At 32.3% G+C, this 115,343-nt stretch carries 113 protein-coding genes, 1 tRNA gene and 3 pseudogenes (1 of these 117 running past the window's edge); 90 read left to right on the forward strand and 27 right to left on the reverse strand.

The features are described 5' to 3' along the window. Nucleotides 1-118: 118 nt before the first annotated feature. The 4 genes from rnjA to def form a co-directional block, all read right to left on the reverse strand. Complete coding sequence (gene rnjA, locus HMPREF2658_RS02640) at nucleotides 119-1,816, reverse strand: ribonuclease J1 (RefSeq protein WP_000811375.1); 1,698 nt, start codon at nucleotides 1,814-1,816, stop codon at nucleotides 119-121. Beyond that, nucleotides 1,816-2,034, reverse strand: coding sequence for a DNA-dependent RNA polymerase subunit epsilon (locus HMPREF2658_RS02645; protein WP_000257888.1), 219 nt, complete (start codon nucleotides 2,032-2,034; stop codon nucleotides 1,816-1,818). Before HMPREF2658_RS02645 ends, rnjA begins: the two co-directional genes overlap by 1 nt. A gap of 28 nt (nucleotides 2,035-2,062) precedes the next feature. Further along, nucleotides 2,063-2,185, reverse strand: a complete 123-nt coding sequence (locus HMPREF2658_RS02650; protein WP_031785455.1) for a hypothetical protein — start codon at nucleotides 2,183-2,185, stop codon at nucleotides 2,063-2,065. A gap of 330 nt (nucleotides 2,186-2,515) precedes the next feature. Further along, nucleotides 2,516-3,067: a peptide deformylase gene (gene def, locus HMPREF2658_RS02655; RefSeq protein ID WP_000957036.1), complete on the reverse strand. Its 552-nt coding sequence runs from the start codon at nucleotides 3,065-3,067 to the stop codon at nucleotides 2,516-2,518. 365 nt (nucleotides 3,068-3,432) lie between these two features. Between def and HMPREF2658_RS02660 the strand changes: the two genes are divergently transcribed. From HMPREF2658_RS02660 to HMPREF2658_RS02720, 13 genes are all read left to right on the forward strand, one after another. Then, nucleotides 3,433-4,059: a YkyA family protein gene (locus HMPREF2658_RS02660; RefSeq protein ID WP_000668339.1), complete on the forward strand. Its 627-nt coding sequence runs from the start codon at nucleotides 3,433-3,435 to the stop codon at nucleotides 4,057-4,059. Nucleotides 4,060-4,229: 170 nt separating this feature from the next. Further along, entirely contained in the window at nucleotides 4,230-5,342 is a 1,113-nt protein-coding gene (gene pdhA, locus HMPREF2658_RS02665; RefSeq protein ID WP_000035326.1) for a pyruvate dehydrogenase (acetyl-transferring) E1 component subunit alpha, read from the forward strand. A gap of 3 nt (nucleotides 5,343-5,345) precedes the next feature. After that, complete coding sequence (locus HMPREF2658_RS02670; protein WP_000068176.1) at nucleotides 5,346-6,323, forward strand: alpha-ketoacid dehydrogenase subunit beta; 978 nt, start codon at nucleotides 5,346-5,348, stop codon at nucleotides 6,321-6,323. 90 nt (nucleotides 6,324-6,413) lie between these two features. After that, the gene (locus tag HMPREF2658_RS02675; protein ID WP_000863447.1) at nucleotides 6,414-7,706 is read left to right on the forward strand and encodes a dihydrolipoamide acetyltransferase family protein; all 1,293 of its coding nucleotides are present in this window, start codon (nucleotides 6,414-6,416) and stop codon (nucleotides 7,704-7,706) included. 3 nt (nucleotides 7,707-7,709) lie between these two features. After that, the gene (gene lpdA, locus HMPREF2658_RS02680) at nucleotides 7,710-9,116 is read left to right on the forward strand and encodes a dihydrolipoyl dehydrogenase (protein WP_000260117.1); all 1,407 of its coding nucleotides are present in this window, start codon (nucleotides 7,710-7,712) and stop codon (nucleotides 9,114-9,116) included. 168 nt (nucleotides 9,117-9,284) lie between these two features. Beyond that, nucleotides 9,285-9,560 carry a UPF0223 family protein gene (locus tag HMPREF2658_RS02685; protein ID WP_000455589.1) on the forward strand — a complete coding sequence of 92 codons (276 nt, stop codon included), beginning with the start codon at nucleotides 9,285-9,287 and terminating at the stop codon, nucleotides 9,558-9,560. Nucleotides 9,561-9,703: 143 nt separating this feature from the next. Then, nucleotides 9,704-10,243, forward strand: coding sequence for a helix-turn-helix domain-containing protein (locus HMPREF2658_RS02690; protein WP_001020625.1), 540 nt, complete (start codon nucleotides 9,704-9,706; stop codon nucleotides 10,241-10,243). A gap of 12 nt (nucleotides 10,244-10,255) precedes the next feature. Further along, nucleotides 10,256-11,350, forward strand: a complete 1,095-nt coding sequence (locus HMPREF2658_RS02695; RefSeq protein ID WP_000433547.1) for an ABC transporter ATP-binding protein — start codon at nucleotides 10,256-10,258, stop codon at nucleotides 11,348-11,350. After that, nucleotides 11,343-12,140 carry an ABC transporter permease gene (locus HMPREF2658_RS02700; RefSeq protein WP_001246557.1) on the forward strand — a complete coding sequence of 266 codons (798 nt, stop codon included), beginning with the start codon at nucleotides 11,343-11,345 and terminating at the stop codon, nucleotides 12,138-12,140. The genes HMPREF2658_RS02695 and HMPREF2658_RS02700 overlap by 8 nt, the downstream gene beginning before the upstream one ends. A 5-nt stretch (nucleotides 12,141-12,145) precedes the next feature. Further along, entirely contained in the window at nucleotides 12,146-12,955 is an 810-nt protein-coding gene (locus tag HMPREF2658_RS02705) for an ABC transporter permease (protein ID WP_000872390.1), read from the forward strand. Then, a complete protein-coding gene (locus HMPREF2658_RS02710) occupies nucleotides 12,955-14,028 on the forward strand; it encodes an ABC transporter substrate-binding protein (RefSeq protein WP_000819678.1) in 1,074 nt (357 codons plus the stop codon). Before HMPREF2658_RS02705 ends, HMPREF2658_RS02710 begins: the two co-directional genes overlap by 1 nt. 73 nt (nucleotides 14,029-14,101) lie before the next feature. Further along, nucleotides 14,102-15,121: a lipoteichoic acid stability factor AuxB gene (gene auxB / locus HMPREF2658_RS02715; RefSeq protein ID WP_000145492.1), complete on the forward strand. Its 1,020-nt coding sequence runs from the start codon at nucleotides 14,102-14,104 to the stop codon at nucleotides 15,119-15,121. 282 nt (nucleotides 15,122-15,403) lie between these two features. After that, on the forward strand, nucleotides 15,404-15,823 hold the full coding sequence (locus tag HMPREF2658_RS02720) for a DUF4064 domain-containing protein (protein WP_001080470.1): 420 nt from the start codon (nucleotides 15,404-15,406) through the stop codon (nucleotides 15,821-15,823). A gap of 81 nt (nucleotides 15,824-15,904) precedes the next feature. On the opposite strand, the gene HMPREF2658_RS02725 is transcribed toward HMPREF2658_RS02720, so the two are convergent. Beyond that, nucleotides 15,905-17,257, reverse strand: coding sequence for an Nramp family divalent metal transporter (locus tag HMPREF2658_RS02725; protein ID WP_001060850.1), 1,353 nt, complete (start codon nucleotides 17,255-17,257; stop codon nucleotides 15,905-15,907). 182 nt (nucleotides 17,258-17,439) lie between these two features. After that, complete coding sequence (locus HMPREF2658_RS02730) at nucleotides 17,440-18,054, reverse strand: YktB family protein (protein WP_000170607.1); 615 nt, start codon at nucleotides 18,052-18,054, stop codon at nucleotides 17,440-17,442. 156 nt (nucleotides 18,055-18,210) lie between these two features. Between HMPREF2658_RS02730 and HMPREF2658_RS02735 the strand changes: the two genes are divergently transcribed. Beyond that, a complete protein-coding gene (locus tag HMPREF2658_RS02735) occupies nucleotides 18,211-19,038 on the forward strand; it encodes an inositol monophosphatase family protein (protein ID WP_001240314.1) in 828 nt (275 codons plus the stop codon). 153 nt (nucleotides 19,039-19,191) lie between these two features. Here HMPREF2658_RS02735 and HMPREF2658_RS02740 read toward each other — a convergent pair whose 3' ends face one another. Further along, nucleotides 19,192-19,383 (reverse strand): DUF5325 family protein, encoded by a 192-nt coding sequence (locus HMPREF2658_RS02740; protein ID WP_000810619.1) that lies wholly within the window; start codon nucleotides 19,381-19,383, stop codon nucleotides 19,192-19,194. Between the two features lie 101 nt (nucleotides 19,384-19,484). Between HMPREF2658_RS02740 and typA the strand changes: the two genes are divergently transcribed. Then, nucleotides 19,485-21,332, forward strand: a complete 1,848-nt coding sequence (gene typA, locus HMPREF2658_RS02745; RefSeq protein ID WP_000182654.1) for a translational GTPase TypA — start codon at nucleotides 19,485-19,487, stop codon at nucleotides 21,330-21,332. Between the two features lie 139 nt (nucleotides 21,333-21,471). Here typA and HMPREF2658_RS02750 read toward each other — a convergent pair whose 3' ends face one another. Together HMPREF2658_RS02750 and HMPREF2658_RS02755 are read right to left on the reverse strand one after the other, a co-directional pair. Beyond that, a complete protein-coding gene (locus tag HMPREF2658_RS02750) occupies nucleotides 21,472-21,639 on the reverse strand; it encodes a YlaI family protein (protein WP_001250275.1) in 168 nt (55 codons plus the stop codon). A 1-nt stretch (nucleotide 21,640) separates the two neighbouring features. Then, nucleotides 21,641-22,123 carry a hypothetical protein gene (locus HMPREF2658_RS02755; protein ID WP_000614712.1) on the reverse strand — a complete coding sequence of 161 codons (483 nt, stop codon included), beginning with the start codon at nucleotides 22,121-22,123 and terminating at the stop codon, nucleotides 21,641-21,643. Between the two features lie 140 nt (nucleotides 22,124-22,263). On the opposite strand from HMPREF2658_RS02755, the gene HMPREF2658_RS02760 reads away from it, so the two are divergent. The 3 genes from HMPREF2658_RS02760 to HMPREF2658_RS02770 all read left to right on the forward strand — a co-directional run bounded on the left by HMPREF2658_RS02760 (nucleotide 22,264) and on the right by HMPREF2658_RS02770 (nucleotide 28,084). Continuing rightward, a complete protein-coding gene (locus tag HMPREF2658_RS02760; RefSeq protein ID WP_001118970.1) occupies nucleotides 22,264-22,539 on the forward strand; it encodes an Fpa/YlaN family protein in 276 nt (91 codons plus the stop codon). A gap of 313 nt (nucleotides 22,540-22,852) precedes the next feature. Next, nucleotides 22,853-24,079 (forward strand): cell division peptidoglycan polymerase FtsW, encoded by a 1,227-nt coding sequence (gene ftsW, locus HMPREF2658_RS02765; RefSeq protein WP_000787938.1) that lies wholly within the window; start codon nucleotides 22,853-22,855, stop codon nucleotides 24,077-24,079. 552 nt (nucleotides 24,080-24,631) lie between these two features. Further along, the gene (locus HMPREF2658_RS02770; protein WP_000809511.1) at nucleotides 24,632-28,084 is read left to right on the forward strand and encodes a pyruvate carboxylase; all 3,453 of its coding nucleotides are present in this window, start codon (nucleotides 24,632-24,634) and stop codon (nucleotides 28,082-28,084) included. A 140-nt stretch (nucleotides 28,085-28,224) separates the two neighbouring features. On the opposite strand, the gene HMPREF2658_RS02775 is transcribed toward HMPREF2658_RS02770, so the two are convergent. Next, nucleotides 28,225-29,136: a COX15/CtaA family protein gene (locus tag HMPREF2658_RS02775; protein WP_000467123.1), complete on the reverse strand. Its 912-nt coding sequence runs from the start codon at nucleotides 29,134-29,136 to the stop codon at nucleotides 28,225-28,227. Nucleotides 29,137-29,575: 439 nt separating this feature from the next. Between HMPREF2658_RS02775 and cyoE the strand changes: the two genes are divergently transcribed. The 4 genes from cyoE to HMPREF2658_RS02800 all read left to right on the forward strand — a co-directional run bounded on the left by cyoE (nucleotide 29,576) and on the right by HMPREF2658_RS02800 (nucleotide 32,784). After that, a complete protein-coding gene (gene cyoE, locus HMPREF2658_RS02780) occupies nucleotides 29,576-30,487 on the forward strand; it encodes a heme o synthase (protein WP_000031403.1) in 912 nt (303 codons plus the stop codon). A gap of 24 nt (nucleotides 30,488-30,511) precedes the next feature. Continuing rightward, nucleotides 30,512-30,973, forward strand: coding sequence for a DUF420 domain-containing protein (locus HMPREF2658_RS02785; RefSeq protein ID WP_000538766.1), 462 nt, complete (start codon nucleotides 30,512-30,514; stop codon nucleotides 30,971-30,973). Nucleotides 30,974-31,296: 323 nt separating this feature from the next. Beyond that, entirely contained in the window at nucleotides 31,297-32,334 is a 1,038-nt protein-coding gene (locus HMPREF2658_RS02795; RefSeq protein WP_000733420.1) for a CAP-associated domain-containing protein, read from the forward strand. A 15-nt stretch (nucleotides 32,335-32,349) separates the two neighbouring features. Then, nucleotides 32,350-32,784 (forward strand): YlbF/YmcA family competence regulator, encoded by a 435-nt coding sequence (locus HMPREF2658_RS02800; RefSeq protein WP_000606480.1) that lies wholly within the window; start codon nucleotides 32,350-32,352, stop codon nucleotides 32,782-32,784. Between the two features lie 66 nt (nucleotides 32,785-32,850). Here the strand turns inward: HMPREF2658_RS02800 and HMPREF2658_RS02805 are convergent, their stop codons facing one another. After that, nucleotides 32,851-33,780, reverse strand: a complete 930-nt coding sequence (locus tag HMPREF2658_RS02805) for a glycerophosphodiester phosphodiesterase family protein (RefSeq protein WP_000757595.1) — start codon at nucleotides 33,778-33,780, stop codon at nucleotides 32,851-32,853. 224 nt (nucleotides 33,781-34,004) lie between these two features. Between HMPREF2658_RS02805 and HMPREF2658_RS02810 the strand changes: the two genes are divergently transcribed. After that, nucleotides 34,005-34,259 carry a YlbG family protein gene (locus HMPREF2658_RS02810; RefSeq protein ID WP_001049150.1) on the forward strand — a complete coding sequence of 85 codons (255 nt, stop codon included), beginning with the start codon at nucleotides 34,005-34,007 and terminating at the stop codon, nucleotides 34,257-34,259. Nucleotides 34,260-34,261: 2 nt separating this feature from the next. On the opposite strand, the gene HMPREF2658_RS02815 is transcribed toward HMPREF2658_RS02810, so the two are convergent. Then, on the reverse strand, nucleotides 34,262-34,651 hold the full coding sequence (locus tag HMPREF2658_RS02815; RefSeq protein ID WP_000814568.1) for a DUF7147 family protein: 390 nt from the start codon (nucleotides 34,649-34,651) through the stop codon (nucleotides 34,262-34,264). A gap of 69 nt (nucleotides 34,652-34,720) precedes the next feature. Between HMPREF2658_RS02815 and rsmD the strand changes: the two genes are divergently transcribed. Both rsmD and coaD read left to right on the forward strand, forming a co-directional pair. Continuing rightward, complete coding sequence (gene rsmD / locus HMPREF2658_RS02820; RefSeq protein ID WP_001263798.1) at nucleotides 34,721-35,263, forward strand: 16S rRNA (guanine(966)-N(2))-methyltransferase RsmD; 543 nt, start codon at nucleotides 34,721-34,723, stop codon at nucleotides 35,261-35,263. A 1-nt stretch (nucleotide 35,264) separates the two neighbouring features. Further along, nucleotides 35,265-35,747, forward strand: a complete 483-nt coding sequence (gene coaD / locus HMPREF2658_RS02825) for a pantetheine-phosphate adenylyltransferase (RefSeq protein WP_000401377.1) — start codon at nucleotides 35,265-35,267, stop codon at nucleotides 35,745-35,747. Between the two features lie 61 nt (nucleotides 35,748-35,808). Here coaD and HMPREF2658_RS02830 read toward each other — a convergent pair whose 3' ends face one another. Further along, the gene (locus HMPREF2658_RS02830) at nucleotides 35,809-36,948 is read right to left on the reverse strand and encodes a nucleotidyltransferase (RefSeq protein ID WP_000843619.1); all 1,140 of its coding nucleotides are present in this window, start codon (nucleotides 36,946-36,948) and stop codon (nucleotides 35,809-35,811) included. A gap of 126 nt (nucleotides 36,949-37,074) precedes the next feature. Here HMPREF2658_RS02830 and HMPREF2658_RS02835 point away from each other — a divergent pair, with 126 nt between their 5' ends. Together HMPREF2658_RS02835 and rpmF are read left to right on the forward strand one after the other, a co-directional pair. Further along, nucleotides 37,075-37,632 (forward strand): YceD family protein, encoded by a 558-nt coding sequence (locus HMPREF2658_RS02835; protein WP_000872158.1) that lies wholly within the window; start codon nucleotides 37,075-37,077, stop codon nucleotides 37,630-37,632. Nucleotides 37,633-37,711: 79 nt separating this feature from the next. Then, on the forward strand, nucleotides 37,712-37,885 hold the full coding sequence (gene rpmF, locus HMPREF2658_RS02845; protein WP_000290472.1) for a 50S ribosomal protein L32: 174 nt from the start codon (nucleotides 37,712-37,714) through the stop codon (nucleotides 37,883-37,885). Nucleotides 37,886-38,038: 153 nt separating this feature from the next. On the opposite strand, the gene isdB is transcribed toward rpmF, so the two are convergent. Continuing rightward, nucleotides 38,039-39,928: a heme uptake protein IsdB gene (isdB, locus tag HMPREF2658_RS02850; RefSeq protein WP_070854192.1), complete on the reverse strand. Its 1,890-nt coding sequence runs from the start codon at nucleotides 39,926-39,928 to the stop codon at nucleotides 38,039-38,041. A gap of 202 nt (nucleotides 39,929-40,130) precedes the next feature. After that, complete coding sequence (gene isdA, locus HMPREF2658_RS02855) at nucleotides 40,131-41,183, reverse strand: LPXTG-anchored heme-scavenging protein IsdA (protein ID WP_070854193.1); 1,053 nt, start codon at nucleotides 41,181-41,183, stop codon at nucleotides 40,131-40,133. Between the two features lie 208 nt (nucleotides 41,184-41,391). Between isdA and isdC the strand changes: the two genes are divergently transcribed. The 10 genes and pseudogenes from isdC to pheT all read left to right on the forward strand — a co-directional run bounded on the left by isdC (nucleotide 41,392) and on the right by pheT (nucleotide 51,107). Further along, nucleotides 41,392-42,075 (forward strand): heme uptake protein IsdC, encoded by a 684-nt coding sequence (gene isdC / locus HMPREF2658_RS02860; protein ID WP_000789809.1) that lies wholly within the window; start codon nucleotides 41,392-41,394, stop codon nucleotides 42,073-42,075. Then, a complete protein-coding gene (gene isdD, locus HMPREF2658_RS02865; RefSeq protein ID WP_001246691.1) occupies nucleotides 42,075-43,151 on the forward strand; it encodes an iron-regulated surface determinant protein IsdD in 1,077 nt (358 codons plus the stop codon). Before isdC ends, isdD begins: the two co-directional genes overlap by 1 nt. Next, nucleotides 43,148-44,026 (forward strand): heme ABC transporter substrate-binding protein IsdE, encoded by an 879-nt coding sequence (isdE, locus tag HMPREF2658_RS02870; protein WP_001220199.1) that lies wholly within the window; start codon nucleotides 43,148-43,150, stop codon nucleotides 44,024-44,026. Before isdD ends, isdE begins: the two co-directional genes overlap by 4 nt. 12 nt (nucleotides 44,027-44,038) lie before the next feature. Beyond that, on the forward strand, nucleotides 44,039-45,004 hold the full coding sequence (isdF, locus tag HMPREF2658_RS02875) for a hemin ABC transporter permease protein IsdF (protein WP_000594626.1): 966 nt from the start codon (nucleotides 44,039-44,041) through the stop codon (nucleotides 45,002-45,004). Between the two features lie 61 nt (nucleotides 45,005-45,065). Then, entirely contained in the window at nucleotides 45,066-45,800 is a 735-nt protein-coding gene (gene srtB, locus HMPREF2658_RS02880; RefSeq protein WP_001220701.1) for a class B sortase, read from the forward strand. 18 nt (nucleotides 45,801-45,818) lie between these two features. Beyond that, the gene (gene isdG / locus HMPREF2658_RS02885) at nucleotides 45,819-46,142 is read left to right on the forward strand and encodes a staphylobilin-forming heme oxygenase IsdG (RefSeq protein WP_000670950.1); all 324 of its coding nucleotides are present in this window, start codon (nucleotides 45,819-45,821) and stop codon (nucleotides 46,140-46,142) included. Nucleotides 46,143-46,178: 36 nt separating this feature from the next. Further along, nucleotides 46,179-46,287 (forward strand): annotated as a pseudogene (locus HMPREF2658_RS02890) (hypothetical protein). A 239-nt stretch (nucleotides 46,288-46,526) separates the two neighbouring features. Next, the gene (locus HMPREF2658_RS02895) at nucleotides 46,527-47,267 is read left to right on the forward strand and encodes a TrmH family RNA methyltransferase (protein ID WP_000435367.1); all 741 of its coding nucleotides are present in this window, start codon (nucleotides 46,527-46,529) and stop codon (nucleotides 47,265-47,267) included. 379 nt (nucleotides 47,268-47,646) lie between these two features. After that, nucleotides 47,647-48,705, forward strand: coding sequence for a phenylalanine--tRNA ligase subunit alpha (pheS, locus tag HMPREF2658_RS02900; protein WP_000003566.1), 1,059 nt, complete (start codon nucleotides 47,647-47,649; stop codon nucleotides 48,703-48,705). After that, nucleotides 48,705-51,107: a phenylalanine--tRNA ligase subunit beta gene (pheT, locus tag HMPREF2658_RS02905; RefSeq protein WP_000908991.1), complete on the forward strand. Its 2,403-nt coding sequence runs from the start codon at nucleotides 48,705-48,707 to the stop codon at nucleotides 51,105-51,107. The genes pheS and pheT overlap by 1 nt, the downstream gene beginning before the upstream one ends. A gap of 437 nt (nucleotides 51,108-51,544) precedes the next feature. Here the strand turns inward: pheT and rnhC are convergent, their stop codons facing one another. After that, on the reverse strand, nucleotides 51,545-52,483 hold the full coding sequence (gene rnhC / locus HMPREF2658_RS02910) for a ribonuclease HIII (protein WP_001284272.1): 939 nt from the start codon (nucleotides 52,481-52,483) through the stop codon (nucleotides 51,545-51,547). 374 nt (nucleotides 52,484-52,857) lie between these two features. On the opposite strand from rnhC, the pseudogene zapA reads away from it, so the two are divergent. The 5 genes and pseudogenes from zapA (at nucleotide 52,858) to trxA (ending at nucleotide 58,276) form a co-directional block, all read left to right on the forward strand. Continuing rightward, nucleotides 52,858-53,117: pseudogene (gene zapA, locus HMPREF2658_RS02915) on the forward strand (cell division protein ZapA). A gap of 7 nt (nucleotides 53,118-53,124) precedes the next feature. Continuing rightward, complete coding sequence (locus tag HMPREF2658_RS02920; protein WP_000582580.1) at nucleotides 53,125-53,646, forward strand: CvpA family protein; 522 nt, start codon at nucleotides 53,125-53,127, stop codon at nucleotides 53,644-53,646. A gap of 72 nt (nucleotides 53,647-53,718) precedes the next feature. Then, nucleotides 53,719-55,431 carry a DNA polymerase/3'-5' exonuclease PolX gene (gene polX / locus HMPREF2658_RS02925; RefSeq protein WP_000161953.1) on the forward strand — a complete coding sequence of 571 codons (1,713 nt, stop codon included), beginning with the start codon at nucleotides 53,719-53,721 and terminating at the stop codon, nucleotides 55,429-55,431. 9 nt (nucleotides 55,432-55,440) lie between these two features. Next, the gene (locus HMPREF2658_RS02930; RefSeq protein ID WP_070854194.1) at nucleotides 55,441-57,789 is read left to right on the forward strand and encodes an endonuclease MutS2; all 2,349 of its coding nucleotides are present in this window, start codon (nucleotides 55,441-55,443) and stop codon (nucleotides 57,787-57,789) included. 172 nt (nucleotides 57,790-57,961) lie between these two features. Continuing rightward, complete coding sequence (trxA, locus tag HMPREF2658_RS02935; RefSeq protein WP_001018928.1) at nucleotides 57,962-58,276, forward strand: thioredoxin; 315 nt, start codon at nucleotides 57,962-57,964, stop codon at nucleotides 58,274-58,276. Nucleotides 58,277-58,338: 62 nt separating this feature from the next. Here the strand turns inward: trxA and HMPREF2658_RS02940 are convergent, their stop codons facing one another. Continuing rightward, on the reverse strand, nucleotides 58,339-58,410 hold the full coding sequence (locus HMPREF2658_RS02940; protein ID WP_223200532.1) for a hypothetical protein: 72 nt from the start codon (nucleotides 58,408-58,410) through the stop codon (nucleotides 58,339-58,341). Nucleotides 58,411-58,600: 190 nt separating this feature from the next. Here HMPREF2658_RS02940 and uvrC point away from each other — a divergent pair, with 190 nt between their 5' ends. The 9 genes from uvrC (at nucleotide 58,601) to ecb (ending at nucleotide 66,908) form a co-directional block, all read left to right on the forward strand. Further along, complete coding sequence (uvrC, locus tag HMPREF2658_RS02945) at nucleotides 58,601-60,382, forward strand: excinuclease ABC subunit UvrC (protein WP_070854195.1); 1,782 nt, start codon at nucleotides 58,601-58,603, stop codon at nucleotides 60,380-60,382. Nucleotides 60,383-60,705: 323 nt separating this feature from the next. Continuing rightward, nucleotides 60,706-61,320 carry a succinate dehydrogenase cytochrome b558 subunit gene (locus HMPREF2658_RS02950; RefSeq protein ID WP_000079317.1) on the forward strand — a complete coding sequence of 205 codons (615 nt, stop codon included), beginning with the start codon at nucleotides 60,706-60,708 and terminating at the stop codon, nucleotides 61,318-61,320. Nucleotides 61,321-61,371: 51 nt separating this feature from the next. Beyond that, nucleotides 61,372-63,138, forward strand: coding sequence for a succinate dehydrogenase flavoprotein subunit (gene sdhA, locus HMPREF2658_RS02955; RefSeq protein WP_000818278.1), 1,767 nt, complete (start codon nucleotides 61,372-61,374; stop codon nucleotides 63,136-63,138). Continuing rightward, nucleotides 63,138-63,953 carry a succinate dehydrogenase iron-sulfur subunit gene (gene sdhB, locus HMPREF2658_RS02960; protein WP_000132057.1) on the forward strand — a complete coding sequence of 272 codons (816 nt, stop codon included), beginning with the start codon at nucleotides 63,138-63,140 and terminating at the stop codon, nucleotides 63,951-63,953. Before sdhA ends, sdhB begins: the two co-directional genes overlap by 1 nt. Before the next feature lie 239 nt (nucleotides 63,954-64,192). Then, on the forward strand, nucleotides 64,193-64,993 hold the full coding sequence (gene racE, locus HMPREF2658_RS02965) for a glutamate racemase (protein WP_001039660.1): 801 nt from the start codon (nucleotides 64,193-64,195) through the stop codon (nucleotides 64,991-64,993). An 11-nt stretch (nucleotides 64,994-65,004) separates the two neighbouring features. Further along, nucleotides 65,005-65,592, forward strand: a complete 588-nt coding sequence (locus tag HMPREF2658_RS02970) for an XTP/dITP diphosphatase (protein WP_000659323.1) — start codon at nucleotides 65,005-65,007, stop codon at nucleotides 65,590-65,592. Beyond that, nucleotides 65,585-66,088, forward strand: a complete 504-nt coding sequence (locus HMPREF2658_RS02975) for a YfcE family phosphodiesterase (protein WP_000049493.1) — start codon at nucleotides 65,585-65,587, stop codon at nucleotides 66,086-66,088. The genes HMPREF2658_RS02970 and HMPREF2658_RS02975 overlap by 8 nt, the downstream gene beginning before the upstream one ends. A gap of 129 nt (nucleotides 66,089-66,217) precedes the next feature. Then, complete coding sequence (locus HMPREF2658_RS02980) at nucleotides 66,218-66,385, forward strand: hypothetical protein (RefSeq protein ID WP_000822904.1); 168 nt, start codon at nucleotides 66,218-66,220, stop codon at nucleotides 66,383-66,385. Between the two features lie 193 nt (nucleotides 66,386-66,578). Further along, on the forward strand, nucleotides 66,579-66,908 hold the full coding sequence (gene ecb, locus HMPREF2658_RS02985) for a complement convertase inhibitor Ecb (RefSeq protein WP_000739210.1): 330 nt from the start codon (nucleotides 66,579-66,581) through the stop codon (nucleotides 66,906-66,908). Nucleotides 66,909-67,255: 347 nt separating this feature from the next. Here ecb and HMPREF2658_RS02990 read toward each other — a convergent pair whose 3' ends face one another. Then, complete coding sequence (locus HMPREF2658_RS02990) at nucleotides 67,256-67,660, reverse strand: FPRL1 inhibitory protein FLIPr (protein ID WP_070854196.1); 405 nt, start codon at nucleotides 67,658-67,660, stop codon at nucleotides 67,256-67,258. Nucleotides 67,661-68,333: 673 nt separating this feature from the next. Between HMPREF2658_RS02990 and HMPREF2658_RS02995 the strand changes: the two genes are divergently transcribed. From HMPREF2658_RS02995 to HMPREF2658_RS03005, 3 genes are all read left to right on the forward strand, one after another. Next, nucleotides 68,334-68,840 (forward strand): SA1002 family membrane protein, encoded by a 507-nt coding sequence (locus HMPREF2658_RS02995; protein ID WP_000584394.1) that lies wholly within the window; start codon nucleotides 68,334-68,336, stop codon nucleotides 68,838-68,840. Nucleotides 68,841-69,099: 259 nt separating this feature from the next. Then, nucleotides 69,100-69,597, forward strand: coding sequence for a fibrinogen-binding protein (locus HMPREF2658_RS03000; protein WP_000791578.1), 498 nt, complete (start codon nucleotides 69,100-69,102; stop codon nucleotides 69,595-69,597). 151 nt (nucleotides 69,598-69,748) lie between these two features. Further along, a complete protein-coding gene (locus HMPREF2658_RS03005) occupies nucleotides 69,749-70,099 on the forward strand; it encodes a complement inhibitor SCIN family protein (RefSeq protein WP_000669539.1) in 351 nt (116 codons plus the stop codon). A 243-nt stretch (nucleotides 70,100-70,342) separates the two neighbouring features. Here the strand turns inward: HMPREF2658_RS03005 and HMPREF2658_RS03010 are convergent, their stop codons facing one another. The 3 genes from HMPREF2658_RS03010 to hyl all read right to left on the reverse strand — a co-directional run bounded on the left by HMPREF2658_RS03010 (nucleotide 70,343) and on the right by hyl (nucleotide 72,783). Further along, nucleotides 70,343-70,528, reverse strand: coding sequence for a hypothetical protein (locus tag HMPREF2658_RS03010; protein WP_001032820.1), 186 nt, complete (start codon nucleotides 70,526-70,528; stop codon nucleotides 70,343-70,345). Between the two features lie 608 nt (nucleotides 70,529-71,136). After that, nucleotides 71,137-71,370, reverse strand: a complete 234-nt coding sequence (locus HMPREF2658_RS03020) for a hypothetical protein (RefSeq protein WP_000231332.1) — start codon at nucleotides 71,368-71,370, stop codon at nucleotides 71,137-71,139. A 453-nt stretch (nucleotides 71,371-71,823) separates the two neighbouring features. Next, nucleotides 71,824-72,783 carry an alpha-hemolysin gene (gene hyl / locus HMPREF2658_RS03025; RefSeq protein WP_000857477.1) on the reverse strand — a complete coding sequence of 320 codons (960 nt, stop codon included), beginning with the start codon at nucleotides 72,781-72,783 and terminating at the stop codon, nucleotides 71,824-71,826. 667 nt (nucleotides 72,784-73,450) lie between these two features. Between hyl and HMPREF2658_RS03030 the strand changes: the two genes are divergently transcribed. After that, nucleotides 73,451-73,597, forward strand: a complete 147-nt coding sequence (locus tag HMPREF2658_RS03030) for a hypothetical protein (RefSeq protein ID WP_000765705.1) — start codon at nucleotides 73,451-73,453, stop codon at nucleotides 73,595-73,597. Then, entirely contained in the window at nucleotides 73,581-73,793 is a 213-nt protein-coding gene (locus tag HMPREF2658_RS03035) for a hypothetical protein (RefSeq protein ID WP_000192697.1), read from the forward strand. Before HMPREF2658_RS03030 ends, HMPREF2658_RS03035 begins: the two co-directional genes overlap by 17 nt. A 333-nt stretch (nucleotides 73,794-74,126) precedes the next feature. Here the strand turns inward: HMPREF2658_RS03035 and HMPREF2658_RS03040 are convergent, their stop codons facing one another. The 3 genes from HMPREF2658_RS03040 to HMPREF2658_RS03050 all read right to left on the reverse strand — a co-directional run bounded on the left by HMPREF2658_RS03040 (nucleotide 74,127) and on the right by HMPREF2658_RS03050 (nucleotide 76,511). Continuing rightward, entirely contained in the window at nucleotides 74,127-74,843 is a 717-nt protein-coding gene (locus tag HMPREF2658_RS03040; protein WP_001232320.1) for a superantigen-like protein SSL12, read from the reverse strand. 108 nt (nucleotides 74,844-74,951) lie between these two features. Continuing rightward, nucleotides 74,952-75,629, reverse strand: a complete 678-nt coding sequence (locus HMPREF2658_RS03045) for a superantigen-like protein SSL13 (RefSeq protein WP_064133983.1) — start codon at nucleotides 75,627-75,629, stop codon at nucleotides 74,952-74,954. Between the two features lie 156 nt (nucleotides 75,630-75,785). Continuing rightward, on the reverse strand, nucleotides 75,786-76,511 hold the full coding sequence (locus HMPREF2658_RS03050; protein WP_000739537.1) for a superantigen-like protein SSL14: 726 nt from the start codon (nucleotides 76,509-76,511) through the stop codon (nucleotides 75,786-75,788). A 437-nt stretch (nucleotides 76,512-76,948) separates the two neighbouring features. Here HMPREF2658_RS03050 and argF point away from each other — a divergent pair, with 437 nt between their 5' ends. From argF to HMPREF2658_RS03070, 4 genes are all read left to right on the forward strand, one after another. Next, nucleotides 76,949-77,950, forward strand: a complete 1,002-nt coding sequence (gene argF / locus HMPREF2658_RS03055; protein ID WP_070854197.1) for an ornithine carbamoyltransferase — start codon at nucleotides 76,949-76,951, stop codon at nucleotides 77,948-77,950. A gap of 22 nt (nucleotides 77,951-77,972) precedes the next feature. After that, the gene (gene arcC, locus HMPREF2658_RS03060) at nucleotides 77,973-78,905 is read left to right on the forward strand and encodes a carbamate kinase (RefSeq protein WP_001074347.1); all 933 of its coding nucleotides are present in this window, start codon (nucleotides 77,973-77,975) and stop codon (nucleotides 78,903-78,905) included. 170 nt (nucleotides 78,906-79,075) lie between these two features. After that, on the forward strand, nucleotides 79,076-80,632 hold the full coding sequence (locus HMPREF2658_RS03065; protein ID WP_000432063.1) for a YfcC family protein: 1,557 nt from the start codon (nucleotides 79,076-79,078) through the stop codon (nucleotides 80,630-80,632). 308 nt (nucleotides 80,633-80,940) lie between these two features. Continuing rightward, nucleotides 80,941-81,168 (forward strand): epilancin biosynthesis-related protein ElxI1, encoded by a 228-nt coding sequence (locus HMPREF2658_RS03070; protein ID WP_000149423.1) that lies wholly within the window; start codon nucleotides 80,941-80,943, stop codon nucleotides 81,166-81,168. A gap of 315 nt (nucleotides 81,169-81,483) precedes the next feature. On the opposite strand, the gene HMPREF2658_RS03075 is transcribed toward HMPREF2658_RS03070, so the two are convergent. Continuing rightward, nucleotides 81,484-82,431 carry a TDT family transporter gene (locus HMPREF2658_RS03075; RefSeq protein ID WP_001239274.1) on the reverse strand — a complete coding sequence of 316 codons (948 nt, stop codon included), beginning with the start codon at nucleotides 82,429-82,431 and terminating at the stop codon, nucleotides 81,484-81,486. A gap of 245 nt (nucleotides 82,432-82,676) precedes the next feature. Here HMPREF2658_RS03075 and HMPREF2658_RS03080 point away from each other — a divergent pair, with 245 nt between their 5' ends. Next, nucleotides 82,677-82,865: a hypothetical protein gene (locus tag HMPREF2658_RS03080; RefSeq protein ID WP_001245799.1), complete on the forward strand. Its 189-nt coding sequence runs from the start codon at nucleotides 82,677-82,679 to the stop codon at nucleotides 82,863-82,865. Nucleotides 82,866-83,328: 463 nt separating this feature from the next. Here HMPREF2658_RS03080 and HMPREF2658_RS03085 read toward each other — a convergent pair. After that, nucleotides 83,329-83,402, reverse strand: a tRNA-Arg gene (locus HMPREF2658_RS03085). Between the two features lie 363 nt (nucleotides 83,403-83,765). On the opposite strand from HMPREF2658_RS03085, the gene HMPREF2658_RS03090 reads away from it, so the two are divergent. The 3 genes from HMPREF2658_RS03090 to HMPREF2658_RS03100 all read left to right on the forward strand — a co-directional run bounded on the left by HMPREF2658_RS03090 (nucleotide 83,766) and on the right by HMPREF2658_RS03100 (nucleotide 84,910). After that, nucleotides 83,766-83,900 (forward strand): beta-class phenol-soluble modulin, encoded by a 135-nt coding sequence (locus tag HMPREF2658_RS03090; protein ID WP_000398672.1) that lies wholly within the window; start codon nucleotides 83,766-83,768, stop codon nucleotides 83,898-83,900. Between the two features lie 56 nt (nucleotides 83,901-83,956). Further along, nucleotides 83,957-84,091: a beta-class phenol-soluble modulin gene (locus HMPREF2658_RS03095; protein WP_000147103.1), complete on the forward strand. Its 135-nt coding sequence runs from the start codon at nucleotides 83,957-83,959 to the stop codon at nucleotides 84,089-84,091. A 123-nt stretch (nucleotides 84,092-84,214) separates the two neighbouring features. Further along, the gene (locus tag HMPREF2658_RS03100) at nucleotides 84,215-84,910 is read left to right on the forward strand and encodes a YjjG family noncanonical pyrimidine nucleotidase (RefSeq protein ID WP_001796560.1); all 696 of its coding nucleotides are present in this window, start codon (nucleotides 84,215-84,217) and stop codon (nucleotides 84,908-84,910) included. Between the two features lie 107 nt (nucleotides 84,911-85,017). Here the strand turns inward: HMPREF2658_RS03100 and HMPREF2658_RS03105 are convergent, their stop codons facing one another. Next, nucleotides 85,018-85,458: an N-acetyltransferase gene (locus tag HMPREF2658_RS03105; RefSeq protein WP_070854198.1), complete on the reverse strand. Its 441-nt coding sequence runs from the start codon at nucleotides 85,456-85,458 to the stop codon at nucleotides 85,018-85,020. A gap of 194 nt (nucleotides 85,459-85,652) precedes the next feature. Between HMPREF2658_RS03105 and bshC the strand changes: the two genes are divergently transcribed. From bshC to carB, 26 genes and pseudogenes are all read left to right on the forward strand, one after another. After that, complete coding sequence (gene bshC, locus HMPREF2658_RS03110) at nucleotides 85,653-87,266, forward strand: bacillithiol biosynthesis cysteine-adding enzyme BshC (protein WP_000340462.1); 1,614 nt, start codon at nucleotides 85,653-85,655, stop codon at nucleotides 87,264-87,266. A gap of 143 nt (nucleotides 87,267-87,409) precedes the next feature. After that, nucleotides 87,410-87,841 (forward strand): division/cell wall cluster transcriptional repressor MraZ, encoded by a 432-nt coding sequence (mraZ, locus tag HMPREF2658_RS03115; protein WP_000480800.1) that lies wholly within the window; start codon nucleotides 87,410-87,412, stop codon nucleotides 87,839-87,841. A 15-nt stretch (nucleotides 87,842-87,856) separates the two neighbouring features. Beyond that, nucleotides 87,857-88,792, forward strand: a complete 936-nt coding sequence (gene rsmH / locus HMPREF2658_RS03120; RefSeq protein ID WP_000468386.1) for a 16S rRNA (cytosine(1402)-N(4))-methyltransferase RsmH — start codon at nucleotides 87,857-87,859, stop codon at nucleotides 88,790-88,792. Between the two features lie 13 nt (nucleotides 88,793-88,805). Beyond that, nucleotides 88,806-89,207, forward strand: coding sequence for a cell division protein FtsL (gene ftsL / locus HMPREF2658_RS03125; protein WP_000257598.1), 402 nt, complete (start codon nucleotides 88,806-88,808; stop codon nucleotides 89,205-89,207). Next, complete coding sequence (locus tag HMPREF2658_RS03130) at nucleotides 89,188-91,422, forward strand: penicillin-binding protein (protein ID WP_001118655.1); 2,235 nt, start codon at nucleotides 89,188-89,190, stop codon at nucleotides 91,420-91,422. Before ftsL ends, HMPREF2658_RS03130 begins: the two co-directional genes overlap by 20 nt. 291 nt (nucleotides 91,423-91,713) lie before the next feature. Next, nucleotides 91,714-92,679 (forward strand): phospho-N-acetylmuramoyl-pentapeptide-transferase, encoded by a 966-nt coding sequence (gene mraY, locus HMPREF2658_RS03135; protein WP_000578463.1) that lies wholly within the window; start codon nucleotides 91,714-91,716, stop codon nucleotides 92,677-92,679. Between the two features lies 1 nt (nucleotide 92,680). Beyond that, complete coding sequence (gene murD / locus HMPREF2658_RS03140) at nucleotides 92,681-94,030, forward strand: UDP-N-acetylmuramoyl-L-alanine--D-glutamate ligase (RefSeq protein ID WP_000936000.1); 1,350 nt, start codon at nucleotides 92,681-92,683, stop codon at nucleotides 94,028-94,030. A 15-nt stretch (nucleotides 94,031-94,045) separates the two neighbouring features. Further along, nucleotides 94,046-95,365, forward strand: a complete 1,320-nt coding sequence (locus tag HMPREF2658_RS03145; protein ID WP_000342176.1) for a cell division protein FtsQ/DivIB — start codon at nucleotides 94,046-94,048, stop codon at nucleotides 95,363-95,365. Between the two features lie 104 nt (nucleotides 95,366-95,469). After that, the gene (gene ftsA / locus HMPREF2658_RS03150) at nucleotides 95,470-96,876 is read left to right on the forward strand and encodes a cell division protein FtsA (protein ID WP_000391032.1); all 1,407 of its coding nucleotides are present in this window, start codon (nucleotides 95,470-95,472) and stop codon (nucleotides 96,874-96,876) included. 32 nt (nucleotides 96,877-96,908) lie between these two features. Then, complete coding sequence (gene ftsZ / locus HMPREF2658_RS03155; protein WP_000888997.1) at nucleotides 96,909-98,081, forward strand: cell division protein FtsZ; 1,173 nt, start codon at nucleotides 96,909-96,911, stop codon at nucleotides 98,079-98,081. A 259-nt stretch (nucleotides 98,082-98,340) separates the two neighbouring features. Further along, nucleotides 98,341-99,132: a peptidoglycan editing factor PgeF gene (gene pgeF, locus HMPREF2658_RS03160; protein ID WP_000999349.1), complete on the forward strand. Its 792-nt coding sequence runs from the start codon at nucleotides 98,341-98,343 to the stop codon at nucleotides 99,130-99,132. 23 nt (nucleotides 99,133-99,155) lie between these two features. Next, nucleotides 99,156-99,824 carry a YggS family pyridoxal phosphate-dependent enzyme gene (locus HMPREF2658_RS03165; protein WP_014937021.1) on the forward strand — a complete coding sequence of 223 codons (669 nt, stop codon included), beginning with the start codon at nucleotides 99,156-99,158 and terminating at the stop codon, nucleotides 99,822-99,824. Beyond that, nucleotides 99,821-100,384 (forward strand): cell division protein SepF, encoded by a 564-nt coding sequence (locus HMPREF2658_RS03170; RefSeq protein WP_000018608.1) that lies wholly within the window; start codon nucleotides 99,821-99,823, stop codon nucleotides 100,382-100,384. Before HMPREF2658_RS03165 ends, HMPREF2658_RS03170 begins: the two co-directional genes overlap by 4 nt. Nucleotides 100,385-100,395: 11 nt before the next feature. Further along, entirely contained in the window at nucleotides 100,396-100,686 is a 291-nt protein-coding gene (locus HMPREF2658_RS03175; protein WP_000354113.1) for a YggT family protein, read from the forward strand. Nucleotides 100,687-100,795: 109 nt separating this feature from the next. Beyond that, a pseudogene (locus HMPREF2658_RS03180) lies at nucleotides 100,796-101,576 on the forward strand (RNA-binding protein). 23 nt (nucleotides 101,577-101,599) lie between these two features. Continuing rightward, nucleotides 101,600-102,217 carry a DivIVA domain-containing protein gene (locus HMPREF2658_RS03185; RefSeq protein WP_001117066.1) on the forward strand — a complete coding sequence of 206 codons (618 nt, stop codon included), beginning with the start codon at nucleotides 101,600-101,602 and terminating at the stop codon, nucleotides 102,215-102,217. 220 nt (nucleotides 102,218-102,437) lie between these two features. Then, nucleotides 102,438-105,191 carry an isoleucine--tRNA ligase gene (ileS, locus tag HMPREF2658_RS03190; protein ID WP_000384702.1) on the forward strand — a complete coding sequence of 918 codons (2,754 nt, stop codon included), beginning with the start codon at nucleotides 102,438-102,440 and terminating at the stop codon, nucleotides 105,189-105,191. A gap of 289 nt (nucleotides 105,192-105,480) precedes the next feature. After that, complete coding sequence (locus HMPREF2658_RS03195; RefSeq protein WP_000274850.1) at nucleotides 105,481-106,278, forward strand: VOC family protein; 798 nt, start codon at nucleotides 105,481-105,483, stop codon at nucleotides 106,276-106,278. 292 nt (nucleotides 106,279-106,570) lie between these two features. Further along, nucleotides 106,571-107,062, forward strand: a complete 492-nt coding sequence (gene lspA, locus HMPREF2658_RS03200) for a signal peptidase II (RefSeq protein WP_000549208.1) — start codon at nucleotides 106,571-106,573, stop codon at nucleotides 107,060-107,062. Next, entirely contained in the window at nucleotides 107,062-107,979 is a 918-nt protein-coding gene (locus HMPREF2658_RS03205; RefSeq protein ID WP_000451300.1) for an RluA family pseudouridine synthase, read from the forward strand. Before lspA ends, HMPREF2658_RS03205 begins: the two co-directional genes overlap by 1 nt. Nucleotides 107,980-108,379: 400 nt before the next feature. Next, nucleotides 108,380-108,907, forward strand: a complete 528-nt coding sequence (gene pyrR / locus HMPREF2658_RS03210; RefSeq protein ID WP_000003870.1) for a bifunctional pyr operon transcriptional regulator/uracil phosphoribosyltransferase PyrR — start codon at nucleotides 108,380-108,382, stop codon at nucleotides 108,905-108,907. Nucleotides 108,908-109,124: 217 nt separating this feature from the next. Next, entirely contained in the window at nucleotides 109,125-110,432 is a 1,308-nt protein-coding gene (locus tag HMPREF2658_RS03215; protein WP_001178613.1) for a uracil-xanthine permease family protein, read from the forward strand. A gap of 27 nt (nucleotides 110,433-110,459) precedes the next feature. Beyond that, nucleotides 110,460-111,341, forward strand: a complete 882-nt coding sequence (locus tag HMPREF2658_RS03220; RefSeq protein WP_001016170.1) for an aspartate carbamoyltransferase catalytic subunit — start codon at nucleotides 110,460-110,462, stop codon at nucleotides 111,339-111,341. Between the two features lie 17 nt (nucleotides 111,342-111,358). After that, a complete protein-coding gene (locus tag HMPREF2658_RS03225; RefSeq protein ID WP_000767035.1) occupies nucleotides 111,359-112,633 on the forward strand; it encodes a dihydroorotase in 1,275 nt (424 codons plus the stop codon). Between the two features lies 1 nt (nucleotide 112,634). After that, nucleotides 112,635-113,735, forward strand: a complete 1,101-nt coding sequence (locus tag HMPREF2658_RS03230) for a carbamoyl phosphate synthase small subunit (RefSeq protein ID WP_001190913.1) — start codon at nucleotides 112,635-112,637, stop codon at nucleotides 113,733-113,735. Then, on the forward strand, nucleotides 113,728-115,343 hold the 5' portion of the coding sequence (gene carB / locus HMPREF2658_RS03235; protein ID WP_001126255.1) for a carbamoyl-phosphate synthase large subunit. 1,558 nt of this gene lie beyond the right edge of the window; 1,616 of the gene's 3,174 nt are visible here — the first part of the coding sequence; the start codon lies at nucleotides 113,728-113,730; its stop codon lies off the right edge, out of view. Before HMPREF2658_RS03230 ends, carB begins: the two co-directional genes overlap by 8 nt.

Below are 115,343 nucleotides of genomic sequence, written 5' to 3' on the forward strand. Positions count from 1 at the left end.
CTTTGTAGAGCATTGAACATTGATTTATGTCTCAAGCTCATCATATATAAAGAAAAAGCTACTAACAATGTGTGGTGAGTTTAATTAAAACTTCACTTCAAAGTTAGTAGCTTTTTGATTATTTATTGTTTGATTCTTTTTGTTCATTTACCTTCATAATGACTGGTAAAATCATTGGTTTTCTAGCTGTTTTTTCAAATAAATAAGGTTGTAATGTTTCAATGATAGAAGATTTAATCTGATGCCATTGAATATCTTTATTTTGATTTAACTTACTAATAACATCAGTTTTGATTTTGCGTTGTGCATCATAAATTAATTGTCCTGATTCTCTCATATATACAAATCCTCGAGAAATAATGTCTGGACCAGAAAGTAATTTATTTGTATTAAAATCAATACTAACAACAACGATAACTAAACCTTCTTCAGATAATAGCTTACGGTCTCTTATTACAACATTACCAATATCACCGATACCACTACCATCAACAAGTACATTACCAGATGGAATGCGACCAGCTTTACGTGCTGAATCGTGTGTTAAAGCTAAGACATCTCCGATATCAAAGATGAAGACATTATCTTCTTCAACGCCGCATTCAACACCAGTCTCACCATGTGCTTTTAACATACGGTATTCACCATGAATTGGTAAGAAATATTTCGGCTTGATTAATCGAAGCATTAATTGTTGATCACCTTGAGAACCATGCCCTGAAGTATGGATGTTAGAAATCTTGCTGTGGATAACATCTGCACCAGCTTTATACAAGGAATTAATCGTTCTGTTAATACTTTTTGTATTACCTGGGATAGGTGATGAACTAAATACAACGGTATCTTCAGGTATAATTTTAATTTGCTTATGCGTACCATTAGCAATTCTAGATAATGCTGCCATTGGTTCACCTTGAGAACCAGTACATAGTATCAATAACTCATGCTTCGGTACGGTATTAATTTTATTAGGTTCAATAAATGTTTCAGGTGGTGCTTTAATATAACCAAGTTCCATACCGATTTTAATATTGTTTTCCATCGAACGACCGAACGTAACAATTTTACGGTTATTTTTGATAGCAGCTTCAACTGCTTGTTGAACTCGGTAAATATTAGAAGCGAAGGTAGCGAATATAATACGACCTTTACAATTACGGAAGATCTTATCTACGTTTTGACCAACTTCACGTTCGCTTAAAGTAAAATCAGGCACAAGTGAATTTGTTGAGTCTGAAAGTAAACATAGAACGCCTTCTTCGCCTAATTGAGCCATTTTAGCAATGTTTGCTGGTTTGCCTACAGGTGTAAAATCAAATTTAAAGTCACCGGTATGAACTACTTTTCCTTCAGGTGTATCTACGATGACGCCATAAGTTTCAGGAATACTATGCGTAGTTAAGTAGAAAGAAATCGTAAAGTGCTTAGATTTAATCACACTGTCCTCATTGATTTCATTTAGTTTAGCAGTACGTAATAAATGATGTTCTTCAAGTTTATTACGGATTAAACCTAATGCTAAAGGACCACCATAAATAGGTATATTAAGTTGTTTTAATAGGAAGGGCACACCGCCTATATGGTCTTCGTGACCATGTGTTATAAATAGGCCAACAATTTTATCTTGGTTTTGAACTAGATATGTGTAGTCAGGTATAACATAATCAATCCCTAATAAGTTATCATCAGGGAATTTGATACCTGCATCGATAATGACAATTTCGTCTTTATACTCAACTGCATAAGTATTTTTACCGATTTCACCTAGACCTCCAAGTGCATATACACCTACTTCATTTGGATGTAATTGTTTCATTATTTAGCAATCTCCACATTAAAGTGTTCTGAGTTTTCTTTTTCGTAATCTAAATGTGCGCCCTCTAATTTAGTGATAAATTCAATATTAAAATTACGATCTTTCAAGTAACGACGTACTTGTTCTTCTGTTTGAGCTTCAACATAAAGTGATTGTGTATTTTCACGCACAATTACCTCGTCTCTGTTATGTTGATAAAAAACTTTAAATACTGCCATGTTAAAAATTCCTCCTAAGAATGTTTGTTTAATTTATTGTTAACCCTAGTAAAATCGTATTGGAGTATATATCGATAAATTCATTCCAATCATCTCTATAATGTAACTTAATAACGATTCGGTTAATAACTAGGTTCATCATGTCGTTCATTTTAAAAAATTAGTGAAATAACACTAAAATTTCAGTTAAATCTTATTTTACATGATGAATGATAATAAATAAAGCAGTTTATCTCACTAGAAATCTAAGTATTTCGAATAAATGTGTAGTTCTGTTTATTAAAATAAATGTAGAGATTATAAATTAATGTTAAGAAAGAATTAAAGGATTTTATATGAAACGATAAAGTTTAAATGAGGGGATAAAAAGTTTGGTAGAAAGGTGAATATATTTAACTGTTGTCTATTTGAAAAAGTTGTACAAGAAAAAGCTTAGGACATCATATTTATCCTAAGCTTTGATAGTTAGTAAAAATGTGTTTTAAACTTCTACAGCATCTGTATGTGGTTGTAATGGGTGATCTTTGTCAATGTGATCATAGAACATTACACCATTTAAATGGTCAATTTCATGTTGGAAAACAATTGCTGGATATCCTTTTAGACGTAATTGTATATCATTACCTTCGATGTCTTTGGCTTTAATTGTAATTCTATTATGGCGATGAACTAGACCAGCAACATTATCATCGACACTAAGGCAACCTTCACCAGTTGGTAAATAGGCTTCTTGAACGCTATGACTTACAATTTTGGGGTTCACAAGCATATAGTCATAAGATTTGCCACTGCCATCATCTGGTATTAAAACAGCAATCATACGTTTAGAAATATTGATTTGAGGAGCAGCCAAACCAACACCTGAACGTAAACCGTATCGTTTCGCGATTTCCTCATCTTGACTATTTACTAAAAACTCTCTCATGGCGATTAATGTTTCTTTTTCTTCTTTAGTTAATGGTAATTCTAGCTCAGCTGCTTTTTGACGCAAAGTTGGATGACCATCTCTAATGATGTCTTTCATTGTTAACATATATTGCACCTTCCTTATTTTAATTTGTTTTAGTTGAATGACAGTAAAAAGGTTGTTAAGATACTCATACATTTTTATGTGTAAATATGTACAAAGTTAACCAACTACTGCCAATGTTTATTTTAGATAGTATATGTAAATTTTCAGATATGCTAATTGCTTAAAAAAATGATTAAAGTGTTGATTTCAAGCAATGATACTTTAGAAATTTATTTATCATCTTGACTTTAAAAATTATATTATAAATGACGTAACTGTCAACAGATATACTTAGTAATGAAGATGTATAAAGTAATTGTTTAAAATTGATTTCCAAGCAGATTTTATTTATCATTTAATTTAAATAGCAAGTGGAGGTACAAGTAATGAAATTTGGAAAAACAATCGCAGTAGTATTAGCATCTAGTGTCTTGCTTGCAGGATGTACTACGGATAAAAAAGAAATTAAGGCATATTTAAAGCAAGTGGATAAAATTAAAGACGATGAAGAACCAATTAAAACTGTTGGTAAGAAAATTGCTGAATTAGATGAGAAAAAGAAAAAATTAACTGAAGATGTCAATAGTAAAGATACAGCAGTTCGCGGTAAAGCAGTAAAAGACTTAATTAAAAATGCCGATGATCGTCTAAAGGAATTTGAAAAAGAAGAAGACGCAATTAAGAAGTCTGAACAAGACTTTAAGAAAGCAAAAAGTCACGTTGATAATATTGATAATGATGTTAAACGTAAAGAAGTAAAACAATTAGATGATGTATTAAAAGAAAAATATAAGTTGCACAGTGATTACGCGAAAGCATATAAAAAGGCTGTAAACTCAGAAAAAACATTATTTAAATATTTAAATCAAAATGATGCGACACAACAAGGTGTTAATGAAAAATCAAAAGCAATAGAACAGAACTATAAAAAGTTAAAAGAAGTATCAGATAAGTATACGAAAGTACTAAATAAGGTTGGTAAAGAAAAGCAAGACGTTGATCAATTTAAATAATTAATATGATACAGATGGTAGGAAACAACTAATACAGTTCCTGTTATCTGTATCTTTTTTTATTAAAACAGAACTTTTTCAAATGGTTTAACAGTCCCATTTATTTGTGGTACAATTAGTAAGGATAAAATGAATTTCTATACAATTATGGGAAAGGTATGGTGAATTGAATGGCTCCTAAGTTACAAGCCCAATTCGATGCAGTAAAAGTTTTAAATGATACTCAATCGAAATTTGAAATGGTTCAAATTTTGGATGAGAATGGTAACGTCGTAAATGAAGACTTAGTACCTGATCTTACGGATGAACAATTAGTAGAATTAATGGAAAGAATGGTATGGACTCGTATCCTTGATCAACGTTCTATCTCATTAAACAGACAAGGACGTTTAGGTTTCTATGCACCAACTGCTGGTCAAGAAGCATCACAATTAGCGTCACAATACGCTTTAGAAAAAGAAGATTACATTTTACCAGGATACAGAGATGTTCCTCAAATTATTTGGCATGGTTTACCATTAACTGAAGCTTTCTTATTCTCAAGAGGTCACTTCAAAGGGAATCAATTCCCTGAAGGTGTTAATGCATTAAGCCCACAAATTATTATCGGTGCACAATACATTCAAACTGCTGGCGTTGCATTTGCACTTAAAAAACGTGGTAAAAATGCAGTTGCAATCACTTACACTGGTGACGGTGGTTCTTCACAAGGTGATTTCTACGAAGGTATTAACTTTGCAGCAGCTTATAAAGCACCTGCAATTTTCGTTATTCAAAACAATAACTATGCAATTTCAACACCAAGAAGCAAGCAAACTGCTGCTGAAACATTAGCTCAAAAAGCAATTGCTGTAGGTATTCCTGGTATCCAAGTTGATGGTATGGATGCGTTAGCTGTATATCAAGCAACTAAAGAAGCACGTGACCGCGCTGTTGCAGGTGAAGGTCCAACATTAATTGAAACTATGACATATCGTTACGGTCCTCATACAATGGCTGGTGACGATCCAACTCGTTACAGAACTTCAGACGAAGATGCTGAATGGGAGAAAAAAGACCCATTAGTGCGTTTCCGTAAATTCCTTGAAAACAAAGGTTTATGGAATGAAAACAAAGAAAATGAAGTTATTGAACGTGCAAAAGCTGATATTAAAGCAGCAATTAAAGAGGCTGATAACACTGAAAAACAAACTGTTACTTCTCTAATGGAAATTATGTATGAAGATATGCCTCAAAACTTAGCAGAACAATATGAAATTTACAAAGAGAAGGAGTCGAAGTAAGCCATGGCACAAATGACAATGGTTCAAGCGATTAATGATGCGCTTAAAACTGAACTTAAAAATGACCAAGATGTTTTAATTTTTGGTGAAGACGTTGGTGTTAACGGCGGTGTTTTCCGTGTTACTGAAGGACTACAAAAAGAATTTGGTGAAGATAGAGTATTCGATACACCTTTAGCTGAATCAGGTATTGGTGGTTTAGCAATGGGTCTTGCAGTTGAAGGATTCCGTCCGGTTATGGAAGTACAATTCTTAGGTTTCGTATTTGAAGTATTTGATGCGATTGCTGGACAAATTGCACGTACTCGTTTCCGTTCAGGCGGTACTAAAACTGCACCTGTAACAATTCGTAGCCCATTTGGTGGTGGCGTACACACACCTGAATTGCACGCAGACAACTTAGAAGGTATTTTAGCTCAATCTCCAGGTCTAAAGGTTGTTATTCCTTCAGGCCCATACGATGCGAAAGGTTTATTAATTTCTTCTATTAGAAGTAATGACCCAGTCGTATACTTAGAGCATATGAAATTGTATCGTTCATTCCGTGAAGAAGTACCTGAAGAAGAATATACAATTGACATTGGTAAGGCTAATGTGAAAAAAGAAGGTAATGACATTTCAATCATCACATACGGTGCAATGGTTCAAGAATCAATGAAAGCTGCAGAAGAACTTGAAAAAGATGGTTATTCTGTTGAAGTAATTGACTTACGTACTGTTCAACCAATCGATGTTGACACAATTGTAGCTTCAGTTGAAAAAACTGGTCGTGCAGTTGTAGTTCAAGAAGCTCAACGTCAAGCTGGTGTTGGTGCAGCAGTTGTAGCTGAATTAAGTGAACGTGCAATCCTTTCATTAGAAGCACCTATTGGAAGAGTTGCAGCAGCAGATACAATTTATCCATTCACTCAAGCTGAAAATGTTTGGTTACCAAACAAAAATGACATCATCGAAAAAGCAAAAGAAACTTTAGAATTTTAATACATTTTAAAAGTTAACGAAGTTAGCGTATTTTAGTCTCATTGATTAAAATGAAATGTTTAATTTACGAAATCTTAGGAGGGCAAAAACGTGGCATTTGAATTTAGATTACCCGATATCGGGGAAGGTATCCACGAAGGTGAAATTGTAAAATGGTTTGTTAAAGCTGGAGATACTATTGAAGAAGACGATGTTTTAGCTGAGGTACAAAACGATAAATCAGTAGTAGAAATCCCATCACCAGTATCTGGTACTGTTGAAGAAGTTATGGTAGAAGAAGGTACAGTAGCTGTAGTTGGTGACGTTATTGTTAAAATCGATGCACCTGATGCAGAAGATATGCAATTTAAAGGTCATGATGATGATTCATCATCTAAAGAAGAACCTGCGAAAGAGGAAGCGCCAGCAGAGCAAACACCTGTAGCTACTCAAACTGAAGAAGTAGATGAAAACAGAACTGTTAAAGCAATGCCTTCAGTACGTAAATACGCACGTGAAAAAGGTGTTAACATTAAAGCAGTTTCAGGATCTGGTAAAAATGGTCGTATTACAAAAGAAGATGTAGATGCATACTTAAATGGTGGTGCACCAACAGCTTCAAATGAATCAGCTGCTTCAGCTTCAAATGAAGAAGTTGCTGAAACTCCTGCAGCACCTGCAGCAGTATCATTAGAAGGCGACTTCCCAGAAACAACTGAAAAAATCCCTGCTATGCGTAGAGCAATTGCGAAAGCAATGGTTAACTCTAAGCATACTGCACCTCATGTAACATTAATGGATGAAATTGATGTTCAAGCATTATGGGATCACCGTAAGAAATTTAAAGAAATCGCAGCTGAACAAGGTACTAAGTTAACGTTCTTACCATATGTTGTTAAAGCACTTGTTTCTGCATTGAAAAAATACCCAGCACTTAATACTTCATTCAATGAAGAAGCTGGTGAAATTGTGCATAAACATTACTGGAATATCGGTATTGCGGCGGACACTGATAGAGGTTTATTAGTACCTGTAGTGAAACATGCTGACCGTAAATCTATTTTCCAAATTTCTGATGAAATTAACGAATTAGCTGTTAAAGCACGTGATGGTAAATTAACAGCCGATGAAATGAAAGGTGCAACATGCACAATCAGTAATATCGGTTCAGCTGGTGGACAATGGTTCACTCCAGTTATCAATCACCCAGAAGTAGCAATCTTAGGAATTGGCCGTATTGCTCAAAAACCTATCGTTAAAGATGGAGAAATTGTTGCAGCACCAGTATTAGCATTATCATTAAGCTTTGACCACAGACAAATTGATGGTGCAACTGGCCAAAATGCAATGAATCACATTAAACGTTTATTAAATAATCCAGAATTATTATTAATGGAGGGGTAAAACATGGTAGTTGGAGATTTTCCAATTGAAACAGATACTATAGTAATCGGAGCAGGTCCTGGTGGATACGTTGCTGCAATCCGTGCAGCTCAATTAGGACAAAAAGTAACAATCGTTGAGAAAGGTAATCTTGGTGGTGTTTGCTTAAACGTAGGATGTATTCCTTCAAAAGCATTACTACATGCTTCTCACCGTTTTGTTGAAGCACAACATTCTGAAAACTTAGGTGTTATTGCTGAAAGTGTTTCTTTAAACTTCCAAAAAGTTCAAGAATTCAAATCATCAGTTGTTAATAAATTAACTGGTGGTGTTGAAGGCTTACTTAAAGGTAACAAAGTAAACATCGTTAAAGGTGAAGCATATTTCGTAGATAACAATAGCTTACGTGTTATGGACGAAAAGAGCGCACAAACATACAACTTTAAAAATGCAATCATTGCAACAGGTTCAAGACCAATTGAAATTCCTAATTTCAAATTCGGTAAACGTGTTATCGACTCAACAGGTGCTTTAAACTTACAAGAAGTACCAGGTAAATTAGTTGTAGTTGGTGGAGGATATATTGGATCAGAATTAGGTACAGCATTTGCTAACTTTGGTTCAGAAGTAACAATCCTTGAAGGTGCTAAAGATATCTTAGGTGGCTTCGAAAAACAAATGACACAACCTGTTAAAAAAGGTATGAAAGAAAAAGGTGTTGAAATCGTTACTGAAGCTATGGCTAAATCAGCTGAAGAAACAGATAACGGAGTTAAAGTCACTTATGAAGCTAAAGGCGAAGAGAAAACAATCGAAGCTGATTATGTATTAGTAACTGTAGGTCGTCGTCCAAACACAGACGAATTAGGCCTAGAAGAATTAGGTGTTAAATTCGCTGACCGTGGATTATTAGAAGTTGATAAACAAAGCCGTACGTCTATCAGCAATATCTATGCAATTGGTGATATCGTTCCAGGTTTACCACTTGCTCACAAAGCTAGCTATGAAGCTAAAGTTGCTGCTGAAGCAATTGATGGTCAAGCTGCTGAAGTTGATTACATTGGTATGCCAGCAGTATGCTTTACTGAACCTGAATTAGCTACAGTTGGTTATTCAGAAGCGCAAGCTAAAGAAGAAGGTTTAGCAATTAAAGCTTCTAAATTCCCATATGCAGCAAATGGTCGTGCATTATCATTAGACGATACTAACGGATTTGTTAAACTTATTACACTTAAAGAAGATGATACTTTAATCGGTGCTCAAGTAGTTGGTACTGGTGCATCAGATATTATCTCTGAATTAGGTTTAGCAATTGAAGCTGGTATGAATGCTGAAGATATCGCATTAACAATCCATGCACATCCAACATTAGGTGAGATGACTATGGAAGCAGCTGAAAAAGCTATCGGATACCCAATCCATACAATGTAATAACTGATTATCTATAAAGATTCAGTCATTAAAAAGCTGTAGCATATGCTACGGCTTTTTTGTTTTAGGTAAAGTAGTGTAAGGAAATTGATTTGAGATATCGTTAACATGTGACATGCATGTTATACTAGCGATGCTAACAAAAGAATTGAAATGGAGGGTTCAACAATGGAATATGAGTATCCAATTGATTTAGACTGGAGTAATGAAGAGATGATTTCAGTGATAAATTTCTTTAATCATGTAGAGAAGTATTATGAATCCGGCGTGACGGCAGGAGACTTTATGGATGCATATAAAAGATTTAAAGAAATTGTGCCTGCTAAAGCAGAGGAAAAACAAATTTTTAATACTTTCGAAAAAAGTAGTGGCTATAATAGTTACAAAGCAGTTCAAGATGTAAAAACTCACTCTGAAGAACAAAGAGTAACAGCTAAAAAATAATTCGTTCGAAATTAACACAATTTAATAGGATTTTTTCTTTAAAAATATTGCTAATAAAGCTATATTTTGATACCTTTATCAAGTGTTAAACAAAATGTTTGATAAAAGTAAACTTAATATAGCTTTTTTAGGTGGAAAAATAAATGAACATAGGTAATAAAATTAAAAATCTTAGAAGAATTAAAAATTTAACGCAAGAAGAACTTGCTGAACGTACAGACTTATCGAAAGGCTACATTTCACAAATAGAAAGTGAACATGCGTCGCCAAGTATGGAAACTTTCTTAAATATTATAGAGGTGTTAGGAACGACGCCAAGTGAATTTTTTAAAGACAGTGAAAATGAAAAAGTATTATACAAGAAGGAAGAACAAGTTATTTATGATGAGTATGATGAAGGTTATATATTAAATTGGTTAGTATCAAAGTCTAATGAATATGATATGGAACCATTAATACTAACATTAAAGCCTGGCGCATCATATAAAAACTTTAATCCATCAGAGTCTGATACGTTTATTTATTGTATGTCAGGTCAGATAACACTTAATTTAGGCAAAGAGATATATCAAGCACAAGAAGAAGACGTTTTGTATTTTAAAGCACGAGATAATCATCGTTTGTCAAATGAATCAAACAATGAAACACGAATACTTATTGTAGCGACAGCTTCATATTTATAGGGGGGATCTTATTTGGAACCGTTATTATCATTAAAATCAGTTAGTAAAAGCTATGATGATCTTAATATCTTAGATGACATAGATATTGATATTGAATCAGGATACTTTTATACATTATTAGGTCCTTCAGGTTGTGGTAAAACAACAATTTTAAAATTAATTGCAGGGTTTGAATATCCTGATAGTGGTGAAGTGATTTATCAAAACAAACCAATTGGTAATTTACCACCAAATAAACGTAAAGTGAATACAGTCTTTCAAGATTATGCATTATTTCCACACTTAAACGTCTATGATAATATCGCTTTCGGTTTGAAATTAAAAAAATTATCAAAAACCGAAATTGATCAAAAAGTAACTGAGGCATTAAAATTAGTTAAGCTTTCAGGTTATGAAAAAAGAAATATTAATGAAATGAGTGGCGGACAAAAGCAACGTGTTGCAATTGCACGTGCTATCGTAAATGAACCAGAAATATTATTGTTAGATGAATCTTTATCCGCATTAGATTTGAAATTGCGTACTGATATGCAATATGAATTAAGGGAATTGCAATCTAGATTAGGTATTACATTTATATTTGTAACACATGATCAAGAAGAAGCGTTAGCACTAAGTGACTTTCTTTTTGTATTAAAAGATGGGAAAATTCAACAATTTGGTACACCAACAGATATATATGACGAACCAGTGAATCGATTTGTAGCTGATTTTATTGGAGAATCTAATATTGTTGAAGGGCGCATGGTTAGAGATTATGTCGTGAATATTTATGGGCAAGATTTCGAATGTGTCGATATGGGTATTCCTGAAAATAAAAAAGTAGAAGTCGTTATTCGACCAGAAGATATATCATTAATCAAAGCAGAAGAAGGATTATTTAAAGCAACTGTTGATTCTATGTTATTTAGAGGGGTCCACTATGAAATATGTTGTATAGACAATAAAGGTTATGAATGGGTAATACAAACGACTAAAAAAGCTGAAGTAGGCAGTGAAGTTGGTCTTTATTTTGATCCTGAAGCCATTCATATTATGGTTCCTGGAGAAACAGAAGAAGAGTTTGATAAACGTATTGAAAGCTATGAGGAAGTAGACAATGCGTAATACTAATAAATTTCTCTTAATCCCGTATTTATTATGGATGGTTATATTTATTATTGTACCAGTTGTATTACTCATTTATTTTTCATTTTTAGATATCAATGGACATTTTAGTTTCACGAATTATCAACAAATTTTTACTACAAAATATTTAAAAATGTTTGCATATTCAATTTTATATGCCGCTTTAATAACAATTATTACGTTGGCTATCAGTTATCCAGCTGCCTATTATATTACTCGCTCGAAATTTCAAAATATCTTATTAATGATAATGATTATTCCAACATGGATAAATTTATTGTTAAAGACATATGCTTTTATAGGTTTATTAAGTCACGATGGCGTGATTAATCAATTTTTCCACTTATTTAATTTACCATCATTCAATTTATTATTTACAACTGGTGCGTTTTTAGTAGTGGCAAGTTATATTTATATACCATTTATGATTTTACCTATATTTAATAGCATGAAAGCAATTCCTAATAATTTATTGCAGGCCTCAAGTGATTTAGGTGCTAGTCCTTTCTATACTTTTAGAAAAGTAATCATGCCGTTAACAAAAGAAGGTGTTATGACTGGGATTCAAGTAACCTTTATTCCATCACTTTCATTATTTATGATTACAAGATTAATTGCAGGTAATAAAGTCATAAATATAGGTACGGCAATAGAGGAGCAATTTTTAACAATTCAAAATTATGGTATGGGATCAACTATAGCTTTATTCTTAATTGTATTTATGGCATTCATTTTAATCATTACAAAATCATCTAATGGGAGAGGGTGAGTCATATGAAATGGTATGGAAAACTGTATATCGGGATACTTTTAGCGATTTTATACATCCCAATATTCTTTTTAATGTTTTATTCATTCAATTCGGCTGGTAATATGATTCACTTTGAACATTTTACATTAGAGCATTATCAATCATTATTTCAAAATGATCATTTAATGTCGGTCATTTTTAATACGATAGCTGTAGCACTTTTAGCAGCCTCAATTTCTACAGTTATTGGTACATTTGGTGCCATTGCTATTTATTATTTAAGAAATAAAAAGTTTAAAGTAACTTTACTAACATTGAATAATGTCTTGATGGTATCATCCGACGTTGTCATAGGCGCATCATTCTTAATTATGTTTACAACGATTGGCCATTTTACTGGTCTTGGTTTAGGATTTTGGACAGTTCTAATATCTCATATTGCATTTTGCATACCTATAGTTGTGATTATCGTCTTACCACAACTGTATGAAATGAATAATAATATGTTAAATGCTGCAAGAGATTTAGGAGCGACTGAACCACAATTATTAAGCAACATTATTATTCCTAATATTTTACCTTCTATTATAGGAGGGTTCTTTATGGCTTTAACTTATTCACTAGACGATTTCACAGTAAGTTTCTTCGTTACTGGTAATGGCTTTAGTGTGTTATCAGTTGAAGTTTATGCTATGGCGAGAAAAGGAATTAGTATGGAAATTAATGCGATTTCAACATTATTGTTTGCTGTTATTGTATTAGGAATACTAGGATATTATTTGATTCAATACGTGATAAATAAGAAAAAACTAATCAAGCGAGGTGTAAAATAATGAAACGTTTTTTACAACTCATTATAGGTGCATTAGTTGTGGGTATGCTTTGTCTTACTTTAAGTCATTGGTTTAAATCTAAAGAACAAGTGCATACAAATCAAAAAATTTACGTATACAATTGGGGCGAATATATTGATCCAGAGTTAATTAAGAAATTTGAAAAAGAAACGGGCATACAGGTCGTTTATGAAACTTTCGATTCAAACGAAGCGATGGAAGCCAAAATTCGCAATGGCGGTACACATTATGATGTTGCTTTTCCTAGTGAATATACAGTTCAAAAATTGAAAAGAGATCATTTATTGTTACCAATAGATCATAATAAAGTACCTAATATTAAAAATTTAGATTCAGATTATATGAATATGTCATTTGATAAAGGCAATAAATATTCTTTACCTTATTTCTTTGGAACTGTAGGTATTTTATATAATAAAGAAAAGTATCCAAATGAATCATTTGATAGTTGGAAGTCATTGTATAATCCTAAATTTAAAAACCAAATTTTACTAGTTGACGGTGCTAGAGAGATTATAGGCATGAGTTTGAATAAACTTGGGTATAATCTTAATGACCGTAATTCGCACCATTTAAAAGAAGCAGAGCGAGATTTAACTAAATTAGCACCACAAGTAAGAGGTGTCGTAGGTGATGAAATTACCATGATGCTTGAACAAAATGAAGGTAACATTGCGGTTGTTTGGAGTGGTGTTGCAGCACCTCTAGTGCAAGAAGGGGATAAATATAACTATGTTATTCCTAAAGAAGGATCGAATTTATGGTTCGACAATATGGTAATTCCGAAAACGGCACAAAATAAAGAGGGTGCATATAAATTTATGAATTTTTTATTAGATGCTAAAAATAACAAGCAAAATACTGAATTCGTAGGCTATGCAACGCCAAACAAGGCTGCTCGACAATTGTTGCCTAAAGAGATTAAAGACGACCATCGTTTCTATCCTACAAAGGAAGAACAAAAACGACTTGAAGTGTATAAAGATTTAGGACAAGAAGTTTTAAGCGAATATAACGAAAACTTTTTGAATTTCAAAATGTCACTAAAATAAAAACATAAATAGTAGTTATTTACTGTATATTTAGTTATAATAACTGGATAAGTACTATAAGGAGTTGTAACGAATGACTGGAGAACAATTTACTCAAATTAAACGTCCAGTAAGTAGATTAACTGAAAAAGTTCTAGGTTGGCTTTGTTGGGTTATGTTATTAGTGCTTACCGTCATTACGATGTTTATAGCGCTTGTTTCGTTTAGTAATAACACATCGATTGCTAATCTTGAAAATACATTAAACAATAATGCATTTATCCAGCAATTATTAGCTGGTAATGGTTATAATACAACCCAATTTGTTATTTGGTTACAAAATGGTATTTGGGCTATTATTGTATACTTTATTGTGTGTTTATTGATTTCGTTTTTAGCTCTCATTTCTATGAATATAAGAATCTTATCAGGCTTTTTATTCTTAATATCAGCTTTTGTAACGATTCCGTTAGTACTACTTATCGTTACATTAATTATTCCGATTTTATTCTTTATTATCGCGATGATGATGTTTATTAGGAAAGATAAAGTTGAATTGGTTGGACCTCAATATTATGAAGGTTACAACGAACCGGTATATGATTATCGTGAACCTGTGTACGAGCGTCAACAACCGAAAGATGATTATTATGATGTGCCTAAATATGAAAAAGAATTGGATAAATCAAACACTGTATATGATCAAGAACAGGAAAGAGATAAATATGATCAATTTCCTAAACGTGCAGTTGAAAGTGAATATAATCATGATGAACGTATTGAGGAAGAACCATCAGTATTATCCAGACAGGCTAAATACAAACAAAAAAGTACTGAAGAACTAGGTATTGAAGATGATGGTTATTATGCAGAACCTGAAGTTGATCCAAAAGAATTGAAAGCACAACAAAAGAGAGAAAAAGCTGAAATTAAAGCTAAGAAAAAAGAAAAACGTAAAGCTTATAACCAACGAATGAAAGAACGTAGGAAAAATCAACCTAGCGCAGTTAGTCAACGTCGAATGAATTTTGAAGAGCGACGTCAAATTTACAACAATGATATTTCTGAAGAACGCAATTCAAGTGAAGTTAAGGACAAAAAAGAGCAAGAATAAATATTGATGGTACCCAGATTAGTAAGTAGAGGTCTTTTGCTTATTAATCTGGGTTTTTATATGAGGTTAATTATCGATAACGTTTAATTAAAGTGTTTAGGTGTCATAATTTTAAATGACGATTTCTCTTTACCATACAGCTAAATTACCATCAATCTGAATTCAGATGTTTATTATAAAAATTAGATAAAAAATATGTTAATATACAAGTAAATTAATGTGCGTATATCTATTGGCTCGTAGTATACTTATTAAAATATTAAACAAAGAAAGGATTTTAAGATGAATAGAAAACCTGAATTAATCATGGCTTGGATTGCAAATAGTATTAGTATTATTTATTTATTAGTTATGGGGCTATCCTATTTTTCTTTAAAAACTGGTAATGCATCACAACGTGAAGAATTAGCGAAGCAATTATCTCAGAACGGTGGCAAAGTTTCTTTAGATATGCTTCAGACAACAATAGGTGCATTAGCAATTATTTTATTAATTTCAACACTTTATGGTATATTTGCGACAATTTGTATTAAAGGGCGTAGAAAATTATCGGTTATACTTTTTGTTATCACGATAATTGTAAGTTTGATGGCTTTTAATTTAATTGCAATTGTCTTATGGATTATCGTGATGATTATGTTGATTTCTAAAAAAGAATCAAAAGAAACTACACATAAGGACGATGAGTATATTTATCATTAATATGTTCATAGCAAAAGAAAAACCATTAATATGTTAAGTTGTTAATTATTAGATACAACTAACATTTTAATGGTTTTATTTTTAACCTTGTAGTTCTTGGAATGTTTGAACGATTAAATAGATATTTAAAATACTTAGAATAATAATAAGTGTCCATGAAATGATATTAACCCATGTTTTATTATAGAAAGGTCCCATCAAGTCTTTATTACTAGTAGCTAATTGTAATGGAATTAAACAGAACGGCAGAGCAATACTTAAGAATACTTGAGAGAATACAAGTAGCTGCTCAATTTTAGCTGCATTACCCTTAAAAATGATTAAACATACGATAACAGGAATGACAGCAAGGGAACGTGTAATTAAACGTCTTAACCAATTTGGTATGTGTAATCTTAAAAATCCTTCCATTACAATTTGTCCTGCTAAAGTACCAGTAATCGTTGAATTTTGACCTGACGCTAATAATGCAACTGCAAATAATGTACTCATGATTGCACCCATTGTTGCACCCAGTACAGGTTCAGTTTTTAAGGCATGATATAAATCATAGAAACCACCTAAATCGTCAGCGTTTGAGTTGAAAAATAGTGATGCTCCTAACACTAATAATAAGCAATTGACTACAAATGCGATTGATAGCTGAATGTTCGAATCTATCGTAGCAAATTTAATCGCTTGCGCCTTTTCTTCATTATTATGTCTTGAGTATGTTCTAGATTGTACAATTGATGAATGTAAGTACAAATTATGAGGCATAATTGTTGCACCAATAATACCTAATGCAATATAGAGAATGCCGTTATTTGTAATGATTTCACTATGTGGTATAAATCCATATAACACAGCGTTCAACTGTGGTGATGAAATATAGACTTCAAATATAAAGATGAATAACACTGTGAAAATTAATGTACCAACAATAGCTTCAATTTTTCTAAAACCATATTTCATTATAAATAGTAGTAAAAATACATCAAGTACAGTTATTAGTGCACCGACGATTAAAGGTATGTTAAATAGGAGATTGAGAGCAATAGCACTACCAATAACTTCAGCAATATCTGTGGCGATAATTGCTAGTTCTGCAATAATCCAAAAGATAATAGCAATAGGTCTTGATAAATAATGTCGTGTCATTTGAGCTAAGTCCATACCTGTTGCTATTCCTAATCTCACTGTCATGCTTTGAAGTAACATTGCTGATAAACTTGAAATAAGAATTACGAATAGCAAAGTATAGCCATATTGCGCGCCACCTTGCATTGATGTTATCCAGTTTCCGGGATCCATGTAACCAACAGCGACTAATAACCCAGGACCAAGAAATGATAAAAATTTCTGTTTATTTGAACTGCGATGATCGAATTTAATTGTATTGTTTATTTCGTCTAAACTTAATTGTTCATTTGTTGAATGTCGTTTATTATTCATTTTGACTCACCTCTACTTCTTATGGACAATATAATAACCTAATAAAATGTTTAGGTCAACCTAAATTTATTTTATTTTTTTAAAAGTATGAATTATTATTTTGAATGTTCGATTTAATGGTAAGAAAAAAGAGCACGAAATCATGGCTGTGATTACGTGCTCTATTATTTAAACAAAGTTATTTATGCAGAATAAAATGGTAAGAACTGATCGAAGGTTTCTTCTAAAAATGCAATAAATGCTTTGTCACTTTTTAATCTTTTATCTTGTGGTGTGATTGCACGCGCTATAAAGAATTCACCTTTTTTCACATTGATGGCTCTTTGTATCGCTTCTTTTAAATCATCATCCGTTAAATCTTTAATAAATGGTTTATCAGGTTTCATATGATCTAAGCAAACACGATAATCATCAGGTAATTGTTGAATAGCTTTGAATTTTCTTTCAAAAACTTTTGCACGTGTTGCTTTATCTTTTGCTTCATGCATGATTCCAAACATAACAAACAGTTGATCTTCAAACATACCAATTTGGAAATGAGGTAACATTTTATAACCTCGTTTGCTTGTAGCAAAAGCAACCCATGTATCTTTAGGAGGATTCACACTTCTTCTAGCATGTTTTGCTACGTGAGGATAAAATGTTTCACCGGTTTGACTTGTAAAGAAGTCACTAAAATATCCTCCTAATTCATGGAGTTGTGGTCGTATGTATTCGTTTAAAGCTTCCATTCGTGCGTCTAAGCCTTCTACGTTGAACGCTTTGAAATCTTTAGGTTTAAATGTATATTTTGTCATAGAGTACCTCCTGTATAGTGTTTAAAAATATTGTAGCATATGTTTTATCAATTGCGGATTAAGACGCTCTCATTAAAATTAGTATTTTCATTTTTATCATAAGAAGTTATTTTTATAAAATGTTGATGTATAATAAAGATGTTAGGAGATGATGTTATGGCACTTTATGGATTTGCCCAAGGACTTATTCAAGAAGCAGGAATTAGAATTAAACAATTGATGGAGCAAAATTTAACAATTGAAACAAAGTCAAATCCGAATGACCTTGTTACAAATGTAGATAAAGCAACAGAAGATTTTATTTTTGATACAATTTTAGAAACATATCCCAATCATCAAGTATTAGGTGAAGAAGGGCATGGTCATGACATCGATACTTCCAAAGGTACGGTATGGGTTGTTGACCCAATAGACGGTACATTGAATTTTGTTCATCAACAAGAAAATTTCGCGATTTCAATTGGTATTTATATCGATGGTAAACCTTATGCAGGATTTGTATATGATGTGATGGCTGATGTCTTATATCATGCAAAAGTCGGTGAAGGTGCATTTCGAGGCAACCAGCGATTAGAACCATTACGCAGTTCAAATCTAAGACAAAGCATTATTGGGATCAATCCGAATTGGTTGACGAAACCTGTGCTAGGAGAGATTTTTAAAGAAATTGTTAATGATTCTAGAAGTGCAAGGGCATATGGTAGTGCAGCGCTTGAAATTGTTTCAGTTGCTACAGGTAATTTAGAAGCATATATGACGCCAAGACTTCAACCATGGGATTTTGCTGGCGGACTAGTCATTTTAAATGAGGTGGACGGTCAAGCTTCTAATTTATTAGGTGAACCGCTAACAATTGGTGGCCCAAACTCAGTTTTAGTTGGTAATCGTGGTGTTCATAGAGAGATCCTCGATGTATATTTAGAGCCACATCGCGATGCGTTAATACAATTACATGAACAACGATTTAAAAGAAAATCAAAATAATTACCAAAAGCGTAATATGTAGTCCTAACAATTAGGTGACATATTACGTTTTTATATCTTAAATAATAAAAACACGCGCCAATATAAAACCATTTAAATGTTCATCATGAACATGTGTGGTCTTTAATCAACGCGTGTTATTGTCGATATAACTTATAGCCAATCGTTTTCTCGATATTTTTTCTTCGTAGTAAATCCAATTCCAAAGGTTGCAACGAGTAATATAAATGTTAAAATCATCATTGGTACATTTGATGCACCAACAGCAAAACTAAATAATACTAAGAAAATAACAGCTAATATAGAAAATACCCAAAAGATATTTTTAGATTTTTTTTGTTTCATCCTATCCCCACCTTTTGCTTATCTTTTCTCAATTATATGATATAATAAAAAAGTTGTAATTAAAAGTGGGATTTTACTTAAGAAAGAAGGAAACTATTTATATGACTAATAAAAGAGAAGATGTCCGCAATATAGCAATTATTGCTCACGTTGACCATGGTAAAACAACTTTAGTAGATGAGTTGTTAAAACAATCTGGTATATTCAGAGAAAATGAACATGTCGATGAACGTGCAATGGACTCTAACGATATCGAAAGAGAGCGTGGAATTACGATTCTAGCCAAAAATACGGCTGTTGATTATAAAGGTACACGTATTAATATTTTGGATACACCAGGACATGCAGACTTTGGTGGAGAAGTAGAACGTATTATGAAAATGGTTGATGGGGTTGTCTTAGTAGTAGATGCGTATGAAGGTACAATGCCTCAAACACGTTTTGTACTTAAAAAAGCGCTAGAACAAAATCTGAAACCTGTTGTTGTTGTTAATAAAATTGATAAACCATCAGCACGTCCAGAGGGTGTTGTAGATGAAGTTTTAGATTTATTTATTGAATTAGAAGCAAACGATGAACAATTAGAATTCCCTGTTGTTTATGCTTCAGCAGTAAATGGTACAGCTAGCTTAGATCCTGAAAAACAAGATGATAATTTACAATCATTATATGAAACAATTATTGATTATGTACCAGCTCCAATTGATAACAGTGATGAGCCATTACAATTCCAAGTAGCATTGTTGGACTACAATGATTATGTTGGACGTATTGGTATTGGTCGTGTATTCAGAGGTAAAATGCGTGTCGGAGATAATGTATCACTAATTAAATTAGACGGTACAGTGAAAAACTTCCGAGTAACTAAAATCTTTGGTTACTTTGGATTAAAACGTTTAGAAATTGAAGAAGCACAAGCTGGAGATTTAATTGCTGTTTCAGGTATGGAAGACATTAATGTTGGTGAAACTGTAACACCACATGACCATCAAGAAGCATTGCCAGTTCTACGTATTGATGAGCCTACTCTTGAAATGACATTTAAAGTTAACAATTCACCATTTGCTGGCCGTGAAGGTGACTTTGTAACAGCGCGTCAAATTCAAGAACGTTTAAATCAACAATTAGAAACAGATGTATCTTTGAAAGTATCTAACACAGATTCTCCAGATACATGGGTAGTTGCTGGTCGAGGTGAATTGCATTTATCAATCCTTATTGAAAATATGCGTCGTGAAGGTTATGAATTACAAGTTTCAAAACCACAAGTAATTATTAAAGAAATTGATGGTGTAATGTGTGAACCATTTGAACGTGTGCAATGTGAAGTGCCACAAGAAAATGCAGGTGCGGTTATTGAATCATTAGGTGCACGTAAAGGTGAAATGGTTGATATGACTACAACTGATAATGGACTTACACGTTTAATCTTTAATGTACCGGCTCGTGGTATGATTGGTTATACGACTGAATTTATGTCAATGACAAGAGGTTACGGTATTATTAACCATACATTTGAAGAATTTAGACCACGTATTAAAGCACAAATTGGCGGTCGTCGTAATGGTGCGTTAATTTCAATGGATCAAGGTTCTGCAAGTACTTATGCCATTTTAGGACTTGAAGATAGAGGTGTAAACTTCATGGAACCTGGTACTGAAGTTTATGAAGGTATGATTGTTGGTGAACATAATCGTGAAAATGATTTAACTGTTAACATCACTAAAACAAAACATCAAACTAACGTACGTTCTGCAACGAAAGACCAAACACAAACAATGAATAGACCACGTATTCTAACATTGGAAGAAGCATTACAATTCATTAATGATGATGAACTTGTTGAGGTTACACCAGAAAGCATACGTTTAAGAAAGAAAATTTTAAACAAAAATGTTCGTGAAAAAGAAGCAAAGCGTATTAAACAAATGATGCAAGAAAACGAATAATTTAACATATTAAAAGAGAAGCTGAGCGATGAAAGTTGCTTAGCTTCTCTTTTGGCATATAATATTTGAAAAAGTGTTTAAATGCTATCAGTTCCTGTTGCTTTCACATTTTCAAATTTCTAACTTGTTTATTCAGATATTAATCGAGCGGATAGTGTTGTGCACGTTGTTTAGGGGTGTCTAGTCGACTTTTACAATCATCGCACATAAATGTTCGAATAGGATTGTTTTTAAGTCGTTTAGACTCAGTTGTGCGCTCATCTATAAATACTTTTGCATCACAGATAATGCATTGCACTTGTCTCAAATTAAATCACCTCAATATGAGTTACATGGTTGATTCGATATGAATAACCATCTTCTTGATTGTAAATAAAACTATCTACACCATTATCGCTGTAAAGTCGTTTACCGTCTTTTGCAAATTGGAAAAATAAATAGGGTAATAGATCTATCGGTATATCTAAATGATCATGCTCATTTGATAATCGAATAGTAGTTGCAGAGTCATGTGGTTCGGAATGTTTGAAAAATGGTGTCATATTAATGACAAATGAACCTTCTAACATGGCACGTTTTTTGTATTTTATTTCTGAATTTAAAGTAGGCGGATTAGTTTGTCCTTCTAGGATAGCACGATTCCATTCATGATTATCTTCAAAGTCGATTGGTTTTGAACCATCAAATACACCTTTTTCTAAATCTTCGATGCTAACTTTTCTATCATCGAAAATCCAAGTCGTACTATCTAATGTTATAGGAAACTTTACGGCTCCTTTAATTTGTATCATTTTCCCACTCCCTATCAATGTATATAGCATTATTTTAACACAAATTGCTAACGACACATTTTAAATCTACTTGCTTTTTAATATTTAGTAAGATAAACTTTTATTAAGACTTGAGAATTTATATAGAGGGGGAGCGTGTCATGGCGAAACAAACAACAATGAAAAATGCAGCTTTGAAACAATTGACTAAAGATGCTGATGAAATCTTGCACCTGATTAAAGTTCAACTAGATAATTTAACATTACCTTCATGCCCATTATATGAAGAAGTACTAGATACACAAATGTTTGGACTTCAAAAAGAAGTTGATTTTGCTGTTAAATTAGGTTTAGTTGACCGCGAAGATGGCAAACAAATTATGTTACGTCTTGAGAAAGAACTTTCAAAATTACATGAAGCTTTTACACTTGTTTAAGGTTTAATATATAAGCATATTAAAACGGCGTGAGATATCGACAATTGAGCTGCGCCGATTTTATATTTATAGTTTAATTACTGATTAAAGTGGCTGTTATGTTGTCTTCTTGATGACATGTCAGTCACTTTTATTGGGTTTTAGCAATTCACGATATTAAGTAAACAAATATTCTATAAATTACCTCAAGATACCTGTTAATATTTGTGATTATGACGATGTCATGTATATAATAAGTAACATGGATTTTTAAAATTAAAGTATAAAACGAAATCATTTGAAGTATAAATTGTAGAATTGGATGACTGAATATATGAAGAATTTTAGAAGTATTTTACGGTATATTGGTAAAACCTCAAAGTTTATTGATTACCCGTTATTAGTTACATATATTGTATTGAGTTTAATTGGATTAGTGATGGTATATAGTGCCAGTATGGTTCCAGCAACTAAAGGCACATTGACTGGTGGTATCGATGTTCCAGGAACGTATTTTTACAACCGACAATTAGCATATGTCATAATGAGTTTTATAATTGTATTTTTTATTGCATTTTTAATGAATGTTAAATTACTGAGTAATATTAAAGTGCAAAAAGGTATGATTATAACTATCGTCTCGCTATTATTACTGACGTTAGTAATCGGTAAAGATATTAATGGTTCTAAAAGTTGGATAAACTTAGGATTTATGAACTTACAGGCATCTGAGTTATTAAAAATTGCAATCATATTGTATATCCCATTTATGATAAGTAAAAAAATGCCTAGAGTATTAAGTAAACCAAAATTAATTTTAAGTCCTATTGTATTAGCATTAGGTTGTACGTTTTTAGTTTTCTTACAAAAAGACGTAGGGCAAACATTACTAATATTAATTATTTTAGTTGCGATTATTTTTTATTCAGGAATTGGGGTAAACAAAGTCCTAAGATTTGGTATACCAGCAGTACTAGGATTCTTAGTAGTGTTTGTCATTGCATTAATGGCTGGTTGGTTACCAAGTTATTTAACTGCCAGATTTAGTACGCTAACAGATCCATTCCAATTCGAATCAGGAACTGGATACCATATTTCCAATTCTTTGCTTGCGATAGGTAACGGTGGCCTATTTGGAAAAGGATTAGGAAATAGTGCAATGAAATTGGGCTATTTACCAGAACCACATACAGATTTTATTTTTGCAATTATTTGCGAAGAATTAGGTTTAATCGGAGGATTGCTAGTTATTACTTTAGAGTTCTTTATTGTATATCGTGCCTTCCAGTTTGCAAATAAAACATCATCATATTTTTATAAACTTGTGTGTGTTGGTATTGCCACATACTTTGGAAGCCAAACGTTTGTAAACATTGGCGGGATTTCGGCAACAATTCCATTAACTGGTGTACCATTGCCATTTATCAGCTTTGGTGGATCATCAATGATTAGTTTAAGTATTGCTATGGGATTACTTCTGATTGTAGGTAAACAAATCAAAGTAGACCAGCAACGAAAGAAACAACAACAAAAAGTTGATATAAGAAGACAATTTAATTAAAAATTACTAGCCAATATTTAGTACGAGATGACTTCTGTCATTAAGCAATGCTAAACATTGGCTATTTTTATACTCTTTGTCAAATTGGACTGAAGAGTTCAATAACGGAAGTTAGGCAAGCAAACAACGCTTAACTTCCTTTTTGTTTTTATATTACGAGATTACTCATGATTATCAAATTTTATAAACAAAACAACGTATAATTATAACTAAATTTTATGACTAAAAATCACTAAATGTGGTGGCGAAATTAGAATCATGATGATAAGATAAAGTTATCGCTATTGATAATAAATGTTGATGTTTTACAATTTTATTTTTAAATTTTTAGAGTTGTAGAAATCGAAAATGTTTCACAACAAAAACGTGAACTACCTGTTGTTGCATAATCATTTTTGAAATTATTATTTTTGAAACGGAGGTTTTAATTGTCTCAAGAATGTTAAATTTTGAAAATTTGAAACATAACTATAGCAAAACAGAGCGCTTTAAGATAAAATTTTATTATCTAATTAGTTAGAAAATTCTAATAGTTTGAGGAGTGTATCGCTATTGAAACAAATAAAAAAGTTACTTGTTGCTAACCGTGGAGAAATTGCAATTCGTATATTCAGAGCGGCAGCAGAATTAGACATCAGCACAGTTGCAATTTATTCGAATGAAGACAAAAGTTCATTACATAGATATAAAGCAGATGAATCCTATTTAGTTGGAAGTGATTTAGGTCCTGCTGAAAGTTATTTAAATATTGAGCGTATCATTGATGTAGCAAAACAAGCGAATGTGGATGCGATTCATCCTGGCTATGGATTTTTAAGTGAAAATGAACAATTTGCGCGTCGTTGTGCAGAAGAAGGGATTAAATTTATTGGTCCTCATTTAGAACATTTAGATATGTTTGGAGATAAAGTTAAAGCTCGTACAACGGCTATCAAGGCAGATTTACCAGTTATTCCTGGTACAGACGGTCCAATTAAATCATATGAATTAGCAAAAGAATTTGCAGAAGAAGCTGGTTTCCCGCTAATGATTAAAGCCACAAGTGGTGGCGGCGGTAAAGGTATGAGAATTGTTCGTGAAGAAAGTGAATTAGAAGATGCTTTCCATAGAGCAAAATCAGAAGCAGAAAAGTCATTTGGTAATAGTGAAGTTTACATAGAAAGATACATTGATAATCCAAAGCATATTGAAGTACAAGTTATAGGTGACGAACATGGAAATATCGTACACCTATTTGAACGTGATTGTTCAGTACAACGTCGTCATCAAAAAGTTGTAGAAGTTGCACCATCAGTTGGATTATCACCAACATTACGTCAACGTATTTGTGATGCTGCAATTCAATTGATGGAAAATATTAAATATGTCAATGCAGGTACTGTTGAGTTTCTAGTATCTGGTGACGAATTCTTCTTTATAGAAGTTAACCCTCGTGTACAAGTAGAGCATACAATTACAGAGATGGTAACAGGAATTGATATTGTTAAGACACAAATTTTAGTTGCAGCAGGTGCCGATTTATTTGGTGAAGAGATTAATATGCCGCAACAAAAAGATATTACAACATTGGGCTATGCCATCCAATGTCGTATTACAACAGAAGATCCGTTAAATGATTTCATGCCGGATACTGGAACAATCATTGCTTATCGTTCAAGCGGTGGCTTTGGTGTACGTCTTGATGCTGGAGATGGTTTCCAAGGTGCTGAGATATCACCTTATTATGATTCATTACTCGTAAAATTATCTACACATGCGATATCATTTAAACAAGCAGAAGAAAAAATGGTACGTTCATTACGAGAAATGCGTATTCGTGGTGTTAAAACTAATATTCCATTCTTAATTAATGTAATGAAGAATAAAAAGTTCACAAGTGGTGATTACACAACTAAATTTATTGAAGAAACACCAGAACTTTTCGACATTCAGCCGTCTCTAGATAGAGGTACTAAAACATTAGAATATATAGGTAATGTAACAATTAATGGTTTCCCAAATGTTGAGAAACGTCCGAAACCAGACTATGAATTAGCATCAATTCCAACTGTATCTTCAAGTAAAATTGCTTCATTTAGTGGTACAAAACAATTGCTTGATGAAGTAGGTCCAAAAGGTGTAGCTGAATGGGTTAAAAAGCAGGATGATGTCTTACTAACAGATACAACTTTTAGAGATGCACATCAATCATTATTAGCTACACGAGTTAGAACTAAGGATATGATTAATATCGCATCCAAAACAGCGGATGTATTTAAAGATGGTTTCTCACTAGAAATGTGGGGCGGTGCTACATTTGATGTGGCATATAATTTCTTGAAGGAAAACCCATGGGAACGACTTGAACGTCTACGTAAAGCTATTCCAAATGTATTATTCCAAATGTTGTTACGTGCTTCAAACGCAGTTGGTTATAAAAACTATCCTGATAATGTTATTCATAAATTCGTACAAGAAAGTGCTAAAGCAGGCATAGATGTCTTTAGAATTTTCGATTCATTAAACTGGGTAGATCAAATGAAAGTTGCCAATGAGGCAGTACAAGAAGCGGGCAAAATCTCAGAAGGTACTATTTGTTATACAGGTGACATTTTAAATCCTGAGCGGTCAAACATTTATACTTTAGAGTATTATGTCAAACTAGCTAAAGAGTTAGAACGTGAAGGTTTCCATATTTTAGCGATTAAAGATATGGCAGGCTTATTAAAACCTAAAGCCGCTTACGAATTGATTGGTGAGTTAAAAGCAGCTGTAGATTTACCAATCCATCTTCACACTCATGATACAAGTGGTAATGGTTTATTAACGTACAAACAAGCAATAGATGCTGGTGTCGATATCATTGATACTGCTGTTGCTTCAATGAGTGGTTTAACAAGTCAGCCAAGCGCTAATTCGTTATATTATGCATTAAATGGCTTCCCACGTCACCTTAGAACTGATATTGAAGGTATGGAGTCACTTAGTCATTATTGGTCAACTGTACGTACTTATTATTCAGACTTTGAAAGTGATATCAAATCACCGAATACTGAAATTTATCAACATGAAATGCCTGGTGGACAGTATTCGAATTTAAGTCAACAAGCTAAAAGTTTAGGTTTAGGCGAAAGATTTGATGAAGTCAAAGATATGTATCGCAGAGTGAACTTCTTATTTGGTGATATCGTAAAAGTAACGCCATCGTCTAAAGTAGTTGGTGATATGGCACTTTATATGGTTCAAAATGATCTTGATGAACAATCCGTGATTACAGATGGTTATAAATTAGATTTCCCAGAATCAGTAGTGTCGTTCTTCAAAGGTGAAATAGGACAACCTGTAAATGGTTTTAATAAAGATTTACAAGCGGTTATTTTAAAAGGCCAAGAAGCATTAACAGCTCGTCCAGGTGAATATCTAGAGCCAGTTGATTTTGAAAAAGTCCGTGAGTTGCTTGAAGAAGAGCAACAAGGTCCTGTTACGGAGCAAGATATTATTAGTTATGTATTATATCCAAAAGTATATGAACAATATATTCAAACTAGAAATCAATACGGAAACTTATCGTTACTTGATACGCCTACATTCTTCTTTGGAATGCGTAATGGTGAAACAGTAGAAATCGAAATCGATAAAGGTAAACGATTAATTATTAAACTAGAAACGATTAGTGAACCTGATGAAAATGGTAATAGAACGATTTACTATGCGATGAATGGTCAAGCGAGACGTATTTACATTAAAGACGAAAATGTGCATACAAATGCGAACGTTAAGCCAAAAGCAGATAAGAGTAATCCAAGTCATATCGGTGCGCAAATGCCAGGTTCAGTAACTGAAGTCAAGGTTAGTGTAGGTGAAACTGTGAAAGCTAACCAGCCGTTGCTAATTACTGAAGCTATGAAAATGGAAACAACAATTCAAGCACCATTTGACGGTGTGATTAAACAAGTAACTGTGAATAATGGTGATACAATTGCCACAGGCGACTTATTAATTGAAATTGAGAAAGCAACAGATTAAAATGATTAAAATAAAACGAGATTACACAACGATTGACGTGTAATCTCGTTTTTACTTGTCTTAGATTTGATTTTAAATATTGATATAAAAAAACCGAAATTTTAATGGGCGTGCCATTAAAATTTCGGTTTGCTTTTTTGTTATTGCTTGTCACTTCTTACTGATCGTAACATTAGCATGATAAAGTATGTTGTCATACCAAATAAATAAGTGATAAATAATGCATGGAATAGTGCGATTATCAAGTTAACATTTGTCATAATAGACAATGCACCTGTGATAACTTGTAATATAACAAGTATAAATGCAGCTGTATAACCATAATGAACAGTACGGTTATTTGGATAATTTTTAACAGCGTGAATATAAGTAATCATAATAATCGTAAACACTATAAAAGCCATGATACGATGCGTGAGTTGGACCCAATCTTGTTCTGAATGTGGTACAAGATCGTGGAATGGCAATGGCCAACCACCATATGCTAAACTTGCATCCGCATGTCTCACTAGTGCACCAGTGTAAACACCACAATAAATGATAATTGCCATTAACCATGTTAAACGTCTTAATGGCTTTTTGATATATAATTCGTCAGCTTCATATTTTTGATCTATAGAGAAAATAATCAATGTTATTAAAAATACAGATGAGAAACTGATTAATGATATACCAAAGTGTAATGCTAAAACGTAATCGTTTTGTTGCCAAATAACAGCAGCAGCTCCGATTAATGCTTGCAATAATAAGAATCCAACACTAATGATTGATAAAGGTTTAATTTCTTTAATATAGCCTATATGTTTCCATGCAGTGATAACTAACCATAAGACCATTAATAAAGATAAAGCTGAAACGGCTCTATGACTTAACTCAATAATCGTATCAATAGGAAAGAATTCTGGAATCAACGCACCATGACATAGTGGCCAAGAAGAACCACAACCATCAGCTGATCCGGTTTTGGTAACTAAGGCACCACCAAGTTGTACAAATGTCATCATTAACGTTGCTACGACACCTAACCATTTTAAATTCTTTTTGCCAAACAATTTATACACCCCATCATAAAAAAACGCATCACTGAGAATTAGAATTAATAGCCGGGTTTGAGATGATACTATAAATTGACCTGAGTGTAGGATATGAAAAGATGGGATCCAACGCAGGAAATATGATTTAATTTTACAAGTATTGTAAGTGGACGACATAAAAAGACCTTAATCGTAATGATTTTTTTATTGGGATAATTGTGTAATCCACGCTTACTCAAATTTGAAGCTTAAATATTAATCTCTTTTAGATGCATGATTCTACTTATTAAAATTTTCTAACATATACATTATAGCAATAAATTAAATGCTATTTGTGTCACAAAATTGACATTTTCTCTTGTCGTTAATTTGTCACAATTTAATTTTATTAAACCTAGTCTTTTTATGCAATCTAAGATATCATAATCTTATATGAACAAATTTAAGGAGGGGGATTATGAGCAAAGAGCATACTTTGTCACAAAATATTAGCAGAGTTAACTTCAAAGAATTGCAACAGATAATTAAAATGGGACTTGTTCAAGGTAACTTAATTCCAGCTTTTGCGGGCGCATGGCTAGCAGTTGTAATGACAAATCATTCCTTCTTATCATCAATACCTCAAATTTTATTAATGCTATTAGGATCTACTTTAATTATGGGTGGCGCATGTGCGTTAAATAATTATTACGACCAAGATATTGATCGTATTATGCCTAGTAAACAAAATAGACCAACTGTAAATAATAGAATTACAGATCAAAATTTATTACTTTTAAGTTTTGGTATGATGTTAGTTGGAGAAATTTGTTTGTTTTTATTGAATATACCATCAGGCGTACTTGGTCTTATGGGGATTGTAGGTTATGTGTCTTATTACTCAATATGGTCTAAAAGACATACAACATGGAACACAGTGATTGGGAGTTTTCCTGGAGCAGTACCACCACTAATTGGATGGGTTGCAATTGAAGGACAAATTAGTTTAACAGCGATTGCGCTGTTTTTAGTTGTATTTTGTTGGCAACCAATTCATTTTTATGCCTTAGCTATTAAACGTAAAGATGAATATGCACTTGCAAATATTCCAATGTTACCATCAGTTAAGGGCTTTAAACGTACACGTGTCAGTATGTTTATCTGGTTGATTATTTTATTGCCAGTACCTTTATTACTAATAAATTTAGGTGTCGTATTCGTAGTGTTAGCTACATTATTAAATTTAGGATGGATTGCATTAGGTTTAACAACATTTAAGAAAAATTCAGATCAAACAAAATGGGCAACACAAATGTTTATATATTCACTAAATTATTTAGTGATCTTTTTCGTGTTAGCTGTGATTGTTTCATTACTTACTTTGATCTAGATTAATTAAGTTAGGATGAAAAATATGGGCGTTCCAATTTTACCAACGATTAGTACGACATGTATTGTCATTAGTGCAATTTTAATTGCCATTGGTTGGAGACTTATTTGGAAAAGGGAAATAAATAAACACAAAAATGTTATGTTAGCTGCAGCAGTTTTTGCTTTAACTTTTTTCTTAATCTATGCAAGTAGAACGATATTTATCGGTAATACAGCATTTGGCGGACCAGCATCAATTAAGAAATATTATACGATTTTCTTATTTTTCCACATTAATTTAGCAACAATTGGTGGTATTCTGGGTCTAGTTCAAATTATTACAGCATTTAAAGATAAATATAATGTACACCGCAAATTCGGGCCATTCGCTTCAGTTATATGGTTCTGTACTGCAATTACAGGTGTAGCAGTTTACTTATTATTATACGTATTATATCCAGGTGGAGAAACGACATCACTGATTAAAGCAACATTTGGTCATTAATACGCTTATACAAATGATACTAATCTGATAAGGCAATTTGTTTTATCAGGTTTTTTGATGAAGAATAGTCGGACAGTTGATGGTATTCATTTGATACCTTAACTGTCCATTTTTTACATATTTTAATCCTAATAATGAATTTCAACCTGAAAACATAAAGATAGGTTATGATATAGAGTGTAGGGAAAATCTTTATGATGTTAACGTTATGCCTGAAGATGATTTTGTTTCATCGAAACGACACAGTTATGTCAGTGTTGAAAATTTGCTAATTAATGTGTTGTTTTTTACAATAGTATTAATACTTTTTAGGTGGTTGATTGATGAAAAAGTTAATTATAAGAGTCGTCGGTGTATTATTTTTAGTTGGATTTTTAATATATCTTTTTTATTCACCGAGATTAAAATTTGATGTATTAGAGAACCCGAATAAAGGTAATAAAGTAAATAGATCTGAACAGGTGAATAAATCAAATAACCATGCTGAAAATCCAAAGCCTAAAGAAGGTGTTGGTACATGGGTAGGTAAAGATATTAAAGTGCTTACTTCTAAATTTGGACAAGCAGATCGTGTCTACCCTTTTAGAGATGGTTACAAAAATTATGTATTTAAAGACAAAAACAGTTATTACATTGTTTCAACTAAACGTGAAGAAATCGTTTCAGTGTATGCTACAGGTGAAAAAGTAAATGTTAGTCCGTTAAAAATAGGACAACATTCTGCAGAAATTTTTAATCATACAAGTATTAATCCAGAACCGTCCTTTACAGTTGATGGTAAAAAATATGAATTTGAACTTTCAGATGAAGATTTAAAAACACAAACACTGATTAAATATGGCAACATATATGCACAAGTGTATTCTGATCAACAATCGAAAAAGGTGCTAAGTGTACGATTTTTAACAAAAGGAATGTTAGCAGATATTGAACCTTATCAATTAAATTCTAATTCTACGTCAGAAGAGCATAATAAGCGTCCAGTTGAGCAAAATCCAAATCAATTAATTTCTCTTTATGAAGTAACGAATGAAATGAGAAAATTAAAAGGATTAAAACCATTGAAAATCAATAGCGATTTAGCACATATTGCATCTAATAACTTATATGAAGCGACATCTAATGGTTCTGATAGTGTTGAATTTACAGAGGACGCATTAAGAGGGCAATTAGATAAAAATCACGTTACTTATAAAACAACTGCTCAAAATGTTGGTTATGCATTTAATGATGTACCAACATTAATCCATAGTTGGATGAATTCAGATATACATCGGTCTCGTCTATTAAATTCAAAATACGATGAGATGGGTGGAGATGTAATGAGAGATTATTATTCACTAATTTTCTTAGAAAAATAACAATGAGGGGTATTTATGATTAATGAAGCTTCACTAGCGATATTAGATGATATTGATGAACTAGCTGATATGATAGTTGCATCAGATATTTATGCATCATTTGAGCAAGCTAAACAGGCGCTCGAAAACAATGACGAAGCACATTTACTTTATCAATCATTTTTAAAATCAAAAGAGAAATATGATGAAGTAATGCGTTTCGGGAAATATCATCCTGATTATAAGAAAGTCATGTTAGAGACAAGACAACGCAAAAGAGCATATGAGATGCTTGACGTTGTGATGCATTACAAAGCTAGAGAAATGGCACTTCAACATTTAATTGATGAAGTTGTTACGAAAATTGCGTACGCTGTTTCAGAACATGTCAAAATAGAAACAGGTAATCCATTCTTTCAAACATCACATAGTGGTTGTGCGACGGGCGGATCCTGTAATTGTTCATTATAAAAAACATCGAGTCAGAAAAAGATGGTTATTGAAACCATTTACTAGCATCTGACTCGATGTTTTTGTTTATTGTTTGTTGTTTATTGTTTGTTTGAATTGTTGTGCTAAATCTGGTCGATCAGTCACTATAGTATGTGCACCTTTTTGGTATAAATCATTCATCAGATCTATACTATTTACGCCATAATAGCCTGGAATGATATTCATATCATTTAACCATTTGATAAAACGAGATGAAGTCAAATTAATACCTTTAAAATGAGTAGGCAGTTGGAACGTTTGTGCTAATGGTTGGTAGTACCTACCACCTAATAAATGATATTTTAAAAATGCCTCTGTAACTTCCTGTTGGCTAGCACCAATTGCAACAGATCCTTGTGCAATTTTATTAAAACGTACGATTTGTTCTTTATAAAAACTTGTCACAAGAACACGGTCAAATGCTTGATTCTCTGCAATTGTATCAAACATAATTTGTGGTGCGATAGAACCTTCATAGGATTCAGGAGCATCTTTTAAGTCTACGTTTATATACATATCAGGATATTGCTTCAGCAACTCATCGAAGGTTAGTATAGCTGTGTGTGCATGACCACGATATGGTGTTAGTCCATTGATATCTTTGAAGTGATAACCTGCGTCTAATTTCTTTAATTCTGCTAATGTATGGGCACTAACTTTTCCAGAGCCGTTCGTCGTTCTATCAACAGTTGCGTCATGAAAAACGATAAGCTGTTGATCTTTTGTGAGTCTCACATCTGTTTCAAAGCCATCAACGCCTAATTGTTTAGCATAGTCAAATGCAAGTTGCGTTTGCTCTGGTCTTAAAGCCATACCACCGCGATGCGCAAATATATATGGTGCATTGCCTTTGAAAAAAGCAGGGATGGTTTGCTTTGTAGTAATCACTTTATTTTTATTTATCATTAACAGACTACTTACAAATCCAGCACCGACTAGTACCGCATTTAAAATGTTTCTGTTTACTTTTTTCATAAAAAATTCCTCCTCGTTTACTTTTATAGCTTAACAAATTCATAGTTCTGACTACAGCGAAATGTGTGGTTAATCATAATAGTGATACTCTTGAGAATTGAATTAATATAATCTAAATACATTTATCATGCAATTACATAAGACATAATTAAGGTAGCTTAATATTTTAAAATTAATAAAGACATGATATGATTAATGCTGAAAATAAATGGAGTGAGGTTTAAATGAATTTAATCCCAAGAACTAGTATTGTAGTTTATTTAAAACATATGAAACATGAACGACAAATCCGAAAATATGGACATATCGTTCATTCAAATAGAGATCGTAAATTTGTAATTATGTATGTGAATGAGCAAGATGTTGATCAAATTGTACATAAATTAATGCAACTTAAATACGTTAGACACATTGATGGCTCACCATATAAATACTTAAAGAAAACTTACGAAAAAGAGAAACACGAAATATATAATTAATATTATTGAAGTTCTGGTATCCATTTTTGGAGCCTTAACACACTAATTAAATAATTATAATATAACGATAAATCATGAAATGCTTGAGGGGGCTGTACATCGATACCTAAAATAGGTATGTCGAATTTTTCAGCACAATCATTAATCATTTGAAACTTTTTATTTGAATCTGGATATGGATATTTAATAGCGTTAATCATGATATAAAATGCTTGGAAATGATTGCCAGTTGTAGGGTTCATAATGATTGCTACAGATGACTTTTTATTTTCAGATTGTGGTGAATGAAAATAGATAATTTTATCAATACGTTGATGGTTATATTCAATCATCGTCATGAATTCGAACAAATCTGTTAGACCTTCACCAAGTGTAATAAATGTTTGTTTCATTGGTTTATCATTCTCCTTTTTCTCAATAAATTATATTAAATAACTAAATGAATTGGAAGTGTGAACAACATGCGCGTCATTGCAGGTAAACATAAAAGTAAAGCTTTAGAAAGTATGGAAGGCCGTAATACGAGACCAACTATGGACAAAGTTAAAGAAGGTATCTTTAATAGTTTATATGATGTGTCAGGTATAGGTTTAGATTTATTTGCAGGAAGCGGGGCGCTTGGAATAGAAGCACTCTCTCGAGGTATGGATAAGGTTATCTTTGTTGATCAAAATTTTAAAGCTGTAAAAGTTATTAAATCAAATCTTGCGAATTTGGATTTAGAGGCACAATCTGAAGTTTATAAAAATAATGCAGATAGAGCTTTAAAAGCATTGTCAAAACGTGATATTCAATTTGATGTCATTTTCTTAGATCCGCCATATAATAAAGGTCTTATTGATAAAGCACTAAAACAAATTTCAGAGTTTAATTTATTGAAAGAAAATGGTATCATCGTTTGTGAATTTAGCAATCATGAAGAAATAGACTATCAACCGTTTAATATGATTAAACGTTACCATTATGGGTTGACAGACACATTGTTATTAGAAAAGGGAGAATAGCATGGAACATACAATAGCGGTCATTCCGGGTAGTTTTGACCCCATTACTTATGGTCATTTAGACATTATTGAGAGAAGTACAGATAGATTTGATGAAATTCATGTCTGTGTTCTTAAAAATAGTAAAAAAGAAGGTACGTTTAGTTTAGAAGAGCGTATGGATTTAATTGAACAATCTGTTAAACATTTACCTAATGTCAAGGTTCATCAATTTAGTGGTTTACTAGTCGATTATTGTGAACAAGTAGGAGCTAAAACAATCATACGTGGTTTAAGAGCGGTCAGTGATTTTGAATATGAATTACGCTTAACTTCAATGAATAAAAAGTTGAACAATGAAATTGAAACGTTATATATGATGTCTAGTACTAATTATTCATTTATAAGTTCAAGTATTGTTAAAGAAGTTGCAGCTTATCGAGCAGATATTTCTGAATTCGTTCCACCTTATGTTGAAAAGGCATTGAAGAAGAAATTTAAGTAATAAAAATAACAGTATTTTAGGTTTATCATGGTTTACAATCCTAAAATACTGTTTTCATTTGTTAACGATATTGCTGTATGACAGGCGTGTTGAAATCTGTTTGTTGTTGCCCGCTTATTGCATTGTATATATGTGTTGCTTTGATTTCATTTGTGAAGTAATGTGCATTGCTTTTGTTAATATTGGTTATATATTGTCTTTCTGGGAACGCTGTTTTTAAATGCTTTAAATATTGTCTGCCACGGTCGTTCATTGCTAATACTTTAACTGCGTGAATGTTTCTCGTAACATCTGTAAGTTTAATGTTTAATAATACATTCATTAACAGTCTTTGAATATGCGTATATGTATAACGCTTTGTTTTTAGTGATTTTACAAAATGATGAAAATCAGTTGCTTCATTAATGTTAGATTTTAAACGATTTTCAAAACCTTCAGTAACAGTATAAATATTCTTTAATGACTCTGTAGTCATAGCTATGATTTGATATTTCAAATATGGGAATATTTGATTTAATGTTATATGAGGTGTTACGTACAGGTGTTGAATATCTTTAGGTACCACATGATGCCAATGATCATCTTGACTAATGATTGATGTTCTAATAGATGTACCACTTGCAAACTGATGGTGTTGAATTAATGAATCATGATGTTGAGCATTTTCTCGTTTAATAGAAATTGCATTGATGTTTTTAGCATGTTTAGCAATTGCTTTCAGATAACTAATACCAAGTATGTTGTTAGGACTTGCTAGTGCTTCATGATGCCCTAATAATTCGCTAATGATACGAGGGTAGCTTTTACCTTCTTTTACTTTTTGTGAAAAGGATTCGGATTGTTCAATTTCATTAATGCTGTGAGCTAATTGCTTTAATGTTTTGATATCATTATTTTCACTACCAAATGCAATTGTATCGACACTCATATAATCTGCGACTTTAACTGCTAGTTCGGCAAAATGATCGCCAGATGATAAACTGGCAGTTGCTGGTAGTTCGATAACTAAATCTGCTGTTGATAATGCCATTTTTGCACGAGTAAACTTATTATAGATTGCTGGTTCGCCACGCATGACAAAGTTACCACTCATTATTGCAATAGTAACGTCAGCATTTGTAAGTTTTTTAGATTGATTAATATGATATTGATGCCCATTATGAAAGGGATTATATTCTGTGATTAAGCCAACGCTTTTCATTTGCAATTCGTCCTTTCGGTATTCATTATTAATATTGTAACAGAACATGATATGTTAAGAAAAAATCTTGACAACTTGTTCTTAGAAAGTTAAAATAAATTTTGTGCTTGTTAGAGGTGAAGCCATATGAAATGGTCAATTACGCAATTAAGGAAATATCAAGGTAAGCCATTTGAATTTGATCAAACGGTGAGTTTTGACAATTTAAAAGAATCATTAGATTTAATTGATTTATCTCCAATTACAATCCAAGGTCAGTTAACCATTAAGTCAACAGAAGTCGTTGCGGATATTCACATTACTGGAACGTATACAATGCCTTGTGCACGTACTCTTGTACCAGTTAAAGTCCCACTAGATGTAACTACTACAGAAGTATTTGATTTAGAAGGGTACAATCAGTATAACGATGATCAAGATGATGTAGATGAACACTATCACATTATTAAAGATGGTATGGTTAATCTTCAGGATATTGTCGAGGATATAGTTATTATTGAGAAACCAATGAGAGCTTATTCAGAGCAAAGTGACCAAATGTTGACAGTAGGTAATGGTTGGGAAGTAATCGATGAGGATCAATTAGATGAGCTTGCTAAACAGCAAGAACAAGATGATTCAGAATCACGACAAGTTGATCCAAGGCTTCAAAAATTACAACAATTATATGATAAAGAGCAATAAGTAGTTTAATTAATGATATAATGTTGTTAATTAAACTAACATTTAGTATTTTTCGTTTATAATCTAAGGAGGATATATCATGGCAGTACCAAAAAGAAGAACTTCTAAAACTAGAAAAAACAAACGTCGTACGCATTTCAAAATTTCAGTACCAGGTATGACTGAATGCCCAAACTGTGGCGAATACAAATTATCACACCGTGTATGTAAAAACTGTGGTTCTTACAATGGCGAAGAAGTAGCAGCTAAATAATTTTAGTTACTCAATATAAAAAGTCCCGCTTAAAATGATTGTTTTAAGTGGGACTTTTTATATTGCAAAAAATAATTGGCGGACGAGGTATCGGAATACCTCATCTGCCAATTAAAAATTGTTAATTTAATAATTAAATATAAAGACGATTAATTAGTTTTTACGTTTTCTAGGTAATACGAATGCAATGATGCTGCTTAAAGCTAATAATGCCATTAATGGTAATGTCATATCTTTATTCGATTCTTCACCAGTTTGTGGTAATGATTTAGCTTTATTTTCTTGTGTATTTTTATTGTTTTGGCTTTGAGTATGTCCATCATTTGTGTTTTTAATGTGTGCTTTTTGTAATGGAGCATTATCTTTTGCTTCGCTAGAACCTGCTGAAGTTTGAACAACACCTTTTGTTGTTTCTGAAGAAGCAGATGTAGGTTTTGCAACATTTTGAGTCGCAGATACTACCTTAGTTGGAGTTGTACTACTTGATTCTACTTCACCTTTAGCTGGTTTTGTAGCAGGCGTTTTGTCTTTACCTGACTCACTAGATGCATCAATTTCTTTTTCAACACTTGGTGATTGTTTATTGTCATCTTTTTGGCTGTCTTGTTTTTGTGATTCTTTTTCAACAGGTGCTGTTGTTGGTTTGCTAGGCGTAGCTGGTGTAGTTTCCTTCTTAGCTGAGTTGTCTTGTTGTTCCTTTTTATTAGATTTATCGGCATTGGCTTTAGTAAATGCTTCTTTATCAACGATTCTGACATGGTATTGTCCATCATAATCAATCGTTTTTACGTGAACTTTAACGATAGCATCATATAGGGTTTTACCTTCAACATATGGGAAAATAATCGTTCTAGTGTTATTTTTAGCATCTTTGCTAATTGTTCTAACACGTTCACCTTCAACCATGAAATCTTTCCAGTAATCGTCATTAGTAGTTTCCATTACCATATATTTTTTGCCGTTAAGCATACCTGTTTTAATAGGGTGTTTAACAAAAGTATCCATCATAGATTCGTTATTCTCAACACTTTCATAAACAACATATTTTGTATCTTGTAAATCAGTCATTTTTTCATTTGTTGGTTGTACATTTTGGAATTCAGTTATTGCGGATTTCACTTGTTCATCTAAAGCTTTTTTCGTCTCTTCTAATTTCTTCTTGTATTCAGCTTTCAATTTTTCGGGAAGTTTATCTTGAATTTTATTTAATTCATAAACTTGTCTTTCTAGTGTTTTCGCTTTTTTATATGGCGCTAATAATTTTTCAGCTTTGTAATCTTCTTCAGTTTTGAATTTATCTGCACTGTTATAAATCGGTTGCGCGAATTCCATTAACGTGTAATCATATTTTTCTTCTTTATTATTGAAGTGAGTTGAACTTACGATTTTAACTGCTTTTGTTCCATTTGAAACAGAGAAGCGAATGTAAGCATAGTCTTTAACAGTATCATATGATACTAATTTGATTGGTAATTTTTTGTCACCTTCATAAACTTCAAATTTTCTCCAAAATTGACCTGATTGTAATCCTAATTCAATTTCTGGTTTTGAATCAGTGAAAATAACTCTAGCAGGTTTAACAGAACTTGCATAATGATAAAACTGTTGAGTGCCATCTTTCTTTTTCATTTCAAAATCAATTGGACGAGAGTTTGGTGCGCTATGATCTTTATCTTTTATTGCTGGGTTTTTAATCGCTTCTCTAAGTTCCTCATTCAAAATAGGATATGTATTGTTATCGGATTTTGCTGCTGGTTTAACTTCTTTTGTTTCAGTAGTAGGGGCCACAACTTCTTTATTAGATACGGAGACAGCATTAGCTACTGGTTTAGCTTCTGGAGCTTTTTCAGTTGTTGTTGTTGGACTTGCAACTGCTTCAGTTTTTGGTTGTGTTTCTGTAATTGTACCACCTGTTTCTTCAGCTGCTTTTGCTTCGCCATTTGACATTAATAATAAAAGTGTACTAATCGCTACAGATGCAACGCCTAGTGATGACTTTCTAATTGAATAAAATGATTTAAATTCTTTTTGCTGTTTGTTCATGTTGTAGTAACAACTCCTAATTGTATATTATCAACTGATAATCATTATCAATTGATTACTTGTATTGTACATTGAAATGGTAGTTAATTGCAACGTTATTTTATAAAAAAATAACCTATGTTATAGATTATGGAATATCTATGACATAGGTTAAATAAAATTTAAAATAAAAAATATATTAAGTTATGAGTGTGACGAAGATTTATTTAGATTCTTTTCTTTTGAAAAGTAACAAAGATAATGAACCTAAAAGGGCAAGTGTTGCGAAGGCAACTGTGCTAATAAAGTTATCAACTGAAGTTAAACCAGTTTTTGGTAATTCTTTAGCTTTAGATGCTTGTTTAGGCGTTTCGTTTTGTTTTGTAACTTTGTTAGTTTGTTGTGATTTATTGTCACTTACAGCTTGATTGTTGCTTTCAGATTTCGCTGTTGCAACATCTTTAACAGGTGTTTGAACTTTATTTTGTTCTTGAGCTGTTTGTGTTGTTTTCACTGTACGAGCACTATGTGTTTGACTTTGATCTTTTGTAGCTTCAGTACTTACAACTTTTGTAGTTTGTGTGTTTTCAGCTTTGCTTGGTGCAGTTACAGCAGGTTTAACTTTTTCAACTTTAGGTTGAACAGGTTTCGTTTGCTCAGTAGGTGTTTTAGGTTGAGCAGGTTTTGGTTGAACCGGTTTAACATTGTTTGGTTTTGCTGCGTCAGCTAATGTAGGAATTGCTTTTTCAAATTCTAAATGCGTAGTATATCTATGATTGTAATTAATTTGAGGTACGACAATATGTACTTTTGTAGTTAAACTCTTATACCCAGGTTCAACAGCAACGTTGATTGTTCTAGTGTCAGCTTTTTTATCATCGTTAACAACAGTTGTTGCTAATTCTTGATTGTTTACATTGTAAAATTTGTATTCTTTCCAGAATGATGCGTTGTTCAATACAGCTTGGAAATAATATTTATTATTTTGTTTAATTACTTTACCAGGGTGTTGCATATAGTTATCCATGTGTGACTTCTCTGAAGAGCCATCTTTTTGCACTTGGAAATTAATTGGTTGTGATGTTGCTTGAGAAACTTGTGTGCTTTGATTATTAGTTGCGTTCGTAGCTTCTGTTGCCGCATTGACTTGTTGGCTGTCTGCGCCTATGTATACAAGGGAACCTAAAATGATAGATGCTGTACCCATTGTAATCTTTTTCATAGCTGATGAACGTTGTTCTGATTGATACTTACTGTTTAAATAATGTTTTGTCATGTTGTTTTCCTCCTAAGGATACAAATTATGTGTTGTTATATGAGATGATTAACCATTGCAATTGATAATGGTTATCAATTATACTAGCACATCTATTTTCGTATAACAATAATAAATTGATTATAAAATAAATATTGACAATGATAATCATTATTATTTATGATTTCAGTAAAGACTTAAAAGCAATCATAAAAAGGAGGATTATGTTATGAAAAATATTTTAAAAGTTTTTAATACAATGATTTTAGCGTTAATTATCATCATCGCGACATTCAGTAATTCTGCAAATGCCGCGGATAGTGGCACTTTGAATTATGAGGTTTACAAATACAATACCAATGACACGTCGATTGCTAATGACTATTTTAATAAACCGGCAAAGTACATTAAGAAAAATGGTAAATTGTATGTTCAAATTACTGTAAACCACAGTCATTGGATTACAGGAATGAGTATCGAAGGACATAAAGAAAGAATTATTAGTAAAAATACTGCCAAAGATGAACGAACTTCTGAATTTGAAGTAAGTAAGCTAAACGGTAAAGTAGATGGGAAAATTGATGTTTATATCGATGAAAAAGTGAACGGAAAACCTTTCAAATATGACCATCATTACAATATTACATATAAATTTAATGGACCAACTGATGTAGCAGGTGCTAATGCACCAGGTAAAGATGATAAAAATTCTGCTTCAGGTAGTGACAAAGGATCTGATGGAGCGACTACTGGTCAAAGTGAATCTAACAGTTCGAATAAAGACAAAGTAGAAAATCCACAAACAAATGCTGGTACACCTGCATATATATATGCAATACCAGTTGCATCCTTAGCATTATTAATCGCAATCACATTGTTTGTTAGAAAAAAATCTAAAGGCAATGTGGAATAATGAGAAATGTTAAACAAATTGCTACAAAATCTATTATAGCTATTATTAGCTTAGGTATTCTTACATATACAACAATGATTGGTAGCGTGTTGGCTGATGAGATAAAATATCCATCAGCCAAATTTAATCAACCTGAAGCAAAAGATAAAACAGAATTAACTTCATCAATTTTTGATGAAAAGATAAAAGAGAATAAAGCGTTAGATTTACTAATTTTTAATCAAGAAAATAAAAATGTAACTGAGGAACAACAACTAGTTGATGAAAAGGCGCAATTGATTTCAGATATGACTGGTAAAATTTACTTGCAAGTAAAACTAAAAGGTAAAATTGATAAAGAACAACTTGTTTTTCAAAATGACAAAAATGAAGAATTTCCTTTTGTTATAAAAGATGAAAAGGATGACACAATAGTAAGAATTTTAATTGAACAGCATATGGATAAAATCAATATGCATGTTAAAACGTTGGTTGAAAAGAAAGATCTAGATAACAAAGAAATGGTGTATTCTATTCATTTTAAAGAGAAAAAAGTACAACATGACGATGCAAAAGAAGTGCCTTCAAAACATCAAAATCAAGAAAATAATCAAGATCAGCTTAAAAAAGATATTGATGACAAAAAAGATAGTCAAAAATCAGACATTAAGGAAAGACGTACTAGCCTTTTTACTGAAAAAGGATTAAATGATATTCCTGTACAAAAAGATAAAGTGCAACAAAACAGTAATAAAAAGATTGAAAACGAGCGACCTAAAGCATCAAGTACATTAAGAGTTGAAAATAGCTCTCCAACAGTAAAAAAGGTTGAAAATAATCACAAAGAGCAACCGAAACATAAAGATGAAAAATCAAAAAAGGAAAAGAAAAAAGTAGTTGAAAAAGAAAAAGCGTTACCAGCTTTTAATAGAGATGATGATAGCAAGAATAGTAGTCAATTATCTAGTGATATTAAAGAACTTGATGAACCAAATCATAAAAAGCAATATATGTTATTTGCAGCTGGCATTGTGTTAGCAACCATTTTACTTATTTCGGCACATTTATACAGCAGAAAGAGAGGTAACCAAGTTTGAGAATCATAAAGTATTTAACCATTTTAGTGATAAGCGTCGTTATCTTAACTAGCTGTCAATCTTCCAGTTCTCAAGAATCAACTAAATCCGGCGAATTCAGAATCGTACCAACAACTGTTGCATTGACAATGACATTGGACAAATTGGATTTGCCAATTGTCGGCAAACCCACGTCATATAAGACATTGCCTAATCGTTATAAAGATGTACCGGAAATTGGTCAACCAATGGAGCCGAACGTTGAAGCTGTTAAAAAGTTAAAACCAACACATGTTTTGAGTGTGTCAACGATTAAAGATGAAATGCAACCATTTTACAAACAATTAAATATGAAAGGCTACTTTTATGATTTTGATAGTTTAAAAGGGATGCAAAAGTCGATTACACAATTAGGTGATCAATTTAATCGTAAAGCACAAGCAAAAGAATTAAATGACCATTTAAATTCTGTAAAGCAAAAAATTGAAAATAAAGCAGCTAAACAAAAGAAACATCCCAAAGTATTAATATTAATGGGTGTACCTGGTAGCTATTTAGTAGCAACTGATAAATCGTATATTGGTGATTTAGTTAAAATAGCAGGTGGAGAAAATGTTATTAAAGTGAAAGATCGTCAATATATTTCGTCTAATACTGAAAATTTGTTGAATATCAATCCAGATATTATTTTACGATTACCACACGGAATGCCTGAAGAAGTTAAGAAAATGTTTCAAAAAGAATTTAAACAAAATGATATTTGGAAACATTTTAAAGCTGTGAAAAATAATCATGTTTATGACTTAGAGGAAGTGCCATTCGGTATTACAGCAAATGTTGATGCTGATAAGGCAATGACTCAATTATATGATTTATTTTATAAGGATAAAAAATAGTGAGTTGATATGATGATAAAAAATAACAAGAAACTACTATTTTTATGTTTGTTAGTCATTTTAATCGCAACAGCTTATATTTCGTTTGTAACCGGTACAATTAAATTGTCATTTAATGACCTAATTACAAAATTTACAACTGGTAGCAATGAAGCAGTGGATTCAATCATTGATTTGCGATTACCACGTATATTAATTGCATTGATGGTTGGCGCAATGTTAGCAGTTTCTGGAGCATTATTACAAGCAGCACTACAAAATCCTTTGGCAGAGGCGAATATCATTGGCGTTTCATCAGGTGCACTTATAATGAGAGCACTTTGTATGTTGTTTATTCCACAATTGTACTTTTACTTACCATTATTAAGTTTTATTGGTGGTTTAATACCATTTTTAATAATTATATTGTTGCATTCTAAATTTAGATTCAATGCTGTAAGTATGATATTAGTAGGCGTTGCGTTATTCGTATTATTAAATGGTGTTTTAGAAATTTTAACTCAAAACCCTTTAATGAAAATTCCTCAAGGCTTAACAATGAAAATATGGAGCGACGTATACATATTAGCAGTATCAGCATTATTGGGATTAATATTAACATTACTATTGTCTCCTAAATTGAATTTACTAAATTTAGATGACGTACAAGCGAGAAGTATCGGTTTTAATATTGATCGTTACAGATGGCTAACAGGTTTATTAGCAGTATTTTTAGCAAGTGCAACTGTTGCGATTGTTGGACAACTAGCCTTTTTAGGTATTATTGTGCCACATGTGGTTAGAAAGCTAATTGGGGGCAATTACAGAGTACTTATTCCGTTTTCTACAGTTATTGGTGCATGGCTATTGTTAGTGGCTGATTTATTAGGACGAGTGATACAGCCTCCTTTAGAAATTCCAGCCAATGCTATTTTAATGATTGTCGGTGGTCCAATGCTAATTTACTTAATTTGTCAAAGTCAACGAAATCGAATATAAAACGGTACAACAACTGGTTTAGTAGTGACTGAAGAAACGTCGTTAATAAAAGAGGATTTTTATGAGAATAAAGCGATTTTTAACTATTGTACAAATTTTATTGGTTGTAATTATTATCATTTTTGGTTACAAAATTGTTCAAACATATATGGAAGACAAGCAAGAACGCGCAAATTATGAGAAATTACAACAAAAATTTCAAATGCTGATGAGCAAACATCAAGCACATGTGAGACCACAATTTGAATCACTTGAAAAAATCAATAAAGACATTGTTGGATGGATAAAATTATCAGGAACATCATTAAATTATCCAGTACTACAAGGTAAGACAAATCATGATTATTTAAATTTAGATTTTGAGCGAGAACATCGACGTAAAGGTAGTATTTTTATGGATTTTAGAAATGAATTGAAGAATTTAAATCATAATACTATTATATACGGACACCATGTCGGTGATAATACGATGTTTGATGTGTTAGAAGATTATTTAAAGCAATCATTTTATGAAAAACACAAGATAATTGAATTTGACAATAAATATGGTAAATATCAATTGCAAGTATTTAGTGCATATAAAACTACTACTAAAGATAATTACATACGTACAGATTTTGAAAATGATCAAGATTATCAACAATTTTTAGATGAGACAAAACGTAAATCTGTGATTAATTCAGATGTTAATGTAACGGTAAAAGATAAAATAATGACTTTATCAACGTGCGAAGATGCATATAGTGAAACAACGAAAAGAATTGTTGTTGTCGCAAAAATAATTAAGGTAAGTTAAACAGAAAAGAGGATAATTATGAAATTTATGGCGGAAAATAGGCTGACGTTAACAAAAGGAACAGCAAAAGATATTATAGAACGATTTTACACGAGACATGGGATTGAAACATTAGAAGGCTTTGATGGCATGTTTGTAACACAAACTTTAGAACAAGAAGATTTTGATGAAGTGAAAATTTTAACAGTTTGGAAATCAAAACAAGCTTTTACGGATTGGTTAAAATCTGATGTCTTTAAAGCAGCACATAAACATGTTAGAAGTAAAAATGAAGATGAAAGTAGCCCGATTATCAATAACAAAGTAATTACATATGATATAGGCTATAGTTACATGAAATAATTGAATTTAAAGAGGTTGCAGTACTTGTTATGACAATTGGTATTGTTAACTTTTGTAACGACCATACATGATACTGATGATGGTCGTTTTTTTTAATGAACACAAACATGCTAACAACAAATTGCTAAAACGTAGTTTGATTTGAATGTGTTTTGAAAATAATCATCAATTATATGATTTTGATTTATTTTGAAGAAGAAAAGAATTAATAATGATATTTTGGGGCGTATGATTTATAGTAGTAGTATCGATAAAAGAAATTTATACAATTTGAAATAATATGAGTGATAAAATCGATTAATTAATATTAACTATACAATCAAATGTTTTCATCTTATTAATGATTAATATTTTTATTTTTAAAAATAAAGTGAGGAGCTATCTATGGAACAAATTACTTCTGCACAAAATAATAGAATTAAACAAGCGAACAAGCTAAAAAAGAAACGTGAAAGGGATAAAACTGGATTAGCTTTAATTGAAGGTGTGCATTTAATTGAAGAAGCTTATCAAAGTGAGATTGTAATTACACAATTATTTGCCATTGAACCGGCAAGATTAGATCAGCAAATTATCGCATACGCGCAAGAAGTTTTTGAAATAAACATGAAAGTTGCTGAATCTTTATCAGGTACAGTGACACCACAAGGGTTTTTCGCAATCATTGAGAAGCCACAATATGATATTTCTAAAGCACAACAAGTATTGCTTATCGATCGTGTTCAAGATCCTGGAAATTTAGGCACATTAATTAGAACTGCGGATGCTGCTGGAATGGATGCTGTAATAATGGAGAAGGGTACGACAGATCCTTATCAAGATAAAGTGTTGCGAGCGAGTCAAGGTAGTGTTTTTCATTTGCCAGTTATGACACAAGATCTCGATACGTTTATTACTCAATTTAATGGTCCTGTTTATGGTACAGCACTTGAAAACGCAGTGGCATATAAAGAAGTTACTTCAAGTGATTCTTTTGCATTACTATTAGGTAATGAGGGAGAAGGTGTTAACCCTGAATTATTAGCACATACTACACAAAATTTAATCATACCTATTTATGGTAAAGCTGAAAGTTTAAATGTAGCGATTGCAGGTAGTATTTTACTTTATCATTTGAAAGGTTGACCATGTTGAAAGTTTTCCGATATAATTATAATTAATTGTTTAACAGAACATTTCTACGTGATTGCATACACAATTGAATATAAACCAATAAAAAGGCATGGACATTTATATAAATAATTGTTTTAGGGAGAATAATCGTGACTGCAAGTTATTCCAATTATTTAAAGTCTTTTCACCTTTTTGGTTACTTAAAGAGATTTAAGTCGGAAAGACAATCCGTTATCAATATTAAACAAGTGTATGCTTAGGCATAAATTTGGGTGGTACCACGGAAATGACTTTCGTCCCTTATTTTTAAGAGGATGAAAGTCATTTTTTAGTTAAACAACAAATATGATAAACAGAAAATGAAGAGTTCGAATAGGGAGGTCAGTGACATATGTCTGAACAACAAACTATGTCAGAGTTAAAACAACAAGCGCTTGTAGATATTAATGAAGCAAATGATGAACGTGCACTGCAAGAAGTTAAAGTGAAATACTTAGGTAAAAAAGGGTCAGTTAGCGGACTAATGAAATTGATGAAGGATTTGCCGAATGAAGAGAAACCTGCATTTGGTCAAAAAGTGAATGAATTGCGTCAAACAATTCAAAATGAATTAGATGAAAGACAACAGATGTTAGTTAAAGAAAAATTAAATAAGCAATTGGCTGAAGAAACAATTGATGTATCATTACCAGGTCGTCATATTGAAATCGGTTCAAAGCATCCATTAACACGTACAATAGAAGAAATTGAAGACTTATTCTTAGGTTTAGGTTATGAAATTGTGAATGGATATGAAGTTGAACAAGATCATTATAACTTCGAAATGCTGAATTTGCCTAAATCACACCCTGCACGTGATATGCAAGATAGTTTCTATATTACAGATGAAATTTTATTACGTACGCATACATCACCAGTGCAAGCACGTACGATGGAATCACGTCATGGTCAAGGTCCAGTTAAAATTATTTGCCCTGGTAAAGTGTATCGTCGTGACTCTGATGATGCGACACATAGTCATCAATTTACACAAATTGAAGGATTAGTTGTTGATAAAAACGTTAAAATGAGTGATTTGAAAGGTACTTTAGAATTGTTAGCTAAGAAATTATTTGGTGCTGATCGTGAAATTCGTTTACGTCCAAGTTACTTCCCATTCACTGAACCTTCTGTTGAAGTTGATGTGTCATGTTTTAAATGTAAAGGAAAAGGTTGTAATGTGTGTAAACACACAGGATGGATTGAAATTTTAGGTGCTGGAATGGTACATCCTAATGTATTAGAAATGGCTGGTTTTGATTCTTCAGAGTACTCTGGATTTGCATTTGGAATGGGACCAGACCGTATTGCAATGTTGAAATATGGTATAGAAGATATTCGTCATTTCTATACTAATGATGTGAGATTTTTAGATCAATTTAAAGCGGTAGAAGATAGAGGTGACATGTAATGTTGATATCAAATGAATGGTTGAAAGAATATGTAACAATCGATGATTCTGTAAGTAATTTGGCAGAACGTATTACGCGCACAGGTATTGAAGTGGATGATTTAATTGACTACACAAAAGATATCAAAAATTTAGTTGTCGGCTTCGTTAAGTCAAAAGAGAAACATCCTGATGCTGATAAATTAAATGTTTGCCAAGTTGATATCGGAGAAGACGAACCTGTACAAATCGTATGTGGTGCACCGAACGTTGATGCAGGACAATATGTCATTGTTGCTAAAGTAGGTGGAAGATTGCCTGGTGGTATTAAAATTAAACGTGCCAAATTACGCGGTGAACGTTCAGAAGGTATGATTTGTTCGTTACAAGAAATTGGTATTTCAAGTAATTATATACCGAAAAGTTTTGAATCAGGCATTTATGTATTTAGTGAATCCCAAGTTCCAGGAACAGATGCCTTACAAGCTTTATATTTAGATGATCAAGTAATGGAATTTGATTTAACGCCGAATCGTGCTGATGCCTTAAGTATGATAGGTACTGCTTATGAAGTTGCAGCATTATATAATACAAAAATGACTAAGCCAGAGACAACATCAAATGAGCTTGAGTTATCTGCAAATGATGAACTAACTGTGACAATTGAAAATGAAGATAAAGTACCATATTATAGTGCACGTGTTGTTCACGACGTGACAATTGAACCCTCGCCAATTTGGATGCAAGCACGCTTAATAAAAGCAGGTATACGTCCTATTAATAATGTTGTCGACATTTCAAATTATGTGTTATTAGAATACGGTCAACCATTGCACATGTTTGATCAAGATGCGATTGGTTCACAACAAATTGTTGTTCGTCAAGCTAATGAAGGCGAAAAAATGACAACATTAGATGATACAGAACGTGAATTATTAACGAGCGATATTGTCATTACTAATGGACAAACTCCAATTGCATTAGCTGGTGTTATGGGTGGCGATTTTTCAGAGGTTAAAGAACATACATCAAATATAGTTATTGAAGGTGCTATTTTTGATTCTGTTTCCATTCGTCATACATCAAGACGTTTAAATTTACGCAGTGAATCATCTAGTCGTTTTGAAAAAGGAATAGCTACTGAATTTGTAGATGAAGCAGTCGACCGTGCATGTTATTTATTACAAACTTATGCAAACGGAAAAGTGCTAAAAGATAGAGTATCTTCAGGAGAACTTGGTGCATTTATTACACCAATCGACATCACTGCTGATAAAATTAATCGCACTATTGGATTTGATTTGTCACAAAATGATATTGTTACTATTTTTAATCAACTAGGGTTTGATACAGAAATAAATGATGATGTTATTACGGTGCAAGTACCATCACGTCGTAAAGATATTACAATTAAAGAAGATTTAATTGAAGAAGTTGCACGTATATATGGATACGACGATATTCCATCAACGTTACCTGTCTTCGAAAAAGTTACTAGTGGTCAGCTAACTGATCGCCAATATAAAACGAGAATGGTTAAAGAAGTGTTAGAAGGTGCTGGATTAGACCAAGCTATTACGTATTCGTTAGTTTCTAAAGAAGATGCTACTGCATTTGCGATGCAACAGCGTCAAACAATTGATTTATTGATGCCAATGAGTGAAGCGCATGCGTCATTACGTCAAAGTTTATTACCACATTTAATCGAAGCGGCATCATATAATGTGGCACGCAAAAATAAAGATGTAAAATTATTTGAAATCGGCAATGTCTTCTTTGCTAATGGTGAAGGTGAACTACCAGATCAAGTTGAATATTTAAGTGGTATTTTAACTGGAGATTATGTAGTCAATCAATGGCAAGGTAAGAAAGAAACGGTTGATTTCTATTTAGCAAAAGGTGTCGTGGATCGAGTAGCTGAAAAGTTAAACCTTGAATTCAGTTATCGTCGTGCTGATATTGATGGATTACACCCAGGTCGTACAGCTGAAATCTTATTAGAGAATAAAGTTGTTGGTTTTATTGGTGAATTACATCCAACATTAGCAGCTGATAATGATTTAAAACGTACGTATGTTTTTGAGTTGAATTTTGATGCATTAATGGCTGTGTCGGTAGGTTACATTAATTACCAGCCAATTCCGAGATTCCCAGGCATGTCTCGTGACATTGCATTAGAAGTAAATCAAAATATTCCAGCAGCTGATTTATTATCAACGATTCATGCACACGGTGGTAATATATTAAAAGATACACTTGTCTTTGATGTATATCAGGGCGAACATTTAGAAAAAGGTAAAAAATCAATTGCAATACGTTTGAATTATTTAGACACAGAAGAAACATTGACAGATGAACGCGTTTCAAAAGTACAAGCGGAAATTGAAGCAGCATTAATTAAACAAGGTGCTGTTATTAGATAATGATTTAAACCCCATGTATTAGGATATCTGAAGTAGATTGATATCCTTAACATGGGGTTTTATTTTTGGATTCACCTATTAGGTTCCGATTCATTTAAAAAGTCAAAGAGAAACAGTGGAATACAGATGATGGATTGCATCACTGCATATAAAGTCATACATTTGAGTAAAGCAAATTAGTATGACTCACCTAATAGGATCACCTATTAGGTTCCATTTCATTTATAAATCAAAGAGGAACAGCAGAATACAGATGATGCTTCGCACAACTGCATATAAAGTCATACTTATGAGCAAAGCAAATTAGTATGACTTACCTAATAGAATCACCTATTAGGATTTCCTATTAGGATCCATTTCATTTATAAATCAAAGAGGCACAGCGGATTACAGTTGATGCTTTGCACAACTGCATAAAAGCCTCTAATGATTATAAATCAAAGAGGCTTTAAAATTTTTTGGGCTTTTTCACGATTTTTAAAATGCTTTTTTGAAATGGTATCTAAACGTGAAATACCGTATTTTTTTATAATTTTGGCGGCGATTACATCGACTTTAGCACCGGCACCTTTAGGAATTGTCATATTAATATTTTTTGATATTTGATCCATATATGTAACAAATGCGTATCTAGAAATTATGCTTGCCACTGCAATGGCTAATGACTTCGATTCTCCTTTTGTTTCAAATTTTGTTTTCTTTGGAAGTGGTATATCGGATAATGCATAATGGCTATACACTTCGCGTTTTGCGAACTGGTCAATCACAATATAATCCAATTGAGACGAATCAATTTTTTCAAGGACATTCTTAATTGCTTCATTATGAAGAACAGCTTTCATTTTGACTTGAGTCCAGCCTTTTGCTTGCTGAATATTATATTTTTCATTGTGTAGTGTTAATAGTGAATGTGGGATGAAAGTAACCAATTGCTCAGCAAGATCTACAATTTTGGTATCAGTTAATTTTTTTGAATCATCTACACCCAAAGTTTTTAAAATAGGGACATGCTCTTTGGTAACGAAAGCAGCACATACAGTCAATGGACCAAAGTAATCGCCACTTCCAGCTTCATCACTACCAATACAGTTAAATTGATCATACATTAAAGTTTGTTCAAGAAAAGAATTAGCCATATTTTTCTTTTTAGTTTTATTAGTATTCAATTGAGAATTCTGCGGTAGAAGTTCTTGAGACACAGCTTCTGCATGATTACCTTGAAACATGACTTTACCTGATTGGTAAATATTTACGGTTGTATTTTGATACTTTGCACGTGCTTTCATACCTTGAGGTAAATTCTCAGTATCAAAAGAAATGCGTGACATTAATGTCGTTATGTCTTTATCCGACAATTTAAAAACGATATTCGCCATTTGTGTAAATCCTTTCATATAATTTCATTATCATTAGCAAAAATAATCATATCATAAATGATAATAACGTCAGAAACATTTATATATGTTGTAAAGAATTAATTGCGGATACTTACAAAATACATAGTGGTCATGTATAATGTTTATGAAAATGTTATAGTGACACAATTTAAACATGATAAAGTATTGAATAGAAAATTCTTTACATTATTTCATTTCATTATAAAAAGAACATTAAGTCATCTATAGAGATTGTGTTGTTGTTTTATCATAATTGCAATATAACAATATTAGTATCAAATTCAGATAAACTATCCAGTCATATTTTATAACGTGAATTTAGATTTTAAAAAAAGGATCAGGAGAAATTATAAATGGCACAGTTTAAAAACAAGGTAAATGTATCAATTAATGATCAGCTTTTTACAATTGTTGGGGAAGATAACCCAGAGCACATACGATATGTAGCACATTTAGTTGATGGTAAAATAAAAGAATTAGGGTATAAAGCAGCAGGTTTAGATACTTCAAGAAAAGCAATACTAACTGCAGTGAATATTATGCATGAAAAAGTACTACTAGAAGAAGAAAATCGACGTTTGAAACAACAAATTCACAAATTGCAGCAGCGTGAGCAATAAATGATCATTGATTTTATCATAATCATTTTCTTTGTGTATTTTGTCATCGTTGGATTCAGACGAGGTTTTTGGTTATCTATGATACATTTGAGTGCAACGATTGTATCATTGGGGATTGCCAGTCAATTTTACAAATCTATTGTAGAAAGATTAATTGTATTTATTCCATATCCTAAAACAACAGCATTTAATACAACTTTTGCGTTTCATTTTAATCATCTACAACATCGATTTGAAGCGATTGTAGCTTTTTTAATGATTACATTGTTTTGTAAGTTCATTTTATATCTAATTATCGTAACTTTTGATAAAATAATAGCGTATCAAAACATTCATATTTTCAGTCGTGCAATGGGAATGATAGTTGGTGTGTTTATGACGATAATTGTCTTACACTTTACATTATATCTATTGGCATTATATCCTAACGAAGCATTACAACATCAGCTTAAAATATCTATTGTGAGTCATTCATTGATTTTTCACATCCCATATTTATCGGCTTTCACCATTAATTTATAAATTATCATAAGAGGTCAGGACAAAGGTATATATTAATGATACGTCCTGGTCTTCTTTTTATGGAGTGTTATTATGACAAAAAAAGATGTTATCAAACTATTAGAACAAATTGCTACTTATATGGAATTAAAAGGGGAAAATACTTTTAAAATATCAGCGTATCGAAAAGCGGCGCAAAGTCTTGAATTAGACGAACGCCCATTAGAAGATATTTCTGATGTAACGGAATTAAAAGGTATCGGCAAAGGTGTTGCAGAAGTTATTAATGATTATCGAAATACTGGAGAATCACAATATTTACAACAATTGCAGGAGGAAGTACCAGCAGGATTGATTCCTCTATTGAAAATTCAAGGACTTGGTAGTAAAAAAATTGCCAAATTATATAAAGAATTAAATATCGTTGATAAAGAAAGTTTACAGGTTGCTTGTGAAAATGGAAAAGTTAGTGAATTAAGCGGTTTTGCTAAGAAAACCGAACAAAACATTTTAGAAGCTGTGAAACAAATGGGTGCCAAAAAAGACAGTTATCCAATTGATCAAATGAGAAGGCTTAATCAAGAAATCATTGATTATATAGATACATTAAATTATATCGATCAATATTCATCTGCAGGAAGCTTCCGTCGTTTTAAAGAAATGAGCAAAGATTTAGATTTCATAATAAGTACCGATAACCCAAAAGCAGTGCAGCAACAATTATTAAATATTCCTAATAAAGTAAAAGAAGTTGCAGTGGGGAACACAAAAGTTTCATTAGAATTAGCGTATGATGATGAAACGATTGGTGTCGATTTTCGATTAATTGAACCAAGTGCTTTTTATCATACATTGCAGCATTTTACTGGGTCAAAAGAACATAATATAAGAATTCGACAACTTGCTAAAGCACGTGATGAAAAAGTAAGTGAATATGGAATTGAACAAGCTGATGGTACATTAATTCAATATGATAGTGAAGCCAAAATATATGAACATTTTAATGTGAATTTTATACCACCTGCTATGCGAGAAGATGGTAGCGAATTTGATAAAGATCTAAGTAATATCATTACATTAGATGATATTAATGGAGATATTCATATGCATACAACGTATAGTGATGGTGCGTTTTCTATTCGAGACATGGTAGAAGCAAATATCGCAAAAGGTTATAAATTCATGGTAATTACTGATCATTCACAAAGTTTACGTGTTGCTAATGGCTTACAAGTAGAAAGACTTTTAAGACAAAACGAAGAAATTAAAGCGTTAGATAAAGAATATAGTGAAATTGATATTTATTCAGGTACAGAAATGGATATATTACCTGATGGCTCGCTGGATTATGATGATGAAATTTTAGCACAACTTGATTATGTAATTGGAGCTATTCATCAAAGCTTTAACCAATCAGAAGAACAAATTATGGAACGATTAGCTAATGCATGTCGCAATCCATACGTGCGACATATAGCGCATCCAACAGGGCGTATTATAGGTAGAAGAGATGGTTATAAACCGAATATTGAACAATTAATGGCATTAGCTGAAGAAACGAATACAGTATTAGAAATTAATGCCAATCCACATAGACTGGATCTGAACGCTGATATCGTTCGTAAATATCCAAATGTGAAATTAACTATTAACACTGATGCGCATCATACAAATCATTTAGATTTTATGAATTATGGCGTAGCAACTGCGCAAAAAGGATTTGTAACAAAAGATAGAGTGATTAACGCATTATCGCGTGAAGCTTTTAAAGACTTTATTGAAAATAATATAAAACTTAAGAAATAGAGGGATTTTATGAGACAAAAAACATTAGACGTCTTAGAATTTGAAAAAATAAAATCACTCGTTGCCAATGAAACTATTAGTGACTTAGGCTTGGAAAAGGTCAATCAAATGATGCCAGCTACTAATTTTGAAACGGTTGTTTTTCAAATGGAAGAAACGGATGAGATTGCTCAAATTTATAATAAGCATCGTTTACCAAGCTTGAGTGGCTTATCTAAAGTATCAGCATTCATTCATCGCGCTGATATTGGCGGCGTTTTAAATGTATCAGAGCTTAACTTGATAAAAAGATTAATTCAAGTACAAAATCAATTTAAGACATTTTATAATCAATTGGTTGAAGAAGATGAAGGTGTTAAATACCCAATATTAGATGACAAGATGAATCAATTACCTGTGTTAACCGATCTTTTTCAACAAATAAATGAAACATGCGATACGTATGATTTATATGATAATGCGAGTTACGAATTGCAAGGGATTAGAAGTAAAATTTCTAGCACGAATCAACGTATTAGACAAAATTTGGACCGTATTGTTAAAAGCCAAGCAAATCAGAAAAAATTATCAGATGCTATTGTAACAGTTAGGAATGAAAGAAACGTTATACCTGTCAAAGCTGAATATCGACAAGATTTTAATGGGATTGTACATGATCAATCTGCTTCAGGACAAACATTTTATATTGAGCCATCATCAGTTGTTGAAATGAATAATCAAATTAGTCGATTACGTCATGATGAAGCAATTGAAAAAGAACGCATTTTAACGCAACTAACTGGTTATGTGGCTGCGGACAAAGATGCACTACTTGTGGCAGAACAAGTCATGGGTCAGTTAGATTTTTTAATCGCAAAAGCGAGATATAGTAGAAGTATTAAAGGAACAAAGCCGATATTTAAAGAGGACCGTACTGTATATTTACCTAAAGCATACCATCCATTATTAAATCGTGAGACTGTTGTAGCTAATACCATCGAATTTATGGAAGATATTGAAACGTTAATTATTACAGGACCGAATACAGGTGGTAAAACAGTAACATTAAAAACATTAGGTTTAATTATTGTTATGGCTCAATCAGGATTGTTGATTCCAACACTTGATGGTAGTCAGTTAAGTGTATTTAAAAATGTATATTGCGATATCGGAGATGAACAATCAATAGAACAATCATTATCAACTTTTTCATCTCATATGACGAATATAGTTGAAATTTTAAAGCATGCAGACAAACATAGTTTAGTTTTATTTGATGAATTAGGTGCAGGTACAGATCCAAGTGAAGGTGCTGCCTTAGCAATGAGCATTTTAGATCATGTTAGAAAAATTGGTTCTCTAGTAATGGCAACGACGCACTATCCTGAACTTAAAGCATATAGTTATAATCGAGAAGGCGTTATGAATGCGAGTGTAGAATTTGATGTAGATACATTAAGCCCAACATATAAATTGTTAATGGGAGTACCAGGTCGTTCCAATGCTTTTGACATTTCTAAAAAGTTAGGTCTTAGTTTGAACATTATAAATAAGGCTAAGACGATGATTGGTACTGATGAAAAAGAAATAAATGAAATGATTGAATCATTAGAGCGTAATTACAAACGTGTAGAGACACAGAGGTTAGAACTGGACCGTCTTGTAAAAGAAGCGGAGCAAGTGCATGATGATTTATCTAAGCAGTATCAACAATTCCAAAATTATGAAAAGTCTCTAATAGAGGAAGCGAAAGAAAAAGCAAATCAGAAAATTAAAGCTGCAACAAAAGAAGCTGACGATATTATTAAAGATTTAAGACAATTGCGTGAACAAAAAGGTGCAGATGTTAAAGAACATGAATTGATCGATAAGAAGAAACGATTAGATGATCATTATGAAGCGAAATCTATAAAGCAAAATGTACAAAAGCAAAAATACGATAAAATTGTTGCTGGTGATGAAGTAAAAGTATTATCTTACGGTCAAAAAGGTGAAGTTTTAGAAATTGTCAATGACGAAGAAGCAATTGTTCAAATGGGAATTATTAAAATGAAGTTACCTATTGAAGATTTAGAGAAAAAACAAAAAGAAAAAGTTAAGCCAACGAAAATGGTTACACGTCAAAATCGTCAAACAATTAAAACTGAACTTGATTTACGAGGCTATCGTTATGAGGATGCTTTAATTGAACTAGATCAATATTTAGATCAAGCCGTTTTAAGTAATTACGAACAAGTTTATATCATTCATGGTAAAGGTACAGGTGCACTTCAAAAAGGTGTACAAAAACATTTGAAAAAACATAAAAGTGTTAGTGACTTTAGAGGTGGTATGCCAAGTGAAGGTGGATTTGGCGTTACCGTTGCAACACTAAAATAAATTATAATTTGATAAATTAATTAGCTGCAGTTAAAATAATGTAAAGCAACAAGAATACATTTCAAACATGTTATTTGAAATAAGCATAAAAATTGAGCAAATAGAAATACATGAAGCATGTTATCTGATATAATTTGAACATCATAATAATAATTAAGGAGGATTGGCATTTATGGCAATCGTAAAAGTAACAGATGCAGATTTCGATTCAAAAGTAGAATCTGGTGTACAATTAGTAGATTTTTGGGCAACATGGTGTGGTCCATGTAAAATGATCGCTCCGGTATTAGAAGAATTAGCAGCTGACTATGAAGGTAAAGCTGACATTTTAAAATTAGATGTTGATGAAAATCCATCAACTGCAGCTAAATATGAAGTGATGAGTATTCCAACATTAATCGTCTTTAAAGACGGTCAACCAGTTGATAAAGTTGTTGGTTTCCAACCAAAAGAAAACTTAGCTGAAGTTTTAGATAAACATTTATAAGTTACAACCAATGACGACTGGGGCATTTCTTCAATGAATTGCTCCAGTTTTTGTTTGTGTTTTTAATATAAAAAGTTGAATGATAAATCATCATATTGTTTACGACTTGAGTATGGTGGGATTAATAAATCTATGAACGTTAAATGTTAATCAAGCATGCTGATAGACATCTAGTAGTTGGTTTGATAAAACAATGTTCAATATTACACGATGTGCATGCAAAATCATACTTGAAGATGTTGATTATGAACTTGAATTTAGTGGTGATAAGCTTGAAGCACTTTTGTACCATCATTCATTTTAAAAATAGAAGGGGGGATATGTTTGGAAGATTATAAACAACGAATTAAAAATAAATTAAATGTTGTACCTATGGAACCGGGTTGCTATTTAATGAAAGACCGCAATGATCAAGTGATATATGTTGGGAAAGCTAAAAAATTAAGAAATCGATTACGATCATATTTTACGGGCGCACACGATGCTAAAACAACGAGACTTGTTGGAGAAATACGGCATTTTGAATTTATTGTCACATCTAGTGAAACAGAGTCATTATTACTTGAATTAAATTTGATCAAACAATATCAACCTAGATACAACATTTTATTAAAAGATGATAAAAGTTATCCATTTATTAAAATAACAAAGGAAAAATATCCTAGACTACTAGTGACGAGAACTGTAAAACAAGGTACTGGCAAATATTTCGGACCGTATCCGAATGCATATTCTGCTCAAGAAACTAAAAAGTTATTAGACAGAATATATCCATATCGCAAATGTGATAAGATGCCAGATAAATTATGTCTTTATTACCATATTGGACAATGTTTAGGACCATGTGTATATGACGTTGATTTGAGTAAATACGCACAAATGACGAAGGAAATTACTGATTTTCTGAATGGGGAAGACAAAACAATTTTAAAAAGTTTAGAAGAGCGAATGTTAACTGCAAGTGAATCACTTGATTTTGAACGGGCTAAAGAATATAGAGATTTAATTCAACATATTCAAAATCTAACTAATAAACAAAAAATTATGTCATCAGATAAAACGATTCGTGATGTCTTTGGTTATAGTGTTGATAAAGGCTGGATGTGTATCCAAGTTTTCTTTATACGACAAGGTAATATGATAAAACGAGATACAACGATGATTCCATTACAGCAAACAGAAGAAGAAGAATTTTATACATTTATTGGACAATTTTATAGCTTAAACCAACATATTTTACCTAAGGAAGTTCATGTGCCGCGTAATTTGGATAAAGAAATGATTCAATCTGTTGTGGACACTAAAATCGTTCAACCCGCGCGAGGTCCCAAAAAAGAGATGGTTGACCTAGCTGCACATAACGCTAAAGTATCCTTAAATAATAAATTTGAATTAATATCACGTGATGAGTCCAGAACAATTAAAGCAATTGAAGAACTTGGAACACAAATGGGAATTCAAACACCAATTAGAATTGAAGCATTCGATAATTCTAATATTCAAGGTGTGGATCCAGTGTCAGCAATGGTTACATTTATCGACGGTAAACCAGACAAGAAAAATTATAGAAAGTATAAAATCAAAACGGTTAAAGGTCCAGATGATTACAAATCAATGAGAGAAGTAGTAAGACGCCGATATTCTCGCGTTTTAAACGAAGGATTACCATTACCTGATTTAATAATAGTAGATGGTGGTAAAGGACATATGAACGGGGTTATTGATGTGCTACAAAACGAATTAGGTCTTGATATCCCTGTTGCAGGTTTGCAGAAAAATGATAAACACCAAACATCTGAATTATTATATGGCGCTAGTGCAGAAATTGTACCACTGAAGAAAAATAGCCAAGCATTTTATTTGTTGCACCGTATCCAAGATGAGGTTCACAGATTCGCAATCACCTTTCATAGACAAACACGTCAAAAGACCGGCTTGAAATCAATACTTGATGATATAGATGGTATCGGTAGCAAACGTAAAACATTATTATTGCGTTCATTCGGTTCAATCAAGAAAATGAAGGAGGCTACACTTGAAGATTTTAAAAATTTAGGTATTCCTGAAAACGTTGCAAAGAACCTACATGAACAATTGCAGAAATAAATTACAGGGCGTGAGAATCATTCTCATGCCCCAAAATATATGAAATAATGTTACAATATGGTTAACAAAGTTATTTTTTTGAATGTACGTGGAAGCGTTTTCTAAATGAGAAAGTTTATCATCACAAGCAATCTTAAATATCGAATCCAAATTTTACATTGTTCGACATGCAGTTTGGTGATCGTGCAGTGTGTATTTGTCTTTAAAATGTTTCGCTTAATGATAATGACAACGCTAGAAACGATATCACTTTAGGGGGTTAAGCGTACGTTTAATATAAATAGCTCAATAAATTAAATATTCGTTCACAGGGGGGACTCCTTTTGGCTCAATCAAAAAATGAATTTTATCTAAGACGTATTCACTCGTTATTAGGTATTATCCCAATAGGTGCATTTTTGGTCGTTCATTTATTAGTGAATCACCAAGCAACACAAGGTGCTGAAGCGTTTAATAAGGCATCTAACTTTATGGAATCATTACCATTTCTAATTATTGTAGAATTTTTATTTATATACATTCCGTTGTTATATCACGGTTTGTTTGGTATACACATTGCATTTACAGCAAAAGAAAATGTTGGACATTACTCGATTTTTAGAAACTGGATGTTCTTCTTCCAAAGAGTGAGTGGTATCTTAACATTTATCTTTATTGGTATCCATTTATGGCAAACACGTTTACAAAAAGCATTTTACGGCAAAGAAGTGAATTACGATTTAATGCACGAAACATTGCAACATCCTGGATGGGCAATATTTTATATTATTTGTATTATTGCTGTTGTGTTCCACTTTGCAAATGGCTTATGGTCATTCTTAGTTACTTGGGGAGGACTACAATCTCCAAAATCACAACGAGTATTTACATGGGTTTCATTAATCGTATTCTTAGTTATTTCGTATATTGGTGTTACTGCAATTATTGCCTTTATGTAATACATCGCATTTAACAAAAATAGATTGAAAATTTAGGGGAGTGACATTTTTATGGCAGAGAAACATCTTATTGTTGTCGGAGGTGGCCTAGCGGGCTTAATGTCAACAATTAAAGCGGCAGAAAAAGGTGCACATGTAGATTTATTCTCGGTTGTACCAGTAAAACGTTCGCACTCTGTTTGTGCCCAAGGTGGCATTAATGGTGCGGTCAATACTAAAGGGGAAGGCGATTCTCCTTGGATTCACTTTGATGATACAGTGTATGGTGGCGACTTCCTTGCAAACCAACCACCTGTTAAAGCGATGACAGAGGCAGCACCTAAAATTATTCATTTATTAGACCGTATGGGCGTAATGTTCAATAGAACAAATGAAGGTCTATTAGATTTTAGACGTTTCGGTGGTACATTACACCACAGAACAGCATATGCAGGGGCAACAACTGGACAACAATTATTATATGCATTGGATGAACAAGTTCGTGCATATGAAGTAGATGGATTAGTTACGAAGTATGAAGGATGGGAATTCCTTGGCATAGTTAAAGGTGATGATGATAGTGCAAGAGGTATCGTTGCACAAAATATGACAACTGCTGAGATTGAAACATTTGGTTCAGATGCAGTTATTATGGCAACGGGTGGCCCTGGTATTATTTTCGGTAAAACAACAAACTCAATGATTAATACAGGATCAGCGGCTTCCATTGTTTACCAACAAGGCGCTATTTATGCTAATGGTGAGTTCATTCAAATTCATCCTACTGCAATCCCTGGTGATGATAAACTTCGACTAATGAGTGAATCAGCACGTGGTGAAGGTGGACGAATTTGGACATATAAAGATGGTAAGCCTTGGTACTTCTTAGAAGAGAAATATCCTGATTATGGTAACTTAGTGCCTCGTGATATCGCAACGCGTGAAATTTTCGATGTATGTATTAATCAAAAATTAGGTATTAATGGCGAAAACATGGTATATCTTGATTTGTCACATAAAGATCCACATGAGTTAGATGTAAAACTAGGTGGTATCATTGAAATTTATGAAAAATTCACTGGTGATGACCCACGCAAAGTACCAATGAAGATTTTCCCAGCTGTCCACTATTCAATGGGTGGTCTATATGTAGATTATGATCAAATGACAAATATTAAAGGGTTATTTGCAGCTGGAGAATGTGACTTCTCTCAACATGGTGGTAACCGCTTAGGTGCCAATTCATTGTTATCAGCGATTTATGGTGGTACAGTAGCAGGTCCAAACGCGATTGATTATATTTCAAATATTGATCGATCATATACTGATATGGACGAAAGTATTTTTGAAAAACGTAAAGCTGAAGAGCAAGAACGTTTTGATAAATTATTAGCTATGCGCGGTACAGAAAATGCATATAAATTACACCGTGAACTTGGTGAAATTATGACAGCAAATGTAACTGTTGTTCGTGAAAATGAAAAACTGTTAGAAACAGATAAAAAGATTGTTGAATTGATGAAACGTTATGAAGATATTGACATGGAAGATACTCAAACTTGGAGTAACCAAGCGGTATTCTTTACTCGTCAATTATGGAACATGTTAGTACTTGCACGTGTGATTACGATTGGGGCATATAATCGTAATGAATCACGTGGCGCCCATTATAAACCAGAATTCCCAGAGCGTAATGACGAAGAGTGGTTAAAAACAACAATGGCCTCATTCCAAGGTGCATTTGAAAAACCACAGTTTACTTATGATGACGTCGATGTGAGTTTAATACCACCTCGTAAACGTGATTACACAAGTAAGTCTAAAGGGGGTAAAAAATAATGACTGACCAACCAGTAAAAGACACGCCACAACATGAAACGCAATCTAAAACGAAGCAAAAAACAGTGAAATTAATTATTAAACGTCAAGATACAAGTGACTCAAAACCATATGAAGAAACGTTTGAAATTCCATATCGTGAAAATTTAAACGTCATTGCATGTTTAATGGAAATTAGACGTAACCCAGTTAATATTAAAGGTGAAAAAACAACACCTGTTGTCTGGGATATGAACTGCTTAGAAGAAGTATGTGGAGCATGTTCTATGGTTATCAATGGTCGTGCAAGACAATCTTGTTCTGCGATTGTTGATCAATTAGAACAACCTATTCGTTTAGAGCCAATGAATACTTTCCCAGTTATCCGTGACTTACAAGTTGATCGTTCTAGAATGTTCGATAACTTAAAACGTATGAAAGCATGGATCCCAATTGATGGAACGTATGATTTAGGTCCGGGACCACGTATGCCAGAGAAAAAACGTCAAACAGCTTATGAATTATCTAAATGTATGACATGTGGTGTGTGTTTAGAGGTTTGTCCTAATGTTACTGAAAATAATAAATTCGTTGGTGCGCAAGCAATCTCGCAAGTTCGTTTGTTTAATTTGCACCCAACAGGATCTATGACTAAAGATGAACGTTTAAATGCATTAATGGGTACAGGTGGCTTACAGCAGTGTGGTAATTCACAAAACTGTGTTAATGCTTGCCCTAAAGGTATTCCATTAACAACATCCATTGCAGCAATGAACAGAGAAACAACATTCCACATGTTTAAATCATTCTTTGGTTCAGACCATGAAGTAGAATAAAAATTAATCCCTTTTGAGTTAAAATGTTATGTTCCTTTCAAAATTAAATTGAATGGAGATACACAAAAACTTAGAAGGGATTTTTTTATAGTTACATTACATGACAATATGATAGTGAGCTAATTTAAAATAAGTATTATATTATAATGACAAAAATAGTAAACACAGTGCATAATACTAAAATCAATTGCTTAGTTATGATAAACTAAAAATTAAATTAAAAGTAAGGATGACCGAATATGAATAAACCAATAGGTGTAATAGACTCTGGTGTCGGAGGTTTGACAGTAGCTAAAGAAATTATGCGTCAGTTGCCAAATGAGACGATTTATTACTTAGGTGATATTGGGCGATGTCCATATGGGCCAAGACCAGGAGAACAAGTAAAACAATATACAGTTGAAATCGCTCGTAAATTAATGGAATTTGATATAAAAATGCTCGTGATTGCTTGTAATACTGCAACTGCTGTAGCTTTAGAATATTTACAAAAGACCTTATCAATCCCAGTGATTGGCGTAATTGAACCAGGTGCTAGAACAGCAATAATGACGACTAGAAATCAAAATGTATTAGTACTAGGAACGGAAGGCACAATTAAATCTGAAGCATATCGTACGCATATTAAACGTATAAATCCACATGTAGAGGTACATGGCGTTGCCTGTCCAGGTTTTGTGCCACTTGTAGAACAAATGAGATATAGTGATCCAACAATTACAAGCATTGTTATTCATCAAACACTGAAACGTTGGCGTAATAGTGAGTCTGATACTGTCATTTTAGGATGTACCCACTATCCATTGCTCTATAAACCTATCTATGATTATTTTGGTGGCAAAAAGACAGTGATTTCGTCAGGATTAGAAACAGCTCGTGAAGTTAGTGCATTGCTAACATTTAGTAATGAACATGCAAGTTATACTGAACATCCAGATCATCGATTTTTTGCAACAGGTGATACCACACATATTACTAACATTATCAAAGAGTGGCTAAATTTATCTGTCAATGTGGAACGTATATCAGTGAATGACTAGGAGGATTTTTAATGAAAGAGATTGTTATTGCATCGAATAATCAAGGAAAAATAAATGATTTTAAAGTGATATTTCCCGACTATCATGTTATAGGCATTTCAGAATTGATACCTGATTTTGATGTAGAAGAGACAGGTGTTACATTCGAAGAAAATGCGAAATTAAAATCAGAAGCTGCTGCAAAAGCATTGAATAAAACGGTCATAGCTGATGACAGTGGACTAGAAGTTTTTGCATTAAATGGTGAGCCAGGTATATACTCTGCACGTTATGCTGGTGAAAATAAAAGCGATGAAGCAAATATTGAAAAATTATTAAATAAGCTTGGTAATACAACTGATCGTCGTGCGCAATTTGTTTGTGTCATAAGTATGAGTGGCCCTGATATGGAAACTAAGGTATTTAAAGGTACGGTTTCAGGTGAAATTGCAGATGGAAAATATGGTGAAAATGGTTTCGGATATGATCCGATATTTTATGTACCGAAATTAGATAGAACCATGGCGCAACTTTCTAAAGAACAAAAAGGTCAAATTAGCCATAGACGAAATGCAATTAATTTATTAGAAGCTTATCTTGCGGGTGATCAAAATGTCTAAATGGATTGTTGTGAGTGATAATCATACTGAATCTGGCATTTTATACCAAATTTACGAGGCACACCCAGATGCTGATATGTATTTGCATTTAGGCGATTCAGAATTTGAGTATGATGATACAGAACTTAGCTTATTTCGTAGGGTAAAAGGCAATTGTGATTTTTACCCAGAATTTGAAAATGAAGCGGTCGCAAAATGTAATGATGTGAAAGCATTTTACACTCATGGACATTTATATCAAGTCAATCGAACAAGACATTTATTAGCTGAGCAAGCACGTGAATTAGGTTGTTTGTTTGCATTTTATGGACATACACATGTGGCAAAATATGAGTATATTAATGGTGTTCATGTTATTAATCCTGGAAGTATATCTCAATCTAGAAGTTCAATGGAAGAAACATATGCTGAAGTTATTATTGATGATCAAACTTTACATGGCACCATCAATTTCAAAAATCGACATCACGAAACAATAAGTCATACTACTTTTTAAATAGAAAGTAGCTATGGCTTTTTTTAATTTATAGACTGATTTAACTAGGAGGTCGTGACATGAATGTTTGTTTAAAAGTATTTCTGACAATTTTTAGAAGGTAACTGGAATGAATAATACATTTATGTAATGAAAAGAATTGTAATTTTGGGGAATGTGATTGTTGATGGTCCTATATGGTTGAATCATGTTGATTATTTGGTTAAAAGTGTAATATTAAAAAGTATAAAATTAATATTCCAAGAAGTCAGGAAATTTGAAATTTTATTTAAAATCATGAATCGTATACATATTTAAAAGGATTTCTAAAGGCATAAATTATATCAATAATTTGATGGTTAAAATATGGAGTAGCAAAATTCTTGAAATTCAGAAATGTAGTGACACAAATATTAATGTTTAGTTAATAAATAGTTAATGTAGTTTTTTGTATCTGTCTATTATTATAAATATATACAAAATAAATATTTGAGGATAGGTGTTATTAATTATGAAAAAGAATTTTATTGGGAAATCAATTTTAAGCATAGCTGCTATTAGTTTAACGGTATCAACGTTTGCTGGTGAATCTCATGCACAAACTAAAAACGTTGAAGCTGCTAAAAAATATGATCAGTATCAAACAAACTTTAAAAAACAAGTAAATAAAAAAGTTGTGGATGCACAAAAAGCTGTAAACTTGTTCAAACGTACAAGAACTGTTGCAACACACCGTAAAGCACAAAGAGCTGTTAACTTAATTCATTTCCAACACAGCTATGAAAAGAAAAAATTACAAAGACAAATCGATCTAGTTTTAAAATATAATACTTTAAAATAATTGATAGAAGCCATGCTATAGAGTGTGGCTTTTTTACTATGTGTAATCTGATGAAAGTTATTTAAACATTGTATATATTTTACTTGATGAGTATATTGGGGTAAATCTTAGAAAATCCTTTGAAAATGTATGTGATAGGTGTTTTGAATGACGGGATAACGCCAAGCATATGTATTAACAATCGTTAGAATTTTCGCGGATTTAGAGGTATTGTATTAATCATACGTGCTTTATTAAACAGTCGTAAAGATGCTAAATAAATTGGAAGTTACTTAATATAAAAAAGCACGCCAAAACGTTAGCATTGTTTTCCAACGTTTAGCGTGCAACTATTTAATTCAGTGTGTTTATTGATCCCAAGTAATTGACTCGATTTCGCCGTCAGCGACTACTTTAAAATTTTTTCTATTCTTTTCTAATGGGTGAGTAAGATCAAATGTATAATAACCGTTAGAACCACCATCTTTGATTTTAACGACTGCTTTCTTCACATCGCCTTGGCTTAATTTTTTGACGATGAGATAAAGATCATTAACAGTTTCACCTTTGTAAGGTTTTTGATTTTTATCAGCTTCTTTCATTAACTTATCAATACGTTCATCATCTTTTTTAGCTTCATCTGCTAATTTTTTAGCTATTTCTAAACCTTTCCATTCATAACTAAAGAAAGCTTTAGCATCATTTGAATGAGTTAGAAGACCTGTAGCGATGACTGTAGATGCAATAATTACTTTTGTAATATTTTTTTTCATAATAAGTTCTCCCTGTAAAATAAATTTGTACTTAATGTTGCGAGTACACTGCTATTTTACAAACGGTTTCATGCTTTTACCACTTAACACTTCATTAATTAAAATTAAGTGCAAATTAATAAGGTTTAATACAATCGAAAAAGAAAAATGATGAATTTGATGTTATTATTTTGTATAAAATCATTATTAAACATCATGTTAGTTTTTTATGGTAAGTAAACATGATTCAACAATAACGATATTATATTTTTAACGAAAATAAAATGTATTGTCCCTAATCTAATTTTTTGAACTTGAAATTGTCAAATAGAATAAATTGATATGTTTGTAGCTGTTCCGAAATATCATTTTTTTAAAACTAAGACATGTCGTATAGTGGAGAAATAATAACTATGTATAATTTTACTTATATAGAAATAAGAGATATATTCTAAATATCGTTGATATGTTATGATTAATATATAAGTTAAAAATCATACTATTTAGTTGCATTATGCATTTACGAAGTAAGCACAATAAAGCATATACATTTTCAAACAGCATAAAATGTTGTAATAGCACGTGCCATGATGACTAAAGCATAGGCATTACGTATCATTGGCAATCACATATGTGGTTGTTATTTTTTCGTGTTAATTAATAAAGATAAAAATAAATACTTTGAGGTCTCACGATGATAATTAAAATTTTAACAATTCTATTTCTACTTTGTATATTGAGTTATTTGGTTACAAACAGAAAGAAGCCTTTCTTGTTTTTAAAAACACTCTTGATGGGTGTCGTATTCATATTCATTGGATATATTTCGTTAGCTATCTCTGCAGTTATCATTTATGGAATAGCTCAATTTATTACCATTGATTTTGGTAGCTTTTTCTTAATGGGGATTATTTTAATTTTGATTTCAAGTATATTCCAATTATTTATAGTTAGATTACTGTTTCGAAAAAAGAATGTCGATTTGACAGAGGTTGTCGTTTTAGAACATTTAATTCAATGGTTCTTAGTTTACTTTGCGATATATCAAGCAGTAAATGAAAAAATGGATATTAATGATATTAATATCGACAATTTCCAATCTGTATTTTTTGACGTATCTAATTTGAACTTAGTTATACTGCCAACGTTGATTATTAGCTGGGTTACAATATTTAACTATAGAATGAGAAGTTACAAATAAATTTAATGACATTATACAAAAAGACACCAACATTCAAGTGGTGTCTTTTTTTGTTGTGTGGCTTTATTTTTGAAATTCGAAAAAGTAGAGGCATGAATTTTTTGACTAGTGTATAAGTGCTGATGAAACACAAGATAGATAACTATATTTTGTCTATATTATAAAGTGTTTATAGTTAATTAATATTCAGTTAATTTTAAAAGTTGTATAAATAGGATAACTTAATAATTATAAGACAACAATTTGGAGGATAATTAACATGAAAAATAAATTAATAGCAAAATCATTATTAGGTATAGCGGTAATTGGTATGACTGCAACAACACTTGCATCAACTGCTGATGCGAGCGAAGGATACGGTCCAAGAGAAAAGAAACCAGTGAGTATTAATCACAATATCGTAGAGTACAATGATGGTACTTTTAAGTATCAATCAAGACCAAAATTTAATACAACACCTCAATATATTAAGTTTAGACATGATTATAACATTGTGGAATATAATGACGGTACATTTGGATATGGTCCACGTCCGCATTTTAATAAACCAGCTGAAAAATCTGATGCGACAATAAAAAAAGAACAAAAATTGATTCAAGCCCAAAATCTAGTGAAAGAATTTGAAAAGACCCATACTGTAAGCGCACATAGAAAAGCACAAAAGGCAGTCAACCTAGTATCATTTGAATACAATGTTAAGAAAATGATATTGCAAGAGCGAATTGATCAAGTATTAAAGCAAGGATTAGTGAGATAATACTTCTGTCATTACTGTAAGTTCAAAATCATTTAATTTAATATTAATTTCTATTAATAAAAATACTATGGTATTTAATAGTGGGTTAATGTAACTTTCCTAAAATTGACTATATAATCATTAAGTATCAATTTTTAAAGGAGAATTTACAATGAAATTTAAAAAATATATAGTAGCAGGAACATTAGCAGTACTATTATCAACAACAGCAGTATCAACATTAGATGGGAACAAAGCAGATGCAAGTAGTCATGACAATTATTTAACTCAAAGTAAATATCATGATAAAAAAATTGCTGAAGAATTGAAATCATTACTTAGACAATCGAACGTATATGACTTGGCTGCAGGTAGCTTAAATCGATATTACAAACGTACGATTATGATGAATGAATATAGAGCAAAAGCAGCACTAAAGAAAAATGATTTCAAATCAATGGCTGAAGCTAAAGTAGCATTAGAAAATATTTACAAAGAAATTGATGAAATTATAAATAGATAATAAAAAACAGGCTGAGACAATAATACCATTGTCTTCGCCTGTTTTTTTTGCAGATGAAAATTCTGCAATTTAATATTTATGTATGAGCAATGTATACAAAAAATAGGGGAGACAAATATAAATATAATAGTTAGAAATGTTATGCACAAAATTGCTTTGTACAATCTAAAAAATATTTATAGTGCTCCCATAGATAAATTTAAACGTAGTATGAAACGTTCTGATTTTTACTCAATGAGTTTATTATTGGAAGAAAAAGTTAACGTGTGTCGAACATGCCACGATGCCAAATATAATGAATAGAAATAAGACAATAAGCATGGCGGCGCTTTTTAAACAACCTCTATTTGTTTCCTCCGAATTTCTTTGTTGAACCTTTTTATAATCTTCAAGATGCTTTGTGGTCTTTTTATTTATATGTTTATTCATGATGTTTACTCCTTAATCTAAATGTAAATTGCATTAAAATAGTTGAAAACATTACCTGAAATAAAGATATAAAGCTTAAGTTAGGCTGCTCGTTGTTTCAAATTTTAAGTGAGTATCATGTTAAATTAGATGATAACTTGTTTCGTTTATTTTCCAAATTGTTCGCTTTTAAACTGACGTATTAAAATATTAATGAAACATTAGAATACATAAATGAACAGTAAAGGTGCACAGTATAGAAGGATTAATGCCACACTAAGTATAAATATTGTTAGCTGTAAACTATCTTTAGTTTTAATATAAACAATTAATATAAGTAGTGTTAAAAGGATCATATATATTAATGACGAAGAAGTCCAAACAAAATCTGCGTCATTGGTAGTTAGCAATGGGACGATAATCAGTCCGAAGTTAATCATGCATGCTATATATACAATGATGTTATACACAATGTTAATTTTTGGTCACCACCTTAACTGTTGTTTTTAAATGCTTTGAAAATTGCATTTTAATAGTGTAATGAATATCCGAATTTCTAATTTTCGTTCGTTATACTTTTAAAAGACTATATATAGTATGCTTTTATGTTTCTAAATGTTTTTTAATATTTAATTATCGTCAATATTTGGATTATGAATCATCAACTCAAGTACTTTGTTAGATGCGTCAATTGTAAATTCAGAGCCATAGTTAACATGACTAACTTTTAATTTATTATCTAAATAATTGATTGCGATTGCGACATCATAATCTTCATCAATAACAAATAAACTATTTTCGTTTGTAACTACTTCATGTTTCCCTGAGTAAACAACATTAATTTCCCAATCTTTAAAAACCATTTGTCATCCTCCTTGAACATTTAAACTGATTCAATCTAAGTTTAACTTATTCATACAACTTCTTACAATATCTAGATTAGAGATAAATAGATTTCTAGAAATTATTTTCAATTATATGTACTTATTATACTTTTTATCTTCTTATTTCAGTATAGTTTTAAAACGATTTTAAAATAATTCTGCAAATATATTAACACATAATGTGTTCAATAAGTTTTGAACAATTTCAAAACTTTTAATTAAAGGGTTTGACAACATGAATTTCAAATGTTTGAAGTTAAGAAATCAGTACCGTAATCATGATTTTAGCCGTAAATATATACGGAAAAGCATAATAGGTATATTACTATTCATCGATGTTAAATTTTATACTGCAATTAAAATAGCCGACGCACATCATTTCTGATGTTATCGGCTAATATTATTATGTGACTATTTGAGTGTACATAACCATTAATTTGTCATTTCTTCTTTTTCCCAATCGATTTTATATCTTTCAGAACAACGATCTGTCCATTTATCTTTAGTATTGGTACCTTTCCAATTTGTTGAAGTCCAATGTAGTTGATAGTCATCACGAACACGTTCATATATTACATCTATATTTGTTTGTTGTTTGGTTGCTTTTCTATCCATGGTAATAACTGTAGCGAAGTCTGGTGAAAACCCTGAAGATAATAGAGAACTTGCTTTGTTAGGATCAAGGAAGTTATCTGCAGCTTTCATAGAACCGTTTCTTGTTTTCATGAAAAGTTGATTGCCATATACTGGGTTCCAAGAATCTCTGTCATATGGTCCCCAATTTTGATTCACCATATTGTTAAATATAACTTTCCAACCTACTTTTTTATCAGTTGGACTTTCTAAAATTGTTTTGAAATCTGGTTGAACATATTTGAGTGTATGACCAATTGAAACATTTGCACCAATCAAACCGCCAATTTTTCCAGAATCATCACCAGTCACGTTACCGTTGAATCCATAAGTTAATGTACTCATATATTCTTTAGTATCAATTGAATTTCTAGGGTAGTAATCAGAAATTTGTGCTACTTCATTATCAGGTAGTTGCAATTGTACCTTAAATGCTGAAGGCCAGGCTAAACCGCTTTTATTAGCGCCTTCTTCGCTATAAACTCTATACTGACCAGCAATGGTACCTTTCGTTCTGATGACTAATATTTTTTTATTGTGATTTTTATCATCGATAAAACTATAAAATACTTTTTTGTGCATGCCATTTTCTTTATCATAAGTGACTAAATCACCTGTTTTTACTGTAGTATTGCTTCCTATATCTGTAGTACCGGTTTTAATATTAATATCAGAATCTGCGGCATTAGCGACAGGATTCATTAATATAGAACCTAGCAATAGTGTTGTTGTTACTGAGCTGACTATACGTGTTTTCATTTTCATCATCCTTCTATTTTTTAAAACGATTTGAGGAAACAATAATCAATATGTCAATTTAGAATAATGCAGTTGAGACATATCAAATATTTATCATCGTTTATATTAGTATATTTAATGTAGCAACTGTTAAATGATTGAGTGATGATGAGTGAATATTTTAAGAATATGTTTTTAACTTTTAATTAATATTTGAAAGGAAGCATTTCAATGTCGAGGCTTAGTCAAAGTTGAATGAACTCTTTATGAACCAAGGAAAAGACAAAGCTAATTTTATTGATTAATTTCTTTAAAACTGGGTATTTATTTAACTTTAAAATGTAATCGATTACAATATAAAAATACAAATATCTTAGAATTAAATCAATTAATTAACTATTAAATAAAAGTTAACTGTATATTAACTAGTATAATTAATCAATTATGAATAGAGAAAAAATAATTGTCTTGGAATATTTGTGCGAATTAATTTTAACAAAGTATGGTAATTTCGTATAAAAATGTAAAAGGGTGTAGTGTAATATTATAAAACATTGTAAAATATGTTATACAAGGAAAAATGTAGACATCTAGTTATAGGAGTTATAAGAGAATCTTAAACTTAGGTTAGCTTTTAATGTTGAAACCAAGTGGAAAGTGATAAATGTAAAAGTGATAGGGGATTATAATGAAACTATTTTATATCGCATTTCTAATTATTTTATGGCTGAATATATTTTTAGGAAATGAAGTCATTCATACACTGACTGTTTTAATAACAACATTGTATATCGTTAATAGAAGAAAGAGGGTTAAAAATGACACAGTTGAATGAAATTATCAACGCTATTCAGTCTTTGTTTGAGTCTGAATCAGGCTACAAAATATCGAAAAATTCAGGGGTGCCGTATCAGACCGTACAAGATTTGAGGAACGGTAAAACGAAAATAGAAGATGCTAGATTTAGAACGATTATAAAACTATATAGTTATTATACTTCATTAAAAGAGCAGTCATCATTGAATCATTAAATTAAGAGTAGAGCCTAAGACGTAACCACGACTTAGGCTCTACAATATTATATAGACAGACATTGACCAAACAAAAATGCCCATGTAACAAACATTTTTCAATTATGGGCGGGGCCCCAACACAGAAGCTGACGAAAAGTCAGCTTACAATAATGTGAGAGTTGGGGCGGGGCCCCAACACAGAGAATGATTTGGCATTTCTGATTGACTCCAAATGCCATTTTATATTTTGTAGACTAATTTTTTATTGCTTATATATTGTTGATACATGTCGAAGTATCATTACTATATTGTTTATCCTTGGAATTTGCAATACAAGTCATGCAATATCATTTAATCGATGAGGACCTCGACTGTTATTTTTTGAGGATTTTTAACATAAACATTTGCAAGATCAGAATGTAATCTTTTGCTCAAATCAATTGTATAGTCATTGCCGCCACCGGTAATTTTAAGCTTACCTTTATTGCGATTTTCATGATATAATATTTTATTTTTAATTAGCGCTTCTCGTGCTCGAAAATCAATTTCTTTCAACGTTAATATTGGTTTATTACCTTGGTACATCTTATGTGCACCAATAATTGTTTGTAGTTTATCTTTGTATTGGACAAAAAGACTATATGGTTTATCAGAAGATGATGCAGCAGGTGTTACACCACCTGTAAATGTATCACGATATACCCACCATAACTGGCTAGTGTCTTCGTCTTTTAAACCAAATACGTCTACATAGCGGTCTCTTAATTGATTAATGTTGCCCCAACTTTCGGCACCCCATAATCGTATATGAGCTGACCAAGAATAACGCTTAAATTCAACATAAATGTTGCCGTCATCATATTGGTATAACCATCTATTTGAAAATGTCAGAGGCTTTTGTGTGTAATATTTAATTAACTCATTGATGTTCGTTTCGTTTTGGTCAATATAATAAGCTTTAGCGTCAGTAGAAACATTTAGTGGCGAATTAGGGATTTGTGTAGCTGTTGTTCCTAATAATAACAATGTTGTCATTAAAATTAGTTTTTTAATATTGCTCTTTCTCATTCGAACTTCTCCTTTCTGCGTATTCATCAATATGAGGATTAACAAATATAAAAATGAACGGTGTCAATGTAACCATAGTGCTTATTTCTGTTTGCTCCGATTTCGATGTTAGTTAGATTTTTCAAGGAGGATTTCGATGTGTGCAGTTTGAGGGTTTTTAACATATCTATTTGCATCAGTTGATTTTAATCTTTTGTTTAAATCTATTGTATAGTTGTTGCTGCCACCTGTAATCTTAATGTGGCCTTTATTATAATTACCATGATATAATTTTTTGTTTTTAATTAATGTTTGACGGATTCGGAAATCAACTTCTTTTAAAGTTAATACGGGTTTATTACCTGTGTAAAATGGATGTTCGCCAATAAATGTTCCTGATTTATCTTTATATGTTAGGTTCAATTTATAATGTTTATCGCTAGGTTTCGCTGCTGGTGTAACACCACCAGTAAATGTTTCTTGAGCTAACATATAAGTGTGCCAAGTTTCATAATCTTTTAAAGCAAAAATATCTACATATTTATTTCTTAATTGATTAATATTACCCCAACTTTCAGGACCGAACACTTGAATATGACTAAACCATGATAACTGTAACAATGTTGCATGGATTGTACCATTTTCCTTTTGCCACAACCATTTATTTGAAAAAGTTAAATGGCGTTGTGTGTAATATTTAGTCAATTCACTTACATTTGTTTCCTCTTGGTCAATATAATAAGCTTTTGCATTAGATGACATACTAATAGGTGAGTGTGGGGATTGAATTGTAGCTGTGCCTATCATAGTCAATGCTATTGATAAAATGATTTTTTTGTGAGGTTGTTTTTCATTAGAAAATCTCCTTTACGAGGAATGTTATATACGAGGAATAATAAGTTTATAAAAAGAGAGAAATCAATTAAATCATTCAGTCTATTTGTATTCACTCAATGAATGATACTAACGAGATTTTTCAAGAATGACTTCAATTTCTGTATTTCGAGGATTTTTAACATAACGATTTGTGTCAGTTAATTTTAATTTCTTACTTAAATCGATCGTATAATTATTACCACCACCTGTAATTTTAATTTGACCTTTATTAAATTCTCCGTTATATAGTTTTTTGTTCTTAATTAAAGTTTGACGAACGCGGAAATCCAGTTCTTTTAAAGTTATTACTGGTTTGTTACCTTGGTAAAACTCAAGTCCACCAATCATAGTTTGTAGTTTATCTCTATATTTTAAAGATAATTTATAATGCTTATCAGATGAAGTGGCGGCTGGTGTAACACCACCAGTAAATGTTTCATCATAAGTCCAATAACCTTCCACTGTATCCTCGTCTTTAGTTCCAAATATATCTACATATTTATCTCTTAATTGATTAATGTTTCCCCAACTTTCAGGGCCGAATACTTGAATATGCGTATACCAAACCCACGTTTGTAATGTTGCATGAATGGTACCATTAGGTTTTTGCCACAACCATTTTCCGGATAGTGATAAATGAGGCTGTGTATAATACTTTATTAACTCATTGATATTAGTCTCGTTTTCACTAATATTATAGGCTTTTGCTTCAGATGAAAAACTGATTGGTGTTTTAGGAAGTTGTGTTGATGTAGTTCCTAAAAGTAACAATGCTGTTGATAAAACTAATTTATTCATGATGTTCTTTTTCATATGAAAATCTCCTTTGCGTGAATTACCCAAAGTATATAAGCTATCACACCGATTCGGAATTAAATAAAAGCTAAAACTATGTTAAATAAACTTAAACGGCTAGTAGTGTTATTTAAGCAAAACTTATCATTTTTAAGTTTTGGACAGAAACAGTACCTAATAAAGTAGGCGGGAGTTATATATTAAAAACGACACGTTAGAATTATTCCATAATCAATTGCATTAAATTGTTTGATAATTGAATTTTCTAACTACTTGAAAAATAGTTATACTTTAAATGTAGTACTTATTTTAATAATTTCCTACTACTTAAATTTAATATTAATAAAATGTTCATTTAATTATTGATAAAATATTACAAATTTTAATAGTAGGTTGTGTTTATTTTGTATGCGCTTACAATTTAGGTGTAACTAAAATAAAAGGAGTTGTTATTAATGAAAAATTTACGAAACAGAAGTTTTTTAACTTTATTAGACTTTTCACGACAAGAGGTAGAATTCTTATTAACACTCTCCGAGGATTTAAAACGTGCTAAATATATTGGCACTGAAAAGCCTATGTTAAAAAATAAAAATATTGCACTGTTATTTGAAAAAGATTCTACAAGAACGCGATGTGCATTTGAAGTTGCAGCGCATGATCAAGGTGCTAATGTAACTTATTTAGGCCCAACTGGATCACAAATGGGTAAAAAAGAAACAACTAAAGATACTGCACGTGTGCTTGGTGGAATGTATGATGGCATTGAATACCGTGGTTTTTCACAAAGAACAGTAGAAACTTTAGCTGAATATTCAGGCGTACCAGTGTGGAATGGTTTAACTGATGAAGATCATCCTACTCAAGTTCTTGCTGATTTCTTAACAGCAAAAGAAGTTTTAAAAAAAGATTATGCAGATATTAACTTTACATATGTTGGAGATGGACGTAATAACGTTGCAAATGCATTAATGCAAGGTGCTGCCATTATGGGTATGAACTTCCATTTAGTTTGTCCAAAAGAATTAAATCCAACAGATGAATTATTAAATCGCTGTAAAAATATTGCCGCTGAAAATGGTGGCAACATATTAATCACAGATGATATTGACCAAGGTGTAAAGGGTTCGGATGTAATTTACACTGACGTTTGGGTATCAATGGGTGAACCTGATGAAGTATGGAAAGAACGACTTGAATTATTGAAACCTTATCAAGTAAATAAAGAAATGATGGATAAAACTGGTAATCCAAATGTTATTTTTGAGCATTGCTTACCATCTTTCCACAATGCTGATACGAAAATTGGACAACAAATTTTTGAAAAAAATGGTATTCGAGAAATGGAAGTTACAGATGAAGTATTCGAAAGTAAAGCTTCAGTTGTATTCCAAGAAGCTGAGAACAGAATGCATACAATCAAAGCAGTCATGGTTGCTACATTGGGTGAATTTTAAATGATATAAGGAAGTGAATATGATGGCGAAAATAGTAGTAGCATTAGGTGGTAATGCTTTAGGTAAATCACCTCAAGAACAACTCGAGCTTGTTAAAAATACTGCGAAATCATTAGTAGGATTAATAACAAAAGGACATGAGATTGTTATTAGTCATGGTAATGGGCCACAGGTTGGAAGCATTAATTTGGGACTTAACTATGCTGCAGAACACAACCAAGGTCCGGCATTTCCATTTGCTGAATGTGGCGCAATGAGTCAAGCTTACATCGGCTATCAATTACAAGAAAGCTTACAAAACGAATTGCATTCTATTGGAATGGATAAACAAGTGGTAACGCTAGTGACACAAGTTGAAGTTGATGAAAATGATCCGGCATTTAACAATCCTTCAAAACCAATTGGGTTATTTTACAACAAAGAAGAAGCTGAACAAATTCAAAAAGAAAAAGGATTTACATTTGTTGAAGATGCTGGAAGAGGGTATAGACGTGTTGTTCCTTCACCACAACCCATCTCTATTATTGAATTAGAGAGTATTAAAACACTTATTAAAAATGATACACTCGTTATTGCTGCTGGTGGTGGAGGGATACCAGTAATTAGAGAGCAACATGATGGTTTTAAAGGTATTGATGCAGTTATAGACAAAGATAAAACAAGTGCGTTGTTGGGCGCTAATATTCAATGCGATCAATTGATTATTTTAACAGCAATTGATTATGTATATATTAATTTTAACACTGAAAACCAACAGCCTTTGAAAACAACAAATGTTGATGAATTAAAACGATATATAGACGAAAATCAATTTGCAAAAGGAAGTATGTTACCAAAAATTGAAGCAGCCATATCATTTATTGAAAACAATCCAAAAGGAAGTGTGCTTATAACATCATTAAATGAATTAGATGCTGCCTTAGAGGGTAAAGTAGGTACTGTGATTAAAAAGTAATTGAATTGAAACGCTTTTCAATTACTATATGTCAAATGCATGATTTTTATTATTTATGTGCACCCCTGAAAATAATGCCTCTATTTTGATGCGGGGTGCACTTTCTTAATTTATATTTATAAAATCTTTAAGGTAGAAATGCTAGGTTAAATGTCGAAGGAGATGAAACCGTGGAAAATACAATTAATGAAAGTGAAAAGAAAAAGCGATTTAAATTAAAAATGCCAGGTGCATTTATGATTTTATTCATTTTAACGGTTGTTGCAGTTATAGCAACATGGATTATTCCTGCTGGTGCATATTCTAAACTTTCTTACGAACCTTCATCCCAAGAACTAAAGATAGTTAACCCTCATAACCAAGTGAAAAAGGTTCCAGGTACGCAACAGGAATTAGACAAAATGGGGGTTAAAATTAAGATTGAACAATTTAAATCAGGTGCAATTAATAAGCCGGTATCAATTCCGGATACTTATGAAAGATTAAAGCAACATCCAGCTGGACCAGAACAAATAACAAGTAGCATGGTTGAAGGTACGATAGAAGCGGTCGATATCATGGTATTCATTCTTGTATTAGGGGGACTTATTGGCGTAGTTCAAGCCAGTGGTTCTTTTGAATCGGGATTGCTAGCTTTAACTAAGAAAACAAAAGGGCATGAATTTATGCTAATTGTGTTTGTATCAATACTAATGATTATCGGCGGGACGTTGTGTGGTATTGAAGAAGAAGCTGTAGCATTCTATCCGATTTTAGTCCCTATATTTATAGCGTTAGGATACGATTCTATCGTTTCAGTTGGTGCCATATTCCTTGCCAGCTCTGTCGGTAGTACATTTTCAACTATTAACCCGTTCTCGGTTGTAATTGCCTCTAATGCTGCTGGTACAACTTTTACGGATGGGTTGTATTGGAGAATAGGTGCTTGTATTGTCGGTGCGATTTTTGTTATTAGTTATTTATATTGGTACTGTAAAAAAATTAAAAAAGATCCTAAAGCATCATATTCTTATGAAGACAAAGATGCTTTTGAACAGCAATGGTCTGTATTAAAAGATGACGATAGTGCCCATTTTACTTTGCGTAAGAAGATAATCCTTACATTATTTGTACTACCATTTCCAATTATGGTATGGGGAGTTATGACGCAAGGTTGGTGGTTCCCAGTTATGGCTTCAGCATTTTTAATATTTACAATTATAATAATGTTTATTGCTGGGACAGGTAAATCTGGATTGGGAGAAAAAGGAACTGTAGATGCATTTGTCAATGGCGCATCAAGTTTAGTAGGTGTATCTTTAATTATTGGCTTAGCTCGAGGTATTAATTTAGTGTTGAATGAAGGTATGATTTCAGATACGATCTTACACTTTTCATCATCTTTAGTTCAACATATGAGTGGACCATTATTTATCATCGTATTACTATTTATATTCTTCTGTTTAGGTTTTATCGTGCCATCATCTTCTGGCTTAGCGGTATTATCAATGCCTATCTTTGCACCACTAGCTGATACAGTAGGTATACCAAGATTCGTCATCGTTACGACATATCAATTTGGTCAATATGCGATGTTATTCTTAGCGCCGACTGGACTTGTTATGGCTACACTTCAAATGTTAAACATGCGATATTCACATTGGTTCCGATTTGTATGGCCGGTAGTTGCTTTTGTATTGATTTTCGGTGGCGGAGTACTAATTACGCAAGTACTAATTTATTCATAATTTGAAATGCTATATTATAAAAAATACTAACTGGATTTTATGCATCTCGTAGGTTTGTAGAAATACTAAACTAAGCGAGGTGCATTATTATCTTTGATTAACAAAATAATGGCGTTAATGACAACACTAGTAAGTAATTGATACAATGTTCTATTTAATAATGATATTTTTAAAATTTGTTTTTAATGTAATGTTAGATCTATGGTATATTATATTTATCGTGGTAAATATGGTGTTTGCTGTAAACAGTTTTTGTAACACATGACGCATATGGTTGTGAAAATAGCATATATAAAGGATGGCTATAAATGACACATTTGACAAAGGTTTTAGATACACTAACTGGGATATGCGTAGTATTATTATTTAGTAAATATTTTGTGGCGTATGCAAATATGGTATTTGATTGGAATTTAAGATGGTATTTGCTAGAAAACATACCACATTTGCCAATTATATTATTTATTCTGATGTTTATTTTCGGAGTACCTTCTGAAATGATAAAAGATAGGCAAAGGAAAAATAACGGTGTTTAATTTATCGATATTTAGAGGTGATAAAATTTGTCAACTATTACAAAGACTAAAATAAAAATCTTTATTAATTATTTTATTGGTATATTAGCCTTGGCGTTTGCTGCTTATATATTATTTAAATAAAGCTTAGAGTGAAACGTGTTTATGAACTAGATGTTCTAGTATAGTTACTACAGCTTTAGTCAGAAGGTATCATTGTTGTTCATACATAAGATGATATTAAATCAAAAAGGCATTGATATACACTAAAAAGAGGCAAGATTAGCTGCCTCTTTTTTAGTTATTAAATATGCGTGTTAATTCTTGGTATTAGTGTTACTGAGACGCATTACGAAGAAATTTATCTTGATTTTCCTTTTTTAAAAAGAAGTGAAGATATCCTATAAAGACTCTAAGTACTATTACAGTGGCTAATAACATTTCGATAAACAAAAGACCTTTCCAAATGACTGGAAACATAAGTACAGGCAAACTGTTCTTTAAAGCAGTTGCAGAGATTACTAAAGGGAATGTGAAAGCTGAAAATACTGGCGAAAAAGGTTCTTTTAGTAATTTAGGCAATTGTATAATGATGTAAAAATAAAATATTTGAGCTAATAGTAAAAGTATAATTACGATAAAAGTATTCGCCTTAGGAAAGGCTATAACATATGCTGCAGCGACTAAAGAAAATGGTGCACAAATTGTCGATGTGTTTGGTTTGATTGACGTCTGCAATGGAAATGCTTTTAATCGCTTGAAAACTATAGGTAAGACAATACAAGTAGCTACAAAGCCATATATTACTGTTAATTGACCTATGAAAAAATATCCGCTGACGGGTGCCGTCAATCCTGCGATAGCAATTCCAATAAAAAGTACAGTCCATGATGGATAAACATTCTCAAGTGAAAAATCTTTTAAATATTTGATTGAAAAAATAATCATATGCGTCATAATTCCCACAAGGCATAAAATCCAAATAGGCGTTATTAAATTATTGATAAATGTGATGTTACTAAAAAATGTATTTAAATAAGTAGTACCTAAAAAGCCGGACATGAAAAATGTTGTGAACACTGATGAAACAAGAGGGCTGTTTAATTGTTCTTTCACATTATTAAAATATTTGAGCATAGTACATAAAAGGTGAATCCAAATCAAGAAAGCAAAGATTCCGCAAACAGCGTTTAAACTAAGAGATAAGTCTTTTAATAGATTGCCCAGGCCTAATAATCCTAAGACTAGTCCTGACGTTACAAGAGGTGCTTTTTGAAGTCTCATGATTTACAACCTTTCTTATGTGATTTTCTTCACTAATTATATCATGATAGCTATGGCCTATTAATAAGAAGAGTGTGTACTATTACGTTTTTAGAGTATGTATAATGGATTGATAGACACATAATTGACATTTAAATCTCAAAATTAATGATTCTTGAGTATGCTTTGCAACCTAAATATTGGAATATGTGGAAAAGTAATTATTTAATTTAAATAATGATTGAAGATTTACAAGGGGGTACAAAATGAGAAATCAAATTCAAAAACTATTAGACAGTGATTTGAGCAGTTTACATATATCAAAACAAACAGGAGTGCCACAAAGCACAATACACAGAATGAGAAAAAATGAAAGATCATTAGACAATATGTCATTGAAAAACGCTGAACTACTTTATAAATTTGCCAATGGTATATTTAGTGATGAAAATTAAGAAGAATAATTAGTGAATTAAATAATTAGAAAACCACGTCTCGATGGACGTGGTTATTTTTACATGTATATAATTATAGAATTTCGGGTCCCTGAAAAGTCCCTAAAATTTTGAATAGTATCAAAATCTATAGGAATAATATAATAATAAAAATTTCTACGCATACAAATGGTGAGTGATAAAAATCTTGGTGTAGTTTTGGTGTAGTTCAGGTGCAGTATAGATGAAATTTTAGCGCAAAATTACTTAATTAAAAATGTGTAAACAAGTGTCAGACGCGTGTCAATTGTGTGTCAAAAAATTCTATAACGAATATGCGTGCTTGTTTTAATCACTGTATTTTCTGGGGTTATGCGGGGACGTTTTGGTGACGCATCATACTATATTACTGAAATTCAAAACAAAAAGAGCCCCGTAATCACGGAACTCTTTTGTTTAGTAATGCGTATAAAAATACTATAAACGTCCTGGGAGGGATTCGAACCCCCGACCGATGGCTTAGAAGGCCATTGCTCTATCCAGCTGAGCTACCAGGACACGTTTAACAACACAAGAATTATTATATCTAAATGAACTTAAATTAGCAATACCTTGTAAATAAAAAAAGTTTATATTTTTCACTATTATAGAGCTATTTATCTAAAAAGGTTCAATAAGACTTAAATACGAATTTAGGCAACTTAATTGTGTTAAATACAGTTTTGAATGCCTAACTGTATATCTTTTCTCTTTAAAATACAGTTAAGTACATTATAAGATGTTGTGCGGATAAACAAACTAATTGCATCAAATTTATTTTAAAATAACAACAACAAAACGTTAAGCGAATAACATTTCGGTGATTTAAAAGCTACGCACGTTTTTGTTATCTTCAAATTTAAATTTTAAGGAGTGTTTTCAATGGAAGGTTTATTTAACGCAATTAAAGATACCGTAACTGCAGCAATTAATAATGACGGCGCAAAATTAGGCACAAGCATTGTGAGCATCGTTGAAAATGGCGTAGGTTTACTAGGTAAATTATTCGGGTTCTAATTTCAATATGTTATGTAAGTAATAAGTATTATTTCAAAGGTGAGGGAGAGATTTAAATGACTGGACTAGCAGAAGCAATCGCAAATACTGTGCAAGCTGCACAACAACATGATAGTGTGAAGTTAGGCACAAGTATCGTAGACATCGTTGCTAACGGTGTGGGTTTACTAGGTAAATTATTCGGATTCTAATATAATTATTAATATTCTTTAAAATAAACTGGGTGAGCATACTTTAATGTTATGCACTCAGTTTATTTTATTTGCAGAAATTTGAGCCTCTGTTAAGATTTAGATACATAGACAATATAGGAGGTGAGGAAATTGGGATATAAAAATATTTTGATAGACTTTGATGATACAATTGTTGATTTTTATGATGCAGAAGAATGGGCGTTTCACTATATGGCGAATGTTTTTAATCATAAAGCAACAAAGGATGATTTTTTAACATTTAAAAAAATCAATCACCAACATTGGGAAGCTTTTCAACAAAATAAATTATCGAAGTCTGAAGTATTATCAGAACGATTTGTGAATTACTTCAAACATCATCAAATGGAAGTTGATGGGCATCGTGCAGATGTGTTATTTAGAAATGGATTAGCAGAAGCTAAAGTTAAATACTTTGATCAAACATTAGAAACAATTGTCGAGTTATCGAAAAGACATGATCTATATATTGTTACTAATGGTGTAACCGAAACGCAAAAGAGAAGGTTAAATCAGACGCCGTTGCATAAATATATTAAAAAGATATTTATATCTGAAGAAACAGGATATCAAAAACCTAATCCGGAATTTTTTAATTATGTTTTTAATGATATTGGTGAGGATGAAAGACAGCGCTCGATTATAGTTGGAGATTCTTTAACATCTGACATTCTAGGTGGAATCAATGCGGGTATAGCTACTTGCTGGTTTAATTTTAGAGGATTTGATCATAATCCAGGAATTATACCTGATTATGAAATTAATTCATGGAAACAATTAAATGATATTGTACGTTAAGACAAATAATTTGAAAATGATTTACTTATATTAGCTACGAAAGTAATTGTAAAAAAGACACTACGAAAAGATGCATTTTCATGCTCGTAGTGTCGAATATTATTATCTTATGGTTTCCACAATAAGACATCATGTCCTTCTATATTTTTAGCTTCCACATCTGTAAATCCATGATGTAAAAAGAAATCCTTAGAATCATTTCTGCCAATGGCTTTAATTGGCATATTGAAACTCTTTGCAAAATGAATCAATTCTGAAGCGTACCCTCTGTTTTGATATTTTGGCAATACTTCTAACTTCCATAATAATATATAATCTTCAAAATCTGGGAAGTAGATTTCTTCGACATCCCCTTTTTTTAGTAATGCCATTCTAGCTCCTAATTGATCTCCGACAAATATGCCATAAAAAGGTGAATCTGAACTTGCATCAATCATTTGACCGTTTAACTCATTGACCATGTATAAGTCTTTGTTGCCAAACGCTCTAAAGTTTTCGAATAATTCGTCAGTTTTGTAATTTATTTCAAGACGTTTGATTTCACTCATATTTATCTACCCCTTATTTGTTTACTACTATTATTATACATTAAACCACTTGTGTTTTTCATTGATTTGAAAATGTAAAACAATGAATATTATAAATTTTCCATGATTAAATTGATTTTCAAGCCGTAAAATTGTCAATCACCGGTATAGACTTTATACTATAGTTTGTAATCGCGTACTTAAGGAGAAAAAACATGGACTGTAAAGTAGTTAGTTTAAATGAAAAAGATCAGTTTATACCAAAAATAAAGAGCAGTGATCCTGTAATAACAGGATTATTTCAATATGATGCAGCTCAACAAATTAGTTTTGAAAAAAGAATGTCTAAAGAAAATAATGGAAGAGAAGCGGCATTAGCGAATGTTATTCGTGAATATATGAGTGATTTAAAGCTTTCTAGTGAACAAGAATTAAACATACAACATTTAGCTAATGGTTCAAAAGTTGTGATTGGTGGACAACAAGCAGGGCTTTTCGGGGGACCATTGTATACATTCCATAAAATATTTTCAATCATTACTTTATCTAAGGAATTAACGGATACACATAAGCAACAAGTAGTACCCGTTTTTTGGATTGCAGGAGAAGATCATGATTTCGATGAAGTGAATCATACATTTGTTTATAACGAAAATCATGGGTCACTGCATAAGGTTAAATATCATACAATGGAGATGCCAGAGACGACTGTCTCTAGATATTATCCTGATAAGGCTGAGTTGAAACAAACTTTAAAAACGATGTTCATTCATATGAAAGAAACTGTTCATACACAAGGTCTACTGGAAATTTGTGACAGAATTATTGACCAATATGACTCGTGGACTGATATGTTTAAAGCACTACTGCATGAAACATTTAAAGCATATGGCGTTCTATTTGTAGATGCGCAGTTTGAGCCGTTAAGAAAAATGGAAGCGCCTATGTTTAAAAAGATTTTGAAAAAACATCAATTGCTTGATGATGCATTTAGAGCAACACAACAACGCACTCAAAATCAAGGTTTGAAGGCGATGATACAAACAGATACAAATGTTCATTTATTCTTACATGATGAAAATTTGCGTCAATTAGTTTCGTATGATGGTAAGCATTTTAAATTAAATAAAACAGATAAGACATTTATAAAGGAAGAAATTATAAATATTGCGGAAAATCAACCTGAATTATTTTCTAATAATGTAGTGACAAGACCATTAATGGAAGAATGGCTATTTAACACGGTGGCATTTATTGGAGGGCCGAGTGAAATTAAGTACTGGGCTGAACTAAAAGATGTATTTGAACTATTTGATGTTGAAATGCCTATCGTGATGCCAAGGCTTAGAATTACTTATTTAAATGACCGTATTGAAAAATTACTTTCGAAATACAATATTCCATTAGAAAAAGTGTTAGTCGATGGTGTTGAAGGAGAAAGAAGTAAGTTTATTAGAGAACAAGCATCAGATCAATTTATTGAAAAGGTAGAAGGTATGATAGAACAACAGCGTCGTCTATACCAAGACTTATTAGATGAAGTGGCGGGGAATCAAAATAATATTAACCTTGTGAATAAAAATAATGAAATTCATATACAACAGTATGATTATTTGTTAAAACGTTATCTTTTAAACATTGAAAGAGAAAACGACATCAGTATGAAGCAATTTAGAGAAATTCAAGAAACACTCCATCCAATGGGAGGATTACAAGAAAGAATATGGAATCCACTTCAAATTTTGAATGATTTTGGGACAGATGTGTTCAAGCCCTCCACCTATCCACCACTTTCTTACACTTTTGATCATATTATTATAAAACCTTAATATACCAAGGGTTTAGCCCGATTTATCTTAATGATAAATCGGGCATTTTTTTGTTTTTTAAAATAAATTTCACAAATTTTGTATAAATAGTGGTGGATAGTGGGGAGATGTGGTAAATTATATATAAGGTGAGGTGATAAAAAATGTTCATGGGAGAATACGATCATCAATTAGATACAAAAGGACGTATGATTATACCGTCCAAGTTTCGTTATGACTTAAATGAGCGTTTTATTATCACAAGAGGCCTTGATAAATGTTTATTCGGTTACACTCTAGACGAATGGCAACAGATTGAAGAGAAAATGAAAACCTTACCTATGACAAAAAAAGACGCACGTAAGTTTATGCGTATGTTCTTCTCTGGAGCTGTTGAAGTAGAACTTGATAAGCAAGGGCGTATTAACATCCCTCAAAACTTGAGGAAATACGCTAATTTAACTAAAGAATGTACAGTAATCGGTGTTTCAAATCGTATTGAGATTTGGGATAGAGAAACTTGGAATGATTTCTATGAAGAATCTGAAGAAAGTTTCGAAGATATTGCTGAAGATTTAATAGATTTTGATTTTTAAAATGGAGGAATTGAAGTGTTTCATCATATCAGCGTTATGTTAAACGAAACCATTGATTATTTAAATGTAAAAGAAAATGGTGTGTACATTGACTGTACGCTAGGTGGAGCGGGACATGCCCTTTATTTACTAAATCAATTAAATGACGACGGAAGATTAATAGCAATCGATCAAGACCAAACTGCAATTGATAATGCTAAAGAGGTATTAAAGGATCATTTGCACAAGGTGACTTTTGTTCATAGCAACTTCCGTGAATTAACTCAAATATTAAAAGACTTAAACATTGAAAAAGTAGATGGAATTTATTACGACTTGGGTGTTTCAAGCCCACAACTCGACATTCCAGAACGAGGATTCAGTTATCACCATGACGCAACATTAGACATGCGTATGGATCAAACACAAGAACTAACAGCATATGAAATTGTTAACAATTGGTCATATGAAGCGTTAGTGAAGATTTTTTATCGCTATGGCGAGGAGAAATTTTCAAAACAGATAGCTCGTAGAATTGAAGCACATCGCGAACAACAACCAATAACAACAACATTAGAATTAGTTGACATTATAAAAGAAGGTATTCCTGCAAAAGCAAGAAGAAAAGGCGGACATCCTGCAAAACGAGTATTTCAAGCACTACGAATTGCAGTAAACGATGAATTGTCAGCTTTTGAAGATTCAATAGAACAAGCGATTGAATTAGTGAAAGTAGAAGGCAGGATTTCGGTAATCACTTTCCATTCTTTAGAAGATCGTTTATGTAAACAGGTGTTCCAAGAATATGAAAAAGGTCCAGAGGTACCAAGAGGATTACCAGTTATACCAGAAGCATATACACCTAAGTTAAAGCGTGTTAATCGTAAACCGATTACCGCTACAGAAGAAGATTTAGATGACAATAACAGAGCACGAAGCGCGAAATTACGTGTAGCTGAAATACTTAAATAAGGAGCAATTTATAATGGCTGTAGAAAAAGTGTACCAACCATATGACGAACAAGTTTATAATAGTATACCGAAGCAACAACCACAAACTAAGCCCGAAAAGAAGACTGTTTCGAGAAAAGTGGTTGTACAATTAACTAAATTTGAAAAAGTTTTATACATAACTTTGATTACTGTAATTGCTATGTTAAGTATTTATATGCTATCTTTAAAAATGGATGCGTATGATACGCGAGGAAAGATTGCAGATTTAGATTATAAAATAGATAAACAATCAAGTGAAAACAGTGCTTTACAATCTGAAATCAAAAAGAATTCTTCTTATGAACGCATATACGAAAAGGCTAAGAAACAGGGGATGAGCCTTGAGAACGATAATGTAAAGGTAGTGCGTAGTAATGGCGAAGCAAAAAATTAAAATTAAAAAAAATAAAATAGGGGCAGTCCTACTTGTTGGTTTATTCGGACTGCTCTTTTTTATATTGGTTTTAAGAATTTCATATATCATGATTACTGGACATTCTAATGGTCAAGATTTAGTCATGAAGGCAAATGAAAAGTATTTAGTTAAGAATGCACAACAACCAGAACGAGGAAAGATATATGATCGTAATGGTAAAGTGCTAGCAGAAGATGTAGAAAGATATAAACTTGTTGCAGTAATAGATAAAAAGGCGAGTGCCAATTCTAAAAAACCTAGGCATGTAGTTGATAAAAAAGAGACTGCAAAGAAATTATCTACAGTCATTGATATGAAGCCAGAGGAAATTGAAAAGAGACTTAGTCAAAAGAAAGCTTTCCAAATTGAATTTGGACGCAAAGGAACAAATTTAACGTATCAGGACAAATTAAAAATAGAGAAAATGAATTTGCCTGGTATTTCTTTATTGCCTGAAACAGAACGCTTTTATCCAAATGGCAATTTTGCATCACACTTAATTGGTAGAGCTCAGAAAAATCCGGATACTGGTGAACTTAAAGGTGCGCTTGGTGTTGAAAAGATTTTTGATAGTTATTTAAGTGGATCTAAAGGATCATTGAGATATATTCATGATATTTGGGGATATATTGCACCGAATACTAAAAAAGAGAAGCAGCCTAAACGTGGTGATGATGTCCATTTAACAATCGATTCAAATATTCAAGTATTTGTTGAAGAAGCTTTAGATGGCATGGTTGAAAGATACCAGCCGAAAGATTTATTTGCGGTTGTCATGGATGCCAAAACTGGAGAAATTTTAGCATACAGTCAGCGACCAACATTTAATCCTGAAACTGGTAAAGACTTTGGTAAAAAGTGGGCAAATGACCTATATCAAAACACATACGAGCCTGGATCAACATTTAAATCATATGGGTTAGCAGCTGCTATTCAAGAAGGTGCTTTTGATCCTGATAAGAAATATAAATCTGGACATAGAGATATTATGGGTTCACGTATTTCAGACTGGAATAGAGTCGGTTGGGGTGAAATCCCAATGTCACTCGGATTTACTTATTCATCTAATACATTGATGATGCATTTACAAGATTTAGTTGGTGCAGACAAAATGAAATCTTGGTATGAACGATTTGGATTTGGAAAATCAACTAAAGGTATGTTTGATGGAGAAGCACCTGGTCAAATTGGATGGAGTAATGAGTTGCAACAAAAAACGTCATCATTTGGTCAATCGACAACTGTAACACCTGTTCAAATGTTACAAGCACAATCAGCGTTCTTTAATGATGGTAATATGTTAAAACCATGGTTTGTGAATAGCGTTGAAAATCCTGTTAGTAAAAGACAATTTTATAAAGGTCAAAAACAAATTGCAGGCAAACCAATAACAAAAGAAACTGCTGAAAAAGTTGAAAAGCAATTGGATTTAGTTGTGAATAGTAAGAAGAGTCACGCTGCAAACTATCGTATTGATGGTTATGAGGTCGAAGGTAAGACTGGTACAGCACAAGTCGCTGCGCCTAATGGTGGTGGATACGTTAAAGGCCCAAACCCATATTTTGTAAGTTTTATGGGTGACGCGCCGAAGAAAAATCCTAAAGTTATTGTATACGCTGGTATGAGCTTGGCACAAAAAAATGACCAAGAAGCTTATGAATTAGGTGTTAGTAAAGCGTTTAAACCAATAATGGAAAATACTTTGAAATATTTAAATGTAGGTAAATCAAAAGATGACACATCTAATGCAGAGTATAGTAAAGTGCCAGATGTTGAAGGTCAAGACAAACAAAAAGCTATTGATAATGTGAGTGCAAAATCATTAGAACCAGTTACTATCGGTTCTGGTACACAAATAAAAGCACAATCTATAAAAGCAGGGAATAAAGTCTTACCTCATAGTAAAGTACTGTTATTAACAGATGGAGACTTAACTATGCCTGACATGACAGGATGGACGAAAGAAGATGTCATTGCTTTTGAAAACCTAACAAATATTAAAGTGAATTTAAAAGGTAGCGGTTTTGTTTCCCACCAATCAATTAGTAAGGGACAAAAACTTACTGAAAAAGATAAAATAGACGTAGAATTTTCATCAGAGAATGTAGACAGCAATTCGACGAATAATTCTGATTCAAATTCAGATGATAAGAAGAAATCTGACAGTAAAACTGACAAGGATAAGTCGGACTAAAAAGAATGGCTACATTAAATAAGGATGTATTGTCACTATTTGTTTTTACTAAAGTAATGCTGTGATAGAAAACAACATCTTCATTTAATCTTTATAAATAAGTGTTGATAGAGAATTTTAAGGTAGACGAGGTCAGATTAACTTGTTTGTTATAGGCAAACTTTTTATACTGGCCTCTTATGCCGTAAAAAAGAAAAATTATAAATTTTGATTACAACTTTGTTTATTTAATTGAAAAATTGATAATATATTAGTGGTTAAAAAAGTCTGGATTAAGAAGAGGAGATAGTTATGATTTTTGTATATGCGTTATTAGCGCTAGTGATTACATTTGTTTTGGTACCTGTTTTAATACCTACGTTAAAAAGGATGAAATTTGGTCAAAGTATTCGAGAAGAAGGTCCACAAAGCCATATGAAGAAGACTGGTACACCAACGATGGGTGGACTAACATTTCTATTAAGTATTGTGATAACGTCTTTGGTTGCTATTATATTTGTAGATCAATCTAATCCAATCATACTGTTATTATTTGTGACGATTGGTTTTGGGTTAATTGGTTTTATAGATGATTATATTATTGTTGTTAAAAAGAATAACCAAGGTTTAACAAGTAAACAGAAGTTTTTGGCGCAAATTGGTATTGCGATTATTTTCTTTATTTTAAGTAATGTATTTCATTTGGTGAATTTTTCTACGAGCATACATATTCCATTTACGAATGTAGCAATTCCACTATCATTTGCATATGTTATTTTCATTGTTTTTTGGCAAGTAGGTTTTTCTAATGCAGTAAATTTAACAGATGGTTTAGATGGATTAGCAACTGGACTGTCAATTATAGGATTTACAATGTATGCCATCATGAGCTTTGTGTTAGGAGAAACGGCAATTGGTATTTTCTGTATCATTATGTTGTTTGCACTTTTAGGATTTTTACCATATAACATTAACCCCGCTAAAGTGTTTATGGGAGATACAGGTAGCTTAGCTTTAGGTGGTATATTTGCTACGATTTCAATCATGCTTAACCAGGAATTATCATTAATTTTTATAGGTTTAGTATTCGTAATTGAAACATTATCTGTTATGTTACAAGTCGCTAGCTTTAAATTGACTGGAAAGCGTATATTTAAAATGAGTCCGATTCATCATCATTTTGAATTGATAGGTTGGAGCGAATGGAAAGTAGTTACAGTATTTTGGGCTGTTGGTCTGATTTCAGGTTTAATCGGTTTATGGATTGGAGTGCATTAAGATGCTTAATTACACAGGGTTAGAAAATAAAAATGTATTAGTCGTCGGTTTGGCAAAAAGTGGTTATGAAGCAGCTAAATTATTAAGTAAATTAGGTGCGAATGTGACTGTCAATGATGGGAAAGACTTATCACAAGATGCTCATGCAAAAGATTTAGAATCTATGGGCATTTCTGTTGTAAGTGGAAGTCATCCATTAACATTGCTTGATAGTAATCCAATAATTGTTAAAAATCCTGGAATACCTTACACAGTATCTATTATTGATGAAGCAGTGAAAAGAGGTTTGAAAATTTTAACAGAAGTTGAGTTAAGTTATCTAATCTCTGAAGCACCAATCATAGCTGTAACGGGTACAAACGGTAAAACGACAGTTACTTCTCTCATTGGAGATATGTTTAAAAAAAGTCGCTTAACTGGAAGATTATCCGGCAATATTGGTTATGTTGCATCTAAAGTAGCACAAGAAGTACAGCCTACAGATTATTTGGTTACAGAGTTGTCGTCATTCCAGTTACTTGGAATCGAAAAGTATAAACCACACATTGCTATAATTACTAACATTTATTCAGCGCATCTAGATTACCATGAAAATTTAGAAAACTATCAAAATGCTAAAAAGCAAATATATAAAAATCAAACGGAAGAAGATTATTTGATTTGTAATTATCATCAAAGACAAGTGATAGAGTCGGAAGAATTAAAAGCTAAGACATTGTATTTCTCAACTCAACAAGAAGTTGATGGTATTTATATTAAAGATGGTTTTATCGTTTATAAAGGTGTTCGTATTATTAACACTGAAGATTTAGTATTGCCTGGCGAACATAATTTAGAAAATATATTAGCAGCTGTGCTTGCTTGTATTTTAGCTGGTGTACCTATTAAAGCAATTATTGATAGTTTAACTACATTTTCAGGAATAGAGCATAGATTACAATATGTTGGTACTAATAGAACTAATAAATATTATAATGATTCCAAAGCAACAAACACGCTAGCAACACAGTTTGCCTTAAATTCATTTAATCAACCAATCATTTGGTTATGTGGTGGTTTGGATCGAGGGAATGAATTTGACGAGCTCATTCCTTATATGGAAAATGTTCGCGCGATGGTTGTATTCGGACAAACGAAAACTAAGTTTGCTAAACTAGGTAATAGTCAAGGGAAATCGGTCATTGAAGCGAACAATGTCGAAGACGCTGTTGATAAAGTACAAGATATTATAGAACCAAATGATGTTGTATTATTGTCACCTGCTTGTGCAAGTTGGGATCAATATAGTACTTTTGAAGAGCGTGGAGAGAAATTTATTGAAAGATTCCGTGCCCATTTACCATCTTATTAAAGGGTGTGAGTATTGATGGATGATAAAACGAAGAACGATCAACAAGAATCAAATGAAGATAAAGATGAATTAGAATTATTTACGAGGAATACATCTAAGAAAAGACGGCAAAGAAAAAGATCAAAGGCTACACATTTTTCTAATCAAAATAAAGATGATACATCTCAACAAGCTGATTTTGATGAAGAAATTTACTTGATAAATAAAGACTTCAAAAAAGAAGAAAGCAATGATGAAAATAATGATTCTGCTTCTAGTCATGCGAATGATAATAATATCGATGATTCTACAGACTCTAATATTGAAAATGAGGATTATAGATATACTCAAGAAATTGACGACCAAAATGAATCGAATGGAATTGCAGTCGACAACGAACAACATCAATCAGCTCCTAATGAACAAAATAGCGACTCGAATGATGAGGAAACAGTAACGAAAAAAGAACGAAAAAGTAAAGTAACACAATTAAAACCATTAACACTTGAAGAAAAGCGGAAGTTAAGACGTAAGCGACAAAAAAGAATCCAATACAGTGTTATTACAATATTAGTATTGTTGATTGCTGTTATACTAATTTACATGTTTTCACCACTTAGTAAAATTGCGCATGTGAATATTAATGGCAATAATCACGTCAGTACTTCAAAGATAAACAAAGTTTTAGGTGTTAAAAATGATTCGAGGATGTATACGTTTAGTAAAAAAAATGCTATTAATGATCTCGAAGAGGATCCATTAATCAAAAGTGTTGAGATACACAAGCAATTACCGAACACATTAAACGTAGATATCACAGAAAATGAAATTATTGCTTTAGTGAAATATAAAGGTAAATATTTACCTTTATTAGAAAATGGTAAATTGCTTAAAGGTTCAAATGATGTCAAAATTAATGATGCACCTGTCATGGATGGTTTCAAAGGTACAAAAGAAGATGATATGATTAAGGCGTTATCTGAAATGACACCTGAAGTTAGACGATATATTGCCGAAGTGACATACGCCCCAAGTAAAAACAAACAAAGCAGAATTGAATTGTTTACGACGGATGGACTTCAAGTAATCGGTGATATTTCGACGATATCTAAGAAAATGAAATATTATCCGCAGATGTCACAATCATTATCAAGAGATAGTTCGGGTAAACTAAAAACACGAGGCTATATTGATTTATCAGTCGGTGCTTCATTTATCCCATATCGTGGAAACACGTCTACTCAATCAGAAAGCGATAAAAATGTGACTAAATCATCTCAAGAGGAAAATCAAGCAAAAGAAGAATTACAAAGCGTTTTAAACAAAATTAACAAACAATCAAGTAAGAATAATTAAAAAATTTTGATATTGTCTATGTTTATAGTTCACAAGCCATTCAACGTATTGTAAACTAAAGATAGTGTATTTTTTAATAGTAATTTGTCAGGAGGTGCCTATCTATGGAAGAACATTACTACGTAAGTATTGATATTGGATCATCAAGCGTAAAAACAATAGTAGGCGAGAAATTTCACAATGGTATAAATGTGATAGGTACAGGACAAACCTACACGAGCGGTATAAAAAATGGTTTAATTGATGATTTTGATATTGCGCGTCAAGCAATCAAAGACACAATTAAAAAGGCATCAATCGCTTCGGGTGTTGATATTAAAGAAGTTTTCCTGAAATTACCTATCATTGGAACGGAAGTTTATGATGAATCAAATGAAATCGACTTTTATGAGGATACAGAAATCAACGGTTCACATATCGAAAAAGTATTAGAAGGTATTAGAGAAAAAAATGATGTGCAAGAAACAGAAGTAATTAATGTGTTCCCGATTCGTTTTATAGTCGATAAAGAAAATGAGGTTTCAGACCCTAAAGAATTAATTGCCAGACATTCATTAAAGGTTGAAGCAGGCGTAATTGCTATTCAAAAATCGATTTTAATTAATATGATTAAATGCGTTGAAGCATGTGGTGTTGATGTATTAGATGTTTATTCTGATGCATATAACTATGGTTCAATCCTAACAGCTACTGAAAAAGAGTTAGGTGCATGTGTCATTGATATTGGTGAAGACGTTACGCAAGTTGCTTTTTATGAACGCGGTGAATTAGTAGATGCTGATTCTATCGAAATGGCAGGGCGAGATATTACAGACGATATTGCACAAGGATTAAACACTTCTTATGAAACTGCTGAAAAAGTTAAACACCAATATGGTCATGCATTCTATGATTCTGCTTCAGATCAAGATATCTTCACTGTTGAACAGGTTGATAGTGATGAAACAGTACAGTATACTCAAAAAGATTTGAGTGACTTTATTGAAGCGCGTGTAGAAGAAATATTCTTCGAAGTATTTGATGTTTTACAAGATTTAGGATTAACAAAAGTAAATGGTGGGTTTATTGTAACTGGTGGATCTGCAAACTTACTTGGCGTAAAAGAATTATTATCAGATATGGTAAGTGAAAAAGTTAGAATTCACACGCCATCACAAATGGGAATTAGAAAACCTGAATTTTCTTCAGCAATTTCTACAATTTCTAGTAGTATCGCTTTTGATGAGTTATTAGATTATGTTACAATTAATTATCATGATAATGAAGAAACTGAAGAAGATGTTATTGATGTGAAAGACAAAGATAACGAATCTAAATTAGGCGGATTTGATTGGTTTAAACGTAAAACAAACAAAAAAGATACTCATGAAAATGAAGTAGAGTCAACAGATGAAGAAATTTATCAATCAGAAGATAATCATCAGGAACATAAACAGAATCATGAACATGTTCAAGACAAAGATAAAGAAGAAAGTAAATTCAAAAAACTAATGAAATCTCTATTTGAATGATTATTGGCCAATAAAACTAGGAGGAAATTTAAATGTTAGAATTTGAACAAGGATTTAATCATTTAGCGACTTTAAAGGTCATTGGTGTAGGTGGTGGCGGTAACAACGCCGTAAACCGAATGATTGACCACGGAATGAATAATGTTGAATTTATCGCTATCAACACAGACGGTCAAGCTTTAAACTTATCTAAAGCTGAATCTAAAATCCAAATCGGTGAAAAATTAACACGTGGTTTAGGAGCAGGAGCTAATCCTGAAATCGGTAAAAAAGCTGCAGAGGAATCTCGTGAACAAATTGAAGATGCAATCCAAGGTGCAGATATGGTATTTGTTACTTCTGGTATGGGTGGCGGAACTGGTACTGGTGCAGCACCAGTCGTTGCTAAAATTGCAAAAGAAATGGGCGCATTAACTGTTGGTGTTGTAACTCGTCCATTTAGTTTTGAAGGACGTAAACGTCAAACTCAAGCTGCTGCTGGAGTAGAAGCTATGAAAGCTGCAGTAGATACATTAATCGTTATACCAAATGACCGTTTATTAGATATCGTTGACAAATCTACGCCAATGATGGAAGCATTTAAAGAAGCTGACAACGTGTTACGCCAAGGTGTACAAGGTATCTCAGACTTAATCGCTGTTTCTGGTGAAGTAAACTTAGACTTTGCAGACGTTAAGACAATTATGTCTAACCAAGGTTCTGCATTAATGGGTATTGGTGTTTCTTCTGGTGAAAATAGAGCGGTAGAAGCTGCTAAAAAAGCAATCTCTTCTCCATTACTTGAAACATCTATCGTTGGTGCACAAGGTGTGCTTATGAATATTACTGGTGGCGAGTCATTGTCATTATTTGAAGCACAAGAGGCTGCTGATATTGTCCAAGATGCTGCAGATGAAGACGTTAATATGATTTTCGGTACAGTTATTAATCCTGAATTACAAGATGAGATTGTTGTAACAGTTATTGCAACTGGTTTTGATGACAAACCAACATCACATGGTCGTAAATCTGGTAGCACTGGATTCGGAACAAGCGTAAATACTTCTAGCAATGCAACTTCTAAAGATGAATCATTCACTTCAAATTCATCAAATGCACAAGCAACTGATAGTGTAAGTGAAAGAACACATACAACTAAAGAAGATGATATTCCTAGCTTCATTAGAAATAGAGAAGAAAGACGTTCAAGAAGAACAAGACGTTAATCGGTTAATATATACACACAAATAATTCAACACAAATCATCAGATAACATATCTGATGATTTTTTTACTAATTTTTAGAACATGTAGAAGGACATTTAAGTTTTTCCAAGTCATTAAAAGTGTTTAACTATCGTGTCAAAATTAAGTCGAAAATTATTTGCGCAACATTTTAACTTTAAACATAAATGTTATATTATATAATTATTAACTTTATACAGTTAGACGAAGATAATTTAAATGAAATGATGGTGACGATCGAGTGAATGATAATTTTAAAAAGCAACCGCATCATTTAATATATGAAGAATTATTACAACAAGGTATTACTCTAGGTATTACAACTAGAGGCGATGGTTTAAGTGACTATCCTAAAAATGCTTTTAATATGGCGAGATATATTGATGATCGCCCATATAATATTACTCAACATCAATTGCAATTAGCTGAAGAAATTGCGTTTAATAGAAAAAATTGGGTATTTCCCATTCAAACACATGAAAATAAAGTCGCTTGTATTACAAAGGATGATATAGGCACAAATATAGACACTTTAACTGATGCGCTTCATGGTATTGATGCGATGTACACATTTGATAGTAATGTCTTATTAACGATGTGTTATGCAGACTGTGTACCAGTATATTTTTATAGTACAAAACATCATTTTATTGCATTGGCGCATGCAGGGTGGCGAGGTACCTACACTGAAATTGTAAAAGAAGTGCTAAAACATGTGAACTTTGATTTGAAAGACTTACATGTCGTTATTGGACCATCTACATCATCAAGTTATGAAATTAACGATGATATTAAAAATAAATTTGAAACATTGCCAATTGATAGTGGAAACTATATTGAAACTAGGGGACGAGATCGTCATGGTATTGATTTGAAAAAAGCCAATGCTGCATTATTAAATTATTATGGTGTTCCTAAAGAAAATATTTATACGACAGCGTATGCTACATCTGAACATTTAGAATTATTTTTCTCTTATCGATTAGAAAAAGGTCAAACAGGACGCATGTTAGCATTCATTGGTCAACAGTAAATAAGGAGGGGATATGCTTGCGTGTGAAAGATAATTTACAACAAATCTCAACACAAATTAATGACAAAAGTAAAAAAAATAATTTTTCAACAAAACCAAACGTGATTGCAGTTACAAAATATGTTACAATAGAGCGAGCTAAAGAAGCGTATGAGGCTGGAATAAGACATTTTGGTGAGAATAGATTGGAAGGCTTTTTTCAAAAGAAAGAAGCATTACCATCAGATGCGGTGATCCATTTTATAGGATCATTACAATCTCGAAAAGTTAAGGACGTTATAAACGACGTAGATTATTTCCATGCTTTAGATCGATTGAGCTTAGCCAAAGAAATTAACAAACGTGCAGAACATAAAATTAAATGTTTCTTGCAAGTGAACGTTTCGGGAGAAGCTTCTAAACATGGTATTGCTTTAGAAGATGTTGATCAGTTTATAGATGATCTTAAAAAATATGACAAAATCGAAATTGTAGGTTTAATGACGATGGCACCATTGACAGATGATGAAGCATATATTAGATCGTTATTTAAACAGTTACGTTTGAAAAAAGAAGAAATACAACGACTCAATTTAGAATATGCGCCTTGTGATGAATTATCAATGGGAATGAGTAATGACTATCTTATTGCAGTTGAAGAAGGTGCAACGTTTGTTAGAATTGGGACTAAACTTGTAGGAGAAGAGGAGTGAGCCACTTGGCTTTAAAAGATTTATTTAGTGGATTTTTTGTAATAGATGATGAAGAGGAAGTAGAAGTACCTGACAAACAACAACAGGTAAATGAAGCGCCAGCAAAAGAGCAGTCACAACAAACAACAAAACAAAACGCAATCAAATCAGTCCCTCAAAAATCTGCATCAAGATATACAACAACGTCAGAAGAAAGGAATAACCGTATGTCTAATTATTCAAAAAATAATTCACGTAATGTTGTAACTATGAACAATGCTACACCAAACAATGCATCACAAGAAAGTTCAAAAATGTGTTTATTCGAACCACGTGTTTTTTCAGATACACAAGATATTGCTGATGAGCTTAAAAACCGCCGTGCGACACTTGTCAATTTACAACGTATTGATAAAGTATCAGCGAAAAGAATTATTGATTTTTTAAGCGGTACTGTTTATGCAATCGGTGGAGATATCCAACGTGTAGGTACTGATATTTTCTTATGTACGCCTGATAATGTGGAAGTAGCTGGAAGCATTACAGACCATATTGAAAATATGGAACATTCATTCGACTAAGGAGTTAACATATGGATATAAATGTGCTAGCTACAATATTTAAATTTATCCTTTTTGTTGTTGAAATTTATTATTTCGGCATGATTATATATTTCTTTACATCTTGGGTACCAAGTATTAGAGAAACTAAGGTAGGTTATTTTTTAGCGAAAATATATGAACCTTTCTTACAACCATTTAGAAAAGTAATTCCACCTATTGGAATTATCGACATATCATCAATCGCTGCAATTTTCGTTTTAGTATTATTCCAAAGAGGGTTACTCCAAATCTTTAATTGGATTTTAATTCAATTACAATAAATTAAGCGACATAACGAGGCAAGGGTATATGATACTTTAGCCTCGTTTTTGATATCTATTTTTCTGAATATAAGGGCAATAGATGGTATTTTATAATTTTTTTAAGGTAGTGATTAACATAGATATTTATCAACACTTTAGACAGGAAGAATATGAATTAATTGATCAGCTATCGGATAAATGTGATCAAGCGGAACAGCATTATGCACCAGTATTAACGCATTTTTTAGATCCAAGAGGGCAATATATATTGGAAGTGATTTGTGGCAGTTATGAAGATTTAAACGTATCTTTTTATGGCGGACCTAATGTTGAAAGAAAAAGAGCAATCATTTCGCCAAACTATTATGAACCTAAAGAAAGTGACTTTGATTTAACATTAATGGAAATAGATTATCCTGAAAAATTCGTCACTTTAAAACATCAACATATTTTAGGGACATTAATGTCTTTAGGTATCGAACGCGAACAAGTTGGAGATATAATTGTGAATGAACGAATTCAATTTGTTTTGACAAGTAGATTGGAATCATTTATTATGTTAGAATTACAACGTATTAAAGGCGCATCAGTTAAACTTTATACTATTCCAGTAACAGATATGATACAATCTAATGAGAATTGGAAAATTGAAAGTGCAACAGTTAGTTCTTTAAGGTTAGATGTTGTTATTAAAGAAATGATACGTAAATCACGTACGATTGCGAAACAACTAATCGAAAAAAAAACGTGTTAAAGTGAATCACACTATTGTTGATTCAGCAGATTTTCAATTACAAGCAAATGATTTAATATCCATCCAAGGTTTTGGTAGAGCACACATTACTGACTTAGGTGGTAAAACTAAAAAAGATAAAACGCACATTACCTATAGAACATTATTCAAATAGTAATGATTTAAGGAGGATAACAAATGCCTTTTACACCAAATGAAATTAAGAATAAAGAGTTTTCACGTGTAAAGAATGGTTTAGAACCTACTGAAGTTGCTAATTTTTTGGAGCAACTAAGCACTGAAATTGAACGTCTTAAAGAAGATAAAAAACAACTTGAAAAAGTAATCGAAGAGAGAGATACTAATATTAAGTCTTATCAAGACGTGCATCAATCTGTAAGTGATGCTTTGATACAAGCTCAAAAAGCTGGTGAAGAAACTAAGCAAGCTGCAGAGAAACAAGCTGAAGCGATTATAGCTAAGGCAGAAGCGCAAGCTAATCAAATGGTTGGTGACGCGGTAGAAAAAGCACGCCGTTTAGCATTCCAGACTGAAGATATGAAACGTCAATCAAAAGTATTTAGATCGCGTTTCCGTATGTTAGTTGAAGCGCAATTAGACTTATTAAAAAACGAAGATTGGGATTACTTGTTGAATTATGATTTAGACGCTGAACAAGTGACGCTTGAAAATATTCATCATTTACATGAAAATGATTTAAAGCCAGATGAAGTTGCAGCAAATGCACAAAATAATGCATCAAATACATCAGACAATAATCAACAATCCAATGATTCAGAAACAACTAAGAAGTAAGAATTAAATAAAGACAGACGCGTAATATACATTTAACTTTTCACAGCGAATTAGGTAATGGTGAGAGCCTAGTAAAAGCATGTATGTTATATCACTGGCTTTTTAATATTTAAATAATGTAATGAGAGAACTCTAAGTTGAGTTAATAAGGGTGGTACCGCGAGCAATCGTCCCTTTTAATTTAACTTAGAGTTTTTTAAATTTTTAAGGAGTGAAAAAAATGGATTACAAAGAAACGTTATTAATGCCTAAAACAGATTTCCCAATGCGAGGTGGTTTACCAAACAAGGAACCGCAAATTCAAGAAAAATGGGATGCAGAAGATCAATACCATAAAGCGTTAGAAAAAAATAAAGGTAACGAAACATTCATTTTACATGATGGCCCACCATACGCGAATGGTAACTTACATATGGGACATGCCTTGAACAAAATTTTAAAAGACTTTATTGTACGTTATAAAACTATGCAAGGGTTCTATGCACCATACGTACCAGGTTGGGATACACATGGTTTACCAATTGAACAAGCATTAACGAAAAAAGGTGTTGACCGTAAGAAAATGTCAACAGCTGAATTCCGTGAGAAATGTAAAGAATTTGCTTTAGAACAAATTGAATTACAGAAAAAAGATTTTAGACGTTTAGGTGTTCGTGGTGACTTTAATGATCCATATATTACATTAAAACCTGAATACGAAGCTGCACAAATTCGTATTTTTGGAGAAATGGCAGATAAAGGTTTAATTTACAAAGGTAAAAAGCCAGTTTACTGGTCTCCTTCAAGTGAGTCTTCATTAGCAGAAGCTGAAATTGAATATCATGATAAACGTTCTGCATCAATCTATGTTGCATTTGATGTGAAAGATGACAAAGGTGTAGTAGATTCAGATGCTAAATTTATTATTTGGACAACAACACCTTGGACTATTCCATCTAATGTTGCAATTACTGTACATCCGGAATTAAAATACGGTCAATATAATGTTGATGGTCAAAAATACATCGTTGCAGAAGCGTTATCTGATGCCGTAGCAGAAGCATTAGGCTGGGATAAAGATTCAATCAAATTAGAAAAAGAATTTTCAGGAAAAGAATTAGAGTATGTTGTAGCACAACATCCATTCTTAGATAGAAAATCATTAGTAATTAATGGTGAACATGTTACTACAGATGCTGGTACAGGTTGTGTACATACAGCACCAGGTCACGGGGAAGATGACTATATTGTAGGTCAAAAATATGAATTGCCTGTTATTAGTCCAATTGATGATAAAGGTGTCTTCACTGAAGAAGGTGGACAATTTGAAGGTATGTTTTATGATAAAGCAAATAAAGCCGTTACGGATTTATTAACTGAAAAAGGTGCTTTATTAAAATTAGACTTTATTACACATAGTTATCCACATGACTGGAGAACGAAAAAGCCGGTTATTTTCCGTGCAACACCTCAATGGTTTGCATCAATTAGTAAAGTTAGAAAAGATATTTTAGATGCAATCGAAAACACAAACTTCAAAGTAAATTGGGGTAAAACACGTATTTATAATATGGTACGTGACCGTGGCGAATGGGTTATTTCACGTCAACGTGTTTGGGGAGTACCGTTACCAGTATTCTATGCTGAAAACGGCGATATTATCATGACTAAAGAAACAGTGAATCATGTTGCTGATTTATTTGCTGAACACGGTTCAAATATTTGGTTTGAAAGAGAAGCTAAAGATTTGTTACCTGAAGGATTTACACATCCTGGTAGCCCTAACGGCACATTTACTAAAGAAACAGACATCATGGATGTTTGGTTCGATTCAGGTTCATCACATCGCGGTGTATTAGAAACAAGACCTGAATTAAGCTTCCCGGCAGATATGTACTTAGAAGGTAGTGACCAATATCGTGGTTGGTTTAACTCATCAATCACAACTGCTGTTGCTACGAGAGGGGTTTCTCCTTATAAATTCTTACTTTCACATGGATTTGTAATGGATGGAGAAGGTAAGAAAATGAGTAAATCTTTAGGTAATGTGATTGTACCTGACCAAGTGGTTAAACAAAAAGGTGCTGATATTGCGAGACTTTGGGTAAGTAGTACGGACTATTTAGCTGATGTTAGAATTTCTGATGAAATTTTAAAACAAACATCTGATGTTTATCGTAAAATCAGAAATACATTAAGATTTATGTTAGGTAATATTAATGATTTCAATCCTGATACAGATAGCATTCCTGAATCAGAGTTATTAGAAGTGGATCGTTACTTGCTAAATCGTTTACGTGAATTTACTGCAAGTACGATTAACAACTATGAAAACTTTGACTACTTAAATATTTATCAAGAAGTTCAAAACTTTATCAATGTTGAGTTAAGTAATTTCTATTTGGATTACGGTAAAGATATTTTATATATTGAACAACGTGATTCTCATATCCGTCGTAGTATGCAAACAGTGTTATATCAAATTTTAGTTGATATGACGAAGTTGTTAGCACCAATCTTAGTGCATACAGCTGAAGAAGTTTGGTCTCATACGCCACATGTTAAAGAAGAAAGTGTTCACTTAGCAGACATGCCTAAAGTTGTAGAAGTAGATCAAGCTTTATTGGATAAATGGCGTACATTTATGAATTTACGTGATGATGTGAACCGTGCATTAGAAAGTGCTCGTAATGAAAAAGTTATTGGTAAATCATTAGAAGCTAAAGTTACGATTGCTAGTAACGATAAATTTAATGCATCTGAATTCTTAACTTCATTTGATGCATTACATCAATTATTTATCGTGTCACAAGTTAAAGTTGTAGATAAGTTAGATGAACAGGCAACAGCTTATGAACATGGTGATATTGCCATCGAACATGCAGATGGTGAAAAATGTGAAAGATGTTGGAACTATTCAGAGGATCTTGGTGCTGTTGATGAATTGACGCATCTATGTCCACGTTGCCAACAAGTTGTAAAATCACTTGTATAATTGAAATTGTATAAAGTACTCATACAGATGATATAAATTAAAGCTCTCTTCATAATCATGTTGTAGTTTTTGTTGACATGATGAGGAGAGTTTTTTTGCGAATAAAAAATGACCAAGTTACTGGTTATATGTGTTAAAAAATGTGTGATTCACTAAAATAAAAATTATTCAGGAATGGTACAAATTCTCTGAAGCTTATAAATGCGTTATAGTTGCTATTCTCAATTATGTTCGCGATAATTTTAAGTAAAAGTAAGCACAGATATTGAATTTGATAGGAGTTAATTGAATGTATCATAACAGTAACGCAAACTTTGTAAATGGTATCACTTTAAATGTGAGAGATAAGAATGAATTAAAGCCATTTTATGAGGACGTATTAGGATTAAATATTATAAATGAGACATTAACATCGATACAATATGAAGTAGGTCAAAATAATCATGTCATTACACTTGTTGAATTACAAAATGGACGTGAACCTTTAATGTCAGAAGCGGGACTGTTTCATATCGCAATTAAACTACCTCAAATTAGTGATTTAGCTAATTTGCTAATTCATTTAAGCGAATATGATATTCCAGTTAACGGAGGTATACAGCCTGCTTCGTTATCATTATTTTTTGAAGACCCGGAAGGAAACGGTTTTAAATTTTATGTTGATAAAGACGAAGCGCAATGGACGAGGCAAAATGATTTAGTAAAAATTGATATTAGACCATTAAATGTACCGAGATTAGTGAGTCATGCAACAAAATTGTTATGGTTAGGTATTCCAGATGACGCTATTATAGGTGCATTGCATATTAAGACAATTCATTTATCAGAGGTAAAAGACTACTACCTCGATTATTTTGGATTAGAGCAATCGGCATATATGGATGATTATTCAATATTTTTAGCATCGAATGGCTATTATCAACATTTGGCCATGAATGATTGGGTATCAGCAACGAAACGTGTAGAAAATTTTGATACGTATGGATTAGCAATTGTTGACTTTCATTATCCTGAAACAACACATTTAAATTTACAAGGTCCGGATGGTATCTATTATCGATTTAATCATATCGAAGTTGAAGATTAGTATATACTTTGAATGGACGAACCATATAATGAATCGTTTTTAATGATCTTTTTATACAAGTTATGAAGGCAGTCTTATGAGGTTTCTCATGAGGCTGCTTTCATAATTTTTAATGTCATCTTAAATATGATAAATGAATAATTAAGTTCATATTTAATGTCAAAACATAGTAGTTTATCAAGTGTTGAGTCAGTAACATTAGATTTAATGTAATATGCTTACTTTTTTTATTAGCAGGTGTAAGCTATAATATAAAGAGTTGTCTTATGGACGATTGATTGGAGGAACGAAAATGCACAAAAAATATTTTATTGGCACTTCCATTTTAATAGCAGTATTTGTCGTTATATTTGACCAGGTTACTAAATATATTATAGCTACTACAATGAAAATTGGAGATTCATTTGAAGTGATACCGCACTTTTTAAACATAACGTCACATCGAAATAATGGTGCTGCATGGGGAATATTGAGTGGAAAAATGACATTTTTCTTTATTATTACCATTATTATATTAATAGCCTTAGTATATTTCTTTATTAAAGATGCTCAATATAATTTATTTATGCAAGTTGCTATTAGTTTACTTTTTGCAGGTGCACTTGGAAACTTTATTGATAGAGTTTTAACAGGAGAAGTTGTTGACTTTATTGATACAAATATTTTTGGTTATGATTTTCCAATATTTAATATCGCAGATTCAAGTTTAACAATTGGTGTAATATTAATTATTATTGCCTTATTAAAGGATACTTCCAATAAAAAGGAGAAGGAGGTTAAGTAATGGAGACTTATGAATTTAACATTACAGATAAAGAACAAACAGGTATGCGTGTAGATAAGTTGCTGCCTGAATTAAATAGTGATTGGTCTCGTAACCAGATACAAGATTGGATTAAAGCAGGTTTAGTCGTTGCAAACGATAAAGTTGTTAAATCTAATTATAAAGTGAAACTTAATGATCATATAGTTGTCACTGAAAAAGAAGTGGTTGAAGCTGATATTCTACCTGAAAATTTAAATTTAGATATTTATTATGAAGATGATGACGTTGCAGTTGTTTATAAACCGAAAGGCATGGTAGTTCATCCATCACCAGGTCATTATACCAATACATTAGTTAATGGTTTAATGTATCAAATTAAAGATTTATCGGGTATTAATGGAGAAATTCGTCCAGGTATTGTTCACCGTATAGATATGGATACTTCTGGTTTATTAATGGTTGCTAAAAATGATATTGCTCATCGTGGGCTTGTAGAACAATTAATGGATAAATCTGTTAAAAGAAAATATATCGCTTTAGTTCACGGGAATATTCCTCATGATTACGGTACAATCGATGCGCCAATTGGTAGAAACAAAAATGATCGTCAATCTATGGCTGTTGTTGATGATGGTAAGGAAGCAGTGACACATTTTAACGTACTAGAACATTTTAAAGATTATACGCTTGTTGAATGTCAACTTGAAACAGGACGTACGCATCAAATCCGTGTGCACATGAAATATATTGGCTTCCCATTAGTTGGTGATCCAAAGTATGGACCGAAAAAGACATTGGATATTGGTGGTCAAGCTCTACATGCTGGACTTATTGGATTCGAACATCCAGTAACAGGTGAATATATTGAAAGACATGCTGAATTACCACAAGACTTTGAAGATTTATTAGATACAATTCGAAAAAGAGATACATAATTGTGTCGTGCTATAATTACGATAACATTATTATGTAAACTATAAGTATTTATCGTTTTCGTTTTTTTAAAATGAAAACACATTATAAAATAGATTAAGGTTAACATTTTTACTGAGATCGGTTAATTTTTCAATATAGATTGACAAAGCGCCTGATTAGTATTATCCTTATAACAGTTTAAGTACAACATAAAGAGTCTTTAATTGAGCGTCCAGAGAGACGTCAAAGACATGAAAATATAGATATATACTAAAATGAATCATAACACTTTCACATATGCAAGAATAAGTAGTAATACTACGATTCTTCTATGTAAATAGGCTGATTGTATATACTAAACCTCATGTCGATATTAAAGACATGAGGTTTTTTGTTTCTAAATTTTGAAAGGGTGAGAATATGTCTGAACGTATCATAATGGATGATGCCGCAATACAACGTACAGTGACGAGAATCGCTCATGAAATTTTGGAGTATAACAAAGGTACTGATAATTTAATTCTTTTAGGTATCAAAACAAGAGGTGAATATTTAGCGAATCGTATACAAGATAAAATTCATCAAATTGAGCAACAACGTATACCTACTGGAACAATTGATATTACATACTTTAGAGATGATATAGAGCACATGTCATCGCTTACGACAAAAGACGCAATAGACATCGACACAGATATTACAGATAAAGTAGTCATCATTATTGATGATGTGCTGTATACTGGTCGAACGGTTCGTGCTTCACTTGATGCTATTTTGCTAAATGCTAGACCTATTAAAATTGGTTTAGCTGCTTTGGTTGATCGAGGACATCGTGAGTTACCAATTCGAGCAGATTTTGTTGGAAAAAATATACCTACTTCTAAAGAGGAAACGGTAAGTGTCTATTTAGAAGAAATGGATCAAAGAAATGCAGTTATAATTAAATAATACCCCTTTTAATTCAGTACGAGAGACTGAAAAAGGTGGGGGAGTTGAATGATAAATAAGATTTCATATGCTTGTTTATCTAATAATACCCTCATGTTCGACAACTATAAGTCAATTTCTATGGACGAAAATGACTTGTAGCAACTTGTCACACTTTTTGTCTCTTTACATATACTGATGTAAAGAGATTTTTTTATTATCGGAGGAAATGAATATTATGCAAAATGATGAAATGTTTGAACGAACAGTAAAACCTGTACTAGATGTAAATGAAAAACCACAACCAGCGCAATGGGCATTTTTAAGCTTACAACATTTATTTGCGATGTTTGGCGCAACAGTACTAGTACCATTCTTAACAGGATTACCAATATCCGCAGCGTTACTAGCTTCGGGAATCGGTACATTACTTTATATCTTAATAACGAAGGCGCAAATACCAGCTTACTTGGGATCTAGCTTTGCATTTATCACACCAATTATCACGGGATTAAGTACGCATAGCTTAGGAGACATGCTTGTAGCATTATTCATGAGTGGTGTTATGTACGTCATCATTGGGATTCTAATCAAATTAAGTGGAACAGCATGGTTAATGAAATTATTACCACCAGTTGTTGTAGGACCAGTCATCATGGTAATTGGTTTAAGCTTAGCGCCTACTGCAGTCAATATGGCAATGTATGAAAATCCTGGAGATATGAAAGGTTACAATATCAGTTTCTTAATTGTTGCAATGATAACCTTGCTTGTAACAATAGCCGTTCAAGGATTTTTTAAAGGATTCCTATCTTTAATTCCAGTACTTGTAGGTATTATCGTAGGTTATGTGGTAGCGATTTTTATGGGGATTGTGAAATTTGATGCAATTATGTCAGCAAAATGGATAGATTTCCCTCATATTTATCTGCCATTTAAAGATTATGTACCTTCATTTCACTTAGGACTTGTACTTGTAATGATTCCGATTGTGTTCGTAACAGTAAGTGAACATATTGGGCACCAAATGGTATTGAATAAAATCGTAGGTAGAAACTTCTTTGAAAAGCCAGGACTTGATAAATCAATCATTGGTGATGGTGTTTCTACAATGTTTGCCAGTATTATTGGTGGACCACCAAGTACAACATACGGTGAAAATATCGGTGTATTAGCGATTACCAGAATATACAGTATTTACGTCATTGGTGGTGCAGCAGTTATAGCAATTGTTTTAGCATTCATTGGTAAGTTCACTGCATTAATTTCTTCTATACCTACACCAGTTATGGGAGGAGTATCTATATTACTTTTCGGTATTATTGCAGCAAGTGGCTTAAGAATGTTAGTTGAAAGCAAAGTAGATTTTGCGAACAATCGAAATTTAGTTATAGCTTCAGTAATTTTAGTTGTAGGTATCGGTAATTTAGTATTTAACTTAAAAGAAATTGGTATCAACCTTCAAATTGAGGGGATGGCATTAGCTGCACTTTCAGGAATTATTTTGAACTTAATCTTACCTAAAGAGAAAAAACAAAACAATTAAGATTTACAAATTAAGGAGGGCGCTTTTATGAATCATTTATTATCAATGGAACATTTATCTACAGATCAAATATACAAACTTATCCAAAAAGCAAGTCAATTTAAATCTGGTGAACGTCAACTACCAAACTTTGAAGGGAAATATGTCGCAAATTTATTCTTTGAAAATTCTACTCGAACAAAATGTAGTTTTGAAATGGCAGAACTTAAGCTAGGGTTAAAAACGATTAGCTTTGAAACATCAACATCATCTGTTTCAAAAGGTGAATCTTTATATGACACATGTAAAACTTTAGAAAGTATTGGCTGTGATTTATTAGTCATTAGACATCCGTATAATAACTACTATGAAAAATTAGCGAATATTAACATCCCAATTGCGAATGCTGGTGATGGTAGTGGACAACATCCAACACAAAGTTTGCTTGATTTAATGACGATATATGAAGAATATGGATATTTTGAAGGCTTGAATGTATTGATTTGTGGAGACATTAAAAATTCACGTGTCGCACGTAGTAATTACCATAGTTTAAAAGCATTAGGTGCAAACGTAATGTTTAATAGCCCAAATGCTTGGATTGATGATTCTTTAGAAGCACCTTATGTAAATATAGATGATGTTATTGAAACAGTAGATATAGTTATGTTATTAAGAATTCAACATGAAAGACATGGGCTTGCAGAAGAAACTAGATTTGCAGCAGATGATTATCATCAAAAGCATGGCTTAAATGAAGTACGCTATAACAAATTACAAGAACATGCAATTGTTATGCATCCGGCACCTGTGAATAGAGGAGTAGAAATACAAAGCGATTTAGTAGAAGCTTCAAAATCAAGAATTTTTAAGCAAATGGAAAATGGCGTTTACTTAAGAATGGCAGTCATTGATGAATTATTAAAATAGGTAAGGGGACGAAAATGATGAAATTAATTAAAAACGGTAAAGTATTACAAAATGGCGAATTACAACAAGCAGATATTTTAATTGATGGTAAGGTAATTAAACAAATTGCACCTACAATTGAACCAAGCAATGGTGTTGACATCATAGATGCGAAAGGTCACTTTGTGTCACCTGGATTTGTCGATGTTCATGTTCATTTACGCGAACCTGGTGGTGAATATAAAGAGACAATTGAAACTGGTACTAAAGCTGCTGCTAGAGGCGGATTTACAACTGTATGTCCAATGCCTAACACAAGACCGGTACCAGATTCTGTAGAACATTTTGAAGCTTTACAAAAATTAATCGATGACAATGCTCAAGTACGTGTATTACCTTATGCTTCAATTACAACACGTCAATTAGGTAAAGAATTGGTTGATTTCCCAGCACTAGTAAAAGAAGGTGCTTTTGCGTTTACAGATGACGGTGTAGGAGTACAAACTGCAAGCATGATGTATGAAGGCATGATTGAAGCTGCAAAAGTAAACAAAGCCATCGTAGCACACTGTGAAGATAATTCATTAATCTATGGTGGTGCAATGCATGAAGGGAAACGCAGTAAAGAATTAGGTATACCAGGTATTCCAAACATTTGTGAATCTGTTCAAATCGCAAGAGATGTACTATTAGCTGAAGCAGCAGGTTGTCATTATCATGTATGTCATGTTTCTACTAAAGAAAGTGTTAGAGTCATTCGTGATGCTAAACGCGCAGGCATTCATGTTACAGCTGAAGTTACACCACACCATTTATTGTTAACAGAAGATGATATTCCTGGTAACAATGCCATTTATAAAATGAATCCACCATTGAGAAGTACTGAAGATAGAGAGGCTTTGTTAGAAGGGTTACTAGACGGTACAATTGACTGTATCGCAACAGATCATGCACCACATGCACGTGATGAAAAAGCACAACCAATGGAAAAAGCACCATTCGGAATTGTTGGTAGTGAAACAGCATTCCCATTATTATATACACATTTTGTAAAAAATGGTGATTGGACATTACAACAATTAGTAGATTACTTAACAATTAAACCATGTGAGACATTTAATTTAGAATACGGCACATTAAAAGAAAATGGTTATGCAGATTTAACAATCATTGATTTAGATAGTGAACAAGAAATTAAAGGTGAAGATTTTTTATCAAAAGCAGATAATACACCATTTATCGGCTATAAAGTTTATGGAAATCCGATCTTAACTATGGTTGAAGGCGAAGTTAAATTTGAGGGGGATAAATAATATGCAAAGCAAACGTTATCTAGTGTTAGAAGACGGTTCTTTTTACGAAGGCTACCGTTTAGGATCTGATAACTTAACTGTAGGAGAAATTGTATTTAATACAGCGATGACAGGTTATCAAGAAACTATTTCAGATCCATCATATACAGGTCAGATCATTACTTTTACGTATCCATTAATCGGTAATTATGGTATCAATAGAGACGATTTTGAATCATTAGTACCTACATTAAACGGTATTGTAGTGAAAGAAGCGAGTGCGCATCCAAGTAATTTTAGACAACAAAAGACACTTCATGACGTTTTAGAATTGCATCAAATTCCAGGGATTGCAGGTGTAGATACAAGAAGTATTACGCGTAAAATTCGACAACACGGTGTGTTAAAAGCTGGTTTTACTGATCGAAAAGAAGATATTGATCAACTTGTCAAACATTTACAACAAGTAGAATTACCTAAAAACGAAGTAGAAATCGTTTCGACTAAAACACCGTATGTTTCGACAGGTAAGGATCTAAGTGTCGTACTTGTAGACTTTGGTAAGAAGCAAAATATTGTTCGAGAATTAAACGTCAGAGGTTGTAACGTCACGGTTGTACCATATACAACTACTGCCGAAGAAATTTTAGCAATGGCTCCAGATGGTGTTATGCTATCAAATGGACCAGGTAATCCTGAAGTTGTAGAATGTGCGATTCCAATGATTCAAGGAATTTTAGGGAAAATTCCGTTCTTTGGTATCTGTCTAGGACATCAACTTTTTGCATTATCTCAAGGAGCAAGCTCATTTAAAATGAAGTTTGGTCATCGTGGTGCGAACCATCCAGTTAAAAATTTAGAGACTGGAAAAGTTGATATTACGAGTCAAAACCATGGATATGCAATAGATATAGATTCGTTAAAAAGTACTGATTTAGAAGTTACTCATCTTGCATTAAATGATGGTACTGTAGAAGGTTTAAAACATAAAACATTACCAGCATTTTCTGTTCAATACCATCCTGAAGCAAATCCAGGACCGTCAGATTCAAACTATCTATTTGATGATTTTGTAGCAATGATGACTAATTTTAAGGAAAAGGAGCGTCATATCAATGCCTAAACGTAATGATATCAAAACAATTTTAGTAATAGGGTCTGGGCCAATTATCATAGGTCAAGCAGCTGAATTTGATTATGCTGGAACACAAGCATGTCTAGCTTTAAAAGAAGAGGGATACCGAGTTATTCTTGTAAATTCAAATCCAGCGACAATCATGACTGATAAGGAAATTGCGGATAAAGTATATATCGAACCGTTAACTCATGATTTTATAGCGCGAATTATACGTAAAGAGCAACCTGACGCTTTACTTCCAACTTTAGGTGGTCAAACAGGTTTAAACATGGCGATTCAACTACACGAAAGTGGTGTGCTTCAAGATAATAACGTCCAATTATTAGGAACTGAGCTAACATCAATTCAACAAGCAGAAGACCGTGAAATGTTTAGAACATTAATGAATGATTTAAACGTTCCTGTACCAGAGAGTGACATTGTAAATACAGTAGAGCAAGCCTTTAAATTCAAAGAGCAAGTGGGATACCCGCTAATTGTTAGACCAGCATTTACGATGGGTGGTACCGGAGGCGGTATTTGTCATAATGATGAAGAATTACATGAAATCGTCTCAAATGGTCTTCATTATAGTCCAGCAACGCAATGTTTATTAGAAAAATCTATCGCAGGTTTTAAAGAAATCGAATACGAAGTAATGCGTGATAAAAACGATAATGCCATCGTTGTATGTAACATGGAAAATATTGATCCAGTTGGTATTCATACAGGTGATTCAATTGTTGTGGCTCCTAGCCAAACATTATCAGATGTTGAGTATCAAATGTTACGTGATGTTTCATTAAAAGTTATTCGAGCTTTAGGTATCGAAGGTGGTTGTAATGTTCAATTAGCATTAGATCCGCATTCATTCGATTATTATATTATAGAAGTAAATCCGCGTGTATCACGTTCATCAGCGTTAGCTTCAAAAGCAACAGGATATCCTATTGCAAAATTAGCTGCTAAAATCGCGGTTGGTCTAACATTAGATGAAATGTTAAATCCAATTACAGGAACATCTTATGCAGCGTTCGAACCAACTTTAGACTATGTGATTTCAAAAATACCAAGATTTCCTTTTGATAAATTTGAAAAAGGAGAACGAGAGCTTGGCACACAAATGAAAGCAACAGGTGAAGTTATGGCCATTGGTCGAACTTACGAAGAATCATTGTTAAAAGCAATTCGATCACTTGAGTATGGTGTGCATCACTTAGGATTACCAAATGGTGAAAGCTTCGATCTGGATTATATTAAAGAACGTATTTCACACCAAGATGATGAACGATTATTTTTCATCGGCGAAGCAATTAGAAGAGGCACAACATTAGAAGAAATTCATAATATGACTCAGATAGATTACTTCTTCTTACACAAGTTCCAAAACATTATTGATATTGAGCATCAATTAAAAGAGCATCAAGGTGATTTAGAATATCTTAAATATGCAAAAGATTATGGATTTAGTGATAAAACAATAGCGCATCGCTTTAATATGACGGAAGAAGAAGTATATCAATTGCGTATGGAAAATGATATTAAACCTGTTTACAAGATGGTTGATACTTGCGCAGCTGAATTTGAATCTTCAACACCATATTATTATGGTAC

Origin of the sequence: Staphylococcus sp. HMSC062H10 (genome assembly GCF_001836945.1) — a bacterium.
GTDB lineage: Bacteria > Bacillota > Bacilli > Staphylococcales > Staphylococcaceae > Staphylococcus > Staphylococcus aureus.

Coding starts and splice junctions, on each gene's coding strand:
- HMPREF2658_RS03145 (WP_000342176.1), top strand. CDS start 94,046: ATGGATGATAAAACGAAGAACGATCAACAAGAATCAAATGAAGATAAA.
- rnjA (WP_000811375.1), bottom strand. CDS start 1,816: ATGAAACAATTACATCCAAATGAAGTAGGTGTATATGCACTTGGAGGT.
- isdD (WP_001246691.1), top strand. CDS start 42,075: ATGAGAAATGTTAAACAAATTGCTACAAAATCTATTATAGCTATTATT.
- HMPREF2658_RS02660 (WP_000668339.1), top strand. CDS start 3,433: ATGAAATTTGGAAAAACAATCGCAGTAGTATTAGCATCTAGTGTCTTG.
- srtB (WP_001220701.1), top strand. CDS start 45,066: ATGAGAATAAAGCGATTTTTAACTATTGTACAAATTTTATTGGTTGTA.
- argF (WP_070854197.1), top strand. CDS start 76,949: ATGAAAAATTTACGAAACAGAAGTTTTTTAACTTTATTAGACTTTTCA.
- bshC (WP_000340462.1), top strand. CDS start 85,653: ATGGACTGTAAAGTAGTTAGTTTAAATGAAAAAGATCAGTTTATACCA.
- HMPREF2658_RS02805 (WP_000757595.1), bottom strand. CDS start 33,780: ATGAAAAAAGTAAACAGAAACATTTTAAATGCGGTACTAGTCGGTGCT.
- HMPREF2658_RS02800 (WP_000606480.1), top strand. CDS start 32,350: ATGATTAATGAAGCTTCACTAGCGATATTAGATGATATTGATGAACTA.
- HMPREF2658_RS02700 (WP_001246557.1), top strand. CDS start 11,343: ATGCGTAATACTAATAAATTTCTCTTAATCCCGTATTTATTATGGATG.
- HMPREF2658_RS03045 (WP_064133983.1), bottom strand. CDS start 75,629: ATGATAGGCACAGCTACAATTCAATCCCCACACTCACCTATTAGTATG.
- HMPREF2658_RS03105 (WP_070854198.1), bottom strand. CDS start 85,458: ATGAGTGAAATCAAACGTCTTGAAATAAATTACAAAACTGACGAATTA.
- rsmD (WP_001263798.1), top strand. CDS start 34,721: ATGCGCGTCATTGCAGGTAAACATAAAAGTAAAGCTTTAGAAAGTATG.
- HMPREF2658_RS02650 (WP_031785455.1), bottom strand. CDS start 2,185: ATGAACGACATGATGAACCTAGTTATTAACCGAATCGTTATTAAGTTA.
- HMPREF2658_RS03070 (WP_000149423.1), top strand. CDS start 80,941: ATGACACATTTGACAAAGGTTTTAGATACACTAACTGGGATATGCGTA.
- pheT (WP_000908991.1), top strand. CDS start 48,705: ATGTTGATATCAAATGAATGGTTGAAAGAATATGTAACAATCGATGAT.
- HMPREF2658_RS02995 (WP_000584394.1), top strand. CDS start 68,334: ATGATAATTAAAATTTTAACAATTCTATTTCTACTTTGTATATTGAGT.
- HMPREF2658_RS03175 (WP_000354113.1), top strand. CDS start 100,396: ATGGATATAAATGTGCTAGCTACAATATTTAAATTTATCCTTTTTGTT.
- HMPREF2658_RS03090 (WP_000398672.1), top strand. CDS start 83,766: ATGGAAGGTTTATTTAACGCAATTAAAGATACCGTAACTGCAGCAATT.
- HMPREF2658_RS03040 (WP_001232320.1), bottom strand. CDS start 74,843: ATGAGAAAGAGCAATATTAAAAAACTAATTTTAATGACAACATTGTTA.
- pheS (WP_000003566.1), top strand. CDS start 47,647: ATGTCTGAACAACAAACTATGTCAGAGTTAAAACAACAAGCGCTTGTA.
- isdC (WP_000789809.1), top strand. CDS start 41,392: ATGAAAAATATTTTAAAAGTTTTTAATACAATGATTTTAGCGTTAATT.
- HMPREF2658_RS03050 (WP_000739537.1), bottom strand. CDS start 76,511: ATGAAAAAGAACATCATGAATAAATTAGTTTTATCAACAGCATTGTTA.
- isdB (WP_070854192.1), bottom strand. CDS start 39,928: ATGAACAAACAGCAAAAAGAATTTAAATCATTTTATTCAATTAGAAAG.
- HMPREF2658_RS02930 (WP_070854194.1), top strand. CDS start 55,441: ATGAGACAAAAAACATTAGACGTCTTAGAATTTGAAAAAATAAAATCA.
- lpdA (WP_000260117.1), top strand. CDS start 7,710: ATGGTAGTTGGAGATTTTCCAATTGAAACAGATACTATAGTAATCGGA.
- isdG (WP_000670950.1), top strand. CDS start 45,819: ATGAAATTTATGGCGGAAAATAGGCTGACGTTAACAAAAGGAACAGCA.
- sdhA (WP_000818278.1), top strand. CDS start 61,372: ATGGCAGAGAAACATCTTATTGTTGTCGGAGGTGGCCTAGCGGGCTTA.
- HMPREF2658_RS03075 (WP_001239274.1), bottom strand. CDS start 82,431: ATGAGACTTCAAAAAGCACCTCTTGTAACGTCAGGACTAGTCTTAGGA.
- def (WP_000957036.1), bottom strand. CDS start 3,067: ATGTTAACAATGAAAGACATCATTAGAGATGGTCATCCAACTTTGCGT.
- pyrR (WP_000003870.1), top strand. CDS start 108,380: ATGTCTGAACGTATCATAATGGATGATGCCGCAATACAACGTACAGTG.
- hyl (WP_000857477.1), bottom strand. CDS start 72,783: ATGAAAACACGTATAGTCAGCTCAGTAACAACAACACTATTGCTAGGT.
- HMPREF2658_RS02975 (WP_000049493.1), top strand. CDS start 65,585: ATGTCTAAATGGATTGTTGTGAGTGATAATCATACTGAATCTGGCATT.
- HMPREF2658_RS03225 (WP_000767035.1), top strand. CDS start 111,359: ATGAAATTAATTAAAAACGGTAAAGTATTACAAAATGGCGAATTACAA.
- HMPREF2658_RS02810 (WP_001049150.1), top strand. CDS start 34,005: ATGAATTTAATCCCAAGAACTAGTATTGTAGTTTATTTAAAACATATG.
- HMPREF2658_RS02830 (WP_000843619.1), bottom strand. CDS start 36,948: ATGAAAAGCGTTGGCTTAATCACAGAATATAATCCCTTTCATAATGGG.
- HMPREF2658_RS02970 (WP_000659323.1), top strand. CDS start 65,005: ATGAAAGAGATTGTTATTGCATCGAATAATCAAGGAAAAATAAATGAT.
- HMPREF2658_RS02920 (WP_000582580.1), top strand. CDS start 53,125: ATGATCATTGATTTTATCATAATCATTTTCTTTGTGTATTTTGTCATC.
- HMPREF2658_RS02990 (WP_070854196.1), bottom strand. CDS start 67,660: ATGAAAAAAAATATTACAAAAGTAATTATTGCATCTACAGTCATCGCT.
- ftsW (WP_000787938.1), top strand. CDS start 22,853: ATGAAGAATTTTAGAAGTATTTTACGGTATATTGGTAAAACCTCAAAG.
- HMPREF2658_RS02795 (WP_000733420.1), top strand. CDS start 31,297: ATGAAAAAGTTAATTATAAGAGTCGTCGGTGTATTATTTTTAGTTGGA.
- HMPREF2658_RS02980 (WP_000822904.1), top strand. CDS start 66,218: ATGAAAAGAATTGTAATTTTGGGGAATGTGATTGTTGATGGTCCTATA.
- HMPREF2658_RS03000 (WP_000791578.1), top strand. CDS start 69,100: ATGAAAAATAAATTAATAGCAAAATCATTATTAGGTATAGCGGTAATT.
- sdhB (WP_000132057.1), top strand. CDS start 63,138: ATGACTGACCAACCAGTAAAAGACACGCCACAACATGAAACGCAATCT.
- HMPREF2658_RS02690 (WP_001020625.1), top strand. CDS start 9,704: ATGAACATAGGTAATAAAATTAAAAATCTTAGAAGAATTAAAAATTTA.
- HMPREF2658_RS03030 (WP_000765705.1), top strand. CDS start 73,451: ATGAAACTATTTTATATCGCATTTCTAATTATTTTATGGCTGAATATA.
- pdhA (WP_000035326.1), top strand. CDS start 4,230: ATGGCTCCTAAGTTACAAGCCCAATTCGATGCAGTAAAAGTTTTAAAT.
- murD (WP_000936000.1), top strand. CDS start 92,681: ATGCTTAATTACACAGGGTTAGAAAATAAAAATGTATTAGTCGTCGGT.
- HMPREF2658_RS03220 (WP_001016170.1), top strand. CDS start 110,460: ATGAATCATTTATTATCAATGGAACATTTATCTACAGATCAAATATAC.
- polX (WP_000161953.1), top strand. CDS start 53,719: ATGACAAAAAAAGATGTTATCAAACTATTAGAACAAATTGCTACTTAT.
- HMPREF2658_RS03130 (WP_001118655.1), top strand. CDS start 89,188: ATGGCGAAGCAAAAAATTAAAATTAAAAAAAATAAAATAGGGGCAGTC.
- HMPREF2658_RS02730 (WP_000170607.1), bottom strand. CDS start 18,054: ATGACAAAATATACATTTAAACCTAAAGATTTCAAAGCGTTCAACGTA.
- HMPREF2658_RS03020 (WP_000231332.1), bottom strand. CDS start 71,370: ATGGTTTTTAAAGATTGGGAAATTAATGTTGTTTACTCAGGGAAACAT.
- HMPREF2658_RS03195 (WP_000274850.1), top strand. CDS start 105,481: ATGTATCATAACAGTAACGCAAACTTTGTAAATGGTATCACTTTAAAT.
- HMPREF2658_RS03005 (WP_000669539.1), top strand. CDS start 69,749: ATGAAATTTAAAAAATATATAGTAGCAGGAACATTAGCAGTACTATTA.
- HMPREF2658_RS02685 (WP_000455589.1), top strand. CDS start 9,285: ATGGAATATGAGTATCCAATTGATTTAGACTGGAGTAATGAAGAGATG.
- HMPREF2658_RS03095 (WP_000147103.1), top strand. CDS start 83,957: ATGACTGGACTAGCAGAAGCAATCGCAAATACTGTGCAAGCTGCACAA.
- ftsZ (WP_000888997.1), top strand. CDS start 96,909: ATGTTAGAATTTGAACAAGGATTTAATCATTTAGCGACTTTAAAGGTC.
- HMPREF2658_RS02670 (WP_000068176.1), top strand. CDS start 5,346: ATGGCACAAATGACAATGGTTCAAGCGATTAATGATGCGCTTAAAACT.
- auxB (WP_000145492.1), top strand. CDS start 14,102: ATGACTGGAGAACAATTTACTCAAATTAAACGTCCAGTAAGTAGATTA.
- HMPREF2658_RS03185 (WP_001117066.1), top strand. CDS start 101,600: ATGCCTTTTACACCAAATGAAATTAAGAATAAAGAGTTTTCACGTGTA.
- HMPREF2658_RS03080 (WP_001245799.1), top strand. CDS start 82,677: ATGAGAAATCAAATTCAAAAACTATTAGACAGTGATTTGAGCAGTTTA.
- HMPREF2658_RS02720 (WP_001080470.1), top strand. CDS start 15,404: ATGAATAGAAAACCTGAATTAATCATGGCTTGGATTGCAAATAGTATT.
- HMPREF2658_RS02755 (WP_000614712.1), bottom strand. CDS start 22,123: ATGATACAAATTAAAGGAGCCGTAAAGTTTCCTATAACATTAGATAGT.
- typA (WP_000182654.1), top strand. CDS start 19,485: ATGACTAATAAAAGAGAAGATGTCCGCAATATAGCAATTATTGCTCAC.
- HMPREF2658_RS02895 (WP_000435367.1), top strand. CDS start 46,527: ATGGAACAAATTACTTCTGCACAAAATAATAGAATTAAACAAGCGAAC.
- mraZ (WP_000480800.1), top strand. CDS start 87,410: ATGTTCATGGGAGAATACGATCATCAATTAGATACAAAAGGACGTATG.
- HMPREF2658_RS02725 (WP_001060850.1), bottom strand. CDS start 17,257: ATGAATAATAAACGACATTCAACAAATGAACAATTAAGTTTAGACGAA.
- coaD (WP_000401377.1), top strand. CDS start 35,265: ATGGAACATACAATAGCGGTCATTCCGGGTAGTTTTGACCCCATTACT.
- HMPREF2658_RS02645 (WP_000257888.1), bottom strand. CDS start 2,034: ATGGCAGTATTTAAAGTTTTTTATCAACATAACAGAGACGAGGTAATT.
- isdA (WP_070854193.1), bottom strand. CDS start 41,183: ATGACAAAACATTATTTAAACAGTAAGTATCAATCAGAACAACGTTCA.
- ecb (WP_000739210.1), top strand. CDS start 66,579: ATGAAAAAGAATTTTATTGGGAAATCAATTTTAAGCATAGCTGCTATT.
- ftsA (WP_000391032.1), top strand. CDS start 95,470: ATGGAAGAACATTACTACGTAAGTATTGATATTGGATCATCAAGCGTA.
- HMPREF2658_RS02815 (WP_000814568.1), bottom strand. CDS start 34,651: ATGAAACAAACATTTATTACACTTGGTGAAGGTCTAACAGATTTGTTC.
- HMPREF2658_RS02760 (WP_001118970.1), top strand. CDS start 22,264: ATGGCGAAACAAACAACAATGAAAAATGCAGCTTTGAAACAATTGACT.
- rnhC (WP_001284272.1), bottom strand. CDS start 52,483: ATGGCGAATATCGTTTTTAAATTGTCGGATAAAGACATAACGACATTA.
- rpmF (WP_000290472.1), top strand. CDS start 37,712: ATGGCAGTACCAAAAAGAAGAACTTCTAAAACTAGAAAAAACAAACGT.
- HMPREF2658_RS03230 (WP_001190913.1), top strand. CDS start 112,635: ATGCAAAGCAAACGTTATCTAGTGTTAGAAGACGGTTCTTTTTACGAA.
- HMPREF2658_RS02705 (WP_000872390.1), top strand. CDS start 12,146: ATGAAATGGTATGGAAAACTGTATATCGGGATACTTTTAGCGATTTTA.
- ileS (WP_000384702.1), top strand. CDS start 102,438: ATGGATTACAAAGAAACGTTATTAATGCCTAAAACAGATTTCCCAATG.
- ftsL (WP_000257598.1), top strand. CDS start 88,806: ATGGCTGTAGAAAAAGTGTACCAACCATATGACGAACAAGTTTATAAT.
- HMPREF2658_RS03215 (WP_001178613.1), top strand. CDS start 109,125: ATGCAAAATGATGAAATGTTTGAACGAACAGTAAAACCTGTACTAGAT.
- HMPREF2658_RS02740 (WP_000810619.1), bottom strand. CDS start 19,383: ATGAAACAAAAAAAATCTAAAAATATCTTTTGGGTATTTTCTATATTA.
- mraY (WP_000578463.1), top strand. CDS start 91,714: ATGATTTTTGTATATGCGTTATTAGCGCTAGTGATTACATTTGTTTTG.
- HMPREF2658_RS03010 (WP_001032820.1), bottom strand. CDS start 70,528: ATGAATAAACATATAAATAAAAAGACCACAAAGCATCTTGAAGATTAT.
- HMPREF2658_RS03035 (WP_000192697.1), top strand. CDS start 73,581: ATGACACAGTTGAATGAAATTATCAACGCTATTCAGTCTTTGTTTGAG.
- isdF (WP_000594626.1), top strand. CDS start 44,039: ATGATAAAAAATAACAAGAAACTACTATTTTTATGTTTGTTAGTCATT.
- HMPREF2658_RS02835 (WP_000872158.1), top strand. CDS start 37,075: ATGAAATGGTCAATTACGCAATTAAGGAAATATCAAGGTAAGCCATTT.
- lspA (WP_000549208.1), top strand. CDS start 106,571: ATGCACAAAAAATATTTTATTGGCACTTCCATTTTAATAGCAGTATTT.
- HMPREF2658_RS02785 (WP_000538766.1), top strand. CDS start 30,512: ATGGGCGTTCCAATTTTACCAACGATTAGTACGACATGTATTGTCATT.
- racE (WP_001039660.1), top strand. CDS start 64,193: ATGAATAAACCAATAGGTGTAATAGACTCTGGTGTCGGAGGTTTGACA.
- HMPREF2658_RS02735 (WP_001240314.1), top strand. CDS start 18,211: ATGGCACTTTATGGATTTGCCCAAGGACTTATTCAAGAAGCAGGAATT.
- arcC (WP_001074347.1), top strand. CDS start 77,973: ATGGCGAAAATAGTAGTAGCATTAGGTGGTAATGCTTTAGGTAAATCA.
- cyoE (WP_000031403.1), top strand. CDS start 29,576: ATGAGCAAAGAGCATACTTTGTCACAAAATATTAGCAGAGTTAACTTC.
- HMPREF2658_RS02710 (WP_000819678.1), top strand. CDS start 12,955: ATGAAACGTTTTTTACAACTCATTATAGGTGCATTAGTTGTGGGTATG.
- HMPREF2658_RS03205 (WP_000451300.1), top strand. CDS start 107,062: ATGGAGACTTATGAATTTAACATTACAGATAAAGAACAAACAGGTATG.
- trxA (WP_001018928.1), top strand. CDS start 57,962: ATGGCAATCGTAAAAGTAACAGATGCAGATTTCGATTCAAAAGTAGAA.